Below are 110860 nucleotides of genomic sequence, written 5' to 3'. Positions count from 1 at the left end.
CGGTGAGAGGCGTGCGGCGGGTGACCGCGCGGAGGGCGAGGAGCGTCCCGACGACGGCGACCGCGAGGACCGCCAGCATCGGGAGGCCGTACGGCCAGCCGGGGTAGGGGCCGGAGGCGCCGGTGGTGTAGCCCCCGTCGGGCAGGAGGATCACGGGCTGCTCCACGCTGCGCCCGTCCGGCGCGGCGGTGAGCCCGAACACGACGAGGGCGACCGCGCCCAGCGCGGCGGTGCCCGCGAACGTCCACAGGCGCCACCCGCCCAGGCCGATGATGGTGCGACGCGCGAGCGATGCTGTGCGGACCGCGCCGCGCGGCCGGGGGAAGCGCAGCTCGCCGAGGCCTCGCGCCGCCGCGAAGGTCGCGGCTGCGGCGAACGGCGCGACGGCCTGCGTCACGCCGGGCGCAGACAGCCCCGGACCGAACGACGACCACGCGACCGGAGCCGTCAGCATCGCGATGCCGACAGCGAGGCTCGAGGCCGCCGCGCCGAGCGACACGAGGGTCTCGTGACGTCGGGCGGCACGGACGGTCGCGAGGTCGGTCTCGGGCGGGCCCACCCGCATCGCGGCGACCAGCACCACGGTGAGCACGGCGAGCAGCAGGACCAGTGCGAGGAGCGCGAGGGGGAAGATCGACATCATCGGGTTCTCCGGATCGAGGGGATCGAGGGGCTCGAGCCCGCGGACTGGCGGGGGAGCACGGCGAGCAGAGCGAGCGCACCGGACACGACGCCCACCAGCACTCCGGCGCCTCCGGAGACCGCTGAGAGCCCGCTCCGGTCATGGGCCAGGTCCAGGACGACCCCGCCGAACATCAGGAACAGCGCGACAGCGCCCCCGAGCCAGAGCTGGGCGCCGCCGAGGACGCGATCGGCGCTGGTGCGGCGGAGGGCGTCGTCGTGCTCGGTCGGGAGGTCGGCGAGCGGCCTGCGGCGGACGACCAGGACGAGTGCACCGAAGGTGGCGGCGAGGCCGAGGGCAAGGCCGACCAGCATCGGGACGCCGTAGTCCCAGCCGGGATAGCTCTGGACGACGCCGGACTCGGTCGCGTCGGTCAGGGGGTTGTCGAGCATGGTGATGCTGCGGCCGTCGTCGTTGCCGCCGCGTGCGTAGACCACCACGGTCGCCACTCCCACGACGACCGTCAGGAGGAGGACGACGAGGCGCCACCCGCCGACGTCGGACACCGTGCGGCGCACGAGCGGAGCGGTGCGGACCGTGCCGCTCGGCTGTGGCCACGTCAGCTCGCCGAGGGCCCGGAACAGGCAGAACGTGAGGCAGGCGAGGCCGGGGAGGGCGGGTAGGAGGGTCGACTCCTGGACGCCGGACGCCGGGCCGTAGGCGGGCTGGGCGATCAGGCTGCCCACCGCGCCGGTTGCCATGCTGCCCCAGGCCGCGGCCACCGAGATCCGGGTCTCGTGCCGTCGGGCGACGGCGACGGGACCGCCGTCGCCGCGCGGCCCGCGCACCATGACCACCACCAGGACCACGGTCAGCGCGAGCCCGGTCAACAGGTACAGCAGTCCGACGCCGGCCATCAGGACGCCCTCTCGTTCGCGGCCCTTACGGCCGGACCATTGGATCAATGCGTTGGTGCATTGAACCAGAGTGCGGCGGGTGACCACAACCCGCCGTCGGGCAGGATGGGCGCCATGGCCTCGCCCGACCCCCGTACCGACGCCGACCTCGTCCGCGCCGCAGCCCCGTACCTCGCCGACTGGCTCGGTACGCAGGCCGCCTTCGCCCGCCTCCCGGGCGTGCAGGCGGCAGTCCGCGTGGGGGAGGAGGTGGTGCTCGACGTCGCGCACGGCGTCGCGGACGTCGCGACCGGCGAGCCGCTGCGCACCGACCACCTGTTCCGTGCGGCGTCGCACTCCAAGACGTTCCTCGCCACGGCGGTCCTCCGCCTGGCCGAGCGGGGGCTGCTCCGCCTCGACGACGCGCTCGCCGCGCATCTCCCGGAGCTCGACGGCGTGCCCGTCGGCGCCGTCACCGTCCGGGAGGCGCTCGGCCACACCGGCGGGGTGCGGCGCGACGGCAGCGACGCCGACTTCTGGCAGCTCGGCGGGCCGTTCCCGGACCGTGCCGTCCTGCTCGCGACGATCGCCAAGGAGGGCGAGGTCTTCGGCCGCGGCGAGCACTTCAAGTACTCGAACCTCGCCTACGGGCTGGTGGGCCTCGTCGTCGAGGCCGTGACAGGCGTCCCGTACGCCGACCACCTACGCTCGGACGTCATCGCGCCCGCCGGGCTCGCCGACACCCATCCCGAGATCGGCCCGGCCCTCGCCGGCCGCCTGGTGACCGGCCACAGTGCGCGGTCGGCCGACGACGACCGCCGCCTCCCCGTCGCGCACGTCCCCACCGGGGCGCTCGCGTCCGCGACGGGCCTCACCTCCACGGCGCGCGACCTCGTCACCTGGGCTGCCGCTCACTTCGCGGGCGACACGAGCTTGCTGTCACCCCGTTCGCAGCGGCTGGTGCAGCGGACGGAGAGCACCATCGCGATGCCGCGCGGCCGGGTCCGCGAGTACGGGCTCGGCTTCGAGGCGCGTGAGCTCGAGGGCCGACGGGTGGTCGGCCACGGCGGCGGCTTCCCCGGCCAGCTCACCCGGACGTGGTGGGACCCGTCGGGCCGGGTCGCGGTGTCGGTGCTCACCAACGCGGTGGACGGCCCGGCAGACGGCCTGGCGGCGGGCCTCTTCGCGCTGGTCGTCACAGCCCTGGAAGGCAGGCTGCCCGACGCCGGACCGGTCGCCCCCGGCGACGACCCCGCCTCGGGAGGTGCCACCGCCTCGAGCGGTGCCACCGCCTCGAGTGGTGCCGGGCTCGAGCGGTTCACCGGACGGTTCGCCGGGCTCTGGGGGCTGACCGACGTGGTGCTGCTGGGCGACCGGCTGTGGCTCCTCGACCCCCGGGCCGAGGACCCCTTGGTGGGTGCGGAAGCCCTCACGCCGGACGGTGACGTGCTCCGGCCGGAGCCGCACGCCGGGTTCCGGGCCGTGGGGGAGCCGGTCGAGTACGTCTGGGGCGAGGACGGCCGGCCGGCGGCGATCGTCGTCGGCGGGATGACGAGCTGGCGGGCGGACGAGTACGCCGCCCAGCGCGCGGAGCTGCTGCGCTGACCTCTCTTTCGCTGACTTCTCCTCGCTGTGGGTACGCAGATGGTCGCCGTTCGGGCGTGAACGGCGACCATCTGCGTACCCAGCGAAGTGGGGTCAGGCGTGGGCCTCCGCCGCGGCCAGGAGCACGCACGTGGCGACGCCGTCCATGGCCGTACGGACCTCGTCCAGCGGCGGCATCGTGGGCGCCAGGCGCAGGACGGCGTCCTCGGGGTCCTTCCCGTACGGGTACGTCGCACCCGCCGGGGTCAGGGCGATCCCGGCCGCCTTGGCCAGCTCCACCACGCGTGACGCCGTTCCCGGCACCACCGTCAGCGTGACGAAGTAGCCGCCCTTGGGCGAGGTCCACGACCCGACGCCGTACTTGCCGAGCCGGTCCGTCAGGATGTCGATGACGGCTGCGAACTTGGGCGCGAGGATCTCGCGGTGCTTGCGCATGTGCGCGCGCACGCCCTCCGCGTCGCCGAAGAACAGCTGGTGCCGCAGGTGGTTGACCTTGTCCGGACCGATCGAGGCGATCGCCAGGTGCTCCTTGAACCACGCGACGTTGCCCGGCGACGACGCCCAGAACGCCACACCCGCCCCGGCGAAGGTGACCTTGGACGTGGACGCCACCATGACGACGCGGTCCGGGTTCCCGGCCTCCGCCGCGAGCCCGAGGGCGTCGGCGCTGGTCACCTCGTCGTCGGTGAGGTGGTGCAGGGCGTACGCGTTGTCCCACACGATGCGGAAGTCGGGGGCCGCGGTCGGCATCGACACGAGCGCCCGCGCCACGTCGTCCGTGACGACGGCGCCGTCCGGGTTGGCGTACGTGGGTACCACCCACATGCCCTTGATGGCCGGGTCGTCCGCGACGAGGGCGGCGACGGCCTCTGCGTCGGGCCCGTCCGCCGTCATCGGGACGGGGATCATCTCGATGCCGAACGCCTCGCAGATCGCGAAGTGCCGGTCGTAGCCCGGCACCGGGCAGATCCACTTGACGGTCTCCTCGCGGGACCACGGGCTGGGTGACTGCGGGAAGCCGAACAGCATCGCGTACGCCAGCGTGTCGTGCATCAGCGTCAGCGACGCGTTGCCTCCGGCGAGCAGCTGCTCGACCGGCACGCCGAGCAGCTCGGCGAAGATCCGGCGCAGCCCCGGCAGGCCGTCCAGCCCGCCGTAGTTCCGGACGTCCGTGCCCGCGTCGTCGCGGGTGACGGCCTCGCCGGGGAGCGTGAGGAGCGCGTTGGACAGATCGAGCTGCTCCGCCGACGGCTTGCCTCGGGTGAGGTCGAGCTTCAGGCCCTTGGCCTGCAGCTCGGCATAGGCCTGCTGGAGCTCAGGAAGTGCCGCGGCCAGCGCCGCGGCGTCAGGGGTGGTGGTCACCTCGGAGACTCTACGCGCGTTGCCCTCAGCGCTGCTCGATGATTCGGGGGAAGCGCTCAGGCGGCGGGCCGAATGCGTCCCGCGACTGCTTGATCACCGTATGGCCGAGTGCCCGGGCGCCGAAGATACCGACGACCGCACCGATCCCGAACGGGATGACACGGCCCACGAGCAGACCGCCCTGCTTCGCCAGCTGGCGGCGGATGAACTGGTTCGTGAGCGTCTTGTTCACCCGGCGCAGGGTGGTCTGCGGCATGCTCGTCAGCAGCACCTTGCCCCAGGCCACGCCGGAGCCGCCCACGGCGTCCTCCACGTCCTGGGCGCCCTTGTCGCCCAGCACCGTGGCGAGGAGCAGGGCCCGCCGCCGCGCGACGTCCTCGACCTCGATCCCGTGCACGTCGGCCACCGCCAGCGCGAACGCGGCCGACGACGCGAAGAACGTCGCGATGTCGCTCGACGACAGGGCCATTCCGGCCGCCGTACCCACCGCCGGCACTGCCGCAGCTGCCCCGATCGCGCCGCCCGACGCCTGGATGACCCGGAGGTACTCCTTCTCCAGGATGCGCACGATCTCCGCGGGGGTGGCGTTGGGGTTGCGCTTCCGCAGCTGGTCCACGTGCTTGCGGACGGCACCGGACGGGATCCTGACGGCCCGGTCCACCACGTTGTCCAGCAGCCCCGCAGGGCCGGTCCGGGCCCGGATCTCCTTGGCGGCGTCCGGGTCGCTGTTCACGAGGTCCTTGCTGCGCGCGTCGTCGTGCGTCATGGCTTTCCCCTCCTGTTGTCGGGTGCTGCTCAGGCGTCGGGTGCTCAGGCCTTGGTCGGCGTGCCGGCGGGCGGGGCGGCGGGCGCCTCGGCCGGCGGGCCGAACTGGGCCGGCGGCACCTCGGCGCTCGCCTTCAGCGTGCGGGCCACGGTGCAGGCCTTGTCGATCGCGCGCTGAGCGATCGTCAGCAGGCGCTCGCGGTCGGCGTCGTCCAGGACCGAGAGGTCGATCTCGAACTTCTCCGTCAGGACCGGGTAGCGGTCCTCCGCAATGTCCTTCGGGTCCTCCACGCGGATCGTCACCGCGTAGTCGTCACCCAGACGGCGGGCGAACGCCGCGTCGCTGCTCATCCCGGCGCACGCGGCGAGCGCGACCTTGAGCAGCTCGCCGGGCGTGAACACCGCGCCGGCGGAGGCTGGGCCGATCTCCACCTGCGCGCCGCGCGCGGAGAAGCCACGGTACGTGCGGGTGCCGGTGCGCTCCACCCACAGCGGGTCCGTGGGCGAGGGCGTGACCGCCGGCTCCGCCTCGGTCGACGCGTGGAGAGTGCTCGTCGTCTGGTCCGTCATGACATAGATCCTTCCACTGACCACCGACAGGTGCCGGCACGTGAGACAACGCCGGCACGGCTCCCGCCGTTCCCGCGCCCGGGCTCCGCCGTTCCCGCGAGCGGTCGCGAGACCCACGCCGCCGACTGATGATCGGCTGTATGGCGCACTTCGAGGATCCTCCCCGCCCGGTCCCCGTCGACCCGGTGGCCCCCATGGTGGCCAAGGAGGGGAAGAAGAAGATCGACTGGGCCCACGTGGGCCGCCGTGCCCTGTGGGTTCTCGTGCTGGTGGTGCTCGCGTGGCTCCTGGTGCTTCTCCTCGCGGCGTTCCTGCCGCGCTGGTGGGCGCAGGTGATCGGCAACGCTGTGGACGGCTCGTTCTCCGCGGGTGCGTGGTGGGGCCTGATGATCGGGGCCGTGTTCACGGGCCTGCCGGTGGCGGCGGCCGCGCAGGCGGTCCTCCCGGGACGGGGTCCGCGGATTCGGGCGACCTGGCTGGTCGTCGCGCTCGTGCTCGCGATCCCCAACCTGCTCACGCTCGCCGTGGTCCTCGGCACCAACGAGGCGGCGCACGCCGGCGAGCGGATCCTCGACGTGGACGCGCCCGCCTTCCGCGGCGGCACGGCCTGGGGGGCGGTGCTCGGCGCGGTGCTCGCGATCGCGGTCGTCGTGCTGGGGGCGCTCTACCGCCGTCGGGGCCGCCGCCTCCGTGAGCTGCAGAAGCAGCACCCGAAGGCCTGAGCGCCCGTCGCGGCCGCAGCCCGGCGCTCGTCCGCTCAGCGAACGAGGTGGTCGGCGGGGTCCTCGCCGAGGTCGCGCAGCGCCTGCACGAACGCTGCCGAGGGCCTCTGCTTGGCACCACGCGCGGGCTGCAGCGCAGGGATGACGCTCGCCGAGCGGGTTCCGTCGGAGATCTCGATCGCGTGGAGCCGGTAGGGGTACTTGTAGCCGCCGGACCCGACCGTGGTGGGAACGACTCGTACCCATCCCTCGGCCCGCTGCACCCGCCAGCGCGGAGCGAGGTCGCCCGGGATCCACACCTCGGCGCCCTCCTCCCCGACGGTGAGGCCGACGAGGCCGCGACCGCCGATGAGCTCGGTCGACGCACCTGCCTGCTGGGCCTGCCGGACGAGGGTGACCGGCTGAGGCCCCGCGATGCAGGCGGAATGTGGCCGTTCCAACGAGAGGAAGCTCCGGAACTGCTCCCGGAACCGGTGTTCCCGCCGGTTGGTCGCGACGGCGACCGGGATCAGGAGACCCACGAAGGCGAGCACGCTGAGCGCGATCCACAAGGACGTGAGATCGCCGTCCAGGAGGCCGCCGATACTTCCCTGACCGAACAGGACGACCACGACGAAGGCGATGGCTCCGACCGCCACCTTCCCCCACGCCTTCCGACGATCATTCCGAAACGTGGCATCGAGATCGACCAGCTCGCGGGGCATCCCGGAGTCCTCTCCGTCGTGGGGGCCACAGTATGGCAGCCCTCGGAGCCCGGCTGGCTCACACCGGCTGGTGGACCGCCGGATCCTCGCCCAGGGCGCGCAGGGCGCTCTCCATCGAGGTGCGGGCGTGCGACCTCGACACCCGCCAGACCGGCAGCACGATGGGGAGCACGGCGAGCTCGCACGCGCCGTCGGCGATCACGAGCGTGGGCTGAGGGGCGCCGGACGCCACCCGGTCCACGACCGAGACCCCGCCCGGGACGCGCTGCACCGTCAGCACCGGTTCTGCGCGCCGGCTGACCCAGAGCTCGACCTGGTGCGGGTCGATGCTCACGACGATGTGCTCGGACCCCGCGGCGGGCAGGTGGCGGGCCGGCTTGCCGACGCGGCGTGCGGCGTCGCGCATCTCGCTCGCGACGGCGACCACCACCGCGGCGTCGGGCCGGGCGGCCGTCACGCGCGCGACGAGGCGACCCACCCGGGCCTGCTTGACGAGGACGACCACCGTGGTGACTGCCGCCGCGCCCAGCAGCGCGACCACGAGGGTGGTGACGGCCGCGGGCAGTCCCCGCGCGGCCCAGATGATCCCGAAGACCACCGCCAGCGCGAAGATGCTCGGGACAAGGAGCACCACGATCATCGCTCGACGGTTGTTGCGCTGGCCGGTCTCTTGCATGGTGTCTCCAGTCGTGGTTCGCCAGCATGACAGGCGCGCCGTGAACTGGGAAGGGCCAGATGCCGCGCGGAAAGTAGGCTGGCGGGCATGGCCGCCACGATTCCCACCCCCTACGAGGACCTCCTCCGGGACGTCCTCGAGTCCGGCACCCGCAAGGACGACCGCACCGGGACCGGCACCCGGAGCGTGTTCGGCCGCCAGCTCCGCTACGACCTGGCGCAGGGCTTCCCGCTGATCACCACCAAGCGGGTCCACTTCAAGTCGGTGGCGCTGGAGCTGCTCTGGTTCCTCCGCGGCGACTCGAACGTGCGCTGGCTGCAGGAGCGCGGCATCACGATCTGGGACGAGTGGGCCGACGCCGACGGTGAGCTCGGCCCCGTCTACGGCGTGCAGTGGCGGTCGTGGCCCACGCCGGACGGGCAGCAGATCGACCAGATCGCGAAGGTGGTCGACCAGATCCGCGTCAACCCCGACTCCCGCCGCCACATCGTCACGGCGTGGAACCCGGCCGAGGTGGACAGCATGGCGCTGCCGCCGTGCCATGCCCTCTTCCAGTTCTACGTGGCCGACGGGAGGCTGAGCTGCCAGCTCTACCAGCGTTCCGCCGACCTCTTCCTCGGCGTGCCGTTCAACATCGCCTCCTACGCGCTGCTCACGCACATGGTGGCCGCCCAGACCGGGCTCGCGGTGGGCGAGTTCGTGTGGACCGGCGGCGACGTGCACATCTACGAGAACCACGTGGAGCAGGTGCGCACCCAGCTCGGGCGGGAGCCGTACCCGTACCCGACACTGCGCCTCGCCCCGCGCGACTCCCTCTTCGACTACACCTACGAGGATCTCGAGGTCCTGGGGTACCAGCACCACCCCACCATCAAGGCCCCGATCGCGGTCTGACGTGATCGGACTGATCTGGGGCCAGGCGCTCGACGCCGCCGGCCGTCCCGTCATCGGTGCGGGCAACACGATCCCGTGGCGGGTCCCCGAGGACTTCGCCCACTTCAAGCGCATCACGAGCGGTCACCCGGTCGTGATGGGCCGGCTCACGTGGGAGTCGCTCCCGCGCCGCCCCCTCCCGGGCCGCACCAACATCGTCATCACGCGTACGGGCACGCTGCCCGACGACGACGCCGTGGTCACCCGGTCCCTCGACGAGGCCCTCGCGGTGGCCGCGCAGGCGCCGGGCGGCGACGAGGTCTGGGTCATGGGCGGCGGACGCGTGTACGCCGACGCCCTGGGGCTCGCCGACCGTCTCGAGGTGACCGAGGTCGACCTCGTGGTGGAAGGAGACGCGTTCGCGCCAGCACTGGACCCCGCGCTGTGGCGCGCGGTGCGCGAAGGCGAGTGGGCGACGTCGTCGTCCGGCGTGCGCTACCGCCACCTGACGTACCTCCCCGCGAGATAGTCGCTCCGTCGGACGCGCGCACTACCTCGGCGGCTCATTCCCGCCGAGACAGTGACCTCGTCGGACGGAGTGACTATCTCGGCAGGGGTTGGACCGCTACACCAGGTCGCGGACCGCCGCGTACTGCTCGCGGATCACGGGCTGAGGGTCGGCCGCCAGGGTGGTCGCGATGGTCGTGGACCACGCGGGCGCCGTCGCACCTGGCTCCGACGCCGCGGCGAGGACCCACGCGGCCTGGCGCGCGGCGCCGTCGGCCACGTACTCGCCCGGCTTGGGGATCGCGATCGGGAGGCCGAAGACCTGCGGCGCGATCGACTGCACGGCCGGCGACTGCGCCGCGCCGCCGATCAGCATGACCCGCTCGATGGGGACGCCCTGCGCGCGCAGCGCGTCCAGGCCGTCCGCGAGCCCGCACAGCATGCCCTCGAGGTAGGCGCGCGCGAGGTGCGCCTGCGTCTGGTTCGCGAGGCGCAGGCCGTGCAGCGTGCCTGTCGCGTCGGGGCGGTTCGGGGTGCGCTCGCCCTCGAGGTAGGGGACGAGCACGAGGCCGTCGGACCCGGCCGGCGCCGAGAGCGCCAGCGAGGCGAGGCCGTCGAAGTCGACGTCGAGCACGGCGCGGGCGGCGTCGAGCACGCGGGCCGCGTTGAGCGTCACGGCGAGCATGAGCGCGTTGCCCGTGGCGTCGGCGAAGCCGTTGATGGCGCCGGAGCCGTCGGCGGTCCGGGCCGGCGCGACGGCGGACACCACGCCCGACGTGCCGATCGAGATCGCGATGTCACCGGGCTCCATGCCGAGGCCGAGGGAGGCGCCCGCGTTGTCGCCCGCGCCGGGGCCGATCAGGGCGCCGCCCTCCACGGCGGACCCGGCCACGGACGGGTGCGCCACCCCGCCGGACTCGGAAGCGCCCAGAACCCGGGGGAGCACGACGTCGTCCCGCCCGAGGGCGAGCGACAGCAGGTCGAGGCGGTACTCGCCCGCCCCGCCCGCGCCCTGCGCGTCGTAGTACCCGGTGCCGGACGCGTCGGAGCGGTCCGTGAACAGCTGGTCCAGCTGCGGGCCGAGCGGCGACTCGCCCTCCGGCCCGTAGCCCGCGATGCGCCAGGACAGCCAGTCGTGGGGGAGCGCGACGGCGGCGACACGGGCCGCGTTCTCCGGCTCGGCGTCGCGCAGCCAGCGCAGCTTGGTGATGGTGAGGGACGCGACGAGGACGGAGCCGACGGCGTCGGCCCACGCCTGAGCGCCGGCCTCGCCGTCGCCGAGCTCGGAGACGAGGTCCCGGGCGGCCTGGGCGGAACGGGTGTCGTTCCACAGGAGGGCGTTGCGGACGACGTTCCCGGAGGCGTCGAGGGCGACGAGCCCGTGCTGCTGACCGCCCACGGCGACGGCGGCGACGTCGTCGAGCCCGCCGGCCGCACCGGCCGCCTCCTGGAACGCGGACCACCAGTGCGCCGGGTCCACCTCCGTCCCGTCGGGGTGCTTGGCGGAGCCGGTACGGACCAGCTCACCGGTCTCGGCGTCGCGGACGACGATCTTGCAGGACTGCGTGGACGTGTCCACGCCGGCGACGAGGGGCATCGGTGCTCCAGGAAGGAAAGCGAGAGGGGAGGGTATGACGGGGGCCGTGATCGGCAGTTCGTCGCATGATCGGTAGCTCGAACTACCGATCATGCGACGAACTACCGATCACGTGGCGCGCAGTGCGCGGAGACTCAGCCGATCAGGTGCTTCAGCGCGAGCTGGTGCAGGTGCACCAGGCCCTCGTGGCGGTCGGAGAGCGCCTCGATGTCGTACGTCTCCTCGGAGGCGAGGAAGGCGTCGATCGTCTCGTCCGCGGCGAGCGTGGGCTGGGCCGACTCGAAGATCCCGGCCTTCTCGAACGCGGCCTGGACCTCGGAGTCCGCACGGTACTGCTTGGCCTTGGCGGCGAGCAGGTCGTAGGACTCCATGTTGGCCTTGGCCGACTCCCACACGCCGTCGACACCCTCGGTGCGCGACGTCTTGTAGTCGAAGTGGCGCGGGCCGTCGTAGCGCGGGCCGCCGTTCGGGGAGCCGTTCTCGAGCAGGTCGACCGTGAAGAAGGCGGACAGCAGGTCGCCGTGACCGAACACGAGGTCCTGGTCGTACTTCGGGCCGTGCTGGCCGTTGAGGTCGATGTGGAACAGCTTGCCCAGGTGCAGCGCGAGCGCGAGCCCGTGCGTGTAGTTGAGACCCGCCATCTGCTCGTGGCCGGTCTCCGGGTTCAGACCCACGATGTCGCCGTTGTCGAGCGAGTCGATGAGGGCGATGGCGTGGCCGATGGTCGGCAGGAAGATGTCGCCGCGGGGCTCGTTCGGCTTGGGCTCGAGCGCGACCTTCAGGCCGTAGCCCTGCTGCTTGATGTAGGCCGCGACGGTGTCGATGCCCTCCGCGTAGCGCTCGTGCGCGGTGATGAGGTCCTTCGAGTTGTCGTACTCGGTGCCCTCGCGGCCACCCCACATCACGAAGGTGGTGGCGCCCATCTCGGCGGCCAGGTCGACGTTCTTGAGGACCTTGCGCAGGCCGAAGCGGCGGACCTCGCGGCTGTTCGACGTGAACGCGCCCGCCTTGAAGATCGGGTGCATGAAGGTGTCGGTCGTGACCATCTCGCAGACCATGCCCGTGTCCTGGGCGGCCTTCTTGATCTTCTCGATGTGAGAGAGCCGCTCCGCCTCCTCGGCACCGAACGGGAAGATGTCGTTGTCGTGGAAGGTGAAGCCCCACGCACCGAGGTCGGCAAGCTTCCGGATGGACTCGGCCGGGTCCAGGTCGGGGCGCGTCGCCAGGCCGAACGGGTCGCGGCCGGCCCAGCCCACAGTCCACAGGCCGAACGAGTACTTGATGTCGCTCACGGGGTTCTCCTCGTCGAGGCGGGCACCGATCGCGCCGTGCGACCGCCGCTGCCCGCATTAGTTGTACGGATGAACTATTACGCGCGGCTCGGCTAGAGTCAAGGCGTGACCATCACCTCGACCGCCTCGACGGCCGCACGCCAGCACACCCTGCGCGAACGCAACCTCGAGCTCGTGGCGCGTGCGGTCTTCGAGTCGCCCTCACCACTCTCGCGCGCCGACGTCGCCGCCGCGACCGGTCTCGCACGGGCCACGGTGTCGACACTGGTGGACCAGCTGGTGGCCTCCCGGCTCGTGCAGGAGCTGCCCGCCGTGACCGGCGGACGGGCCGGGCGACCGGCCGTCCCGCTCGTTCCCGCGCCCCGCTCGGTCGTGGGGCTGGGGCTCGAGGTCAACGTCGACTACCTCGGCGCCCGCGTGCTCGACCTCACGGGCGCCGTCGTCGCCGAGCACGTCGAGCCCGGCGCCTTCCACGACAGCGACCCCGCCACGGTGCTGGGCCGGCTGGGGGCGCTCGCGAGCGAGCTCGTCCGCCAGGTGGCCGACGACGGCATGTCCGTCGCCGGTGCCCGGCTCGCCCTCCCCGGCCTCGTGGACCCGCGCGCGGGACGGCTCGCCGTCGCCCCGAACCTCGGGTGGTCCTCGGTGGAGCCGGTACCCCTGCTGGGCCTGTCCCTGCCCGTGGAGATCGCGAACGAGGCCAAGCTCGCGGCGCTCGCCGAGCTGGCCGGCCCGGTTCCCCGCTCGTTCCTGTACGTGTCGGGCGACGTCGGCATCGGCGCTGCCATCGTCCTCGACCGCGCGCTGTTCCTCGGGGAGCGCGGGTGGAGCGGCGAGATCGGGCACGTCGTCGTGGACCCGGCCGGGCCGCGCTGCTCGTGCGGCGCGTACGGTTGCCTCGAGGAGTACGCGGGCAAGGAGGCGATCCTCCGTGGCGCGGGCCTGGGCCCGGACGCCCCGCTCGGGGACCTGCTCACGCTGCTCCCGGGCGACGGCGAGGCCGCCGTGCGGGCCGCGGGACGGGCCCTCGGGTCGGCGCTGGCGGACTTCGTCAACCTCGTTGACGTCGGCACGGTCGTGCTCGGCGGGCTCTACACCGACCTGATCCCGTGGCTGCGGGACGACGTGCTCGCCGTGCTCGACGAGCGCGTGCTCGCGTCGCCGTTCGTCGACCTCGAGGTGCGGCCCGCTGCCGCCGGACCGCACGCCGCCCTGACCGGCGGCGCACGCGAGGTGCTGCGCGGGGTGCTGTCGGACCCGTCGGCGTTCGTCTGACGAGCAGTACCGCGGCGTCCGCGCGACCGGCCGCGGCATTACCGCGGCGTGGCGCGGACCGTCCCGTCGCGCAGCCGTTCCACCGTCCAGGACCGGCCCAGCGCCTGGACGCCCTCGACCCGCAGGGAGCCCACCGGCATCACCGGCACGGGGGGACACATCACGAGCGTGTCGACGTCCCGGTCCGGCTGGACGGCCAGCAGCGACGTGAGCACCACGACGGCGGACGCGGCGGACCACGCCTGCGGGTGGCACGACGCCGGGTACGGCACCGGCCCGGGCCCGTCACCGACCGGGTTGCCGCCGTAGAGCTCGGGCAGCTGGTAGCCGAAGTGGTCGGCCCCCTCCAGGAGGCCCTCGACCAGCGGGGTCGCCTCCCCGTGCAGCCCGGCACGTGCCATCCCGTGGATCGCGATCGCGGTGTCGTGCGCCCAGACGGAACCCCCGTGGTACTTCAGCGGCCAGTACCCGGCGCTCGTCGTGGACAGGGTCCGTAGGCCGTACCCGGACGACATGTCGGCGGCGACCAGCCGCCGGGCGATCGCCCGCTCCTCGTCCGGCCGGAGCAGGCCGGTGCCCAGGAGGTGCCCCATGTTGGACGAGACCGAGTCCACCACCGCGCCGTACCGGTCCCGCGCGATGCCCGGATAGGGACCCTTCGCGTCGCGGGTCCAGAAGTGGTTCCGGAACCGGTGGGCCAGCTCGCCCGCCCACGTGCGCCACCCGTCCCCGCCGGGCCGTCCGAAATGGTCCAGCAGGTCGGCCGCCCCCATGGCCGCCTCGTAGGCGTACGCCTGGACCTCCGACAGGGCGATCGGACCCTCGGCGAGCCGGCCGTCGCGCCACTGGATCGAGTCGCCCGAGTCCTTCCAGCCCTGGTTGGCCAGGCCGTGTCCCGTGGGGTCCTGGTAGTCGAGGAAGCCGTCGCCGTCGGAGTCCGCGTGGCGGAGCATCCACTCCAGGCAGCGCTCCATGGCGGGGAGCAGGGCCCGCACGTCGTCGTCGGGCAGACCCCACCGCCAGGCGTCCGTCAGGAGGCAGACCCACAGGGGGGTGGCGTCCACCGTGCCGTAGTACACGGGCGGGAGGGTGGTGCCGTCGTCGAGGTGGAGCGTCTTCGACCGCACCTCGTGCAGGATCTTTCCGGGCTGCTCCTGGGTGACGGGGTTCGAGCGCGTGCCCTGCGCGGCGGCGAGCGTGCGCAGCGTTCCGCGCGCGAGGTCCGTGCCGAGCGGCAGGAGGAAGCGCGCCGCCCACAGGGAGTCCCGGCCGAACAGCGTGAAGAACCAGGGCGATCCCGCCGCGAGGAACACGTCCTGCGGGCTCTCCACCCACGTCATGCGGAGGGTCTCCAGGTCGTCGAGCGAGCGCTCGACCAGGTGGTGCAGCCGCGGGTCGTCCGCCTGAACGACGGGCCGCCGCCACTCGGGCGTGGGGTTCACCGGCCGCGTCACCACAGGATGCGACAGCTCGGCGTACACGTCCCAGCCGAGCGTCAGCGGAGCACGCGGGTGGACCGTCACCTCCCAGACGGCGGTGGCGCCGTCGTCGTCCAGCTCCAGGCGCGCCCCCGGGACGACGACGCGCGACGTCGCCTCGCCGTTCGTCCACCGGACACCGTCCGGGGCGGGCTCCGGGCGCACCGGCCCGGGGGAGCGGCCCTGCTTCACCGACTCGAGGTCGGCCAGGTCGGACGACATGCGCAGCCGGACGGTCCCCGACACCGGGACCTCGGTGGCGCACTCCAGGACGAGCGGCGCGTGGACGTGGCCCGGACTGACCTCCCGGCGGCGGCGCACCCAGACCGTGGGATCGGCGCCCGGGCCGTCGATCATCCGCAGCGCGAGGAACGCCTCGCTCACGCCCGCGCCGCGGTGCCCGGACCGGAGAGCCTCCGGCTCCACGCCGTCGACCGTCAGCACCGCCTCGGACAGCACCCGGACGTCGCCCTGGAAGACGCCCTGCGCCCCCGTGGCGCGGATCTGCGCGTCGGGCCCGCTCCAGACCTGGGTGGGAGCCATGGTCGTGACCAGCAGGTTGTGCAGAAAGGGCTGCAGACTCTCGCCAGAACTCTGCCCGGATTCGTCGCTCACACGTCAGCACGCTACCCGTGCGCGCATTGTTGCGCGTGGCAAGCACGTCCGACATGCGCATTCCTGATTCCCGTTCGACACTGACACTGAATGGGCCGAAAGGCCGAAGCGTGTCATTTGCCGTTGGACCGCCTCAGGTGTTTCGAACGACATTTCCGAGTATCGGAGGATGAACAATGACGCAACGGACAACATCCCGCCGGCGACGCCTCCTGTCGGTAGCGACGGGCGGGGCCGCTGCCCTGGCGCTCGCGGCCTGCGGCGGCTCGGGGTTCGGCGGTGGGGGCGGCGGCGGCGGGGGCGGGGAGGCCGGCGGCGACCTGGAGATCCTCATCGGCTCGAGCGGCGACGCCGAGACGACGGCGGTCAAGGACGCAGTGGCGGCCTGGTCCGAGGAGTCGGGCACGGGGGCGAGCGTGAGCGTCGCCGCGGACCTGGCGCAGCAGCTGAGCCAGGGCTTCGCGTCCGGCAACCCGCCCGACCTCTTCTATGTGAGCACCGACTTCTTTCCCGGGTATGCGGCGAACGGCTCGCTGCTCCCCTACGGCGCCCAGCTGGACAACGCCGACGACTTCTACCCGACGCTCGCGGACTCGTTCACGTACGACGGCGAGCTCTACTGCGCGCCCAAGGACTTCTCCACCCTCGCGCTCGCCATCAACACCGACCAGTGGACGGCGGCCGGCCTCACCGAGGACGACTACCCGACCACCTGGGAGGAGCTGAAGACGGTCGCCACCACGCTGACCACCGGCGACACGACCGGCCTGACGTTCGGGCCCGAGTGGCAGCGCGTCGGCACCTTCATGGCGCAGGCGGGCGGCCACCTGGTCGACGACGAGGGGCACGCCGACGTGGACACGCCGGAGAACCTCGAGGCCCTGACCTACGTCAAGGACCTGCTGACGTCGGGCGCCCTCAAGTACCCGTCCGACCTGGGTGCGGGCTGGGGCGGCGAGGCGTTCGGCCTCGGCACCGCCGCGATGACCATCGAGGGCAACTGGCTCGTGGGCACCATGGAGAACGACTACCCGGACGTCGCCTACACGGTGGTGCCGCTACCCGAGGGCCCGGGCGGGCCCGGCACGCTCCAGTTCACCAACTGCTGGGGCATCTCCGCCGACTCCGCGAACCAGGAGGCGGCCGTCGAGCTGGTCCAGCACCTCACCTCCGGCGAGCAGCAGATGACGTTCGCCCAGGCGTTCGGCGTCATGCCGTCCGTCGAGTCGGTGGCCGACCAGTGGAAGGAGGAGTTCCCCGAGCAGGCGCCGTTCCTGGACGGGGCCGACGGTGCGCAGGGCTTCCCGCCGATCGAGGGGATCGCCGACGTGATCTCCGACTTCAACGCGCAGATCGAGGGCCTCAAGTCAGGTGACCCGCAGGCCATCCTCACGTCCGTCCAGTCCACGCTCGAGGCCGTCGCGCCGTGAGCGAGGGGCTTCCGCCCGAGACGAGCCCCGACCCGGGCGCGCGACGCGCCCGGGGCGGGCTCCGGCGTCGGGCGCACGCGACCACCCGCGGGCAGACGGGGGCGGGCTGGCTCTTCATCACGCCGATGATCGTGATCCTGGGCCTGTTCCTTGTGCTGCCGATCTTCATGGCGCTCTGGGTGAGCGTCTCCGACTGGACCGGGCGCGGGAGCCCTTTCGCGGGAACCACCGCCTTTGTGGGCGGCGAGAACTATCAGGAGCTGCTCACGGGGGGCGGCCTCGCCCAGCGCGACTTCGCCACCTCTGTCCGGAACAACGTCTACTACGTCATTCTCGTGGTGCCCACGCAGACCCTGATCTCCCTGCTGCTCGCCGTCCTGGTGAACCAGCGGATCCTCAAGGGGCGGGGATTCTTCCGCACCGCTTTCTACTTCCCGTCGGTGACCTCTTCCGTGGCGATCACCGTGGTCTTCCTGTTCCTCTTCTCGGCGTCGGGCGCGGTCAACAAGGCGGTGTCGTACGTCGGGGCGAACGGCCCCAACTGGATCAACGACCCACGCGGCCTGCTGCACATCATCCTGGGTGCGTTCGGCGCGGACTCTCCGCCGGCCGCCCTGCAGGAAGCGCCCTTCCTGGGTCTCTCCTGGTGGAACTGGCTCGCCGGGCCGTCCATCACCATGACCGTCTACATCATCATGGCGATCTTCACGACGTCCGGGACGTTCATGCTGCTGTTCCTCGCCGCGCTGCAGAACATCTCGGGCGACATCGAGGAGGCTGCGCTGGTGGACGGCACCAACGCCTGGCAGCGGCTCTGGCTCGTGACCGTCCCCATGCTCAAGCCGACGACGTTCACGGTGATCACGCTCGGCCTCATCGGCACGTGGCAGGTGTTCGACCAGATCTACACCGGTACCCGCGGCTCGCCGTCCAAGACGACGCTGACGCCCGCCTACCTCTCGTACGAGACGTCCTTCAACAGCCAGCAGTGGGGACAGGGCGCGGCCATCGCCTTCATCCTGTTCGCGATCATCGTGGTGATGACGATCCTCCAGCGCATCATCCTGCGAGACCCCGACACGGTCCCCAAGCGCAAGCGCTTCGTCCTGTCAGACGCCGGCGGGTCGGGTTCGGCGGCGACCGGTGCCGGGGGCGCCCCGCCGGCGGGCGCTGCGAAGATCGAAGGGGGCACGTCATGAGCGCGACCACGGCGACCCGCCCGCGGCCGACGGCAGCAGGCCGACGGCGGCACGTGGGCCGCGGCGTGACCGTCGCGACGGTGCTCACCTACGCGATCCTGATCCTCATCGCCGTGATCTACATCTACCCGTTCCTGATCTCGATCGCGACGTCCTTCAAGAGCCAGTCCGAGGCGGCGACGGACCCCCTGTCCCTGGTGCCGCAGACGTTCACGACGGCGGCCTACGAGCGGCTGCTCGTGAACTCCGACTTCCCGCTCTGGTTCCAGAACTCGCTGATCGTGACGCTGATCGTCACGGCCGGACGCGTGTTCTTCAACTCGCTCGCCGGGTACGCGCTGTCGCGCCTCACGTTCCCCGGGCGCGGCGTCATCTTCGCGGCGCTGGTGGGCGTGATGGCGGTACCGAGCGTGGTGCTGCTCATCCCCAAGTTCCTGGTCATCAACCAGCTCGGGATGTACGACTCCTACGCCGGCCTGATCATCCCGCTCCTCGCCGACGCGACGGGCATCTTCATCATGAAGAACTTCTTCGAGTCCATCCCCAAGGCGGTGGAGGAGGCCGCGCGGATCGACGGCGCCGGGACGTTCCGCGTGTTCTGGTCCGTGTCGCTGCCGATGGCGCGGCCCGCGATCATCACGATCGTCATCCTGGCGTTCCAGGGATCGTGGAACGAGCTGTCGCACTTCATCGTCGCGTCGCAGTCCCAGGCGCTGTTCACGCTGACCAAGGGCGTGGCGCAGCTGTCGTCGGGCGCGCTCAGCCAGGGGACGCAGTACCCGCTCAAGCTGGGAGCGGCCGTGATCATGACGATCCCCGTGGCCGTGCTGTTCTTCGTGTTCCAGCGGCGGATCATGAACGCGAGCGGTGGCGCGGTGAAGGAGTAGGGCGGCCCTGCTTGGCGCACCGAGCGGCGCGGGCGCTAGGCTGTGGGCGCTGGCGCCTGTAGCTCAGGGGATAGAGCACCGCTCTCCTAAAGCGGGTGTCGTTGGTTCGAATCCAATCAGGCGCACAGAGAAGGCGCCGGACCCTCGGGGGTCCGGCGCCCTTCGTGCGCTCGCTCCCGCTGGCGGCGCCAGCCGTCGCAGGAGCGGGCTCGGAGGTTCTGTCTGAGGATGGACCCGTGGCCCAGTCCTCCGAGCTCGACGGTGTCGCCGCGTGGGGCGTCGGGCTCGTCGAGACGCTCGGCGGGCCCGGCGCAGGCCTGGCGATCGCGGTGGAGAACCTCTTCCCGCCCCTGCCCAGCGAGGTGATCCTGCCGCTCACCGGCTTCGCCGCCGCCCGGGGGGTGATCACCCTGTTCGAGGCGATCGCCTGGACCACCGCCGGTTCCGTGGTGGGTGCCCTGGCGCTGTACGCCCTGGGTGCGACCCTCGGGCGGGCCCGGCTCTACCGGATCTGGGCCCGCATGCCGCTCGTCAAGACCTCCGACCTCGTCCGCACGGAGGCGTGGTTCGCCCGGCACGGCACCAAGGCGGTCTTCTTCGGGCGCATGATCCCGATCTTCCGGAGCCTCATCTCGGTGCCCGCGGGCGTGGAGCGGCTGCGGCTCCACACGTTCGTGCTGCTCACCGCAGCCGGGAGCCTCCTGTGGAACTCGACGCTCGTGCTCGCGGGGTACTGGCTGGGGGAGCAGTGGACCGTGGTCGAGGCGTACGTGAGCGTGTTCTCGCGTGCCGTCCTGTGGGCGGTGGCCGCGGCGGTGCTGGTCTTCGTCGTCGTGCGGCTGCGGAACCGGCGCCCGCCCGCGGCCTGAGCGTCGTCGCCCGTTCAGGAGCGACGGGGCGCCTGGGCGCGCGACCCCTCGGCCTCCTGGGCGTCGTACGTCTCGCTGAGGTGACGTGCGGAGTTGACCAGGCCCACGTGGCTGAAGGCCTGCGGCGTGTTGCCGAGGTGCCGTCCCGACCGCACGTCGTACTCCTCGCTCAGCAGGCCCAGGTCGTTGCGGAGGGCGAGCAGCCGCTCGAACAGCTCGAAGGCCTCCGCCCGCCGGCCGACCCCGTGGAGCGCGTCGGCGAGCCAGAAGCTGCACGCGAGGAACGCCCCCTCGGCGCCGGGCAGCCCGTCGACGCGGTTGTCGGCGTGCGTGTGATAGCGGAGCAGGAAGCCGTCCTCGCTCAGCTCGCGCTGCACGGCGTCCACCGTCCCGACGACGCGCTCGTCGTCCCACGGCAGGAAGCCGACGCGTGGGATGAGCAGCAGGGCGGCGTCGAGCCCGGTGGAGCCGTAGAACTGCGTGAAGGTGCCCCGGCGGGAGTCGTAGCCGTTCGTGCACACGTCGGCGTGGATGCGTGCGCGCAGCGCCCGCCACTCGTCGACCGGCCCGGGCAGGCCGTGCTCCTCGACGGCGCGCACGGCGCGGTCCACGCCGGCCCAGGCCATCACGCGGGAGTGCACGAACGCCCGGCGCGGCCCCCGTACCTCCCACAGGCCGTTGTCCAGGTCGGCCCAGTGCCCCTCGAGGAAGTTCAGCAGGGCGCGCTGGAGCTGCCATGCGTCGTCGGTCGACGCGAGGCCGGCGCCGCGTCCCACGTGCAGGCAGTCGAGGACCTCGCCCCAGACGTCGAGCTGGAGCTGCCCGGCGGCCGCGTTGCCCACGCGGACCGGCCCGGAGTCCTCGTACCCGGTGAGCCAGTCCACCGTGAGCTCCGGGATGCGCCGTCGGCCGTCGAGCCCGTACATGATCTGCAGGTCGGACGGGTCGCCCGCGACGGCCCGGAGCAGCCACTCCCGCCAGGCCTTCGCCTCGTCGACGAACCCGGTCCCGAGCAGGGACTGGAGGGTGAAGGCGGCGTCGCGGAGCCAGCAGAAGCGGTAGTCCCAGTTCCGTGAGCCGCCCAGCTCCTCGGGCAGGGACGTGGTGGCGGCCGCGGCGATGCCGCCGGTGGGCACGTAGGTCAGGGCCTTCAGGGTGATCAGCGACCGGCGGACCGCGTCCTGCCAGCGACCGTCGTAGCGGATCTGGCTGATCCACGACCGCCAGAAGTCTGCGGTGTCCCGCAGCGCGTGCTCGGCGTGCACGGGCCGCGGCACCGACAGGTGCGACGGGTAGTAGGTCATCACGAAGGGCACCCGCTCCCCGGCCGCGACCTCGAACCGTGCCTGCAGGACGCCGTCGTGGCGGCTGACCTCCACCGGGGTGTGGAGCACCACGGCGTCGGGGCCGGCGATCGCCCGCACCTCGCCGCCACGGAAGGTCACCCAGGGGGTGACGCTCCCGTAGTCGAACCGCAGGCGCAGGTCCATCACGACCGGCACCCGGCCGCTCACGCCCTCGACGACGCGCACCACGTCCGCCGCCTCGCCGCGCGGCGGCATGAGGTCGATGACCCGCACCCTGCCCTCGGCCGTCTCCCACTCGGTCTCGAGGATCAGCGTGTCGGGGCGATAGCGCCGCGTGGTGCACAGCCCGCCCGACTCCGGCGCGAGGCGCCAGGAGCCGTTGTCCTCGTCTCCCAGCAGCCTGGCGAAGCACGCCGGGGAGTCGAACCGCGGGAGGCACATCCAGTCGATGGACCCGTCCCGGCCCACGAGCGCGGCCGTGTGGAGGTCACCGACGACGCCGTAGTCCTCGATGCGCTGCGCCATCGGGCACCCTCCTCCCGCTCACGGCACCACGAGGATCGGCGTGCCGACCGGGAGGTCCTTCACCGCCGGGAAGTCGGCGTACGTGAGCCGGACGCAGCCGTTGCTCACCTCGCGCCCCTGGCCGGACCCGGCGTGGAGTGCGACGACGGCGCCCCCGCTCCCCAGGAACGAGTCGATCGTCTCGCTCTGGGCCGACGTGTAGACGGCCAGGCCCACCTGGGACTGCGTGATGGTCAGGACCTGGGCCAGGCCCGGCGGCGTCGGGGTCGCGGGTGTGCCGATCGCCGCGGGGACGGACCGGTTCGTCCCGTCGGGCCGGGTGACGTGGACCATCCGGTCGGACAGGTCGACGACGACGGCGCTCACCTCGGGCGCGACCGTCACGTCCGTGGCGCGCACCCAGCCCGCGGTCCGGTTCACGCCCGACGGGTCCTGCGAGGGCAGCGCCCGCCGGCCCTGCGGCATCAGGACCTGGACCCAGTCCGGCCGCTCGTCCAGGACGACCCAGCGGGCAGCGGCGCCGTACTGGTCGTCGGGCAGCGCGAGGACCGGTGGCACCGTGTCGTCGGGTGCTGTCCACACCGGGATGGCCGCGCCGTCGGGGGCCGCGGCCTTGCGCGGCAGCTGGGCGAGGTCCGTGACCGACGTCTGCGGGAGGCCCGGTGGCAGGAGCTCGATCGGGTCCGGGTAGGGGAGCGTCCACAGCTCGAAGGCGGCTGGCGACGGGGTGGGTCGTGGCGCGGCGGCGGGCTGCGGCGTCGGGTCGCCCACCTCGGGGAGCAGCCGAGGGGCCGCGGAAGCGATCGGCAGGCCCGGATCGGCGTCCGGCTCCGCGCGGTCGCCCAGGGCGACGGCGCCGACCAGGACAGACAGGCCGACGGCGAGGCCGGCCCACCTCAGGCGTGCGCGGCCGCTCGCCGTCCACCTGGTGCGTTCGCCGAGCATCGCGAGCTCCCCTCAGCTGCGGGCAGGCACCTCCATGGTGCCCCGGGGGCCGTCGCCCCGCAGGACGGGGAGCGGTCGTCGTTACCGGGCTGGTACCTCGTGGTCACCCGGTTCCGATATGTTCTGGCGCGCACGTACCCGAACCCCAGTACGAGGAGATTCATCGTGGCCCGCGCCGCCCGGCTCGACCCGGACACCCTCCCGTCGCTCATCGTTGCGGTGGTCCTGACCGCCACCCTCGGAGCCGTCAGCTTCACGCTCTCCTACGCAGGACTGGTCGGGGTCGCCGCCTGGGCGGCGGTACCCGGCTACCTCGCCTGGACCGTCCCCGTCACCATCGACGCGTCGATCCTGGTCTACACGCTCGCTGTCTTCATCTTCCGGGCCCGAGGCGAGTCGAACGGCCGCGCCTGGACCTCGCTCATCCTGTTCACGGCGGTGTCGGTGGCTGCCAACGCCGCGCACGCCTGGGACGCCTCCGCCCACGACTGGCACGGCTACGCCGGTGCGTTCATCGCGGGCCTCGCCCCGGTGTCCGTGCTGCTCACCACCCACACGCTCGCCGAGCTCGTGGTCGTGAAGCCGGAGCACCGGCTCGCGGCGGCAACCGCGGAACGAGCGGCCTCGGAACGAGCGGCCTCGGAACGAGTTGCCGCCGAACGGGCGGCCGCGGAGGCCTACGAGGCCTCGGTCGCCGGGTCGGCGGGGCTCGCGCCGCTCGCGGAGGCCGGCGCTGCCCGGCCGTTCGCCGGGTCGGACGCCTCCGCCGAGCTCTCCCGGCCCTGGGACGCCGCCGGCCGGGAGGTGGGGCTGACGCCTGAGGCGAGCTCCGGCGTCGTCCGGCAGGAAGCGCGACGTACCGCCGCGCTGGACTCACCGCGTTCCACGAGCACGACCGCACGGGCCGACGGCGGCGCTCACGTCGAGGCTGCCGACGCCTCCCGCGGGTCTCGCCCGGAGGTGGCCGACGGCGAGCTGCCGCCCCCCGCCGCGGCGGAGCGAGCCACCGCCGCTGTCCGGGCCGGGACCCCTCGGCCGCGGGCACCGCGACCGGACACCCGGCTCGGGACGGACGTGGGCGAGGAGATCCTCGACCGCAGGGCCAAGGGCGAGAAGATCCCGGACATCGCGGCGAAGCTCAAGATCAGCGAGTCGACGGTGCGCCGCCGGATCAAGGAGTACTCCGAGACCGGGGCGATCCCCGTGGTGACGCAGGAGCAGCTGGCGGCGGCGCGCCGCTGAGGCGCCCTGCCTGCCGGGACCGGCCCGCCGGGACCGGCTCAGGCCGTGGCCGATCGGCAGTTCGTTGCATGATCGGCAGTTCGAACTGCCGATCATGCAACGAGCTACCGATCACACGTCGCGCGGTGCGGGCTCCGCCGGTTCGTCCTCTGGCGGGGCCTCCGCGTGCGCCACCTTCGACAGGTGCCGCCAGACGATCGCCAGCGTCAGCCCGGCGCCCACGAAGGCGAACCAGAACGGCGCCGTGAGGCCCCAGCTCTCGGCGATGAGGCCGCCCAGGCCGTTGCCGATCACCGCGCCGCCGAACACGCACACCATGTAGACGGACCCCACGCGGCCCTGGAACTCGGTGGGCACAGCCCGCTGCCGCACGGTGGCGGACACGGTCCCCCAGACGAACGCGTAGGCGCCGAACACGACCATGATCAGGATCGCCACCCAGCCCTGGGGGGCGAGGGCCAGCCCGAGGTGCGTGACGACCTCGAGCAGCAGGCAGGCCTTCATCAGCGTGGCGAGCGAGAACCGCGGGTGCAGCCGGCCGAACAGCGCGATCCCGATCAGACCGCCGACCGCCGACGCGGTGGTGAGGAACCCGAAGCCGATCTCGCCCATCTGGAGGTGGTCGCGCGCGTACAGGACAAGGACGGCCCAGCCGGCTGCCCAGGTGACGTTGAAGCTGAGGATGACGATGGCGAGGGTGCGCACCGGGCCGTGGGCCCAGATCCACCGCAGGCCATCGGCGATGTCCTGGCGCAGGTGGGTGTCGACCGTGCCGCGCACGGCGCCCCGCGTGGTGGCGATACGCGACACGAGCACGACGGCGAGCGCTACGGCCACGACCTGCACCATGAACGGGAACGCCATGCCGGTGGTGAAGAGGAACGCGCCCACCGGCGGGCCCACGAGCTGGTTGGCGACGAGGAACCCGCCCTGGAGGCGCGCCTGGCCGATGGCGAGGTCCTGCTTCTTCACGAGCATCGGCATGAGGGTGCTCGCAGCGGAGTCGGCGAAGACCTCGGCGATGCCGTAGAGGAACATCGCGCCGAGCACCACGCCGATGCTCACGTTCTCCGTGAGGATCGTCGCGGCGAGGACGGCGATCACCACCGCGCGCAGCCCGTTCGCCACCATGACGAGCAGGCGCCGGTCGACGCGGTCGGCGATGGCGCCGGCCCACAGCCCGAAGAGGAGCCAGGGCAGCTGCTGGAGCAGCGCCGCCAGGGCGACCAGCATCGGGGAGTCCGTCTGGGAGGCGACCAGGAGCGGTCCGGCGGCGAGCGCGATGCCGTCGCCGATGTTGCTGGTCCAGAACGCGGCGAGCAGCCAGCGGAAGGACCTGCCCATCCTGGCGGGGGCGACAACTTCGAGAAGGCTCACAGTTGCCGCAGTCTATTGACCTCCCTGGGGATCCGCCCGGGATTTTCCGTCACGCGGGGCGGAGTGTTGCCCGTTGTTGCCTGACCTTGGGGAACGTTTTCCATCACGGCCTCCGGCGGTCGTCGTTGGCGACGTGAAGAACCCTCACCAATGGGGTTTTGTGCGCTGTGAGAACACGCCCGAAACCTAGGTGGCGCAACGAAATCCCGAGACTTGGACGATCGTCCGACTCGTGTTGACGACGGGTCAAGGAAGGTGCAGACTCTCCTTCGACGGTGCGCATCGCCCGCCCCCTGCGCGGTGCGCACCGTCTTTACCCCGTCGGGTTTCGGCCCGTCTGCAATGCCCCCTCGGACCCCCTGCCGAGGGGGCATCCGCATGTCCGGGCACTGTTGCCCGCGAACGGGGGACTGTTGCCCGTTCCGCGTGAGGTCTCGACTGTCGGCGCGTCGTCGGCGTGCCGCGCGTCCCCGCGGCTCACCCGGCGGTTAGCGTGCTGGGGTGAAAGCCGCACGACGCCAGCCCGCCGCAGACCGCGACCTCTCCCCGGAGCTGACCGCGGAGCTGACGGCCGCGCTGTCGCTCCGGCCTGCCGGGGCGGACGACCACCCGGCGGGAGCGGCCGCCGGCGCAGACCCCGCAGACACCTCGAGCGCGCCCGCGTCCGGCGACGCGGGCGCGGCGGCCGAGACCACCGACGGCCCGCCCCCGCCCCTGGCCGACGCCGTGGCCCGCTGGCGGGCCTCCCTCGTCCGGCTGGCGGGGGGCTCGTCGCTCGCCGACGTGAGCCTCCTCGGCGAGGCCGTCATCGACCTGTCGGCCGCACACCCGTCGGGCGTGGCCCAGCTGTTCGCCGGCCGGCCCACACGGCTGTCCAACCTCGTGCGCGAGGCGGCGGCCCTCCCGGCCGCCCGCCGCCGGGCACGAGCGGTGGCGGGCCGTTCCGCCGAGCACGCGCAGCGCTACGGCATGGCGCCCACCTACCTGGCGATCGGCGTCGCGACCTGGACGGAGCGGTCCGAGCCCGGCACCGAGGACAACGCGGACATCGACGCCCTGGCCCGCGCCCTCGGCCCGACGCCGGAGCGCACCTGGGCGGGCACGTCGCCCGGAGCGGGGGGCGAGCCGGGCGACGACGGCCCGGAGGTCGCGCTCACCGGCTCTGTGCCGGTGGTGACGCTCACCGCGCCGAGGGCTGACGGGACGACGAGCACGGGAGGCGAGGGACCGGCGTCGGGCGGAGTGGACGGGGAGCCCGCTGGGCCGCGCGTGGTGCGTGCACCCGTGCTCCTGAGGCCGGTGACGCTGACGCCGCGCGGCGACGGCGAGGCCGACTACGACCTGACGCTCGAGGCCGCGTCCGAGATCAACCCCGTGGTGGCGCGCACGCTGCGCGCCCACGGCGCGCTGCTGGACCCGGCCGCGCTGGCCAAGGCCACCTTCACCCTCGCGGGCTTCGACCCGACGGACGTGATGGACCGCATCGCCGACCTCGGGCGGGCGGTGCTCGACGATTTCGAGCTGGACCGGCGGGTGCTCGTGGGCACGTTCGTGCACCCGGGGCAGGTTCTCGTCGACGACCTGGACGAGCTGGCGCCGTCGCTGGAGCGGCACGAGGTCGTGGCCGCGCTCGGCGGGGTGCCCGCCGCGGTGCGCCAGCTCGGCGCGCTGGAGCTGCCCGAGCCGCGCGTGGGCGACGCCGAGCCGGCGCACGAGCGCGGTGTGGGCGACCTCGACCCGAACCAACGGCACGTGGTGGACGTGCTGGCGTCGGGCAGCCACCTGTTCGTGGACGCGCCCGTGGGGTCGGACGTGGCGGGCACGCTCGCCGCCGTCGTGGGGGAGGCCAACGCGTCCGGACGCTCCGTGCTGTACGTGCCGGGCCACCGCCGGGCCGCCGACGCGCTGGCCGCGCGGCTGAGCACGCTGGGGCTCGACGGCCTGCTGCTCGACGTGTCGCCCACGCCCACGTGGCGGCAGTCCGTGTCGCGCCGCCTCCTGGAGGCCATGGCGCCCGCGCACGAGGACGTCGATGTCGACGCCGTGGCGCGCGTCCGCGACGCGCTCATCGGTGCGCGGGCCCAGCTCGCCGACTACATCGAGGCCCTGCACCGCGTCCGCGACCCGTGGCGGGTCTCCGCGTACGACGCGCTGCAGGCGCTGGCACGCCTCACGTCCGAGCGTCCGGCGCCGGCCACCACCGTGCGGCTCGCGTCCGAGGCGCTGCTGGTGCTCGGCACCGAGCGCCGCGCCGCGCTGGCCGACGACCTGCGCCGCTCCGCGGAGCTCGGGGCCTTCACGCTGCGCGCCTCGTCGACTCCCTGGTACGGCGCCTCCCTCCTCACCGACTTCGACGCGCGGGAGGCGCTCGCCCGCGTGACCCGCCTGCGCGACCAGACGTTGCCGGAGCTCCGCAAGCAGATCGAGTACGTCGCCGAGGTGACCGGGCTCGTGCGCGCCGCGAGCGTGCGGCAGTGGGGAGCCCAGCTCGAGATGCTCGGCGGTATGCGTGGCACGCTCGACGTGTTCCAGCCGATGGTCTTCGAGCGCACGGCCGCCGACATGGTGCAGGCCACGGCGTCACGCCGCTGGCGGGCCGAGAACGGCGTCGAGATGGGCTGGTTCGAACGGCGTCGGCTGCGCCGGCGGGCCCGGGACATGGTGCGCCCCGGCGTCCGCGTGCCCGACATGCACACGTCCCTCGTGGAGGTGCAGCGGCAGCGCGAGGTGTGGCAGGCGCAGTGCCCGCGCGGAGGGTGGCCCACCCTGCCCGAGGGCCTGGCCGTGGTGGAGGAGACGCACGAGGCCGTCCGTATCGACCTCGAGGCGCTCGAGCCGGTGCTCGCGTCGTCCCACGCGGGCGGCGGGCTGCTCGACCTCGACCTCGACGCGCTCTGGCAGCGGCTCGCAGCCCTCGCCGGTGATGCGGACGCGCTCCAGACCCTGCCCGAACGGACCGCCCTCCTGCGGAGCGTGCGCACGGCCGGGCTGGGCGAGCTCGTGGACGACCTGGCCGCCCGCCGGGTCGACGGCTCGCTGGTCGGTGCCGAGCTGGAGCTCTCCTGGTGGAGCTCGGTGTTCGAGCAGCTGCTCTCGGTCGAGCCCGCGCTCGCCGGGCAGGACGGCGCGGGGCTGGACGCGCTCGCGCGCCGGTTCCGCGAGCTGGACCGGCGGCACGTCGACTCGCTGTCGGCGCCCGTTCGCGCCGCTGTGCGGACGCACCTCGGCACCGTGATGCGGGAGCAGCGGGAGGCGGCGGAGGCGCTGTTCAACGAGCTCGTCGAGGGGCGGCTCACGTCGCTGCGCGACCTCGCCGAGCGCTACGGGGACGTGCTCCGGCGGCTGCGCCCCACCGTCGTCTCGACGCCCACGCTCGTGCCCCACCTGCTCCCGCCCGGCCGCACGGTGGACCTCGTGATCCTCGACGCCGTGCAGCACGTGCCGGTCGAGGTGGTCGTGTCCGCCATCTCCCGCGGCCGGCAGGTCGTGGTGGTGGGCGACCCGCGGTCGGCGTCGGGCACCTCGGTGCGCGAGCTGTCCGCGTTGCTGCCCTCCGTGTCGCTGCAGCCGGTGCCCGGCTGGCGCGACTCGCGGCTCACGGCGCTCCTCACGGAGCACGGCTACTCCGGGGTGCTCAGCCCCGCCCCGCTGCCGCGGACCGAGGCCCTGGTCCACCTCTCGGTGGTGAACGGCACCGGCATGCCCGACCCGGCCTCCGGGACCGTCGAGTCCACGCGCGCCGAGGTGGAGCGGGTGGTCGACCTCGCGATCGAGCACGCGCTCACCCGCCCCGAGGAGACGTTCGGCATCATCACCGTGACGTCCGTGCACGCCGACCGGATCCGGGAGGCCCTGCTGGCCGAGGTGCGGGCGAACCCCGCGCTGGCGCCGTTCTTCGCCGGGTCGCGGCCGGAGCCCGTGGTCGTCGCCGACGTGACGGGCGCGGCCGGGCTGCAGCGCGACACGATCGTGCTCACGCTCGGGTTCGGGCGCACCCCGCACGGGCGCGTGCTGCACCGGTTCGGCGTGCTGGGCGAGGCGGGCGGCGACGCGATGCTGCTCGGCGCGCTGGGGGCGACCAGGAAGCGGCTCCACGTGGTGTCGTGCTTCCCGGCGTCGGACCTCGATCCCGAGCGTCTGCGCGGCCCCGGCCCGCAGCTCCTCGCCGAGGTGCTGGCGTTCGCGGAGGAGCGGTCCGGGCTCGCCGACCCGGTCGAGATCGGCAACGGCGTGGACGTGGCGCGCGCGCCCGACCGGCTCGTGATCGACCTGGGCGAGCGGCTCTGGCGGTCCGGCCTCGTGGTCGAGACCGACTACGGCGTGGGCGACGGCGACCGGATCCCGCTCGCCGTGGGCCACCCCGACCTGCCGGGCGAGCTCCTGGTCGCGGTCCTCACCGACGACGCCGGCTACGTGGCTGAGCCGTCCATCCGCGTCCGGGACCGGCAGCTCGCCGAGCGGCTCGAACGGCTCGGCTGGGTGGTGGCGCAGGTGTGGTCCGCGGCCGCGTTCCTCGACCCCGACGGCGAGGCGGAGCGCGTGCGGCGCGTGGTCCAGGCCGTGCGCGACGAGCGCGTCGGGGTCTCCGGGGGAGTGGCCCCTGCGGCGGAGCCGGTGGTGCCGACGGTGCTGGACGACGGGCCGGAGGACTGACCACTCCCGCGGGAGACAATGGGGTCGTGAGCGAGGACGACGAGCCCAGGACGGGCGAGAGCACCGGCCGACGGCGTGGGCCGCGCCGGGCTGTGCGCCGGGGGACCGAGCGGGAGACCGTGGTCGGCGTCAGCGCCGACGAGAGGCCCGACGGCTGGAGCGAACCCGGCACCGAACCCGGCAGCGCGGGCGGGCGGCCGGGCGAGCGTCCCACGGGGGAGTTCGGCGACAACGACGAGCGGCTGAAGCAGGACGTGCCGCCGCACTGGTGACGGCCTCCGGACTTCGGGGCCGAGAGCGCCGGTGACGCAGGACGGGACGTGAGCCCGGGCGCGAGGCCCGGGAGCTCACGTCCCGTTCTGCTGTGCCGGCTCCCGCGTGGTGCAGGTCAGTTCCGGCGGGTGTCTCAGCGCATCGACTGGGCGCGCAGCAGGTCGCGGATCTCCTGGAGGACGAGGACGTCCTCGGCGGGCGCCTCGGGCTCGGGCTCGATGCCGGCCTTGCGGCGCTCCTGCAGGTGGTTGATGGGCATGACGACGAAGAAGTACAGCGCCGCGGCGACGATCAGGAAGTTGAGGATCGACTGGAGGAAGAGCCCGATCGGGAAGAGCGTCATACCGCCCTGCGTGTTCGGGAGCTCGAAGCCGGCCTTGGAGATGTCCGGCTGGCCGAAGATCAGTGCGATGAGCGGGTTGAGCAGCCCGTTCATGAGGCCGGTGACGACCGTGGTGAACGCGGCACCGATGATGATGCCGACGGCGAGCTCGACGACGTTTCCGCGGGTGATGAAGTCCTTGAAGCCCTGAATCATGAGATCCCCCTGAGGTGGTGTGCACAGGTCAGCGGGCCCAGGCGCTGACCTTGACCCGTACGGGATTGTGGGAGCCCAGGACCAGGTCCGCACGCCGAACGGAAAGATTCGGCGCGGCATGCCGGTTTTGCCCCGAAAATGACGACGTCATGGCACCAGGACCGCAGCGACCGTGCCCCTGCTGGAAACGGCTGACAGGAGCGGCGCCTCGGCCGGGGACACGGCGACGAGGGTCACTGCCGGGGACTCGGCGGTGGCCGGCCCGAGCAGCCCGCCCGCGACGGTCTCCGGCGCCTCGGGTAGCGGCAGCACGAGGGCGCGCCGCGCGAGGTACGGAGGAGCCGGGTCGGTGGAGGCGCCGCTGTCCGCGGACGTGCCGCTGCCTGCGCCGGTCGTGGCCCCGGTCCCGAACCCGTCGACTCCGAACCCGTCGGCTCCGAACCCGTCGGTCCCGAACCCGTCGTCCACCGCCACGAGGTCCACGCGGTCGCCGGCGCGGAGGAGCCCGCTCACGGCGGGGTCGGCGAGCCGGACCGGTACCACCACGGTGCCCGGAGGCGCGTGGGCGCCGATCCCCTGCTCCACGGCCAGCGCCGCGTGCATCGGCACCCCGGCGGGCAGGCGGGCGACGGCGACCCGCCCGACGGCGTCGGCCACCGACGTCAGGGATCCCGGCGGGACGAGCTCGCGGGCGACCGGGCGGACCGCCACGTCGTCGGGCACGAGCTCCTGACCGGCGACGACCGGGCGGGCGAGGAGCACCACGTCTGTGGCGGGCGGCGGAGCCGGGCGCAGGACCTGGACCGTCAGCGTGGCGGCGAGGCCGCAGCACGCCGCGGCGACGACGAAGCGCCGCCGCCAGAGGGCGCGGCGCACACGCCGCAGGCCGCGGGCGATCGCGGTACGGGTCCGGCCTGCCGCCGAGGTGGGGAGCTTCATGGTGGTGACGCTAGGCGCCCCCTGGCACCGCCCGCCGGGCGGACGGAGCGCCCTGTGCACAGGGACGCGAAAAGGGCACTTGTGGTCGGGCTCGCGCCCGCACGATCAGGCGGAGGCGGCCTTCGCGGTCGAGCCGCTGCTGCTCGACGAACCGCCGGAGCCCGAGGAGCCGGACGCGCCCGAGGAGCCGCCGGAGCTCGACGAGCTCGACGAGCTCGTGGCGGCCGCCGGCGCGGCAGCAGGCTTCGACGCGTCCGAGGACGACGGGCCCGAGGACGACGTCGTCGCGCTCTTCGAACCGCGCGAGTCGGTGCGGTAGAAGCCGGACCCCTTGAAGGTCACGCCGACCGTCCCGAACACCTTCCGCAGCTGTCCGCCGCACTCCGGGCACTCGGTGAGCGAGTCGTCGGTGAAGGCCTGGTGGATGTCGAACGCGTGGTCGCAGTCGGCACACCGGTACGCGTAGGTCGGCACGTTCTCTCCTCGGGGGACTGCTGGTCGCGGGCCTCACGGCGAACCGGGCCGCGCATTGGCACTCGGGCTTTTCGAGTGCCAATCATAACCACCGGAGGGCGTCGCATAATCCGTTCGCCCCGGGGCGGGACTGCCGGTGCGCTCGCGGTAGTCTCGCCTGCGTGTCTGCGACCACACCTGCTGAGTCCACTGCTGCTGCCGAGGTGGCAGCGCCCGAGCCGCCGGTGCGCCGCCTGTCCCGACTGCGCAGGCTGGTGGTCGGCACCGCCGTCGTGGTCGTGGTGGTCCTCGTTGCCACCACCACGTTCGCCTGGGTCACCAGCCGCCGGCCGCTGCCGGAGACCACGGGCGAGATCGTCGTCGACGGGCTCTCCAGCGACGTCAAGGTCTTCCGTGACGCCCAGGGCGTGCCGCAGATCTACGCCTCCACGACCGAGGACCTGTTCCGCGCCCAGGGATACGTCCAGGCGCAGGACCGCTTCTTCGAGATGGACTACCGCCGGCACGCGACGGCGGGCCGCCTGGCCGAGCTCGTGGGGAACAACGAGACCGCCATCCAGGCCGACAAGGTCACGCGCACCCTCGGCTGGCGCAAGGTCGCCGAGGAGGAGATGAACCTCATCAGCCAGGAGACCAGGGACTACCTCGCGGCATACGCGGAGGGCGTCAACGCCTACCTGGACGACCGCGACCCGGGCGAGATCGCCGTCGAGTACACGGTCCTCGGTGCCATGGTCCAGATCGACGATCCTGAGCCGTGGGAGCCCGTGGACTCGCTCGCCTGGCTCAAGGCCATGGCCTGGGACCTCCGCGGCAACTACAACGACGAGCTGGACCGGGCGCTCGCCTACGACGTGTTCGAGGACGAGGACCGCGTCAACGCCCTCTTCCCGGCGTACGCCACGGCACAGAACCAGCCCATCATCGACCCGGCCGAGCTGGAGCCGGTGGCGGCGCCCGTCGTGGACGCGACCCAGACGTCGTCGGGCACGACGGCGGAGGCGGCCCCCGGCCCAGCCGGCGACGTCCCGTTCCGGAACTCCGAGCTCGAGGGCGCGCTCGACGCCGCACGCGAGGCGCTGGACGCCGTCCCGGTGCAGATCGCCCGGGGTGAGGGCACGGGCTCGAACTCGTGGGTGATCTCGGGGGAGCTGACCCAGTCGGGCAAGCCGCTGCTCGCGAACGACCCGCACCTCGCGCTCGAGGCGCCGGGCGTGTGGGCGCAGGTGGGCCTGCACTGCACCACCGTGGGCCCGGAGTGCCCGTTCGACGTGGCGGGCTTCTCGTTCGCCGGGTTCCCGGGCGTGGTGATCGGCCACAATGCCGACCTCGCCTGGGGCCTGACCAACATGGGTGCCGACGTCACCGACTTCTTCATCGAGCGCGTCCGGGACAACACCTGGCTCCGGGACAGCGGCGCGGACGTCTGGGAGCCCATCACGACCCACACGGAGACCATCCGGGTCGCAGGCGGGAGCCCGGTCGAGCTGGAGATCAGGTCCACGACCCACGGCCCGCTCATCTCGGGCGTCATGGACCTGGAGCCGGTCGAGCACTCGCCCACGGAGACGGGCACCGACCTGGGCGAGTACGAGATCGCCCTCGCGTGGACGGCGCTCGAGCCGGGACGCACCGCTGACGCGGTGTTCCTGATGAACCTCGCGGCAACCCCGGAGGACCTCCAGGCGGCGGCGGCGATCTTCGACGTGCCGGCGCAGAACATCGTGTTCGCCACCACCGACGGGCACATCGGCTACCAGGCGCCGGGGCGCATCCCGGTCCGAGCACAGTTCGCCGGTGGCACCCCCGAGCCCGACGGCACGTGGCCCCGGCCGGGCTGGGACCCCCGCTATGACTGGACCGGATACGTGGACGCGGCGCAGATGCCCCGCGTGCTCGACCCCGCCGAGGGCTTCATCGTGGCCGCCAACCAGGCGGTACTCCCGAGCGGGACCGGACCTTTCCTGGCCCGCGACTGGGACTACGGCTACCGCTCGGAGCGCATCCGGACCCTCATCCAGGAGCAGATCACCGCGGGGCGCAAGTTCTCCGTCGAGGACATGAGCCGGATCCAGAACGACGAGTGGAGCAAGTTCGCCGACGTGCTCGTGCCCGTGCTGCTGGACGTGGACCTCGGTGACGGGTACGACGCCGACGGCCAGGCCCTGCTCGAGGACTGGGACCGCACGATGGAGCCCGACTCCGCTGCTGCCGCCTACTTCTCGGCGGTGTGGCGCAACCTCCTGCGGGCCACGTTCTGGGACGAGCTCCCCGAGACCATGCGGCCCGACGGCGGCGGCCAGTGGCTCACGGTGCTGCAGACCATGCTCGAGGACCCGGAGAACACGTTCTGGGACGACCGTTCCACCGTGGCAGCCACCGAGCAGCGCGACCAGATCCTCACCGAGGCGATGGTGAGCGCGCGGCGCGACCTCACCGTGGAGCTGGGCAAGGACGCCGAGGAGTGGACCTGGGGCACGCTGCACCAGCTCCGCCTCGAGCACCTGCTGCTCGGCGGCGAGGCCGTGCCCGCGCCGGTGCGGCAGTACATGAACCCCGCCCCGGAGAAGGTGGGCGGCGGCTCGGCAGTGGTGAACGCGACCTCGTGGGACGCCGGCGAGGCGACGGGTAGCTTCGACGTGACGAGCGGCCCGTCGATGCGCATGGTCGTGGACCTCGACGACCTCGACGCGTCCACCTGGGTGGTGGTGACGGGAACGTCGGCCCACCCGGCGTCGTCGCACTATGACGACCAGCTTCCCGCGTGGGCGGCGGGCGAGACGTTCGAGTGGCCGTTCACCGCGGCGGCCGTCGAGGACCTGGCGGACGACGAGCTGACGCTCGTGCCGTGAGGCGGGCGCTCAGTCCAGCCAGCGCCAGTCGGTCGTGGTCGCGACGCCGTGCACGAGCACGTCGTGCTCCATGACCGGCAGCGGGCGCACGGTGGCGTCGTAGAACTCCTCGGGGAACACGACGGCGAGGACCCGTGCCTCGGGGTGTGCGTGGGCCAGCACGCGGTCGTACCAGCCGCCGCCCTGGCCGAGCCGCACGCCACGGGAGTCGACGGCGAGGGCGGGGGCGATGATCACGGAGGCCGCGCTGACGGCGTCCGCGCCGAGGGCCGGGCTGCTGGGCTCCGGCGGGCGGCCGGGCGCGCGCTCCAGGAGGTCCTCGGGGCCGTCGTACTCGGCCCAGTCGCGGGCGAGGCCGGTGCCGAGGACCGGCAGCAGCACCCGCGCTCCGCGGGCGGCGAGCAGCTCCAGGAGAGGCCCGGTGTTCGGCTCGGTGGCGCGGGCGGCGTAGGCGGCCACGCAGGTGGCCTCACGGACCTCCGGAACCGAGGCGATCACGTCGGCGAAGGCCACCGCGGCCTCCGCCCGAAGGCGCGCGGACCGGCTGGTGCGATGCGCGCGTATCGCGCGGCGCAGCTGCTCCTTGGCATCCTCCGTCTCCATCCCGGGCTTGACCGGGTAGGGCTGGGTCGTGGGAGACGGAGTAAGGCTCATGAGGGCTATTGTTCCAAACCTTCTGGGACAGAATTGTTCCGTGGGGCTACGAAGGAAGCGGGGTGTCGCTGTGCGCTTGCTCGGCGGGTCAAGATCGTCGGTCCGTGGTAGACCCTCCCCCAAGGGGGCTGCGCTCGCAGAGCGTGACAGGGGGCACACTGATATGAGCTTCAGGCCGGCGGATGCGCCGTGGGAGGGGTTCCGGGAGGCGGAGACGCCGGCGGCGACCCCCAGGTTCGCGAAGGGGTGGACCATGGCCAAGCCGTGGCCGGTGACCTTGCGCGAGGACACGCCCAAGGGTGTGGTGGTGCTGCGGCCCCTGCGCCGGCGCGACAGCGCCGACTGGATGCGCCTCCGCTCCGAGAACGCCTCGTGGCTGGAGCCGTGGGAGGCGACGTCGCCGTTCCCCGGCGGCGACCGCCAGCAGGTGGCGACGTTCGGCGAGTACGTGCGCGCGCTGTCCGCTCAGGCCCGCTCCGGCACCACGCTGCCGTTCGGCGTCGAGCTCGACGGCGCTCTCGTGGGGCAGCTGACGGTCTCGTCCATCACCTACGGGTCGCTGTGCTCGGCGAGCATCGGGTACTGGGTGGGGCAGGAGGTGGCCGGCCGGGGTGTCACGCCGACGGGCGTGGCCATGGCCACCGACTACTGCTTCCTCGTGCTGGGTCTGCACCGCGTCGAGATCAACATCCGTCCGGAGAACGGGCCGAGCCTCCGCGTGGTCGAGAAGCTCGGCTTCCGTGACGAGGGGCTGCGTGAGCGTTTCCTCCACATCCAGGGCGCCTGGCGCGACCACCGCACCTTCGCGCTGACCGCTGAGGAGGTCCCGGGTGGCCTCCTGGCGCGCTGGCAGCGCACCCGGGACGCGCTGTAGAGAACTCGCCCGGGGGCGGACACGCCGGATGAAGTCCCCGAGGGCGCGGCATGGCTCGCCTACCGTCGACACGTGGAAGCGTCGACCGCAGGACTCACAGCCGCGATGCTGTTCGTCCTGTGGCTGGGGTACTGGGTGCCCTACCTTCTGCGGCACCGGGGTCAGCTGGCAGAGGCCCGGGTGTCCGATCGTTACTCGACAGCGCTCCGTGTCATCGCAATCGGTGGGGATGAACCGGTCGTGATGCGGCAAAATACCACCACAACGCCGTCGGCAAGGCTCGAAGCAGGGCAGGGAGGGGCGATGGTCATGAGCAGCACCCCAGGAACGAGGGGATCGGCAGCTTCCACGCGCCCCGGATCCGCCCTGGAGATCCAGCCGCAGCTCTCCGCCCGCCAGCGTCTCGTCCTGTTCGAGGCACGGACGCGCCGGGCCGCGCGGGCCCGACGGCGCCTCATCGTCACCGTCCTCCTGTTCCTCTCGAGCGCGGCGGCGTGGACCTGCGTGGTGCTCGACCTGGTGCACTGGGGTGCGGCCGTGGCGCCGTCGGCCCTCCTGCTGCTCGTGCTGATCGCGGGCCGGCGCGCCGCTATCGCCGCGCGCCGTGCCGAGGCCGCGTGGGCCGCAGCCCGGCACCGGGCGCGGCAGCGCGCCACCCAGGCGCGCGCGCTCGCCAACGGCGGCCCGTACGTGCCGCGCAACCGCATGCGCGTCACGGGCGTGGCCGTGCACGGGTCGGAGGCGGCGACGCAGGCGATCCCGCTCGTCGAGAAGCGGGACATCCTCGACGAGATCCTGGACGAGCCCCGTGAGGAGCCCGTCACGGTCCTCGAGGTCGACGCGAAGGGTGTGGTGGCTCCGGCCGAGGAGGCGCTGGGCGGCGGGCTCGCCTGGAACCCGGTCCCCGTGCCGCTGCCCACCTACGTGACGAAGCCGGCGGCGCCGCGGCGGGAGCCGACACCGCTGGCGTCGCGCGGGGAGTCGTCGCGTGCTGGGGCCGAGCCGGCCGCCGAGGCGCCGTCCGTGGCGGAGGTGCTGCAGCCCGACATCGCGGAGCAGCGTGCTGAGGACGAGCTCATCCGCGGCGACGTGCCCCGCACACGCACCGAGACGCTGGCGCAGCCGCTCGAGGAGATCCTCGCGCGACGGCGGGCGGCGGGCTGATCCACTCCTTGCCCGGTGTCGCGCGGGTCCTGCCGTGACTCGCGCGACACCTGGTCAACTTGCGGATCACCTGCACCGGAGTGCTAGTCTTCTGCAGTCCGAGGGGCTATGGCGCAGTTGGTAGCGCGTCTCGTTCGCAATGAGAAGGTCGGGGGTTCGAATCCCCCTAGCTCCACCGATTGAGGGCCGTTGAGTCTGGCGTAATGCCAGGTCAGCGGCCCTTTCGGTTTCTGCCGGACCGCCACGACGAAGGGCGGCCGAGTGAAAATGCCACGGATTGTGCCACGCATTAGGCGTCGACCGATGCGTACGAGCGGGCGTGGACGGGTGGTGTGCCACGCGCACCTGACGTTCATGGACCACCACACCGAGAACTCCGAGAACCTCTCGCGGACACCGCTGTGGACGCTTGACGAGCTGTGCACCAAGCTCCGCGCCACGCCGCGGACGGTCCACGGCTGGCGGCGGCGCGGCACGGCGCCTGCCGCGTACAAGATCGGCCGGCACCTGATGTTCGACGAGGCGGACGTGCGCGCCTGGTTGGAGGCGCGGCGGACGACGTCGGCCGTGGACGACGACGCCGATGGCACCGGGACCGATGACGGGTCGGGGTGGTGAACCGTGACCATCAACGGGCTCAAGCCGGGACAGCACGGCGAGATCTTCATCGCGCCCCATGCGAAGAAGTGGCGAGCGAAGGTGCGTGTGCGACTGTTCGACGGCTCCGAGACGCAGGTCTCGCGCGTCGGTCCGACGGGCGAGGAGGCGCGACTCCGGGTGCAGGACGCGGTCGCCGAGCGGCTGGGCGCGCCCCAGGGGTCGATGGATCTCAAGCCGGACAGCAAGGTCGGTGCCGCCTGTCGGCAGTGGATCAACGAGCTGCGGGTGCGGTCGGGGTGGGCGAACCCGCAGATCCGCCCGCAGACGGTGGACGAGTACGAGCGGCTGCTGGGCAACCACGTGGTTCCGCGGCTGGGCAAGCTGCGCCTGAACGAGCTGACGCCCGCCCGATGTCAGGCCTGGGTCGACGGCATCGTGGCGCGTGGTCAGGGCAAGAAGCACGACCTGATCAGTACGACGATCAGCGCTCGAGGAGCGTTCATCGCGGTCCTGGACCGGGCCGTGGTGCATGACGCGCTGCGGGACAACCCTGTGCGCAAGACGATCCCTCCGGCCAAGAAGAGGCCCGACCCGAAGGCGATGACGACGACGGACGTGTACCGCCTGCGCGCCGCCGTTCGTGCGTGGGAGGCCTCCCGGATGGGTCAGCCGGGCCCGAAGCCTACGGGGCACCTGCCGGTCGCGGTGGACGTGATGCTCGGGACCGGGATGCGGATCGGCGAGGTGATGGCGCTCCGGTGGGGTGAGGTGAACCTGTCCCCGGACGGGCTGCCGACGATCTCGGTCGAGGCGACCCTGGCCGACGTCAAGGGGCAGGGCACCGTGCGCCAGGCCATGCCGAAGACGGACGCGGGGGAGCGGACCATCATCATCCCGGCGTTCCTGGCCGCGTCGCTGGAGTCGATCCGTCCGGCGGTCACGACGGCGGAGATGCCGGTCTTCCCGTCCCGGCGCTTCCGCGACGGCCGCAACGTGCTCACCCCGCAGACGCCCCACAACATCCGGCGATCACTGCGCGCAGCGCTGGAGGAAGCCGGGATGGTGGGCGAGGTTTACCCGCACCTGCTGCGCAAGACCGTCGCAACGGTCGTCGCCCGCAAGATGGGAGTCGCCGACGCCGCTGCCCTCCTGGGGCACAAGATCGACGGCGGCGTGACCGGCCGGCACTACATCGAGCGGCTGCGACTGGCGCCGGACACCTCGGCAGTGCTCCAGGCCATGGTCGAGATCGGGCAGGAGGAGGCTGCGGGGACGGAGCGGGTCGATGCCGCTCCGAAGGTGACGGCACGCGCGGTTGTCGCGCAGGACGTAGAGCTGGGCGACGGCTCGGGCTGGTGAGCCTGCCCGACTGGCCGGGGGGCTGGACCCATGGGGTCCGGCCCTCCGGGCGCTTCTCGGCTATGTCGTCTGTGCGGGCCTGCGGCGTCGCGAGCGCTTGCCGCCACTCTTGTTGGGCTCGGCGATGGGAGGGGTTCGCGCGTTGCGGCCTGTGTCGCGGAAGGTGGTGATCTGGTCGGTGAGGTGTTCGAAGTGGTTCCAGTCCTCGTCGCTGGCGCTGGTCGCGACGGCGGCGGGGTCGGCGCCGGTGGATCGGCCGGAGAGGGTCTGCCAGAGGTTGTCCCAGGCGCGCAGGGTGTCGCCGAAGTCCTCGCCGGCCGGTGTCTTCGCTCGCGGCTTGGAGGGCTTCGCGGGGTTCTTCGTCGTGGCCTTGGTCGTGACGCGGGCGACGGCTCGGGCGGCGTCGGTGGCGAGGTCGTCGGCGGTGACCGGGGTGATCGCGGGGCGGGTGGGGTCGAGGGCGGCGATCTGGGTCATGGCGTGGTCGTAGGTGGGGAAGGTGGGTGCGCCGGCCTGGATGTCCTCCACGGCCAGAGCGGCGAGCTGGCGGGCGACGGGGGTGGCGGTCTCGTCGTCCGCGATGGCGCGCAGGGCGCTGATGCGTTCGAGGCGTTTGTAGGCGGCTTTGCCGGTGACCAGGACCGCGGCCTTGTGCCGGGCGTCGCCGGGGCGTTGTGGTTCCGGCACGTTGCCGGGACCGCCCGGTTCCGTCTCGTCGGGTGTCGGGCTCGGCGCCTTGAACGTGGCGTGGAAGCGGGTGGCGGCCTGGCGGCGGGCGGCTTCCTCGCGTTCGACGGTCAGGATCTCGTCGTACAGCTCGGACTCCTCGACCGGGTTCAGCGGCTTGCGTTGGGTGTTCTCCTCCCGCTCGGCGAGCAGGGCGGCGAGGCGGGTGGAGATTCCGGAGCGGACGTGGACGGCGATGGTGGTCCAGCCGAGGCGGCGGGCGGCTTCCAGGCGGCGGCGCCCGCAAATCAGGACCCCGTCCGGGGTGACGGTGATGGGCTGGAGCAGGCCGAGCCGGTCGATCGATGCGGCCAGGGGTGCCAGGTCGCCGAGGTCGTGGCGGTGACGGGCGCCGACGGTGATGGAGTCGACGGCGCGGTGCAGGGCGTTGTCGCTCACGCGGCCACCACCTGAGGCCGGGCCGCGAGCAGCGCCGTGACGAGGGTGTCGTCGGCAAGCAGGGACCGGACCGGTTCACCGGTCAGCAGCCGGCACAGCACCCCCGGCTGCGATGCCCGCGGCGTGCTGGTTCCGATGAGGGCCCGGCACAGGGCGGTCCAGGTGCGGGGTGGGACGTCGAGCAGGCGGGGCAGGGTCAGGTCGCGGCGTAGCGCTTCGTACGCCCGCTGGGGGTTCCCGGTAGTGGCGAGGCGGTCGCAGACGTGGCCGACGCCGAGCTCGGCGACCGCGCGGGGCCAGCCGAGCGAGCACAGCAGCTCGACGGCGTTCGCCATACAGATTCGCACCTGCACCGGGGTCAGACCGCCGGAGCCCCGCCTGGTGGCGTCGGTCCCCGGCTCGTCCGTGGGGAGGTTGGTCATCGTGTCCGTGCGGTCGCCGAGCCGGACCGCCTGGGCCAGGCCCGTGTCGGTCAACAGGCGGCGGGCGGTGCTGGTGGAGCAGAGCAGGGCGTCGGCGCGCTCGTCCGCGGCGAGGGTGAGGCGCACGGCGTGGGTGACCACGGCCCAGGGATCCCGCGCCCCGAGCGTGGCCGGGGCGCGCAGGACGTGGAACGCCGCAGCGGCGGCGTCCATCGGCTGCTGGTGGTGCTTGCGTGCCAGGGCCGCGTACCGGGTCGCGCACAGCTCCAGCAGAGCGCTCGCCTGCGGGTCGCCCGCCCACGCTTCCGGGTCGGCCTGGAGGCGGAGCAGCAGGGCCCGTAGTCCCTCGCTCGTCGTGAACGACGCGCCGGCCGGGTCCGGGGCGTGGTCATCATCGGTGGTGGTCATGGTGTTCGCCTCCTCGGCCGCGATGTGGACTCTGGTGTCGAGGATGACGAGCGCCCGCATCCGGTCGCGCACCCCGGACTTGGGGTGCGTGGCAGCCGTGGCCCCGGGACGCGTGCCGTCGGTCCCGGTCAGGTGCGCACCCCCGTGCGCACCCCGGAAGACCGCTCCCGGCAGGACAGTCCGACGCTCGGGGGCTGGCCGCCCACGCCGAACCCGCACCGCGGGAACACCGCGCGTAGCTGGGCGCGGCGACGGTCGCTGGGCACGCGCGGTGGGTCGCGGTGCGTGGCGTGGCGGACGGGTTCATGCGGGTCATGCCCAGCACCGTGTCACACGGAAATCGCGCAAAACGCATTGGTGAAACCGCGCAGGGACGCTGCCGGGAAGCGTTCGTGCAGGTCAAAACCGCGCGCTACTCGTCCTTGCCGCCTGCCCGCGCGATGCCGCCTGGCGCGGTTGTTCGGCGATGCCCGCCCACGTGCCCGCCCACGAGCCGGACGGTCCAGCCACGTGCGGGAGACCGGCCCGGAACCGTCACCAGCAGAACAGAGCGCACCGGCCCCACCGTTCTGGTGCGACCCGTCAAGGGCTCGGCCGGAGCGTGTCGTCGCGTCAGGGATGTGTGCGCACTCCTGGGGCGCTCGGCCGTGCGCGGCGGGGCGTTGGCGCCGTGGGCCGGCCACTCAGATCGGGGCGACGGCCGGGGGGCGTACGCGCACCTGGCCGTCAGGAGGTCTCCGCCATGCCCACTTCCACAGCACCACCCATCACCACCATCACCATCACCATCACCATCACCATCACCATCACCATCACCATCACCATCACCATCACCATCACCATCACCATCACCATCACCATCACCAACACCAACCCACCAGTCACACCTCAGGCAGTTGAGGGCGGGGCTGCGGTTGCAGTGGATGTCACCGCACTCGGCAGCGCCGGGTGCCGGGCTGAGGGCGGTTCGCGGTGACGGTCTCGGTGCGGAAGATGAGCGCGGGCAACGGGTATGAGTACCTGTTGAAGTCGGTCCGTAACGCCGACGTCGACGCCCCCGCCCCGACCCCGGGGGAAGAGTTGGCAGGTTCGTGGGTGGATCCCGTCGCGGCGTACTACGTCGAGGCGGGGACCCCGCCGGGGTTCTGGCTCGGTGCCGCCGTCCAAGACCTGGGACACGGGGAGCTGGCTCCCGGGGATGGGGTGACTACGACGCACTTGCAGCGGCTGCTGGGCGCGGGCGTCGACCCGATGACCACGGAGCCGCTGGGTCGCCGGTACCCGGCCTACCGGCCGGTGGGGGAGCGGGTCGAGGAACGCGCCGCCCAGCTCGACGCGGACCTGTCGCCGGAGGAGCGGGCGGCGGCGGTGGACGCGATCACCGCGGACGAGGTCGCGGCGGGGGACCGGACTGCGACGGCAGGGTTCGACCTGACGTTCTCGGCCCCGAAGTCCGTCTCGGTGTTGTGGGGCCTGTCGGACCGCACTACGCAGGGGTTGATCTTGGCGGCGCACCACCAGGCCGTCGCCGAGACCGTCGCGTTCATCGAGGCCCACATCGCGAGTACGCGGGTGGGCACCGACGCCGGGGACGGGTCCGTCGCCCATGTGGACGTGACGGGGCTCGTGGGCATGGGGTTCGACCACTGGGACTCCCGTTCCCACGACCCCCAGCTGCACACCCACCTCGTGGTGGCGAACAAGGTGCGGGCGGTGGTGGACGGCAAGTGGCGGACGCTGGACTCGAGGGCACTGTTCAACGCGAACGTCGCGTTCTCGGAGTTCTACAACGCGGTCCTGGCCGACCGCCTGACCGCCACCCTGGGGGTGACGTGGTCGCGGCGGCAGCGCGGCCGGGACCGGTCGGCGGTCCTGGAGATCGACGGCATCGGTGACGGGCTTCTTGGTGAGTTCTCGTCGAGGTCGGTGGAGATCGAGCACTGCGCCGACGCGCTGATTCGTGAGTACCGCGAGAAGCACGGGCGCGAGCCGTCGAGGCGAACGATCGTCAAACTCAGGGCGCAGGCGACGTTGGCGACGCGTCCGCCGAAGACGCTGCGGTCGCTGGGCGACCTCACCGGCTGGTGGCACCAGCGCGCGACCCGCGTCCTGGGCAGCGACTCCCGGGCGTGGGTCCGGGGTCTGCTGGCCGGCGCCGCGCGCCGCGCGAGCGCTGGTGCAGGCGCGGCGCGGTTGTACTCGGCGGACCAGGTCCCGGACGAGGCGATCACCGGTGCCGCCGCTGCGGTGCTTCTGGTGGTGGGGGACAAGCGCGCCACATGGCGGCACTGGAACCTGTGGGCCGAAGCCGAACGCCAGACCAACACCTGGCGGTTCACCACCGCAGAAGACCGCACACAGGTAGTGGCCCGGATCGTCTCTATCGCCGAGGGTTCCAGCGTCGCCTTGACGCCGCCGGACCTGGCTCCCACGCCGCAGTTCCTGCTCCGCCCGGACGGCACCAGCACCCTGTGCCCGAAGCACGCGGCCGTCTACACCTCCGAAGCTGTCCTTCAGGCCGAGGAGCGGTTGCTGACCCTGTCGGCCGACACGACGGGCCCGGCCGTGGCCGGGTCCCTGCTGCGGTCCGTCACCGGCGACGCCACCGGCCAGGGGATCGTCTCGGCCTCGCAGGGCGAGGCGGTGCTATCGGTCGCAACGTCCGGCCGGGTGGTCGACGTGCTGGTGGGTCCCGCCGGGACCGGGAAGACGACCACGATGCGGTTGCTGCGCGCCGCGTGGGAGAACGCCCACGGCACCGGGTCGGTCGTCGGTCTCGCCCCCTCGGCCGCCGCTGCGGAGGTCCTGGCTGCCGAGCTGCGGGTCGGGTGTGAGAACACCGCGAAGTGGCTCACCGACCACGCCGCCGGAGCGACGGCGTTTCGGCCCGGGCAACTGGTCATCGTGGATGAGGCGTCCTTGGCCGGCACCCACACCCTGCACGCGATCACGGCGCACGCCGCGAGCGTGGGGGCGAAGGTGCTGCTGGTCGGGGACCCGGCCCAGCTCTCCGCCGTGGAGACCGGCGGAGCGTTCAACCTCCTGGTCACAGAGAGGAAGCGCACGAGCGGGGATGTGCCGGAGCTGACCGAGGTCCACCGCTTCACCCACCCGTGGGAGAAGACCGCGTCCCTGCGCCTACGTGACGGGGACGCCGGGGTGCTCGCCGTCTACGAGGAGCGCGACCGCATCCACGCAGGGACGACGGAGGAGATGGTCCGGGCCGCGTACGAGGCGTGGAAGACCGACAGCGACGATGGGAGGGTCTCGGTGCTGATCGCGGCGGACGGGGCGACGGTCACCGACCTGAACCGTCGCGCCCGCGCCGACCGCGTCCTCGCCGGGGCCGTGGACGGCGGGCGTGCCGCCCGTCTGACCGGTGATGTCGAAGCCTCGGCGGGTGATGTGATCGTGACGCGGCGCAACGACCGCACCCTGCGCCACGGAGGCGACGGGTGGGTGCGTAACGGCAACCTCTGGCAGGTGCTTGCCGTGCACCGGGACGGGTCGGTCACCGCCCGCCGCATCGACCCCGACCAGCAGGCTCGTAAAACGCTCACCAGCACAAATACCCGTGGCAGGAACCGCATCGGGGAATCCGTGCACGCCCGGCGCGCAAACGCGCACCCCGGCGGGACGGTCCGGCTGCCAGCCGCCTACGTCGCCCGGCACGTGGATCTGGGCTACGCGATCACCGCCCACCGCGCCCAGGGCCTGACCGTCGACACCGCCTACACCGTCGCCACCCCGGCCATGACTCGCGAGGCGCTGTACGTCCCGCTCACCAGAGGCCGGGACGCCAACGTGGTGTTCGTGCCGGTCGACCAGCCCGACCACGACCAGAACCACGACCACGCGGCCACCGGACACGCGGACCACGAGATCCCCGACCACGCCCGAGCGAGGACGGTCCTGGCCCGCATCCTCGCCCGCCCCGGTGGCGAGCCCACCGCCCACGAGACCCGACACGCCGAGCACGAGCAGTACGGCTCCATCGCGCGCCTGGCCGCCGAGTACGACACCATCGCCACCCTCGCCCAACGACCCCGCTGGCAACACCTCGTCACCCACACCCTTAGGGCGCAAGACTTCACACGGGCAGAGGTCGCCGCCGTGGTGGAGTCCGACGCGTTCGGACCACTGTGCGCGCAGCTGCGCCGCGCCGAAGCCAACGGCCACCCGGTCGACACCCTGCTCCCACGCCTCGCGCGCTCACGGAGCCTGTATGACGCGGACGACGTCGCGGCCGTCCTGCACCAGCGCGTCGAGCACGCCACCACTCGCCCAGCAACCCGCCGGCCGCACCTGATCGCAGGACTGGTCCCCGAAGCCCTCGGTACCCTCCCGGACGACGTCCGCGAAGCGCTCCACGCCCGCGCCGACATCATCGAACGACGCGCACACGACCTCGCCCAGAAGGCCATCCGAGATCGTGAACCGTGGCTACGGCGCCTGCCACCCCGGCCAACCGGGACTGCCGCAGACCAGGGGTGGAAGCAGTTCGTCGCCGTCGTGGCCGCGTACCGTGACAAGTACGCGATCACCGGCGACACCCCACTCGGAGACGCACCTACCAGCCTCGTCCAGCGCGACGACGCCCGCCGCCTGGCCATCACACTCCGCTCGATCGCTAGCGTCCCCGAGCAGGCGGAGCGGCGCCCGAGTGGCGGTGTCCGGCACTCCGGCCCGGGGCTGTGAGGTGCCGGTACGCGGGTCAGTGGCTTGTGCGCCGCAGAACGGGTTCGCCCTGGATGAGGCTGCTGAAGCGGCGAGCGACGTAGGACACGTGGAAGGAGACCGGCTCGTAGTCCAGATGCGGTGTGGTTGCCAGGTGCTGGGTGATCCATGCCTCGGTCTCCGCGGCCGATCCTTCGCACTGGGCCCGGTCGGCCAGGCAGATTACGCGGCGTCCGTCCATGAGGTCCGAGCCTAGAGCCTCACGTAGAGCGGCGGGGGAGGCTGTGGACCGCGCCCGGCGGCCTCGGCCTCGCTCATGCCGGCCAGGACCGCGATCACGGCACCGACATGCGCGGCGTCCTGAGCTGCACGGTAGGCGCGCCCCCGTGCGTTCAGGTCCATCTCTCCGCGTACCACTTCGAACGCGGACACCCACGCGGCAGCCGTCGCTCCGTCGCATCTGCCCGGTCCGGCCTCACCGCGCCCCGACGCGGTGAGCTCGTAGGCGTTGACCCCGTCTGCGAACCGTTCTCGTTGCGCGGCTGTCAGGTCCACGCCGGTGCTTGTCAGCCACGCGTTGATCGCGCGATCCTCGGCCATCTTGATTCACTTCCACCCGATTGCTGCCCTCTGATTGGGCACCTACCGTACGCGGCGGTCACGCCGCTCGCGGCGGAAACGCCGTCACCTGTGGCGGACGCACCTGCGGCCCGCCATCCCCACGGGCGGGGGTGGCGGGCCGCGGTGGGTTCGGCGCAGAGGGCACCGGTTGTCGGCTTACGCGGGGCTGCTGCCGGAGCTCTCGCTCTTGCCGGAGCCGGGGCAGGTGCCTCCGCTGGGCTTCTGGTGGGTGTTGATGGAGCCGCCTCGGACTCCGGTTCGCTGCTTGCACTCGGGGCAGACGACAGACGTGGCCATGGTCAGACGACCTCCAGGACGCGGTACTTGTTGTCGGCGCTGCGTCGCTCACCGGCGCGCAGGGTGTGCAGCAGATGGACATGCGACGCCGCGCCAGAGTGCCAGATGACGTTGAACCCGAACGGGTGCGCGCCCCGGTTCGGCCGGGTCGAGTACCGCTGGACCTCGGCGATCTCACGCAGCTGGGAGTTGATCACGAGTGCAGTGATCCACGCCTCGACGTCGACCATGCGGACCTGGCCGCCCGGCTGGATCGCCAGGTCGGCGGGCGGGACCGGTGCGGGCGGCTCGCCCTCGACGACGACCTCTTCGGTGGAGTAGTCGCCGCCGCTGTGCACGGCCTGGAGGTAGACGGCGCCCCCGCCGGGTGCCTGGAGCACGAACCCCATCGTGGCCTCCATGCCCGCGTCGCGCGTGACTCCCGCCTCGGACCACTCGATGAGCTGCACGCCCTCGGGCAGGTGGGGTTCGAGGAGCTGGGTCAGCCACGGGATGAATCGAGAAGCGCGCATGGTCCCAGGGTAGGTGGTCGAGGCTGGCCCGGGGCGGGTCGCCGGGGGTGGCGGTGGAGGCCGAAGTGGTCGATTCCTGGCGAGCTGGTCGAGCATGTGTTGTCCCTCTCTTTGATTCTGTGCGGTCGGAGCGCAGTCGGATCTGGGCTCCGGAGGTCGGCGGGCCAGGGCTCCCTGGGGTCGGGAGCCCCGGCCCGGTTCCCGTCGTCGCTGGCGGGCTCGCGGCCAGGCGGGGGGCAGGCGCCCGGCCGCAAGATCGGTGGTCGGGCAGGCCTACAAGGGCCGGGCCACGTCGAGGAGGTAGAGGCCGCCGCGGTTCGCGTCGTAGCGCCACTTCGGGCGACCGTCGCCAGTCAGGGCGTAGGCGTATCCGGCGGCGACCAAGGCACGTTCCAGGTCGAGCATCGTCGCCCCAACAGCGCTCGGAAGGTTGGCGTGGTGGGCGATCATCGCGTCGCCGTCCCCGGTCCAGACCTCGCACGAGGCCAGTGCCGGGCCCGTGCCCGCGAGCCGGACACGCACCGAGACGGGGTGCAGGCGCGGGTGCAGGCTCGCCGCGAGGTGGCGGACCTCGCGCAGCAGCTCGACCGGCGGCGCGGCGGTCACGAACCCGCCCCGGCCAACGCCTGGGCTTCCACATCGGGTCGCTGGGCAGGTTCGGTGAGCAGGTCTCGGAGCACGGTCGCCGCGCCGTGCTCCGAGAGGGTGCTGGTGATGTGGTCGGCGGCATCCTGCACCACCATCGGGGCGTGACCCATCGAGTAGGAGCGGGCGGCCCACTCCATCGCCTCGATGTCGTTCACGCCGTCGCCGACGAACACTGTGTTAGCCGGAGCAACCCCGACGTGGCGGCGGACAGCGTCTAGGGCCGAAGCCTTGGACAGTCCGGCCGGGGTGACATCCAGCCACGACGGGGAGGCAGGGTTGACCGTGACGCCGAGGTTGCGGACCGGCTCCATCAGCAGCGCGGTGGCGTTCGGGGCCGACAGGATTACCCGGGGCGCGGGCTCCGCAGCCAGGTCGTCGTCGGAGACGACGATCTGGCGTCCGTTGACCTCAGCCCGATGGAACAGCTCGGAGACGTGGTAGCCCCAGCCGACCTCCTCGACCGCGACCCGCACCCCCGGGCACAACCGGCGGGCCAGGTGAAGGACCGGGGCGACGTCGAGGGTCTGGCAGGAATCGACCCGGTACCCGGACGGCCACGTCCGGTCCAGCCGCGCGGTCACCGCACCATTCGACGCGACAACCCACGACCCGTCCAGCCCCAGGGCCTCCCCGAGCGGGAGCACGCCGACCAGGGAACGTCCAGTGGCCAGCACGACGACATGCCCTGCCGCCACGACCTCGGTGACCGCCTGGCGGGTGACGGCGGGGATGGTATTCGTCCCGTCCGGACACAAGGTCCCGTCGATATCCAGAGCGACCAGCAGCCGCGCCCGGGCCATGTTCTCGGTGGTGGTCATCGCACGTCCTCCGTCGTATCCGTTGCTGCGTCGCTCGGCGCGGCCGTCGTGGTGGGCGGAGTCCGGCGGGGCAGGGAGTCGGTCAGCCGCGCTTGCCGCTGTTCGGCACGGGGTGCGGGGTCGCCGATGACGACGCAGGTCGCGCCCTCAGGTTCCAGTTCCAGAGCCACCCGTGACCGGACCGACGCGAGGCGCGCTTGGGCGAGCAGGATGACCAGGCGGGCGTTATGGAACTTCGCGGTCTGGACGACCTGGCTGATCGTGAACGTGTCGAAGCGGTCGGTAACGATCTGCGCCAGCGCCAGACCCTCGACCTGGGCGTAGTCGGTCACGGCGTCCCGCTGGCAGTCCAGCGCCTCCCCCTCCGGAGCGCACACATACCCGACGGCCACAGGGCTCGGTGCGCTCACCGCACTGCCCCCAGCGGGCGGCGCAGCACAGACCGGACTTGAACCTCGAGCCCGTCGTGCACCCCCGTCCACAGGGTGAGTTCCGGGACGAACATCCGGTGATCGAGCGGGACGTCCAGACCGAGGGCTCGGGCGATGGCCTCGCCCTCGGCCATCACGATCGGCTGGAGGCAGACCCGGTCGCGGGTCACGGTGACCAGCTCGAAACGGTCGCGCCCGACGGCGTCGACAATCCGGGATGCTGCGTGAAGTCCGTGATCGATACCCATCGGGCACCACCTCTCGTGGCTGGTGGCGGGACCAGGGGCGTCCCACCGGCATCACGCCGGCTTGGTCTCAACCCTCGGGGAATGCGCCCTGGAGTTGGACTGACAGGGGGTACGCGTTTCGGCGTACAGGCGCGGTCAATCGACAGGGGACGTCGCGTGGCAGCTCGGTCAACACTGACTCCGATGTAGGGTGCAGCCCCGCACGGGGACGTCGGCGTGGTCGCGGCGTTCGTGTTCAAGCTGCTGCGCAGCGCGGTCGGGCGCCGCCAGACCGACATCGCCGAGTACCTGCGGGTCGACGTCAGCACGATCCAGGGATGGGAGAGCGGACGACGTCCGCCGTCAGCGCTGAGTGGTACGAGCCTGTCGCGGGTGCGCAACAGCCTCATTGCCCTGGGCGCACCGGCGGCGGCAGCCAACCTGCTCACCGGGAGAACGACCGCGGCGCGTGATCGGCCCGTCACGGCGCCGTTGGACGCGACGAGCCAGCCGGAGGTCAGCCCGAGCTGCTGGGAGACCGGGACCACGCCGACGAGCGAACACCCCGTGGCGAGGACGACCTCGATCCCTCGGGCGAGCACGTCAGTGACCGCTTCCCGCGTCGCGTCCGGCACGATCCCGTCCCGGCCGACCAACGTCCCGCCGATATCCAACGCGACGATCTGGGCGGTACGGGTCACTGGCCCTGCAAGAGCCGCCTCTTCCGTGGGCTGCTGCATATCGGTTCCCCCTGCGTTTCGTGTCAGCCCTCGGATATGGGACTGTCGTTACGCTTCAAGCCAACCGGCTCGGACCAGGGAGTAGAAGGCATGTCGCGTTCACAGCCGTTCACAACGGTGGGTGCCCGGCTTCGGCTGGCGCGCGAGGCAGCGGGCCTGAGCCTGGATCAGATGGCCTTGCGAACGCACTACGGCAAGACCACCCTGACGTACTACGAGCGCGGTTTCCGGCCGGTCACGAGCGAGGTCATCGCGCAGTACGAGGAAGCCCTCGGTACTCCGATCGACCTGGACTCGGTCGCGACGCTGGAGTACGTCGGACGTGCAGACGTCGACCGCCGTAGCTTCATCCGTGGAGCGGCATACACCGTCGGCCTGAGTGCGCTGGCGCTGGCCAACGGGGAGGATCTAGCGCGCATCATGGCGCAGTCCGGCGGCTCGGTGGCCGGCGTCAGGACCGTGGAGGCGATCCGTCGCGTGACTGACTCCTTCATCGTGGCTGACGAGACGCTGGGCGGGGGTGCCATGCGTACGGCGGTGGCCGAGTTCTTGGCCTCCGACGTAGCGACCGTCCTGCGGGGCAGGTTCGCCTCCGAGGCGGTCCGGGGCCAGGCGTTCTCAGCGGCGGCCGAGGTCGCCTACCTCGCCGGATGGAAGGCTCACGACAGCGGGCTCGACGGTCTCGCCCAGCGGTACTACCTCTGCGCCCGGAACCTGGCACGCGAGTCCGGCGATGCGGGGCACGAGGCGTTCATCCTGCGCATCCTCGCTCTCCAGGGCTGCGACCTCGGGCAGCGGGTCTACTCGGTGCGCCTCGCGGAGGCGAGCCTGGCCCGGGCCAAGGAGGGGGCGGTGGACGAGGACACTGAAGCGCTCTTCCACGTTGCCGTGGCCCGCTGCCAGGCCGAGACCGGAGACACCTCGGGGGCGGCGCGGACCATGTCGCGTGCGCCGAGGCTCTTGTCCGAGCGGACCGAGAACGCCCCCCGATGGGCGGCGCAGTGGTGCTCGAACAAGGCCACTCTCCTGAACCAGGCGGCGAAGACGTTCACGGCCATGGGCGACGCCAAGGAGTCCGTGCAGTTTCTCGCGGAGGTCACCGGCCAGTGGGACCCCAACAGCAAGGCCCGCATCTGGGCGCTGTCGATGGCTGAGCTCGGACACGCCCAGTGGGACGTTGGCGACGCCGCAAGCGCTACCCGGACGTGGAGCGAAGCCCTGCCGGTGCTCCAACGGCTTGACTCCGACCGGACGTCGAAGGCGGCGGCGGCGATCAACCTGGCCATGGTCGGCGGGAAGTGAAAAGACCTCCCGCAACCCTCTCAGGCCGCGGGGGCGTCCTCGTTGGTGCGTCGGGGGCTATAGCGGCTCGCTGAGATCTACGGGTTCGCCCGCAGGCTCTGCCTCGGCTCGTAGGGCCACGGTTGCTACCGTCGTTTGGATGCTGTCTCCGTCCCACGAGACGTTCGACAGATGGGTCTCGCCTTCGTATCCGAGGTCGAGCTCGTACACGCCTCTCTGTCCGCTCCACGCGTGCTCGACGCGCTGCCCGACGGTGAATCTCGGCACCGGGACACCCAACAAGCTGCGGCGGTCCGCGTGGCGCTTCTTGCCCCCGCTGTTCATGGCGGAAACGGTATCGTCCCTGCTCCTAGCCCGTCGGGTCCTCCGTCGTGGCCGGTGGTGTCAGGCTGATAACGAACGGGTCGGCGGTGGTGCCTGTGCCAGTGACGGTGATCCCGTCTCCGAGGAGTCCGGTCGCGGTCCGGGGAGCGGGAGCCCACTGCCAGCGGGAGGCGATCGGCTCGGAGGCGTGCTCGGTCCCGGCCCAGGAGTAGCGGTACTCGGGGTGTCCGGTGAGTCGCCCCGGAACCACGGGCGGAGCATGCCTCCGTGCTCCATCAAGGCGCCTGCGGCGGCGATGGCTTCCCCGACTGCCTGTCTCGACGCATCGACAGGGGTCCAGGACGCCATCCATGATGGCGTGGACCAGCGTGCCCACCGTGAGTTGTCCGATGTGTACTTCGCCATCCGACTCGCCGGGCGATGACCAAGGAGGCACCCGCATGACCGACCACGTGACCGACCCGGAAGCTGCGAGCGTCGCGAACTTCGCCCATGAGATGGGTGTGCTCAAGCGTCTGCGTCGTGCCGGGTGGTGGCAGGCCGGTGTGCGTGACCCTGAGTCGGTCGCCGAGCACAGCCTCCGCGTGGCCCAGCTCGCGGCCCTCATCGCGGCCGAGGAGGGCGCCGACCCGGCACGTGCTGCGTATCTCGGTCTGTGGCACGACTCGCAGGAGACCCGGATCACCGACCTCCCGCACTCGGCTCGTCCCTACCTCGGCAAGGCGAACAACGAGACGATCACCCGCGACCAGGTCGCCTACCTGCCCGACGCCGCCGCCAAGACCGTCAGCGAAGCCGTCGTCGAGTACGAGGCGCAGGGGACCCTGGAAGCCCGGTGCGCCAAGGACGCCGACAAGCTCGAATGCCTCCTCCAGGCCCTGGAGTACCGGGCCGCCGGGCACCAGTACGTCCAGAAGTGGATCGACAGCTCGCGGGCCGGACTCGGCACCACCTTCGCCGCGCGCGTCGCCGACGCCGCCCTGACGGGGAGCCCCATGGCGTGGCACGACCAGGCCCAGCCCTGACCAGCCGCTGCGCCAGTGCCTGCTTCTCGTCCTCGCCGAGCGTCACGGGCTCGATGATCTCGGTCATCCTGCCTGCTTCCCGCCAAGCCTGCGCTCGGCGTGTCAGGCCGAGACCCACCCACCGTTAATCAGACAGACCTGTAGTACTAGTTGCCGGGACACTGGCGTTGGGCGGGCTGGTCGAAGTCCGGGACCGCTCGTTCCTGCGCCTGCTGGGACGTCGTGACGACGCCGTTGGCCTCGATGTCCTGGATGAGCCAGTCCATCTCGCGGATCTCGCGCCGCTGCGCTTCGCTGATCTCGACGGCGAGCTCGCACACGCGCACGTCCTGGATGCCGGCGCGCTCGGACCGGGTGATGGCCAGGGAGTGGTGGGGGATCATCGCGCGCATGAACGCGGTGTCGTCGACGGTGGCCTGGGTGCGGTCCAGGACCGTGCCTCCGGCTAGGAGGAGGACGCTGGCGGCGACCACGGCGATGTTGGCCTTGGTGTTCTTGTACATGTTCAGCATCCAGGCCAGCATGACGAGCCCCATGGTGCCGCCCATGGTGATGGCCATGAAGATGCGGCTCTGGCTGAAGCGCACGTGGTCCCACTGCCACGAGCCGATGAACATGACCCAGTACATGACCACCATGGCCGTCAGAAGCATGGCCGCGAAGCGAAGGTACATCTTCGTGGAGTGCGAGGCACCCCGGTCGTGGCCGTGCTCGTGCTTGCGCTCGTCCTGGTTCTCCATGGCCACCGTTTCCGCCCTCTCGGGTTGACTGCGCGTTTGATGGATCGGCCCGGGAGCGTGAACTGAGTGGTCCCGGGCCGTGTTGCTCGGTCCTTCTCAGGTGAGCGCGGCGAGCAGCTCCTGGCACGCGGCCTCGCACTGGCGGCAGCACTCGGCGCACACGGCGCAGTGCTGGTGCATGCCGGCGTGCTGCTGGCACTCGTCGCCGCAGGCGCGACAAGCAACGATGCACGCCTCGAGCTGGGCGCGGGTGATGTTTGCGTCGTAGCCGGTGTGGCGGGACAGCACGCGAGCGGTGGTGGCGCAGACGTCGGCGCAGTCGAGGTTCGTGCGGATGCACTTGCGCAGGTCGGCGACCATATCCTCGCTCAGGCAGGCGTCGGCGCATGCGGTGCACGCCTGCGAGCACTCGACCAATGTGTCGATCACACGGGCCAGGATCTGGCGGTCGACGTTCATCGTGGCGGGGTAGGTCTCGAGCATCTCGGCGGTCTTCATGATTCCTCCAGCATCGACGGGGTCGCGCGACCGTTCCGGTCGTGGGCATGCCTACTCGACGCTAGGAGCGAAGACCGGTGCTCGCACGACGTCTGGGCCGTCGGCCAGTACAACGACCCGTATATCGTGGCCTCGCCTGCGGTTACGACGTCGCCGCCGTCCTGCACGGGAATCGAGCACGCCACCACCGGCTCAGCAACCCACCGGCCACGCCTGGGCGCCGTGCTGGTCGCCGAAGCTCCCGGGCCGGTTCCGGGCGACCTCCGCGAAGCCCTCCACGCCCGCGCCGAGCTCATCGAACAACGCGCCCATGACCTCGCCCGCCAGGAGGGACGCCATGCGCGCGGCGGGTCGCGGCGCGTGGTCTGGCGGGCGGTCTCATGCGGGTCATGCGCAGCACGGTGCCACACGAACCGTTCGTGCAAGTCAATCCGCGCGCTACTCGTCCTTGCCGACGCGTCTGGGCAACTGTTGGCGGTCACCATGGTCGCGTTGAGGCTCGTGATGAGTCGTGGTCGTTGCGCTCGGTTTGCCGTCCCGGGCCTGCGGTGAGTATGCGAGTCCGTCCAGAACCACGCACGTGAATGCGGCAACCCCGGCGAGGTCCTTGGCACTGCTGGACGATTCCAGGGCCCGGCGGCAGTACTCAGCGAGGTCGTCCGGGTCGACGTCTGTGCGGACAAGGCCCTCGGCCGCGGCCTGCGCGATGAGGCCGGCGAACACGCTGTGTAGACGACGCTCAGCATCCGCGACCTCGGGGCCGCGATGAACGAGCGGGCTGACATCGGCGGACGAGTGCTTTCCCCGGTGGAAGCAGATCGACGCGTAGGTGGTGGCGACGGCCACAAGCCGAGCGCCCGTCGGCTCCGCTGCATCGCGCAGGTCCTCGAGGGTCCGGAGGTGGTCCTCGACGTGCCGCGTATGGTGCGCCACGAGGATCGACTCAATGTCTGCGAAGTACTTGTAGAGGGTCGCGCGACCGATCCCAGCAGCCTTTGCCACCTGCGACATGGTCAGCGAGAACGGGCCTTGTTCTTCGGCCAGACGCCAGGCCGCCTCCGTGATGGCGTCCCGCACTGATCGGCGATGGCCGTCGATCGATTCCTCCCACAGCTTCGGCATCAGCCAATTGTACGGCTCGTCGTCGTCGTGACACTCTGACAGTAGCCAATACACTTTGTATACAGGATCTGATCTGCCCGGCAGCTGACACGAGGAGACGACCATGACGGAGAACACATCGGACGCGGCGCCCGGCAAGCCTCGAGAGCCCCATCCGGGGCTGCCCCGCTGGGTCAAGTTGCTGGCGATAGGCGCTGCGACAGCAGCTGTCGCGCTCGTTCTGGTCATGCTGCTCGTGGGCGGCGAGCACGGCCCTGGTATGCACGGCTGATGTCGATGTCTCCGGCGATCCGGAAACTGATGCTGACGGTTCACATCGCCAGCTCAGTGGGCTGGCTCGGCGCCATCGTCGCCTACATCGCCCTGAACGTGCCCATCTATGCAAGTGACGACCAGCAGATCGTGCGGGCTGCGTACGTGATGATGGAACCAGTGTTGCGGTATGCGTTGATCCCGCTCGCCGCGATAGCGCTCGTGACCGGGATGGTCCAGGCCCTCGGTACGCCCTGGGGATTGTTGCGACACTACTGGGTGGTGATCAGCCTGGTACTGACGGCCTTCGCGTTCGTGATCCTGGTGCTCCACCTGCCCGCGGTCGAGGCGATCGCCGCAGTCGCGGCGGACCCCGCCGGCGATGTCGACCAGCTCTGTGGGGATCTGTTCCACGCGGTCGGTGGGATGGTCGTGCTGCTCGTCCCGTTGGCTCTCAACATCTACAAGCCGCGCGGGATGACGCGGTACGGCTGGCGCCGCGCTCAGCGACCTCCTGCTGGATGACGTGTGGCGAGTGAGTCATGACCGCTCTAGCAGCCCACACGCCGGTGCGCCTGGTCCACAAGGGACCGGGCGCACCGGGATGTCACCCTGGAGTTCAGACTGTCGACGGGGTGTCGAGGCCTGCGGAGCAGGGCTCAGCCGACGCGGATGAAGGTCGGGCTGTCCTGCCAGAGCCTGCTGTAGCGCACGGTCTGACCTGGGACGGGGGCCTCGATCTGCATGCCGTCACCGGCGTAGATGGCGATGTGGCCGGGGCTCCAGATCAGGTCGCCGGGCTGTGCCTCGGCGCGCGAGACCACGGTGCCGGCGTAGCGCTGCTGCGACGAGGTGCGGGGCAGGGTGATGCCGACCTTGGCGTAGACGTACGAGGTGAAGCCGGAGCAGTCGAACCCGGCGGGGGTCGAGCCGCCCCAGAGGTACGGCACTCCGAGGTACTGCATGCCGATGGCGACAACGTCCGAGTTGGCGCCGGCGCGGACGGGTGCGGCCTCCTCCGGGGCGTCCGCCGCCGCGACGGGGGTACGCGTCTCGGTGCGCGAGGCGACCTCGACGACGGGCTCCGGCTCGGGGGCCGGCTCCGGCTCCGGCGCCGGGGTCACGGCGATCGTCCCGGTCTCGACGATGAACTCGGTGTTGGCGGCGACCGTCACCACAGGGGCTGAGGCCAGAGACTGGCGGGCGTCCGCAGTCAGCGCGTGGAAGTCGACGGTCGACACGGTTCGGTCGTTCGCGTTCGCAGGGGCGCTGAACATCCCCATGATGAGGCCGGAACCGGCGGCGACGACAGCGCCCCGGCGGGCGGCGGCGCCGACGCTGCGCGCAGCGGCGCGCGACAGGGGGGTCAGCGGGGTGATGGGGCTACGGGCAGCACGATGGCGCCCGGGCGAGCATGAGGTCACGTCGGTTCTCCTACCGCCTGCGAGGTGAGCTGTCGGGTTCGGGTCGGAGACAGACCCGGCCGCACTCCTACCTGTGCGGCTTCACCCCAAGGACACCGGTGGTGCCCACTTGCATGGGTCCCCCGTCCCTGTCATCTGGTCGTACGAACCTCGGGGCGGTGACAGGGCTCGGCGTCCGCCTCGGGCGCCCGCGGATTCTCCGCGAGGTGGATCGACCGTAACCCAGGATCGCGGAGATGTCACAGTCAGGTCACGACCGCCTGATCCCGCTCTTGCGACGTGACCGAAGTGTCCGGCTTGTGCGTGACCCGAGCCCGACATACCCGCCGGGGGTATCCTCAGTGCAGCCCAAGGTGCTCCCGGGGACGCCGCTCCATATGTCCAGCCGACCTGAGCGCGCCCGCGGCGCAGCTGAACCACCGTCCGGCACCACGGGCGTTCACGAGGCAGTCGCCGACCAGGCGCCGCCGCATACGAGAGGACACAATATGAGCACCACGACGTACTCGGTCCAGGGAATGACGTGTGGCGGCTGTGCCGCCAAGGTCACCGGCGTCGTCAAGCAGGTCGACGGAGTCGAGGACACGTCGGTCGACCTCGCGGCCGGCACCGTCACGGTGGTTGGCCCCGGCGCCGACCACGACGCGGTCCGTGCGGCCATCACCCAGCTCGGCTACCAGGTCGCCTGAGCCGCCGAGCGAGCCCCGCCGCCGTCGGCGAAGTCGTGACTCGCCGACGGCGGCCGTACGGGCCCGCGACCACCGTCATGCAGTGGTCGCCGCACCCACGAGCCAACCAGTGATCAGCACGACAGCCACCATGAGTACGGTTTCGGGTGCAGCAGTGCGGTGCAGAGCCTCCCCGGAAGGGCGTCCGTGCCGGCGTCCGTTGGTCGCGCTCAAGAGCGGCACCGTGTGGAAGTGGTTGTAGGTGCCGATGAGGCCGACCGCAGCCACGACCGCGACCTTGGCGAGCAGAGCAAGTCCCCAGTCTGTCTCCCACAGCTGGGGCACACGGTCGAGGATTGTCGCCGTGAGAAGGACGCCGGCTACGCCGACGACCGCAAGGGAGGCTCCGGCGATCACCGAGAACCTGGCAGCTATCAGCCCGACGTCGAGGTGTCGACCTTCCTGCTGTCGGCGGCGGAGGATCACGGTGAGCATGACCACGCCTCCGAGCCAGGTCGCCGCACCCGCCAGGTGGGCGACGTCGGCGGTCAGAACGAGCCAGCGTGGATCTGCGGTGTTGCTATGACCGTCGAGGACGATGCCTGCGGCGGCCAGGACGACGCCGACCATGGCGACGGCCGAGGTGCGCAGGCTGCGGCGAGCTCCGGCCAGGACGGCGAAGGCTCCGGCCGCTTGCAGCCCGATCACCCAACCTGTCGAGCCCGTGAGCGAGTCGGCGACGGCGGACGGCGAGAGGGCGGCCGTGGTGTCACCGTGGGTGAGCGTCATCGCCCGAGAGGCGACACGCAGGATCAGCCCGACCAGGATCACCGCACCGGTCCAGCGCACGGTGGAGAGCGCGACGGGGATGTCCTCCGCGTCGCGTCCGCGCAGAACGAGACCGGCGAACGCTAGGCCGCCTGCTGCGACGAGCCACCCCCAGAGCGTCGCCGCGTTCCCGGACCTCCCTACCGCATCGATGAAGGGGGGCACGGGGTGATCCTGCATCGACGCCATGGTGTGTCCCGAGTGCGACGTCGAAGGGCTGTCGTTGGAGCCGCCCGCCGTGGCTGTCGGTTCGCCGACGGCGAAAGCCAGGCGCCCTTCGATCGTGTGACCGTCCTGCGCCGCGACGGACCAGACCACGGTGTAGCTGCCGTCAGCCAATGGCGTGCCCGGCGTAGCGACGACGAGGACGCCGTCCTGGGCTTGGGTGACTTCGGTCTCGATGGTGCCTTCGGGTCCGGCGATCTCGACCGCCTCGCCGATGGGGGTCACTGGGAGCGTGAAGGTCAGGGTCACGGTGGCGACAGGTCCCGTCGACGTGGACCCGTCCGCAGGATCGGACGAGGACAGCTTCGTATGGGCAAAAGCAGGCGTGGCGCAGCAGATCGTCAGAGCGGTCGCCACGAGCAGAGTGCGGACGAGTCTCAGCGCGAGGGTACTTGGCATGGCCGAGCGGCCTTCCGTCTCGTAGTGATGAACACACAGCGGCACCCCCGCGGGACGGCGAACCAGGCGCTGTCGGGGTGGTCCGCGGCGTCACTACGTGCGGCTGATCCCCAGGGCGTCCAACGACGGTTCACACCGCGCCCTTGTTGACGTCCCCACCGGACAACAGACCTGGACGAGCCGGGGCAGGACCTGGCCAGGGGCACCGCCGGGCGGGCGGGCCGGGGACAAGGGGCCAGCCGTCAGCGCCATCAGGCACATCACCGTCGACCCGTGGCACTCGCAAGCCAGACTGCAATGCCCTGACCCGTCCCCGCGGAGATGCGAGAGCGGTTCGATCACCGGTCCCGGCGGGGCCTGAACGCGTTCTGGCAGATCGACGGCTCATGGCGAAGCGGACGAAACCGATGCGTGCCCGGCCATGGCGTGCATGGAGACCGCACCTGCGACCACGACGGCGACGATGAGCGCGCGGATGATTCCTCGCCGCGGTGCGGGGAGGAATGATCGAAGCGCGGTCAGTGTCGGCATGTCGTGGGCAGCGTAGCCGTTGCACTGTCACTAGGCCAGGTACGGCCGGGTGGTGCCGAGAACCCGCTAGTATCACCGGCGACGACAGATGGAAAAGGGCGAGCGGGTGACATCGAGGCGGGCGCACAGCCACGGAACCTGGCCTATGGCCGGCACGGTGCAATCGCACCGTGCCGCTCTCGTGGCACTGGTTGCGTGCCTGGTCCTCGGTGTGATCGTCATGCATGCGATGAACGGTTCGTCGCACCACAGCGCACCGGCTCCGGCGCATCCTGCACCTGTCGCCTCCACCATCCAGCCCCTGGTGCTCCCGCCGGAGACGGCAGAGGCCCACCCGGTCCCCAGCCAAGGGTGCGACGACGGCTGTAGCGCGGACTCCCTGCTGACGGCGATGTGCCTGATGATTCTCGTCACGGTCGTCCGGGGGGCGTGCCTGCACCGCCGACCGCTTCCGTGGGGCGTCCCCACCCTCGCCGGGGGCACGCTCGTGCCGCCGGTCTCTCCTCGGCTCGCGCTCGTCGCAGGGCCGTCCCTGATCGCCCTCGGGATCAGCCGGACGTAGGAGTCCGCCGCCTGCCGGTGCCCCTCTGACGCATCGGCAGTTGCAGCGCGCCCACCGACTGGGCGGTGACCTACGACGTACTACCGAGAGGCAATTCCATGAAGCGCATTTTCGCGTCCCTCATCTCGTTCACAACCGTGCTGGGGCTGGCCGCCTGCGGCGCGTCCGCAAACACGGGCGGGTCCGGCGAGTTCAACGACGCAGACGTGATGTTCGCTCAGATGATGATCCCCCACCACGAGCAGGCGATCGAGATGTCGGACCTGGTCGGGAGCAAGTCAGGGCTGGACCCGGAGATTGCGGCCCTGGCCGAGCAGGTCAAGGCCGCGCAGGCACCGGAGATCGACAAGCTCAACGCCTGGCTCGAGGAGTGGGGCGCCGCCGCTGGGGACATGGACGGCATGGACCATGGCATGGACGGCATGATGAGCGAGGACGACCTGAAGGCCCTTGCCGACGCCGACGGCACCACGGCAGGCGACCTGTTCCTCGAGCAGATGATCGACCACCACGAGGGCGCGGTGGACATGGCCGAGACGGAGGTCGCCGACGGTGCCAACGCCGAGGCGATCGCCATGGCGGAGTCGATCATCGAGAGCCAGACGGCCGAGATCGAGAAGATGCAAAGCCTCCTGACCAAGTGACCTGCGTGGACGGTCCCGGCCGCCTCAGGCGGCCGGGACCGTCCACGAATGCCTAGGCCTGCCCTCTCCAGTGTCCCGGCCGCAGGTCGAGCCGCCGCAAGAGCTGGGCATTCAGGGCGACCACGACAGTGGAGAGTGACATCAGGACCGCGCCGACGGACATGGGCATCACGAACCCGATCGGCGCCAGGACCCCCGCAGCGAGTGGCACCGAGATGAGGTTGTACCCGGCCGCCCACCAGAGGTTCTGCTTCATCTTGCGATAGCTGGCGCGCGACAGCTCGATGACCGACAGGACGGATCGAGGGTCGTCGCTGGCAAGGATGACTCCGGCTGAGGCGATGGCTACATCGGTTCCGGCGCCGATCGCGATGCCGACGTCCGCCTGTGCCAGCGCCGGAGCGTCATTGACGCCGTCGCCCACCATGGCGACCTTCCGGCCCTCGTGCTGGAGTTGCAGCACTTTGGCGGACTTGTCCTCGGGCCGCACACCCGCGAAGTAGCGGTCGACGCCGAGCTCGTCGGCGACGGCGCGTGCGACCGCCTCCGCGTCACCGGTGATCATGACGACGCCGATGCCAAGGTCATGGAGGGCGCGGACGGCGTCTCTGGACTCTGTGCGGACTTCGTCGGCCAGCTTGACGGCGCCGATCACGTCGCCGTCACGCAACACGTGCAGGATGATGGCTCCGTCCCGCCGCCACTCGTCCGCAACGGGGAGCTCCGTCCTGCCCGTCTGTTCCAGCAGGCGAGGACCGCCCACCCGGATCTGGTGGCCGTCCACCGTCGCGGTGACCCCGACTGCGGGTGACGAGGAGAAGTTGTCGGCGCTCGGGACGTTGACGCCACGTTCGTGGGCGGCGCGGACAATTGCCCGGGCAAGCGGATGCTCGCTGTCTGACTCGGCAGCGGCGGCAAGGGCGATCAGCGCGTCGTCGTCAAGGTCCCGCTCCCGGTGCGTGGCGATGACCACGGGCTCGCCCTTGGTCAGCGTGCCCGTCTTGTCGAAGAGCACGGTGTCCACCGTGCGCATGGTCTCGAGCGCAAGCCGGTCCTTCACAAGGACACCCCCACGTGCAGCCCGCTCGGTGGCGATCGACACGACGAGGGGGATCGCGAGCCCGAGAGCGTGCGGGCAAGCGATGACCAATACCGTGACGGTGCGGACGACGGCCGCGTCGGGCAACCCCACAAGGGCCCAGACGAGTGCCGTGACCGCCGCTGCGATCAACGCGAACCAGAACAGCCAGCCAGCCGCGACGTCCGCCAGGCGCTGCGCGCGGGAGGAGGAGCCCTGGGCTTCGGTCACCAGTCGCTGGATACCCGCAAGGGCTGTGTCGTCCCCGATTGCGGTCACCTCGATCCGCAGTCCGGAGTCGGTGGCGACGGTCCCGGCGGTGACCAGCTCCCCGGGGCCGCGGGACACGGTGCGCGACTCGCCGGTGACCATCGACTCGTCCATCTCGGCACGTCCGTCGACGACGCGACCGTCAGCGGGGACGCTTCCGCCGGGACGGACGACGACGACGTCGCCGACCCGGAGGTCGGCAGGCGCGATCTTGACGATCTGTCCAGCGTCGACCCGCTCCGCCTCGTCGGGCAGGAGCGCAGCGAGAGAATCCAGGGCTGAGGTGGTCTGGGCAAGGGACCGCATCTCGATCCAATGGCCGAGCAGCATGATGACGATCAGGAGTGCCAGCTCCCACCAGAAGTCGAGCTGGTGATCGAGCAGTCCGACGCTGGCACCGAGCGAGGCGAGGAACGCAACGGTGATAGCGAGCCCGATCAGGAGCATCATTCCTGGTCTGCGGGAACGAAACTCTCCGAGCGCGCCCTTGAGGAAGGGCCATCCACCCCAGAAGTACATGACCGTGCCAAGTAGGGGTGAGACTGCACCCAGCCACGGGCTGTCTGGCAGTTTGTAGCCCACGATCATCGCGAACATGCCGGAGAACGCGACCACGGGAACCGCGAAGGCGAGCATGATCCAGAACAGCCGCCGGAACTGCTCGACGTGCCCCCCGTGGTCGCCGTGGTCATGAGTGATGGAGGCCCTGTGGCCGCTGTGGCTCGCGTCGGTGTCGTGCCCATCAGGACGTGCATCTGAGGCCACGCCGTGCTGATGCCCGACATCATGCTCGTGCCCGTGTGGCTCGGTCGAGCTCGTGTGCCCGTTTGTCGCGGCGTGGTGTGCGTGGTGGTCGTGCGACTCGTTCATGATGTCGCTCCAGGGTCGACTCTCGATGCGTGTGCGCTGGCTTGGCGTGGTGTCCGCCGACCGGAGACCGGCGGGCACCACGCGGTGGTTGCCGCTACGCCGTACGGGCATACTTGACTCGGTCGGCGTCGAAAGCGGACCACGGGTGTCGCAGCCCAGCACTGGCTGACGTTCATGAGCCACTCCCTTGTATCATACCCCCCCGGGGTACCGGTTTGGCGGCTAATGTATACCCGTCCGGGGTATGCTAGTCAAGCGGTGACAGCTGGTGCGCCCATCACCGCGCCCATGCCGCCGATCGCCCGAGGAACTCGCCGATGAACATCACTGACAAGCGCTTTCGCCTTGCTGCCCTGACCGCAGGGCTGCTGCTGCTGGGGTCCTGCAGCGGATCGGGGGATGGAGGTCCAGCGGTCGATCGGCCGGTGGACGGCTTCAGCCACATCCACGCCCTGGCGTCCGACCCCGAAGGCGAGGCGGTGCTGGCGGCCACCCACGCAGGTGTCTGGCGCCTGCCGAAACCAGGCGTCCGGACGGACGACCGGGGCCCAAGCCTCGTAGGGGCTGGGCTCCAGGACACGATGGGCATGACGGCGTCCCCTGACGGCGGGCTCTACGCCTCCGGCCACCCCGCTCCCGGCGACCAGCCCGATCTGCCAGCGCCCAACCTCGGACTGCTGCGAAGCGACGACGGAGCCGAGACATGGCAGAGCGTCTCTCTACTCGGCCAGGTCGACTTCCATACGTTGGACGCCGCCCCGCTCGGTGAGGGCGTGCGGATCGTCGGCCTCGACTCAGGGACCTCGACAGTGCTGGTCAGCGACGACCAGGGGGCGACCTGGTCTGCTGGCGCGACGCTCGGTGCCATCGACCTGCTCATGAACAGGCAGGAGCCTGACATCATCCTGGCAACCACACAGGACGGCCTCCACGTCAGCGACGACGCGGGTTCTACGTTCGCGCCGGTCATTGGCGCGCCCTCTTTGCTGTTCGTCGACCCTGGTCCCGGCGGCACGCTCGTCGGGATCGACGCCTCCGGACTGGTGTGGACCGGATCGGAGGTCTTCGACAGCTGGAAGCGCCACGGCATGGCGCCCGGCAAGCCGCAAGCGATGGCCTATCTCGCCGACGACGCCGATGGATCGGCCGGCTGGCTCCTGGTGGCCGGCGAAGCTGGAGTGAGTGCGACCAGCGACCTTGGTGCCACGTGGGAGGACGTGGCCACGACAAGCCACTGACGATCGATCTGGCGGCAGGGCCTGACGTACGGGCCGGGGCCGCGGGACGACCCCGACCCGTAAGCGTCAGCCGACTCGGATGAACGTCGGGCTGGACTGCCAGATCCGGCTGTACCGCACGGTGGACCCCGGTACCGGTGCCTCGATCTGCATTCCGTCACCGACGTAGATCGCGATATGCCCTGGGCTCCAGATGAGATCTCCAGGCTGGGCTGCAGAGCGGGAGACGACAGTACCGGCGTAGCGCTGCTGCGACGACGTGCGTGGCAGGTCGATCCCCACCTGCCCGTAGACGTAGGACGTGAAACCGGAGCAGTCGAACCCCGCAGGTGTGGACCCTCCCCACAGGTAGGGCACCCCCAGGTAGCGGTACGCGATGGACACCACGGACGATGCTGAGGTGAACGCCGGAGCATCACGCACGGTGGTCCGGGAAGCGGTGGAGCTTCGTTGCACCACGGGCGCGGGCTCCGGCTCTGGTGCAGGAGTGACTGCCACAGCAGCCTGCTCCACGACCAGCTGGGCATCGGGCGCGACAGTGACAACGGGCGCAGCACGAAGGGACTCGCGGGCTGCGCTGGCCAGAGCGTTGAGGTCGACGGTCGACAACCGCTGGGCCCCGACTTCGGCCGAGGTCTCGGCTCCAGCGGGGGAGGCCAGAGTCGACAGCAGCACCCCAGAGGCGGCCACCGCAACAGCCCCCCGCCGGGCGGACCCCTCCAGTCCCTGGGCTACCGTGCGGACAGCGACCATTGCGGCCGTGCCCGGACGGCGTGCCGCCCGGTGCCGGCCCCAGCCGAGGCTGGCGTTTGTCTGGAAGCTCACATCGCCTCCAGCAGTCGCTGCATCGTCAGGATGTCGCTAGCCCGGCTCTCGACGATCCAGCGAGCCAGGAACACTGCGTCAGTGTCGACTCCTTCGGTGCGCTCTGTCTTAGCCATCTCGATCGCACGGTTGTGATGGGCGATCATCTGGTCAAGAAAGAGACGTGACGCATCGACGCCGTCAGCCGCCACCAGGGCGGCGCTCGCCGCGCCCTCCTGCGTCGCGACTTCGGGTGAGGAAGCGCCCCACTCGATCAGCCAGTCGGTGAGCTGGGTGGCTTCCGGTTCGTGGACTGCCTTCACCTTGAGGGCGAAGTCGGTCACCTCTGCGGCGATGCCGTCCTTGGCCAAGATGACGTCGGTCATGGCGACGGCTTGTTCGTGATGAGCAAGCATCTGTTGCGCGAACGTGACGTCGGCGCTGGAGAACTCGACGGTGTCGGAAGTGTCAGCCGAGATCGGCGAGCTTGCCGATGAGGGCTGCGCCTCACCCGTAGTGGGTATCTCCGCGCATGCGGTCAATACCAGTGCTGCGATCGGTATCAGAGCAGCGGCAATCGCTACTTTGGACATGGGAATTGCCTTTCAGTCGGTGGGACGTCATCCGTCCACAGGCTCGTCGGGGACGTGCCTGCAAGAGCGCCGATGCCGATGGCACCAGCAGCGGGGGACGTCTATGTCCGACTGATTCCCAAAGCGTCCAGGGAGGGGCGCGCGCCCGCGGCGGGTAGTGCCGGCAAGGGGGTAGCCGTAAGCCAGCTGGCGAGCCAGGGCACACGGACAGCAGCTCCGGGCAGGGAGAAGATGAGCAGCATCGTCAGAACGATCATGCACATCGCGCCCGTGACGTCGTGTCCGTCAGCGTGGCAGCCGTCACATGGCGGGTGCGGCGCCTCGGTCATGCCCCCCAACGACTCGGCGCCGATCGCCTCGTGCGCGACAACCTCAAGCACGGCGATCGGACCGGCATGTGCCATGGGTGATCCACTCATCGCGTGCATCAGAACGACGCCCAGGGCCAGCGCCAGCACGCCGAGCGCTACGGCGAGTCCCCGCCGTGGCGCGCGGACAAATGCGTGCAGCGCGCGAACCATGGCTGGGAGACTACCTCACGAGTCACAGAGCTCTGGAGGGCCGACGTCGCCGTGGTGGATACAGGTCTCCTGGCCCTGCGGCAACAGTGCACGAGCCGATGGAGTCATCCGTACGGTCGATGGTGCAACCGGCGTCCGCGCCGACACCGTAGTGGCACCTCCCCAACACCGGCTGGAGGAACCATGAAGACCACGGAGATGCTCGAGACGTACCCCAACGGTGCCGTTGCCAGATGCTCGTGATCCAAGGGGCAGGCGCCCCGAGCGCAAGATCAGTGGGCCGTCACAACGGCCGGGCCACGTCGAGGAGGTAGAGGCCGCCGTGGTTCGCGTCGTAGCGCCACTTCGGGCGACCGTCGCCAGTCAGGGCGTAGGCGTATCCGGTGGTGACCAGGGCGCGTTCCAGGTCGAGCATCGTCGCTCCGATGGCGGCCGGGAGGTCGGTGTGGTGGGCGATCATCGCGTCGCCGTCGCCTGTCCAGACCTCGCACGACGCCAGCGCCGGACCCGTTCCGTCCAGCCGGACCCGCACTGAGACCGGGTGGAGACGTGGGTGCAGGCTCGCCGCGAGGTCGCGGACCTCGCGCAGCAGCTCGACCGGCGGCGCGGCGGTCATGAGCCCGCCCCGGCCAGGGCCCGCGCTTCCACATCGGGTCGCTGGGCAGGTTCAGTGAGCAGGTCGCGGAGCACCATCGCCGCGCCGTGCTCGGCCAGCGTGCCCGTGACCTGATCGGCGGCGTCCTGCACGACCATCGGGGCGTGCCCCATGGCGTAGGAGCGGGCGGCCCACTCCATCGCCTCCAGATCATTCACGCCGTCGCCCACGAAGACCGTGTGCTCGGGCGCGATCCCGACCCCGCTCCGGATCGCGTCCAGGGCAGAGGCCTTGGACAGCCCGGCCGGAGTCACGTCCAACCAGGACGGTGAGGCAGGGTTGACCGTGACGCCGAGGCTACGGACCGGCTCCATCAGCAGCGCGGTGGCGTTCAGGGCCGACAGGATCACCCGGGGCGCGGGCTCCGCGCACAGGTCGTCGTCGGAGACGATGATCTGGCGTCCGTTGACCTCGGCCCGCTCGAACAGCTCGCTCACGTGGTAGCCCCAGCCGACCTCCTCGACCGCGACCCGCACTCCCGGGCACAACCGCCGCGCGAGCGTCAGGACGGGTGCGACGTCGAGGGCCTGGCAGGACTCGACCCGGTACCCGCAGGGCCATGTCCGGTCCAGCCGGGCCGTCACGGCACCGTTGGACGCGACGACCCAGGACCCGTCCAGCCCCAGTGCCTCCGCGAGCGGGAGCACCCCGACGAGGGATCGTCCGGTGGCCAGCACGACGACGTGTCCGGCCGCTACGATCTCAGCGACCGCCCGGCGGGTGACGGCGGGGATTATGTTCGTCCCGTCCGGGCACAGGGTCCCGTCGATGTCCAGCGCGACCAGCAGGCGTCCGTCCGACAGGTTCTGGGTGGCGGTCATCGTGCGGTCTCCATGGTGTCTGCCGCCGCGTCGCTCGGCGCGGCCGTGGTGGCGGGTGGGATAGGGCGTGGCAGAGCGTCGATCAGCCGTGACCGCCGCTGCTCGTTCGGCTGCGTGTGGCCGATGACGACGCAGGTCGCACCATCGGGTTCCAGCTCCAGAGCAACCCGGCTTTGGACGGACGCGAGGCGGGCCTGCGCGGGGAGGATGACCAGGCGGGCGTTGTGAAACTTCGCGGTCTGGACGACCTGGCTGATCGTGAACGTGTCGAACCGGTCGGTCACGATTTGCGCGAGTGCCAGGCCTTCGGTGCGGGCGTAGTCGGTCACCGCGTCACGCTGGCCCTCCAGTGCGTCGCCCTCCGGAGCGCACACGTACCCGACGGCCACGGGGCTCGGCGCGCTCACTGCACTGCCCCGAGCGGTCGCCGGAGCACAGGTCGGACCTGCACTTCAAGCCCGTCACGCACTCCGGTCCACAGGGTGTGCCCGGGGACGAACATCCGGTGGTCCAGCGGGACGTCCAGACCGAGGGCGCGGGCGATGGCCTCGCCTTCGGCGAGCACGACCGGTTGGAGGCAGACTCGGTCGCGGGTCACGGTGATCAGCTCGACGCGGGTGGCGCCGATCTGGCGGACGATCTCGGCGGCGACCGCGACCGCCTGTTCCAGGAGAGCCGGCTCGTGCGGTCGTGTCGGGTCGGGAACGCTCATGACGCCTCCTGTCGCTGCTCGTCGGCCACGAAGGCCGAGCGAACTCGGTTGCGGGCCGCCGGGTGCGGGGTGTGCAAGATGGTCATTCGGGACTCCGTGGGCCTGTGGTCTACTGAGTCCAGACAACCCCGCCGGACCGTGGCATGGGCTCGCCGTGAGGGTGTCGAAGAGTGTCACTTCCGAACCGCAGGAAGGCCGGACATGCCGAACGAGAAGCTCGCGTCCTGGCTCGCCAGGACGGGGATGAGCCGTGGCGAGCTGGCGCGGCGTGTCAAGGCCAAGGCGACGGCGTGGAACGAACCGCACATCGCAACGAGCACCACACGTGTCCGGTTCTGGCTCGAGGGCCAGATGCCACGTCAGCCGTTGCCGGACATCATCGCGGCGGTGTTTTCCGACTGTGCTGGGTTCCGCGTCACGACGTACGACCTAGGATTCGGCGAGAGCAACAGCGCCGAGCATGGCCTGGTCTACAACGCGTCGTTCGCTGACGCGGTCGAGACGGTTTCAGACCTGGGGAGGGCAGACGTGGATCGTCGAACCTTCATCGCGGGCGTGCCGTTCGCGGTGCTCGCGGGCGTCGGCCCTTCACGCGACTGGCTCGTGAACGTCCTGGACCAGACCGTGGAGACCGGCCCACGTGTCCGGCTTGAGGACGTCACCGCGGTGCGCAACATGTTCGCGGAGTTCCAGCGGATGGACGTCCTGCAAGGCGGCGGGTCGGGCCGACTGGTCCTGGCGGAGTACATGACCATGCACGTCTACCCGCTGCTCCGGCGGGCCTACAGCGCTCAGGTCCGGCAGGCGCTGTGCGAAGCCGCCGCAGAGCAGACCTACCTGCTCGGCTGGATGGCCTACGACAACGGCGAGCACGGCGTCGCCCAGAGATACCTCATCCAGTCCCTACGCCTGGCAGAGGAGTCGGGCAACACCGCACTCGGATCGCACATCCTCGCCGGCATGGCGGACCAAGCCACCCTCCTGGGAGACCCCGACGAGGGACGCCGCCTCGCCCAGGCAGGACGCGTCGCACTGTCACGCGTCGAGGCCCCCGCGTGCCTGGCAGATCTCTGGTGCCTGGAAGGCCGCGCCCTTGCCCTCCTCGGAGACGCAAAGGGCGCCGCTCACGCCGTCGTCGAGTCGGAGAAGGCATACACCCGAGTACGGCCCGAGGCCGAACCCGAGTGGGCCACCTTCATCGACCCGGCCTACCTCCACGGCGAGCACGCCAACACGTTCCGAGACCTCGGCGACCCGACCGCCGCAGCCGAGCACGCCCGGAAGTCGATCGAGCACGCCAAGAGCCAGAACCGCGCCCGCCGCGGCGCGATGTCCTACGCCGCTCTCGCTGCCTCCCACGTCCAGCGCAACGACCTCGAAGCTGCGCACGCCGCCGGGATCCGGACCCTCAACCTCACCAAGCAGGTCAAGTCCTCCCGCGCGGTTGAAGCCGTCCACGACATCCAACGACGCATGCGCACCCTGGGCGCCCACCGGCTGGTCGCCGACTTCAACGAACGCGTGAGGGACCTGGTCGCCACTGAGTGACTGACGCACCATCCGGCAACTTATTCGCCGGCGTAGTCCCGCAAGGCCGACCTGGTCATCTGCGGGACATCCGGGGTGTGCTGCTGCTCGTGGTCCTCGTGGTCCTCGTGGTGAGCCGGGCCGTCGTGCTGGCGCCGCGGGGGGGAGGGGCGCCCCTCGGTGCTCACTCTTCCAGCGCGGCCTGGACGGCTTCGGCGAGGTGGGCCGGGCTGGTGACTTCCAGCCGTTCGCCGTCGAGGAAGAACGTGGGAGTGGTGGACACGCCGAGGGCTCGTCCTTCGTCGAAGTCGGCTTGGACGCGGGCGGTGGTGGCCGGGTCGGCGACGGCGGCGTCGTAGGCGTCCATGTCCAGTCCGAGGTCCTGGGCGAAGTCGCGGAACACGTGGGCCTTGGACTCCTGTGCCTCGCCCCACTCGGTCTGGGTCTGGTACATCCGCTGGTACATGGGCTTGAGCTGGCCCTGGGCGGCGGCGGCCTCGACGGCCACGGCGGCGTTGGTGGAGTTGGTGTGCCCGGGGAGCGGGAAGTAGCGCATGACGAGGGTGAGCTCGTCGGCGTGCTCCTCGCGAAGCTGTTCGACCGCGGGGAAGTAGGCGCGGCATGCTTCGCATTCCAGGTCCAGGAACTCGACCAGGACGGCCTTCTCGTCGGTCGCCTGGTTCAGGACATGGCTGTTCTCGCGCACGACCTGCGCGTCGGACGCCGGTGTGTCGGGTTCGGAAGACAGGATCGCCGAGACCAGCAGGCCGAGCAGGACCAGCACGCCGACGACCAGCGCGAGCTGGAGCAGGCGCCGAGCCGTGGGGCCCCGTCCAGCGGGACGCTTCGGAGTGGGGCCCTTGCTGGCAGGGCGCCGGGGTGCCGGGCCCTTGGCAGTCGGTCGAGGGGTCGGACGGCTGGCGGGCATGGAATTCCTCTACACGGTGCGAACGTCTCGGAGCAGGACAGGTCGGGCTCGGGAGTCCCACGGCAGTCTGGCACGCGCGGGACGGGAGTCGTCAGGCCGGCCGGTCGGGCGTGCAGCAGCCGTCGGCGCAGCCGCCCGCCGGGTCGGCGTCCGTGGAGACCAGGGCGCTGACGGGCGTGCAGCAGGCGTCGCCCTTCCATGCCTCGATGCCTTCCTTGACCGCGACGGCCGCGATGACGAGCGCGGCCAGCGGGTCGGCCCAGGTCCAGCCGAGGGTGGAGTTGAGCAGCAGCCCGACCAGGAGGACCGCGGACAGGTAGGTGCAGAGCATCGTCTGCTTGGAGTCCGCCACGGCTGACGCGGACCCGAGCTCGCGGCCGGTGCGTCGTTCGAACCAGGAAAGCAGTGGCATGACGACCAGGCTTACCGCCGCGAGCACGATCCCGACGGTGGAGTGGTCCGGCTCGGACCCCCCGAGCAGGGTGCGGGCGGCGTCGACCGTGACGAACAGCGCCAGGGCGAAGAACGAGAACGCGATCACCCGCAGGGCCACATGCTCACGCCGGTGCGGGTCGGGGGCGGCGAACTGCCAGGCCACCGCGGCGGCGGACAGGACCTCGACGATGGAGTCGAGGCCGAAGCCGACCAGGGCGGCCGATGAGGCGATGCGCCCGGCGGTGATGGCGACGACCGCCTCGACGACGTTGTAGGCGATCGTCGTCGCGACGATCCACCGCACGCGGCGCTGCAGCACGGCACGGCGGTCGGGGGCCGCAGGGCGCGGTCCGAGGGTGATGCTGGTCATGAGCAGGTGCACCCTTCCGGTGAGCAGCACGTGGGGTCGACGGTCACGACGAGGCGGAGCAGGTCGTCCAGCGCCGGGGACAGGTGCGGGTCGGCCAGCCGGTACCAGGTCCGTCGCCCGTCCGGGACGGCCTCGACCAGCCCGCAGCCGCGCAGGCACGCCAGCTGGTTGGACATCACCTGCCGGGAGACTCCCAGGGCGTCGGCGAGGTCGGACGGGAACGCGGGCGCCTCGCGCAGGGTCAGCATGATCCGCGCCCGGGTCTCGTCAGACAGCGCGTGCCCCAGCCGCGCCAGCGCCGCGGTGTGCGTCAGCGTCACCTTCTGACTCGTTGTCTCCACGCGAGGGACAGTACACGATTGCGTGTACTGTCCGTCGTCGTGGACGATATGGGGAAGCGGGACGTGGTGGTCGTCGGTGCGGGGCAGGCCGGGCTCGCCCTGGGCTACTACCTGACCCGCGCGGGGCCTGGACGTGCTGATCCTGGAGCGTGCCGACCGGGTCGGGACCAGCTGGGCACGCCGCTGGGACTCGTTGCGGCTGTTCACCCCGGCCCGCTACGACGCCCTGCCCGGCGCGGTGTTCCCCGGCCCGCCGTGGTCCTATCCGGGCAAGGACGACGTCGCCCGCTACCTCGCCGGCTACGCGGCCCGGTTCTCCCTGCCCGTGCTCACCGGTGCCGAGGCCGCCGCGCTGGACCGGAGCGGGGACGGTTTCGACATTCGGCTGACCGACGGGCGGGTGGTCGCCGCCCGTCAGGTCGTCGTGGCTACCGGAGCGTTCGGCACCCCGTGGATACCCACCTTCGCCGCAGGCTTGGACCCGCACGTGCTCCAGGTCCACACCGACGACTACCGCAACCCGGCACAGGTCCCGCCCGGTCCTGTCCTCGTGGTCGGCGGGGGCAACTCCGGCATCCAGATCGCGCTCGAGCTCGCCCTGACCGGCCGTGACGTGCACCTGTCCGGGGGCACGCGCCCGCGCGTGCTGCCGCAACGCCCAGCCGGTCGGGACCTGTTCTGGTGGCTGACCGTCAGCGGCGCCATCCACGCCCCGGCGGCCTCACTCGTCGGGCGGCGCCTCCGCGCGAACGAACCCGTCATCGGTACCGCCCGAGGCCGGCTGCGCCGCGCGGGAGTGACGTTCCGGCCCTGCACCACAGCCGCTCGGGCAAACACCCTCACGTTCGCAGACGGGACCGACGCGACACCCGCGTCCGTCGTCTGGGCCACCGGCTACCGCCACGACGACCGCTGGATCACTATCGCCGACGCGCTCGACACCGCCGGCGCGCTCATCGTGGACGACGCGGCCACCCCAGTACCCGGCCTGTACGCACTCGGTCGGCCCTGGCAGCGCAGCCGAGGCTCGGCACTCCTCGGCTACGTACGCCACGACGCACAGCGCCTGGCGGCCACGATCGCTGCCGAGGCGAGACGGGAACGCTGGTGACTGCGTTGTGTCGCTACCGGCTGTCCCGTCGAGACGGCCAGCGGCCGACAGCCAGATCCGGGTGGGTGCCATATGACCCGGAGAGGCCGAGATTGCGAACGAGTTCATGCCACGGATGTGCCACGGATTAGGGCTCGTGCCACGCGTATGCCACGCACAGAACGGACACGAACGGGCCCGGTTGCGCATCGTTGCGCACCGGTGCCAGACTCATCAGCGAGCCTCGCGAACCGCAGGATTCTAACGATCCTGCTGGTCGCAGGCTCGTCATCAGAACTTGAACCACACGGTCCGGAAGGAGCGCGCGGGACTCAGAACTCCCAGAGAAGGTCGGGGGTTCGAATCCCCCTAGCTCCACCCTTGGAAGGCCGTCGATCAGCGCATAAGCGCAGGTCGGCGGCTTTTCGGTTTCCAGGCGAAGCACCGTTCAGAAGGTCGGTGCACTGGAGATGACACGGTTCTTGACACGGTTGCATGGCCTCGGGTTGCCCACGGTTGCCCGATGCGTGTCACGCGACGGGTGGAGGAACGAGCTGTCCCGGCTTGGCCGTCACCTCGAAGTCGGTGGCAGTGAACGACGTCGGAGTGGTCATCTCCTGGAGGGCCCGCACCATGCGGCCTGGCGTGGTCGACCGGTCGGGACCGGTCAGGTCAAGACCGAGCGCAGCGAGCATCCGGGCGTCGCCGCGGGGGCGAGCGCGAGGGACAGCAGGACGGTCTCGGCGCCGCGCTCGGCGATGGTCCCGGTCACGTGGTCGGCGGCGGCCTGTACGACGGCGGGTGCGTGGCCCATCGCCACGGAGTAGGCCGCCCACCGGAGCATGTCGAGGTCGTTGGGGCCGTCCCCCACGGCGATCGTCCGGCCGGGCGGGATGAGGTGCCGAAGGCGGATCGCTTCCAGTGCTGTGGCTTTGGACAGGTTCGCCGGGGTGACGTCGAGCCAGTCGTGATCGGCGTGGGTCACCGTCACACCTAGCGTGCGCATGGGGTCGACAGCGGCGCGAACGTCGGGTGCTCGAAGAATGACGCGCGGTGTGGCTCGCGGGAGCGGTTCATCGGGGCTGAGCAGACGCTGAGCACCGTTGATGTGCCCGTCGGGGAAGAGCCGGCTGACGGTGTAGCCCCCGGCGAAGAAGAAAGCCCGAGCCTCGCGCGATGACGGCCGGTCATCTCCGAATCCGGAAGGGCGTCTTGGCTACACGAATACGCTGCCGTATCTTGACATGGTGAACCAGCGGATGGGAGCGGTGGGAAGTCGCGTGGAAGCGCTACAGGAGTTGGTGAGCATTCGATATGACCTGCTCGCGGGCCGACGATGGTGAGGACCGGGTCACGTCCGGAATTGGGGATGCGCGTCTTCCGCCCGAAGAGATCGCCCAAGATCTACGAGGTCGCGATCGTTCCGGGGGACGATCCTCGTGCCTGGGAGTGGTATCAGGCGATTCGTTCGGCTCCTGAGCGTGATCGGGAATCGGTGTGGACGCCTGTGCCGCTGATGGTTACTCACCCGATCAGTGGGCGCAGGGCCCTTAAGGCGCTGGTGCCATGGTCGTTCTCAGAGGTTTTGGTACTTCGGGACGAGGCGATCGGGTCTGTTGGGCGGCTCTTGGCGACCCATGGAGATCTGCTTCCCGTTGCGGGTGTGAATGCTAGCCTTTTGCTGTTTGTCGCGCCTATGGTAAGCGATGAAGTGCTCATCGAGGAGCGGTCGAAAACGACCAGAATGCATACATGGAGTGAGGAGGTACGGATCGAGTTCGGAACTTTCTGGGCCAGCGAGCTGGAGGGGAGGTCGGCATTTACTGTGCGGGTGGGTAGAAATCTTCAGTTGTTATTTCGTGAGGACCTGGTCGAAGAACTTATTGCGACTGGACATACTTCCGGAGTCGATTTCGAGCCGATGGGACTGGTTGTCGACATTGCTGACCTCGGTTCTTCGCATGGTGCGTAGCCCGGCCCATGCTTCTCACCGCCACCGCGGGAGGACCAAGTCGGTTGCGTGGGGATGTTGGCCCGGGCGCGGATCGAGCCGTTGCCGCCCTCGGATCAACGGGTCGATGCTGTCGCGGCTGGGCACAGGAGCGCGGGCGACCTGCTGCTAAGGCACGCAGCTATCGGACCCCTGACCTGGAACGATCCTTAATTCACCCGCTGTCCTGGTGCGCGGAGGGAATGTGTCGCATTAACTGACGTTGCGTCACTTCCCCCACGAAGCGATGTCAGGGGGCCCGGACGCCACGGCAGACCAGGAGACAACCATGGTCAAGATCGTCGAGTTCGTCGCACCTGACTCCATCCGGCTCGGTGACCTGTCCCCGCAGGAGGCGGAGAAGGCCGCGATCCAGACCGCCGAGGAGATGATCTCCCGGCTCGGCGGCCTCCGGCCCGTCGGGATCAACGCGATGGCGCTGTCGCGCATCGAGACCGAGGTGTGGGTGCAGTGGACGCGCGCCTGCTGCGGCCACCGGGCCCTGATCGAGGACTTCGAGGAGCCCATCGTCTCCGAGCTCGACGTCGCGGCGTCGCGGCTGCCCGCACGACTGCAGGGAGTCCACCTCGAGTCGACCCTGCGCACCGTGCGGCTGCAGGGCACCGACCACGTGGCGGAGTGAGACGTGGCCGCGGTCGCGGTCGAGCTCCACGGGTCGCGGTTCGACCCCGCGAGAGTGCATGCGCAGGTCCGGGGCGACGCCCTGCTGCTGATGGACCGCGTCTCCGGCAGGTGGGGCACGGTGCCCGCGGTGTGGGTCGACCTTCTGCCGATGACTGTCACGGCGAGTGCGGCGGCGACCAGCGCGGCCGCCACGGCGCTGCGCGAGTACATGATCGAGCACGACATCGGGACGCGTGGCGGTGACCGGTCGTTCGGCACGCTGAACACGCTCATCATCAAGCTCACCGCAGCGTGCAACCACGCGTGCACCTACTGCTACGACTTCGAGGCGACCTTCGGCGCACGCCGCATCGACCCCGCCGTCGCGCTCAAGACCGTCGAGGAGGCCCTCGACGAGTGCGACGGGAGCCTGCAGGTGATCCTCCACGGGGGCGAGCCGATGCTCGTGTGGGATCTCGTCGAGGACCTCGTCGTCCGCTCGGAGGCTGCAGCGGTGCAGCGCGGCAAGGTGCTGCGTTTCGTCGGGCAGAGCAACATGTCGCTCCTGTCGGCACGCATCGGACGCTTCAGCGTCGAGCACGACATCGTCTGGGGCGTCTCTGTCGACGGGCCAGCAGACGTTCACGACCACTTCCGCGTCTACCGCAACGGCCGGGGCACCTATGCCGACTTCGCGCGCTCGCTCGAAGCCTTCCCGAACTTCATGCGCACCTGTGGCGTCCTGTCGACGGTGACCCGCGCGAACGAGGGCCGGCTCCTGGAGGTTGCCGCCCACTTCCGCGACCTCGGCATGCCGTCGTGGGACTGGACCCTCTTCCAGGCGATCGGACGAGGAAGGCACGAGGCCGACCGGTTCGAACCTGACGTGGAGACCGTCGTCGCGTCATGGGTAGCCCTCTACGACGCGGTGTGCGCGGGTGAGTTCCACGGGTTTCCCGTCGTGCCGGTGCTGTCCTACGTGCAGAACTTCGTCCGGGGGCCAGGACCGAACATGTGCATGCGGCCGCAGTGCGGGGCGGCGCGCGACCTCGCGTCGATCTCCGTCGACGGCACGATCGAAGCGTGCGACTGCATCGACCGCACAGGCCCGCTCGCCGGGCTGGGGGACGCGAAGCAGGTCACCCTCGCGCAGGCACGGGCGACGCCGCAGGCTGACACGATCCGCGGGCGCGACCTCAGCGCCACACGGTGCTCCACGTGCACCTGGTTCGGCGTCTGCGGTGGCGGCTGCCTGGCCCACGCCGCGAGCCGCGACGAGATCCCGCCCCTCGCTTGCGCGCTCGCCCTGACCGCCTTCGACCGCATCGCGGGCGACCTCGTCCGGCCCGGCGGCGACCTGCGGCGTTACCTCGCGAGCGTCGGTGCCGATGCGCCCTAGCCTCGAGAGCTGGCTCGCCGAGGCGCAGCGAGAACCCCTGGCGCGCATCCTGCTGGCAACCGCCGACCCGATGTCTCTGGCCGCCGCCCTGAGCGCGTCAGACCCGTGGGGCGAGGCCCGGGCGCTGGCCCGGGCCTCGGCCATCGGGGGCGCCGACCCGCTGCGCTGGCTGCAGCACCGGCTGTGGTGCGCCACCCGGCGAGCGCAGGGCGCCGACCGCAGCCCGCTCGACGTCGTGGTGGACGGCACGGCGCACCTCGCCGAGACTGCAGGGCGCCCGACAGTGCTCGTCGCACCACTGATGCTCGACACGCAGGACGCCGTGGACGTCCTGCAAGCCATGTTCCCCGACCGGCGCCACATCCTGTTCGGGGAAGACGTCAGCCCGGGCGATGTCGTCGGCGACGTCGAGGTCCCGGAGCCCGGCCATGAGGCGCGCCACGTCCTCGAGGTCCTCGCGGACGGCGGCGTCTACTGCACCTACGGCGACTTCGTCTACCAGGGCCGCTCGACGGTGGACGTCGACCTGCTCGGTACCCGGCGGGCGATGTCGCGGGGCTGGGCGGCGGTCGCGGCCCGCGACGGCACGATGCTGCTCCCGCTCGCCGCCCGCCGCGGCGACGACGGAGGACTCGTCGCCGACCTCGCCGAGCCGGTAGAGGTCCGTGGCCGGCCGCGACCCGAGCAGGTCGCGCCGCTGCTCGCCGCCCTGCTCCAGGAGCGCGTGCTGCGCGCGCCCGAGCAGTGGCTGCTGCTGCCGACCCTGACGTTCGAGGCGAGCCAGGCCGCGCCGCCGAACGCCGGACCGACGCAGCCGGTGCCGCAACCCGCTGCCTGAACAGGACCCGCCGTCGGGGCATACTCCCGGGCCTGCGGGGGGCGAGACGGCGCGGGGCCGCCTCAGCGGACGGCGCGTTCCCCCAGCCACGGCGCGAGGGCATCGTCGCGGCCGATCCAGACGAGAGCGCCGTCGGCCATCTCGGAGTCGGTGAGCAACGCGGCTTCGAAGGCGGCGTGCAGTCGCGGGAGCGGGTCCTCGTCATCGGCGGCGCCGACGAGGACGAGGCGGCTCTGCTCGGGGTTGCCGGCGCAGGCCTCGACCCAGGGGCCGAGGTCGCCGATGTAGAGCTGGCCGCCGGCGCCGTCCCAGTGGCACGCGGTGCCTGGCCGGTCGGCCACCTGGAAGACGCCGCGGCTGCGGACCCGGCCAGTGCCGAGCGCCTCGATCTGTTCGAGGAGCCGCTCCGGGTGCAGCGGCCGGCGGGACGTGAGCTCGAGCGTCCAGCTCAGGTCGCCCGGCAGCAGCGGGCCGCGCAGCGGGCCCCGGGCTCCCAGGGGGTGCGCGCGCCGTTCTCCGCGGACGGTGTCGTGCCGGTGCCCGAGGAGACGCGCCGCGCCGAGTCCGTGAAGCCCGTCCAGCCGGTGCGAGTCGGCGGCCCGGAGCCGATCGAGGAGGCCGGAGCCGGTGGGTGCCATCGACCGCTCGCCGACGGTGACGACAAGGTCGGCGTGCTCGACCTGCGCCGCCAGGGCCTCGCCGACCGACCGTTCGTCGTCCTCGGTGAGGGCGAGTCCCCGTTCGCCGAGCGTCTCGGCGTCAAGGAGATCCGCCTCGAAGGTCGCCAGATCCACCAGCGCGGCGACCGTCGCCACATGGGCACGCGCGAGGAGGCCGCCCGGCTGGGTGGCGGCGGCGATCGCCCGGGTGGCGGGGAGGCTCTCGGCGCTCAGCGGCAGGGCGAGCACGGCTCCGGTCCAGCGACCGTCTGCCGCCAGGCGCGCCAGCGTGGGCAGAGCATCCTCGCGCACCGCGCAGGACAGGCAGGCGTGCTCCAGCGGGATCCGCTCGTCCTCCAGGACGCCGGACCCGTCGGTCACCACGCGGCGGACCGCGCCGTACTTCGCCAGGACGTCGTGCCGGACGACGACGACTCCTGGCGCGTCCATGACCAGGCCGAACGCGACCGACTCGCGGAGCACCGGGTCGGTGGACGCCAGGACCGCGACGGGGAAGCTCTGGTCGTGGGGGTGCGGGCCGGGCATGGGGCCTCCCTGGGTGACTGGACCGCCCGGAGCGCCGGCCGGTATTGATAACCATTCTCAGACCTGTGTACTGTAACGCACTGGATGAGAACGATAGTCATATTCGTCCGGTGGCCACCAGCCCTGGACGCGCGCTGAGAGGAGCACGCATGTCAGCCCACTGCCAGGTGCTGGGCACCAAGCCGGGGTTCGGGAACTCGATCTCCCACTCGCACCGCAGGACCAAGCGGCGCTGGGACCCGAACATCCAGAAGAAGCGCTACTGGGTCGGGTCCCTCGGACGCCACGTCACCCTCCGCGTCAGCGCCAAGGGCATCAAGACCATCGACCGGCGCGGCATCGAGGTCGTCGTGGCCGAGATCCTGGCGCGCGGGGAGAAGGTCTGATGGCCAAGAAGTCGAAGATCGCCGCGGACGAGCGCAGACGTCGCGTCGTCGAGCGGTACGCCGACCGCCGGGCCGAGCTCAAGGCGCTGGTCAGCAGTCCGACGACGGACCCAGCCGACCGCGAGCGGGCGGTCCGCGACCTGGCGGACCTGCCGCGCGACTCGAGCCCGACGCGCCTGCGCAACCGGGACGCCGTCGACGGCCGCCCGCGGGCCTATCTGCGCAAGTTCGGGCTCTCCCGCATCCGGCTGCGCGAGATGGCGCATCGCGGCGAACTCCCGGGCGTGACCAAGTCCAGCTGGTGACCAGCCGTTCCGAAGGAGGAACCCATGAAGGTCCGCGCATCCCTGCGGTCTCTCAAGGACAAGCCCGGCGCGAAGGTCGTGCGCCGGCGGGGCAAGACGTACGTGATCAACAAGCTCAACCCGCGCTGGAAGGCGCGGCAGGGCTGACCGAAGAACCACGCTCACCCGCCCGGTCGGGCCGGCTCCCGCAGGCCCGACCGGTCTCGACGAAGGAAGGAGACCGACATGGCGGTCCCCAAGCGCAAGATGTCCCGTTCCCGCACGCGGTCGCGCCGCGCCCAGTGGAAGGCCGAGGTGCCACAGCTGGTCCCGGTGACGGTGGACGGCCGCGAGGTGCGCGTCCCGGCGCGGCTGGTCCCGGCCGTGCGCCGCGGCCTGGTGGTGCCCGAGTGATGCCACGGTCGACCAGCTGGAGAACCACCGCGGCCGCGCTCGGGAGCGTGGCCGCAGTGGTGATGTCGGCCGTGACGGTGGCGGCCCAGCCGCCAGACGCCCAGGCCCTGACAGTGGCCGACCGTGCGATCGTGCTGACGCACGGCCACGTCGACGGGTTCGAGACCACGTACGACGCCACCTCCGGCGCCCTGGTCCTCTCGGTCAAGGACGACACCCGCATCTACTCGGACGCCACGGTGCTCCACCGCCCGGAGAGCACCACCTTCGCCTACGAGGACGGGCGCGCGGTCCAGTCGCTGCCGCCCGCGACCGGCGCCTGGGCGTTCCTCGGCGAGCACGGCGGCACGGAGGCGTGGATCGCCACCCAGACCGGGAGCGAGCAGGACTACCTGCCCTGGGTGGGGTGGAGCACCGAACGGCTCACGGCCTCGCTCGCGGGCACGGGCATCCAGCCGGCGGCCGGGCAGCCGGTGTCGCTCGACGTCGTCGTCGACGGGCCCGGCGATGTCCTCACCTTCCAGAACGACTCGTTCGGGCAGCCGATCAACCGGTACCTCGACACCACCACGTCCGACGGCGGGACCATCCCCGTGGCCGCGAACGCCCACGTGCACACCAACTGGGTGTTCACCGCCGAGGGCGACTACACGTTCCAGGTCACGCCCTCGCTCGCCACGGTCGGCCACGGCACCATCGGCGGCCCGACGGCGACCTATCACGTCCGGGTCGGCGAACGCACGGCGCCCACGCCGGAGCCGAGCCCGACGCCGTCGGTGGAGCCGACCCCGTCCGCTACGCCGGACCCGAGTCCGGAGCCGACCCCGGAGCCGAGCCCCACCCCGTCGGCCGAGCCCTCCCCGTCGCAGACCCCCGAGCCCAGCCCCACGCTCTCGGTGACGCCTACGCCCGAGCCGAGCCCGACCCCGTCGGTGCAGCCGACCCCGTCGGTGCAGCCGACCCCGTCGGTGCAGCCGACCCCGTCGGTGCAGCCGACGCCGGCGCCGAGCCCGACGCCCACCCGGACCAGCCCGCCGCCGTCGAGTCCCGGGCCCACAGCGCCGCCCACAGCGCCGCCCACAGGGCCGCCCACAGGGCCGCCCACGACGGCGCCGCCCGGCCCGGCCCCCGTCCCGGCGCCGACCGCACCGCAGTGCACGCCGACACAGATCGACCGCAAGGCCCCTGCCGCACCGGCCGGGGGCATCTCGACCGGACACCTCGACTTCGGGGCGATGGTGGAGGGCGATTCGCTCGTGGCCCGCGTGAAGGACGACCGGACGCAGCCTCCGAGCTGGGTGGACCCGGCGGGCCTGACGCTCCGGCTGGGCGATGCCGCCGAGCGCAAGGTTCCGGCCGACGGAGCGTTCTCCTTCCTCGGCACGGCCGGCGACACGATCTGGTCGATCGGCCAGGTCCAGGAGGACGGTGTGCCGTGGCTCGGGTGGAACACCCAGCACCCCACGCTGATCGAGCGGGCCACGGGCCCCGTCACCTTCCGGCTCGACGACGTGCGCGGTCCCGGGAGCCTGGGCGTGTACGCGAACGGGACGTTCGGCGGGGTGGGGACCAAGTACCTCGGCACCATGGCGGGCTTCCCTCGGTCGATGGACGTGCCGCTGAACCAGCACGTGCACGGCAACTGGGTCTTCACCGAGCAGGGCGCGTACACGGTGACGATCACGCAGTCGGTCCCGGTCAAGGGCGGCGGCACGCTCAGCGCGACCGCCTCCCTGAGGTTCTCCGTCGGCGACGGCGCCACGACCGAGAAGGTGTGGGTGGGCCGCACGGCGGACGGCGTGGAGTGCGCGCTGGCCCCGCACCAGATCAGCGAGATCAAGGCGAAGGGCGGCACCTATCAGCCGCCGGCCGGCTCGCTGGCGAGCACCGGCGCAGAGCCCGCGGGCCTCGCCCTCGCCGCGGTCGCGGCGGTGGCCTTCGGTGCGCTTCTGCTCCTCGCCCGGCGCCGCCGCCTGCCCTCGGTTGCGACGTGACCGGCGTGACCGGCCGGGCACGCCGCACGGGCGGGGCCGCGTGCGTCGCCTTGGCCGCGGCTGTCGTGCCGGCCGCGTGCGCCGCACCCGGCCCGGCGGGCGGCCCCGACGACGGCCGCCTGCAGGTGGTCGCGACCACGGGCATCCTGGCGGACCTGGCGCGCAACGTGGCCGGGGACAGTGCGGACCTCACCCAGATCGTGCCCGACGGCGCGGACCCCCACTCGTACGAGCCGACGCTGCGGGACGTCCGGGACGTGGTCTACGCCGACGTCGCGCTGAGCAACTACCTGCTGCTCGAAGAGCACGCGGTGGTGAAGATGCTCGACGCGAACCTGCCCGAGCACGCTACCAACGTCTCCCTCGCGGAGGCCGCGACGAAATACGCCGCCGAGGTGATCCCGCTCGTGGAGAACCTCAACCTGGACACGGTGTGGCTGGGGCTGCGGGTGTCGGGCACCGGCCAGGACCTCGGTGCCACCCGGGCCTCCGAGGTGCGGCTCAGCGCCACGTCGATCGACGGCCCGGGTGACCTCTCCGGGTTCCTCACGGAGACGTTCGGCAACCCCCGGGCCTACTTCGACTCGTCCGACGGCATCCAGGCGGGCGACCGCGACAGCGTCACCCTGCCGGTGGACGCCCACACCCACATGAGCTGGGGCTTCACCGAGCCCGGGGTCTACCGGCTCGAGCTGGCCGCCGAGCTTCTCGCGGACGGCCCCGGCGCGCCCGTGCAGCTGGGCCGGGAGTCCTTCACGTTCGCGGTGGGCGTGGACCCGCACGGGGTCGCGGCCGACCTGGCCGCAGACCTCGGCGACGGGACCGACGTCGAGGTGCTCGACGCCGGTCACGCCGACCTGACCGTCCGGCTCGACGACCGCGACCTGGTGATCCAGGCTGACGCCATCGGCGACCCGGGCGAGGGCGACCCGGGCGAGGGCGACCCGGACCACGAGGGCGACCCGGACCACGAGGGCGACCCGGACGCCGTCGGGCACCCTCACTCGGCGTCGCTCGACCCCGCGAGGACCGTCATCTCCGTGCCGGCGAAGGCGCTCGCGCCCGTGCCTGCGGGCCGCGGCTTCGGGTTCCTGGGGCGGGCGGGCGACCCCGTCCACCTGCTCCCGCAGGCGGTGCTCGGCAAGCACGTGCACGGGGAGATCGATCCCCACCTGTGGCACGACGTCCGCAACGCGAAGGCGTACGTCCAGGTCATCCGCGACACGCTGACCGCCGCGGACCCGGAGGGAGCGGGGGAGTACCACGCGAACGCGGGGCGGTACCTGACCCTGCTGGACGAGACCGACGCCTACGTCGCCGAGACGATCGCGGAGATCCCCCGCACGCGCCGCTACCTGGTGACCACCCACGACGCGTTCGCGTACCTGGGCCGGGCGTACGACGTGGAGATCGCCGGTTTCGTGGCGCCCAACCCCGCCACCGAGCCCAGCGTGGCCGACCGGGTCAGGCTCACCCGGACGATCCGCTCGCTGGACGTGCCCGCCGTGTTCCTCGAGCCGTCCGTCGCTGCGCGCTCACAGGTGCTGGCCGAGGTGGCGGCCGAGAACGAGGTGGCGGTCTGCCCCATCTGGTCGGACGCCTTCGACGACCGCGTCACCACCTATGTCGACCTGATGCGCGCCAACGCGGACTCGCTCCGCCGGTGCCTGACCCCAGAGAGGAGCACCCCATGAGCACCCGCACTCGTGCCGCGCGCGTCCTGACCGCCGCGCTGCTGGTCGCTGTCCCGCTCGCCGTCGTCCCGCTCACCTCCCTGCCCGCCACGGCGGACGAGGAACCGTCGCTGGAGCAGTCGGTGACGGCGGGCGAGGAGATCGTCGGCGAGGAGACCGTCGTGACCGACGGGCACGTCGACGTCGGCCCCCGGTTCGTCGAGGGGGAGTGGACCATGCTCGCCCGCGACGACCGCACCTACCCGCCCGTCTGGCGGGCACCGGAGGACGTGGTCTACCAGCTCGGGGAGGCCTCGGTCCTCCCCGCGCCCGACAGCCCGGACTACGCGTTCCTCGGCGTGGAACCTGGCACGCCCCTGTACGTGGTGCCGCAGACGCAGGCGACCGGCGTGCCGTGGCTCGGGTGGAACACCCAGCACCCGGGCGTGGTGGAGCGGCTGGCCGACGGCGCACGGTTGCGCCTGGACGCCGTCGACGGGCCGGGCGACCTGGTGGTCTTCCTCCAGGAGGGAGTGTCCGGTCCGCCGAACGTGCTGTGGCAGTCGGGGGACGCGTTGCCGCAGGAGCTCTTCATGGAGACCAACACGCACGTCCACGCCAACTGGGTGTTCACCGCGCCCGGCACCTACGTGCTCGACGTCGCCATGGTCGCCGAGCTGGCCGACGGCGAGGCCGTCGAGGACACGGCCCGGCTCCTGTTCGCCGTCGGGGAGGGCACCGACCCGCAGGACGTGCTGGCCGCCGGGGCGCAGGCCGCCGCGGCCGACACAGAGGTGCAGCCCTCCGGCGAGCCCGCAGACGAGACGAGCGACGCTACGACGGCGGCGCCGCCGTCGGGCGACGCGGGGGACACGGGCGCGACCGCGTCCTTCGGGCCCGCGCTCTGGGCCGTGCCGCTCGCGCTGCTGCTCGCGGCCGTCGCGGTGGTGGGGATGCTGCGCTCCCGCCGCGCCCGGGCCGAGGCCGAGCGCGACGAGCCGGGGGCCGGACGATGACCGCCACGGCGACCCGGCCGCCCGGGACGGACGCGGCCCCGGTCACGTCGCGGCAGGGCTTGGAGGTGGGTGGGCTCGCGGTCGGGCTCGGCGGACGCCAGGTGCTGCACGACGTCGATCTGCGGGTGGCGCCGGGCGAGCTGGTCGGGCTCGTCGGACCCAACGGCGCCGGCAAGACCACGCTGCTGCGCACGGTCCTGGGCCTCGTGCCGCAGGGCGCGGGACGGGTGGAGGTCGCCGGGCGGGCCGCCCGCCGCGCCCGGGCACGCATCGGGTACGTGCCGCAACGGCACGAGTTCGCCTGGGACTTCCCGGTCACGGTGAGCGAGGCGGTGCTCGCCGCCCGGGCGCGGACCATCGGCTGGTTCCGGCGTCCCGGCGTCGACGACTACCGGGCGGTGCGCCGGGCGCTGGACCGGGTCTCGATGACCGACCTGCGTGACCGCCCGGTCGGCGAGCTGTCCGGCGGGCAGCGCCAGCGGGTCCTCGTGGCCCGCGCCCTGGTGACGGAGCCCTCCGTGCTGCTCCTCGACGAGCCGTTCACCGGGCTCGACGTACCGAGCCAGGAGCTGCTCATGGACCTCTTCGCCGGCCTCGCCCGCGACGGCGCAGCCGTGCTGATGACGACCCACGACCTCGTCGGGGCCGTCCACGGCTGCGACCGGCTCTACCTGCTCGACCGCACCGTGGTGGCCTCGGGGACCCCGGCCGAGCTGTCCGGCCCCGAGCCCTGGCAGCGGGCGTTCCGCATCTCGGAGGGGTCGCCGCTGCTGGCGGCGCTCGCGGCGGCCGTCGCGGCGTCGGCGCCTCGCGGCGTGACCCGCGGTGTGCCCGCCGTTCGAACGACGACGGAGGACGACGCGTGATCACCCCGGTGGACTTCTTCTACGACCTGGTCAACCCCGACCTGGCGTTCCTGCCCAAGGCGCTGCTGGTGGCGGTGATGTCGTCGGTGGTGTGCGGGGTGATCGGGTGCCACGTGGTGCTGCGCGGCATGGCGTTCATCGGGGACGCCGTGGCGCACGCGGTGTTCCCCGGGCTGGCCGTGGCCTTCGTGCTGCAGGGCTCGCTCGTGCTGGGCGGCCTCGTCGGTGGCGTGGTGACCGCGATCCTGGTCGCGCTGTTCTCCCAGCACCGACGCCTCCGGGAGGACTCCGTGATCGGGGTGTTCTTCGTGGCGGCCTTCGCGCTGGGCATCGTCATCATCTCGGCGGCACCTGGGTACAGCGGCTCGCTGCAGGACTTCCTGTTCGGGTCGATCGTCGGCATCCCCGACGAGGACCTCGCCCTCACGGCCTACGTGGGCCTCGGGCTCCTGGCCGCGCTCTTCCTGTTCCACAAGGAGCTCGTGGCCGTGAGCCTGGACCGGGAGTCGGCCCGGGCCGCGGGCCTGCCGGTGCTGTTCCTCGACCTGCTTCTGTACGTGCTGGTCACCGTGGCGATCGTGATCTCGGTGCAGACCATCGGCAACGTGCTCGTGCTGGCCCTGCTCATCACCCCGGCGGCGGCGGCGCGCCTGCTCACGGACCGGCTGGTGCCCATGATGCTGATCGCGCCCGCCATCGGCGGAGGATCGGCCCTGGTCGGGCTCTATCTCTCCTGGAGCCTGGACCTCCCGGTGGGCGGCACCATCGTGCTGGTCGCCACCGTGGCGTTCCTGCTGGCCTGGCTGCTCGCGCCGCGGCACGGCGTGGTCCGGGCGCTCGTGCGCGCCCGCCCCCGCGCCCGCCCCCGCCCCCGCATCGCCGCCGTGTCCGGATCGTGAGAAATGTTCGCCAATGCCTTGTGCTTTGGCTGTTTGAGAATGATTATCATTCTGGCTCGCCATGGTGGCGGGCCGACAAGGAGGAGACACCCATGCGCAACAACCGAACGGCCCGCCGCGTGGCGGCCACGCTCGGCACGCTGGCCCTGGCGGCCGGCGTCAGCACGGCGCTCGCCGGCCCGGCGGCTGCGGCCGACCGGACCTCGGGCCACTTCGACGTCGCCGCCGAGATCACCTGCGACGTGTCCGGCAACGTCGTGGGTGTCGAGGTGGGCCTTCACGAGCACGTGAACGGCAACCACGTCGAGCTCCCGGCGGGCGACTGGCTCGCCTACACGAGCAACAGCGGCCCCGCGGTGGGCTTCGCCGTCGAGGCCGACGGCTGCGACCCGGTGTCCGTCCAGTTCAAGCCCAAGCGGCTCATCTCCACGAGCACCGGCGGCACCATCGCCGGCGTCAGCTCGGGTGGCTGGCTGGTGTCGAGCAAGACGTCCGCCTCGGGCAGCGTCACGCTCACGTCGGCCGGTCACGAGGACGTCTCCTGGGGCTTCTCGTCGAACGGCACCTACCTGCTGCCGTTCGACGTGACCGTCGCGGGCTACGGGACGGTCACGTCCGCCGCGGTGCCGTTCAAGAAGTCCTGACCCCCTGATCGCACCGCGCCCGGCCGGGACCGGAACTCCTCGGCCGGGCGCGGCCCCACCCCCCGGCAGACCCCACCCCAGGGATTCCCCATATGAACCTCTCCCGCCAGGGCGCGCTCCTCGCCGCCCTCGCCCTCGCCGCCGTGCCCGCCGTCGTGCCGGCCTTCGTGCCGGCGCCGGTGTCCGCGGCGGCGTCGTCCGCTGCGACCGCCTCCGGTCGCACCGTGATCGACGCGGGCACCGCCTACGTCGCGCTCACCCAGGAGAACGGCCTCGGCCTTGCGCTCGACACGGTCGCGCCGGGCGAGCCCTCCGACTCGGCGGGTACCCGGAACGCGCTGGACGACGTCGTCCTGTCCGTACCTGAGCCCGCCGAGGTGGTGATCGGCGACCACCCGAGCTGGCAGCCGCTCGCCGACCCCGGCGACACGCTGCTCGGTCTGCCCGCCGAGGGCGCCGGGCTGCGGCTCGGCACCTCGAGCCTCGACTTCCCATTCGACGAGAACATGTTCGACGGGCTGGTCGTCCACTCGTTCGACGTGGAGGTTGCCGCTCACGAAGGGCCCGGCCGGGTGGCCGCCCTCGACTGGTACGACCGGCCGGAGGGCCGGGCCGTGACGGACTGGTTCGCGGGGTCGGGCCTCCGCTCCGAGGTGGCGTTCCGGTCGGGGGTGGAGGAGAACCGCCGGGAGGTTCGGGGCTGGTACGTCACGGAGCCAGGTCTCTACTGCCTCACGCTGAGCGTGACCGGGACCCGGATCGACCTGCCGCCGTTCATGGAGGGTGAACCGACCGAGACGCCGGTCGGCCCGGCGACGGGCGTGCTGCGACTGGCGGTCGGGGACGTGCCGGACCCGGCCACTGCGCCGTGCGGCATGCCGGCAGGAGGTGGGGAGCCGACGCCGACGCCGACGCCGTCGGCCGAGCCCAGCGCAGAGCCGAGCGTGAGCCCGTCGCCCACGCCCAGCCCTTCCCCGTCCGAGGCTCCGGACCCGGAGGACCTGACCGACCCGCGGAACAACGTGCTGCTGCCCCGCGACCACGCTGACGTCGCGGTGCGTGAGGCCGCGAGCCGCCTGGAGCTGGGCGTGCACGAGAAGCACGGGCTGGTCGACCGGTGGCACGCCCCGGAGACGCTCGTCATCCACGTCTCCGACGCGGCCCGGACCACCATCCCCGCACCCACCGGGCTCGACTACACGTTCATCGCACCGGCAGGGTCGGCGGTCTACCGGCTGCCGCGCACCGGCACGGGCGGCGTGCTGCCGTGGCTGGGCGTCTCCTCGGAGTCGTTCACCCCGTCGAGCTACCGGGACCTCCCGGCCCTGCGCCTGGAGAGCGTCACCGCGCCCGACGGCGGTCCGGCGCCCGGCCACTTCCTCGTCGGCACGGTCGAGGCGCCGGCCGTGACCGCGGTCGGAGCGTCTCCCTGGTTCTCGACGCGGCAGGGCCTGCCGCAGGCGTACCCCATGAAGTCGTCCGGGCACACGCATCTGACGTGGGACTTCACGGCCGCCGGTACCTACTGCGCTCGGTTCTCCTCCGTGGCGACGACGACCGCCGGACAGCGCGCGGACGACGAGATCGTGCTGACCTTCGTCGTGGGCGGCGCCACCTACGACCCGACCAGCGAGCCCACCTGCGCCCAGGCCGACGTGCTGCGCCCCCGCAGCCACGCGGCTGCGCCGGACCGGGCTCCGGGCGGGGTCGTCGCACGTGTCGACGCTCCCGTGCGCGGGAGTCGCGTCGGGTTCACGGACGTCACCCCGCGCCTCGACGACGGCGGGCTCCACGTCGACCTGGTCCGGGGCGACCAGCGAGGGCACGGGACCCGCTACGCGGCGTCGGACCTGGTGCTCGCGACGGGCACGGCCATCGTGGGTCTCTCGACGCTCGTGCCGGGCGAGACCGTGAACGCCCACGGGCTGCGGCCCGCGGACGCCTCCCACGACGCGCTCAACCTGAACCTCGCGAACCTCGACCCCGAGGACTGGCAGGGCGCCCTCCGCTGGGAGCTGGATGCTGTGGTGGGGCCCGGCGGCCTGGTGGTCCAGGACCGTTACCGGCTCGACGGCGGCCTGCCGTCGACGCTCTTCAGCACGCTGACCGGATCCGGAGCCCGCGCCACCACTGTCGCGCCGGGCGGCTCCAACCACCTCAGCTGGTGGTTCACCGCCCCCGGCCGGTACTGCGTGAGCACCACGCTGTCGGGTACGACCGCGGACGGCGAGTCGTTGAGTGCCCGGACCACCCTGACGGTGGCCGTCGGCGTGGACCCGGCGGGAGTGCAGCCGTGCTCGGGCCCCGGCGAGCCGACGCCGACGCCGACGCCGACGCCGACGCCGACGCCGACGGCCAGCCCGAGCCCGACGCCGTCGGACCCGGGACCCGGGACCTCCGGGCGGGCCGTGCTCGACGGCGGCCACGTCGACGTGCTGGCCCGCGTGGGCGACGAGGCTCTCGACGTCGTGGTCCGGGACGACCGGGCCGTGCCTGCCACCGAGCACGACGCGTCCGAGGTGACGTTCGACGTGCCGCCGGCTGCGCAGGTGTCGGTTCCGGGCGACCCGGCGTACGGGTTCCTGGGTGAGCCGGGCGTGTCGGTGTGGGTGCTGCCGGAGACGCAGGTCAACGACCTCGTGTGGCCGGGGTGGAACGTCGAGACCGCGCCGGGCGTATCGGTCGGAGCGGTCCGGTGGACCCTGCGTGACGTCGACGGCCCCGGCCGGTTCGCTCTGTTCGACAGCGGTGGAGACGCGTGGGGAGCGCCCCGCATGCTCCTCGGGGAGGACTCCACCTCGTTCACGTACGACCAGCACGGTCACGGCTCCTGGGCCTTCGGCGCGGAGGGTGTCTACTGCCTGGACCTCGGGGTCGCGGCGCTGGCGGCTGGTGGCCAGGTTGTGCCGGGCGCGTCGGCCGCCGAAACCCTGCTCTTCGCGGTCGGGGTCGATGCCGGGCGCGTGACCGAGCAGCACTGCGGTCTCACGGCGGAGGAGGTGGACGCCGCCCTGGGGGGCGGCGGGCCGTCGCCGACGCCTTCGCCGACGCCTTCGCGGTCGACGTCGTCATCGCCCGACCCGTCGGTCGCGCCTTCTGCCGGGCCGTCGGGCGGCGGCAACAGCTACGGCAACGGCCCAGGGGCTGGCGCCGGAGGGCCGGGCTTGTTCGGAGGTCCGGCCGGGAAGCTCGCCTCGACCGGGTTCGGCGTCGCGGGAGCGGTGGTGGCGGCGCTGTCCCTGGTAGCCGCTGGAGTGGTTCTGCTGGTGTCGCGGCGCCGGGCGGCGCAGGCGGGGAAGGGCTGAGACATGGTCGACGAGTACGAGGTGATGGGCGAGTTTCACGACCTGTTCATGCGGGACGCCTGGGAGAGGTTGCGCCCCGCGCTCGTCGGCGCCTTCGGCCGGCTGGGGCCGGGTGACGCGGTGCTGGACCTCGGTGCAGGGTCCGGGGTGGGCACCCGGCTCCTGTCCGAGGTCTGCGCCGCACAGGTCGTCGCGGTGGAGCCCTCGCTGGTCCACCGGGCGATCCTGACCGCGCGGGTGGCTGACGACGCCCGACTGTCGCGCCAGGTCACCGTGCTGGAAGGGCGGGTCCCGGAGGCGATCCGGGACCCGGCGGTCGCCCGGCGGCGGTACGCGGGCTTCGTCTGCGCCCACATGCTCGGGCATCTGAGCAGCGCCGACCGGGTGGCGACCTTCGAGGCTGTCGGCGGCGTGCTGGCGCCGGGTGCGGTCGGCCTCGTGACGGTGGCACCGGACGCCGGTCTGGACCAGGCTGCCACGTATGACGACCTGACCGAGGAGCGCGCTCTGGGGGAGCTTCGATACGTCGCCCGCTACGTCCCCGAGGGGGACGCGGGCGCGTACACCAGCGTCTACGAGGTGTACGACGGCGACCGCCTGCTCCGCACGGAACGGGTCACGGGCAGCTTTGAGGCCGTCGACGCCGCCCGGCTCGAGGCGGAGCTGCCAGGGACCGGGCTGTCGGTCGCGGACCGGCCCGTCACGGGCGTCGTGCTCGTGCGCAAGGACTGATCGTCCAGACCGACACTCTAGCTCCGCCCGCAGGGCCTCCTTGCGTTGACTCTGGCGTGCGGCGCGTTGCGGCATCACCGCCGCCAGCGCCGCCCCGTGAGGTCCTCCAAGTGGTCCGAGTACCTGCCTCCTGATCCTCGGCCCACTATGACCTCGTCGAAGGCCGGGGTACCCGGATGTCAGACCGCCGAGATGGCCGTCCCGGTCAGCTGTTCCGAGACGTCCCACACGCGCGCGGCCTCGTCGGCACTGATCAGCGGGGGGTACATCCGCTGCTCGGCCGGCGCGCCGCTCGTGTTGCCGAACCCGCTGGGGCTGTACAGGGCGCCCGGTCCGGCCTGCGGACCGGTGGCCGCCATGAGCGCGGGCAACGCCGCGGTCTCGACGGTGCCGGCCAGGATGCCGCGGGCCGAGAGCCAGCGGATCATCCGGCGTCCGCGGGTCTCCTGGGCGCGGCCGAGCTCGGGGCGGGCGGCCAGGAGGTTTGTGGGGGCGACGCCGGGGTGGGAGAGGTTGCTGGTGATGCCCCACCCGTGCGCCGTGCTACGACGGTCCAGCTCCAGACCGAAGAGCCCGAACGCGATCTTGGACTGCCTGTAGGCCTGCATGCCGTCGTAGCTGCGTTCCCAGTTCAGGTCGTCCCAGTTGATGCGGCCGCTGCGGGCGGCGACGCTGACCTGTGATGTCACGCGGGCCTGTCCCGCGCGGAGGAGCGGCATCAGGTGCGCGACAAGGGCGAAGTGGCCCAGGTGGTTGGTGCCGAGCTGGAGCTCGAACCCGTCGGCCGTGGTCTGGTGGTCGGGCGGGGTCATGACGCCGGCGTTGTTGATCAGGAGGTGGATCGGGTCGCCCTCCGCGCGCAGCGTGTCGCCGAGGGCGGCGACGGACGCGAGGGAGGACAGCTCGAGGCTGCGCAGCGAGACGTTCGCGCCGGGCACGGACTGCTTGATCCTGGCGACCGCCGCGTCGCCCTTGGCCGGGTTCCGGACGGGGATGATGACCTCGGCCCCGGCCGCGGCAAGCCGTCGGGCCATGACCAGGCCCATGCCGTCGCTCGCCCCGGTGACGACGGCGCGCTTGCCGGTCAGGTCGGGAATGATGATGTCGATCGGTGTGCGGGACATGTGGTTCGCTCCTCGATGTTGTCCGTGGGACCAACACTCGTTGATCGCAGGCCGGTTATTCAGGGCCTGACGATCCGCCCTTACGGGGAGCCGAGGTTCGACCGGGGTCAGAGATCGGCCTGAGCGCGGGGACGGCTCGGCCGGCTCGGGGCTTCGCGGCGCTCGGAGAGGTCGCTCAGCACCTCGGCGGCGGCGAGCTCGTCCCGCGCGGCCAGCCGGTCGAAGCCGTCTACGGCCGGGTAGACGTAACGTCCCAGCGTCGCGATGAGGACGGCGCCGACCACGAGGATGCCCATCAGGACCGGGATGACCGGGTCGTAGGAACCCAGCTGGTCGTAGCCCAGCCCGAGGAGCAGGGGACCGACGGCGCTGCCGAGGATGAACATGGCCTGCACCGGGCCGATGATCTCGCCGAAGCTACGCATGCCGAGGTACCGGGTGATGAGCAGGGCGAGCAGGTCGCCCTCGACGCCGAAGGCGACGCCGATGAAGGCGACCGCGAGGGCGGCGGTGGAGAAGGGCGGCTCGAGGAAGAACATGCCCACGATGGGGGCGAGCATCACGATCGGGCCGACGACCGATCCGTGGACGCGGTCGATGATGAGGCCGCCGCCCACCCGGCCCACGAGCGAGGCCAGGCCGAAGATGACGAGCAGCTGACCCGCCTGGTCGTTGCTCAGGCCCCGGTCGGTCATCATCGGAACGAGGTGGACCTGGAGCCCGATGATCACGACCCCGACCATGCCCAGGCCCAGCGCGATGCCCCAGAACTGGCGGGTGCGCAGCGCCTCGCCGAAGGTCAGGCCCGGCAGCTCGAGGCTGACGTCGCGGTCCCCGACGTGGACCTCCTGGACGAGCCGCCCGCGCACGTGCCGCTCGGCGCGCCCCCGCACGAACAGGGTGGCCATGGTGACGGAGACGAGGGCGCGATCAGTGCCAGGTAGCCGTAGGCCTGCCGCCATCCGACGCTCTCGATGAGCGCGCCGGCCAGCAGGGGGCCGAGTGCGGCGCCGAGGCCGATGATGCCCGTGACGATGCCGACGGCGAGCGCGCGGTTGTTGTCGAACCAGCTCACGACGGCGCGGGTGGCGGGGACCGTGGTCCCGCCCCCGAAGAACCCGACGAAGAAGCACGGGACGAAGTAGATGGCCTCGACGGGAGGGGCCAGACCGATCGTGGCCATCGACGCGGCGAACAGCACGAACGCCGGCACAAGGATGTACCGGGCGGCGTACCGGTCCACGAGCCGGCTGGCGATGATCAGGCCGATGACCATCCCGACGGCGGCGACTGAGTACGCACCGGTGACGGTCGTGCGGCTGAAGCCGGTGTCCTCGACGATGGGCAGCACGAACAGGCCGGTCGTGGCCAGGTACATCTGAGGGCCGACCGCGTTGGCCGTGCCAGCACCGACGACCACCCACCAGGGGCTTCGCTGTCGGACGGCGGGCTGGGTGACAGAACTCATGTGGCTTCTCCTGCGGCTCGGATCGGGGCTCGCGGTCGTCGGCTGCGCGTCTTAGGCGGTCATCAGGTCACGCGGTCGGGAAGGACGTCTTGGTCAGCTCCTCGGAGACCTGCCAGACGCGGGCGGCCTCGGTGAGGCTGCGCAGGGGCCGGTGCATCCGCTGCTCGGCAGGCGGTCCGCCCAGGGTGCCAGGGCCGCTGGGGCCGTACAGGGCGCCGGGCTTGGCGCCAGGCCCTGTCGCTGCCATGAGCGCCGGCAGCCCAGCGGAGTCGGCTGTGCCCACCAGGATGCCGCGGGTCGACAGCGCGCGGGTCAGGCGGATGTTGGGAGTGTCCTCGCTACGACCGATCTCCGGACGGGCGGCCATCAGACTGGTGGGGGCGATGCCGGGATGGGCGACGTTGCTCGTGATGCCCCAGCCGCGGGCACTGCTGCGCCTCTCCAGCTCCAGACCGAACAGCCCGAGTGCGATCTTGGACTGGATGTACGCGCGCATCCCGGAGTAGCTGCGTTCCCAGTTCAGGTCAGCCCAGTTGATGGAGCCGCTGGCCGAGGCGACGCTGAGCTGTGAGGTCACCCGGGCCCGTCCGGCGCTCAGGAGCGGCAGCAGGTGGGCGACCAGGGCAAAGTGGCCCAGGTGGTTGGTGGCGAGCTGCACCTCGAATCCGTCGACCGTGCTCAGCCGCTGCGGGGGGCGCATCACGCCCGCGTTGTTGATCAGGAGGTGGATCGGGCGGCCCTCGTCGCGCAGGGTGTCGCCCAGGGCTTCCACCGACGCCAGCGAGGCCAGGTCGAGGGCGCGCAGCGAGATGTTCGCGCCGGGCGAGGCCTGGTTGATTCTCCTGATCGCGGCTTCGCCCTTGGCGGGGTTGCGTACGGGCATGACGACCTCCGCGCCGGCGGCGGCCAGGCGACCGGCGATCCTCAGACCCATGCCGTCGCTGGCTCCGGTGACCAGCACGCGCTTGCCGGACAGGTCGGGGACTGCGATGTCGATCGGTGTACGTGGCATTGCTCTGCTCCTTTGTGCGAATCACGGTTCGGCCGACGACACACGAGGTGGTGTGCTCGGCCTGGTACCGATCATTGGCGGACGGCGGAGACCCATCCAGGACCTCCCGGTCACAGGCTGGCCAGGTCACGGTTCCGCTCGTTGAGGGGGATCGGCAGGCCGTGGCTACGGCGTCTCGCACGGGGTAGAAACGAGGCAGTACTCCAGAAGGGGAGCGTCATGATCGATCGAACCGGGCTGGCGAGCTTTCTCCGCAACCGCCGTGCGGCACTGCAGCCGGAGGACGTCGGTATGCCTCGCGGGCAGCGCCGTCGGACCAGCGGGCTGCGGCGCGAGGAGGTCGCGACTCTGTGCAACATGTCGGTCGACTACTACTCCCGCCTGGAGCGGGAGCGCGGGCCACAGCCGTCGCAGCAGATGCTCGCCTCGATCGCCCAGGGGCTGCACCTGTCGATCGACGAACGCGACCACCTGTTCCGGCTGGCCGGTCACAACCCGCCGCTCAGGGGAAGCTCGAGCGAGCACATCAGCCCGGGGCTGCTGCGTATCCTCGACCGCTTGGAGGACACCCCGCCGAGGTGGTCAACGAGCTGGGCGAGACCCTGCGGCAGACGCCGATGGGTATCGCGCTCACCGGTGACACGACCCGGTACACCGGGCCGGCCCGCAGCATGGGCTACCGGTGGTTCACCGACCCGGACGCCCGGAACCTCTACGCCCCGCAGGAGCACGCGTTCATGACCCGGATGTATACCGCCGGGCTGCGTGGTCTCGTCACCCTCCGCGGCCCGGACTCCCGCGCCGCCTACCTGGCCGGTCTGCTCCTGGACTGCAGTGAGGAGTTCCGGCGGGTGTGGGACGACCACGAGATCGGGATTCACCCGCACCAGGTCAAGCACTTCGTCCACCCCGAGGTCGGCGCCCTGGAGCTCAACTGCCAGCGGCTGATCGACCCGGGCCAGGCTCACGCCCTGATGGTCTACACCGCCGTACCCGGCAGCGAGAGCTACGAGAAGCTCCAGGTCCTCTCCGTCATCGGCGCACAGGCACTGCGCTGAGTGAATCCAGGTGGCCCGTGTCGGACGGGCTTCGGCGTCAGAGGTCGTCCCGCCCAAGGACGGGGTTGCGTTGGACGAGGCTGGTGAGCCGGCGGGTGGCGTAGTGCACGCGGAACGAGACGGGCTCGTGGTCGGCGTGCGGAATCTGGGCGAGGTGCTGTTCGATCCACGCCTCGGTCTGCGCGGCGGTGCCCTCGCACTCGGCGTGGTCAGCGAGGCAGGTCACACGGCGCCCGTTCATCAGGTCCCTGCCCAGTGCTTCGTGCAACGTCGCGGACGAGACCGTCGACCGGAGCGCGGCCTCTGCCTGGGGCATCCCGGCCAGGACCGCGATCACGGCTCCGACGTACGCGGCGTCCCGCGCGGCGCGGTAGGTCCGTCCGCGTGCGTTCAGGTCCAGCTCTCCGCGCACGACCTCGTACGCGCAGACCCACGTCGCAGCCGCCGCCCCGGCCCGGTCGCCCGGGCCGACCTCCCCGCGCCCGGCGGCGGTGAGCTCGTAGGCGTTGACGAGCTGGGCGAACTGTTCCCGCTGCCCTACGGTGAACTCGGCACCGGTACTTGCCAGCCACGCTTCGATAGCACGCTTCTCGGCCATCGCACCCACTTCCCAGCCACTCCGTAGCCCCCTGCTCGGGCGCTTCCACCGTACGCGGCGGTCGCGCCGCTCGCGGCAGGTTATCGCCACCAGCCGTTGACGCGCCCGCGGCCCACCAACAACGTCGCTTGCGCCGGAGTGGTGGGCCGTAAGGGGCTCTCAGCGCGCGAGCAGCCCGGCCATCCGCCGCGCGGCGTCGACGAGCTCGACACGGTCCAGAGCGTCGACCTCCTGGGGCGAGTGCCACGCCACGTCGTCGGTGCTGCCGTCCCGCTCGACGGTGAGCTCGCCGCCGACCACGTGGGCGCGGTAGACGACCCGGATCCCGTGCATCGCGGACGACCGGCCGAAGACCCGGCGTTCCACCGGGATGACGATGCTGTCCACGCCGAGAAGCTCGTCGAGCTCCACGTGGTAGCCGGTCTCCTCGAGGACCTCGCGCACCGCGGCGTCTGCCGGGTCCTCGCCCGGGTCGATCCCGCCGCCCGGGAGGGTCCAGCCGGAACGGCCACCCTCGCTCCAGTGCGGGAGGAGCATCCGTCCCGCGTCGTCGGTGATCACGGCATAGGCGGCTACGCGGAGGTCCATGGGGACATCCTGCCGGAGCGGGGTGTCGTCGCTCCTACTGCACGGGTCGCGCGAGGCGACGCCGCACCGCGTACCACCCCGCCCCGACGGCCAGTACCCCCACGCCCGCCAGCACCGAACCGACGGGCAGGAAGAACGCCACCACGAGGCAGCCCACCAGGCCGACAGCAGGCACGATCCGGGGCGGACGCCCCTCCGCGGGGGTGAGCGTCCAGGCGGAGGCGTTCGCGATCGCGTAGTAGACGAGTACCCCGAACGACGAGAAGCCGATGGCGGTGCGCAGGTCGGCGGTCGCGGCGACGACCGCGACGACGAGCCCGACCGCCAGCTCGGCGCGGTGCGGTACCCGGTAGCGCGGGTGCACGGCGGCCAGGCCGTGGGGGAGATGCCGGTCGCGGGCCATCGCGAGCGTGGTGCGCGAGACCCCGAGGATGAGCGCGAGGAGCGAGCCGAGCGCGGCGACGGCCGCCCCCACCTGCACCACCGGTGCGAGTCCGGGAGCCCCGGCCGCGCGGACGGCGTCGGCGAGCGGCGCCTCGGACGCGGCGAGCCCGTCCGGGCCGAGCACGCGCAGGACCGCGACCGCCACGACGGCGTAGACCACGAACGTCACGGCCAGCGAGATCGACACCGCGCGCGGGATCGTGCGGGCGGGGTCGCGGACCTCTTCGCCCAGCGTGGCGATGCGCGCGTACCCGGCGAAGGCGAAGAACAGCAGCCCGGCGCCTTGCAGCACCCCGCGAGCACCCGGGTCGAGCGAGGTGGGCTCCCACGCCGCGGCCGGGGTCCCGAGGAAGGCCACGACCGCCACGGCGGCCAGCACCGCGAGCACCACCGCGACGATCGCCCGCGTGACGCCCGCCGACTTCTGGATCCCCAGGTAGTTCACCGCGGTGAGTGCGACGACCGCCGCCACGGCGACGGCCGGCGCGTACTGCGGCCAGACGTACAGCCCGACGGTGAGAGCCATCGCGGCGCACGACGCCGTCTTGCCGACGACGAAGCTCCAGCCCGCGAGGTACCCCCAGAACGGTCCGAGTCGTTCGCGCCCGTAGACGTACGTCCCGCCTGAGGCGGGGTACACGGCGGCGAGCCGGGCCGACGACGTCGCGTTCGCGTACGCGACGACGGCTGCGACCGCCAGGGCGACCAGGAGCAACCCGCCGGCGGCCCGTGCTGCCGGTGCGAGGGCCACGAAGATCCCGGCGCCGATCATCGATCCGAGGCCGATCGCCACGGCGTCCACCACGCCCATCGACCGCTTCAGCTCAGCCTCGCCCATCACGCGTCCTGTCGTCGGCCAACCGTCGGACACACCCTATGGGCATGCGACGGCGTCCGGGCCGCACTCTCCCGAGGGGCGCCGACCAGGTAGCTCTTCCCCATCTGACGCACGGACGGGGGAAGATCTACCTGGTCGCCGTCGAGGCGTCCGGACAAGGACAACGGGGCGGCCCCGATCAGGAGGCGACAGGGCGTGGCTGTGTCTCGGCCGCCAGCCGCACGACGGTGCCGGTCAGAAGCTCGGTAGCCGCCACGAGCGTCGTCGTCTCCACCCGGTCGGGCGTCTCGAGCGGGGTCTGGTAGCCGGGCATGCCCATGCCGACACCGACCGTCGCGAGTCCGGCCGCGGCATAGCGGCGGTTGTCCGACGGCATGGCGCGGGCCCGCAGCGGCACGCCCACCTGCCGGGCGGCGTCGTCGAGCGCCGCGAGCAGCGGTTCCGCCGGGCCTCCGGCCTCGACGTGCGCCCCGCTCAGGGCCGCGGCTCCGTCGAGGTTGATCACGTGGGTCCCCGCGGCCACGGTCGGAGCGTGGGCGGCGGAGCCGTGCGCGCCCGCCTCCTCGGCGTCGAGCAGGGCGACCGTCAGGCCGATCCGAGGCGGCAGCACAGCGTGCAGCAGGCGGGCGGCCTCGATCACGGCGGCGACGCCGGAGGCGTTGTCGCACGCCGCCGGGAAGCGCGCGTGGTCACCTGCGGGATCGTCGCCGACACCGTCGTAGTGAGCGGTCAGGAGAAAGGCCGGACGGTCGTGCTGGCGGCGGCGGAACGTGCCGAGCACGTTGCGGCCGCGGACGTCGACGGCCCGTAGCGGGACCGACGCGGTGACGGTCGCCCCGGTCGCGTTGCGGAGCAGCTCGTGCAGGTCCCGGCGCACGGCCAGCACCGGCAGGGTCGCCTGCCGCGGCCCGGTGATCATCTTGGGCATCCAGCCGACGGCGTCGGTGCCGCGGGGAACGAGCACCCCGACCGCGCCCGCCGCAGCGACTGCTGCTGCGCCGTCGGGGAAGTAGGTGTCGTGCAGCGCCCAGGCGCCGGCGGTGGCGGCCCGCGTGACCGGGCCCGTGACGCTGATCGGCCGGTCGGCGGAGGCGAGGTGCTCGCAGAACTCCCGCCGGAAGGCGAGATCTCGACGGGCACCGCCCACCGACCAGGACAGTGCCGGGACGCCGTACAGCTCGCGGACCGCACCCGCGACGACGAGCTCCTGGTATGTCACCTCGGCGCCCGCGGAGCGCAGGACGCCTGCCAGGTGATCGGCGGCCGCGCGGCCGCCGTCGGTCCCCACGCGCCGGCCCGCGAACGGGCCGGACGCGAGGGACTCGACGACGGCGCGCAGCCGCGCAGGGTCCGGCCTGGTCACCCGCAGCAAGCGCCGCTCGCGGGGGCCGACGACGACGCCGCCGCTCCGGTCGCGGCCGTGCCGCAGCACCCACCGGACGCGGGCTCCAGGGCGGCGGAAGCGGCAGCGTCGGCGTCAGCGGTGGCCGAGGCCGTCCCGCAGCATCCGCTCGACGTGGCCCCGGTGGCTGCCGCGGCGGGGGCGGCCGCGGTCCCGCAACAGCCTCCGGCCTCGGCCGCGGGGGCCAGCGCCTCCAGGGGTCGCCGTCGAATCCGCCCGTGGTCGTCGTCTCGGTCATGTCTGCTCCTTCTGTGTGTCGGTGTGTCGGTCCGTGCGGATCAGAACGGCCGCATGAGGAGGTTCTCCGCGTGGGCCAGCGCCCGGTTCCGGGTTGCCTCGCCGCGGCACCTGCGGTCGCACAGCTCGCCGGTGCGGTCGCTGTACGTCAGGACCTCCTCGGTGCGTCCGCGCAGCAGCCGGGAGACTGCCGATCGGGCGCGTCGTCCCTGGTCACGTATGTCCCTCATGAGCCAAGCCTCTCGTATCGAAGAACGTCGATACGTGAACGATGCCACTCAGATCGAAGAGTGTCAATGCGTCGACCGTCGTCGCACCAGGGGCAGACCGGCCCTGCCGCAGCACCGGCGGCCCAGGAAGGAGGGCCCGCACGCCGTGACAGAATCGGCCGGTGCACATCGGGATAATGGGTATTTTCGAGGTGCGTCTGGACGACGGCGTCGTCGCTGAGGTGCCGGGTGCGCGGCTGCGCGCGCTGCTGATCGCTCTCGCGCTGAACGCGGGCCGCACCGTTCAGAAGGCGACGCTCGTCGACTGGATCTGGGGAGAGAACCCGCCGTCCGACGCCGCCAACGCCCTGCAGCGACTGGTCTCCCGGCTGCGGAAGGTCCTGCCGGAAGGGTCCGTGGAGGGGCACCCGGGCGGCTACCGGCTGCAGGTGGAACCCGACGCCGTCGACGCTGTGCGTTTCGAGCGGCTCGTCGGCCAGGCCCACGCCGCCGACGGTCCGCGGCGCGTCCAGCTGCTGCGCGAGGCTCTGGCACTGTGGCGCGGCGCGGCCATGCAGGACGTCGAGCTCGAGGGCAGCGAGGCGTTCGACGCCGCGGTCACGCGGCTCGACGGGCTGCGCCTGACCGTCACGGAGGACCGGCTCGACGCGGAGGTCGCTCTCGGCCATGGCGCGGACCTGGTGCCGGAGCTGACCGACCTGGTGGCTGCGAACCCGATGCGGGAACGCCTGGTCGCCGCCCTGATGCGCTCCCTCGCCGCGGCGGGCCGCGACACCGATGCGCTGCTCCTGTACCAGCGCACCAGGGAGGCCCTGGCCGACGCGCTCGGCGTGGATCCCTCACCGGAGCTGTCCGCCCTCCACGTCGCGCTCCTCCGGGGCGAGGTGGGGCGGCGCGACGAGAGCCGCAGGACCAACCTGCGCGCCGAGCTGACCGGTTACGTCGGCAAGGACGCCGACGTCGCAGCGGTCCGCGGTCTCGTCGGGCAGCACCGGCTGACCACCCTGATCGGGCCGGGCGGTGCGGGCAAGACCAGGCTGGCGACGGAGACCGCCCGCACGCTGCTCGGCGACGTGCCGGACGGCGTCTGGCTGGTGGAGCTCGCGGCCGTCGGGGCGGACGGCGACGTGGCGCAGGCGACGCTGGCCGGGCTCGGCCTCCGCGACACGCTGCTCGGCGACGCGACGGACCTGGAACCGTCGGAGCGGCTCGTCGCCGCGATCCGCGACCGGGAGATGGTCCTGGTCCTGGACAACTGCGAGCACCTGATCGAGTCGGTCGCGGCGTTCGCCCACCGCCTGCTCGGGGAGTGCCGGAGGCTGCGGATCCTGGCTACGAGCAGAGAACAGCTCGGCATCACCGGCGAGGCACTGTGGCCGGTGCTGCCGCTGGCCCTGCCGGAGGAGGGCGCGGACGTCCACGAGATCGCCTCGGCGCCGGCCGTCCGGCTGCTGGTCGAGCGGGCGAGCGCCGCGCGCCAGGACCTCAGGGTCGATGCGTCCACGCTGCCGACGATGGCCCGCATCTGCCGGGCGCTGGACGGGATGCCGCTGGCGATCGAGCTGGCCGCGAGCAGGCTGCGCACCATGTCCCTCGACCAGCTCGCGGACGGGCTCGACGACCGGTTCCGTCTGCTGACCGGTGGCAGCCGCACCGCGCTGCCGCGGCACCGCACGCTGCGAGCGATGGTCGACTGGAGCTGGGAGCTGCTGACCGACGCCGAACACACGGTGCTGCGCAGGTTGTCCGTGTTCGCCGGAGGGGCGAGCCTGGAAGCGGCTGAGCGGGTCTGCGCGGGCGACGCTCCGGGCGGGGACCAGGTGCTCGACCTGCTCACGGCCCTGACCGAGAAGTCGCTGCTGGTCGCCGAGCCCGGCGGCGCCGCGCGCTACCGGATGCTCGGCACGATCAAGGAGTACGCCGCGCAACGTCTCGTGGAGGCCGGGGAGTCGGACCGGGCCCGCCAGGCGCACCTCGCGTACTTCACCGACCTCACCGAGGCCGCTGAGCCGCAGCTGCGCCGTGCCGACCAGCTGGTGTGGCTCTCGACGCTCGCCGGCGAGCACGACAACATCAGCGCCGCGATGCGCGGCGCGCTCGCCGCCGGCAAGGCGCAGGCGGCGATGCGGCTCGCGGCCGGTGCCGGCTGGTACTGGTGGCTCAGCGGGAACAAGACCGAGGGCCTCGAGCTGATCACCGCGGCCGCCGAGGCGCCCGGTGAGGTCGACGACGACACGACGCGCGCGGCCGTGTACTCGCTCGTCGTCATGTTCGCCAGCTCCGGGCGGGCGTCGGACGAACGCCAGGCGGCGGACTGGATCCACAAGGCTTACGAGCTCAGCCTGCGGGGCGGCGCCCACGGCGCCCTGCTGGGGCTGGTGGTCCCCCTGGAACACATGCTGCAGGGGTCCGACCCCCTGCGTGCGTGGGAGTCGGTGCTGGACAACGACGACCCCTGGGCCCGCGCACTGGCCCGGCTGCAGCTCGGCAAGATGCGGGTCATGCTCGGCCACGCCGGGCAGGAGGCGGACGCGCACCTCGAACAGGCGCTCGCCGAGTTCCGGTTGCTCGGCGAGCGGTTCGGAATCTCGTTCGCCCTGACCGAGCTGGCGGACCGGATCGCCACCCGCGGCGAGTTCGCCGCCGCGTGCGACTACTACGAGCAGGCGATCGCCGTCGTGACCGAGGTCGGGGCCGTCGAGGACGTCATCCGGATGCGGTCGGGACAGGCACGCTTGTACTGGTTGCTCGGCGACGAGGACGCGAGCGCGACGGCGATCGCCGCTGCGGAGCGGCTCGCCGCGCGGGTCACCTGGCCGGAGGCGCTGGCGGAGGTGGCCCTCGCCAAGGCTGAGCTCGCTCGCTGGGGCGGCGACGCCGAGGAGGCGCGCACCCAGCTCGGAGTCGCGACGACCCTGCTGGGGGACAAGGCGGCGAACCTCCTCCGCTCGGTGACCCACCATCAGCTCGGCTACCTCACCGACGATCTCGAGGAGTCCCGCGAGCATCGGGCCGCGGCCTGCCGGGCCGCTGCCGAGGCGGGGTACGCACCGGTGGTCGCTCAGACGCTCGTCGGGGTCGCGGACCTGGCGGTACGGCGCAACCAGCACGATCAGGCCGCACGGCTGCTCGGCGCCAGCAGCCGCGTGCGCGGGCTCCTGGACCGCTCCGACCCGGACCTGGCCCGGATCGAGGAGGCAGCGCGGAGCCGCCTCGGCGACGTGGGGTTCACCGAGGCGGCTCAGGAGGGGACGACGACGAGCTGGGATCAGCTCGTCGCGGTCACGCTCGCTTCGTGAACGTGGACGACGCCCACAGGTAGCCGACGAGGGCGATCCCGACGCACCAGGCGACGGCGGTGACCGCGTCGCCCGTGTCCGGTGCGCCGGCGAGCAGCCCGCGCATGGTCTCGATGACGGGCGTGAACGGCTGGTACTGGGCGAACTCCCGCAGGCCGGGCCCCATCGTCTCCGCGGGGACGATCGCGCTGCTGAAGAAGGGCAGCATGACCAGCGGTACCGAGGCGAGTCCCGCCGTCTCCGGCGACTTCGCGAAGAGGCCGAGGGCGACGGTGAGCCAGCCGGTCGCGAAGCCGAGCAGCACGACCATGCCGACGACGCCGAGCCAGTCGAGAGGGCTCGCCGCCGGGCTGAAGCCCAGCAGGAAGGCCACCCCGAGCAGGGCGGTGATCGCGATCACGTTGGTCAGCACGCTGGCGACGACGTGCCCGGTCAGCACCGCACCGCGCGAGACGTCCATGACCTTGAACCGGTTGATGATGCCCTTGGTCATGTCGGAGTTCACAGCGGTCGCGGTCGAGCCGAGCCCGTAGCAGACGGCCAGGAGCATCAGACCGGGCGTCGCGTAGTCGATGTAGTCGACGCCGACGTCGAAGGCGTCGCCGAACATGTACACGAACATCAGCATGATGATGACGGGCATCAGGACCGCGTTGAAGACCGAGGTCGGGTTCCGGGTGATGTGCAGGAAGTTGCGCCGCAGCATCACGATCGCGTGGGGCTTCTTGTTCACTTTGCTGCCTCCGTGGTGTGGCCCGTCAGGGCGAGGAAGACGTCGTCGAGGTCGGGGGTGTGCACGGAGAACTCGTCCGCGGTGAGCGAGTACTCGTCGAGCCGGTCCAGCAGGGTTCGCAGCGACCTCGTGCCGGCGTCGCTGGGTACCCGCAGGGCGAGCGTCTCGTCGTCCCGCGTGGCGTCGGGGAAGAGGAGCGCCGCGGCGTCGAGCTGGGAGACCGTGGCGAACCGGAGGCGCACGTGAGTCCCGGGGATCTGCCGCTTGAGCTCCTCCGGAGTGCCCTGGGCCACGATGCGGCCCTGGTCGAGCACCGCGACCTGGTCGGCGAGCTGGTCGGCCTCCTCGAGGTACTGGGTGGTGAGGAAGACCGTCACGCCGTCGGCGACGAGGTCGCGGATGATCGACCACATCGTGCGGCGGCTGCGCGGGTCCAGCCCCGTCGTCGGCTCGTCCAGGAAGATGATCCGCGGGTTGCCGACCAGCGTCATGGCCAGGTCCAGCTTGCGGCGCATGCCGCCGGAGTACGTGGACACGGGCTTCTGCGCCGAGTCGACCAGGTCGAACCGCTCCAGGAGCTCCGCGACGATCCGCTTGCCGTCCTTGGCGGAGACCGGGCCGAGGTCGACCATGAGCTGCAGGTTCTCCTGACCGGTGAGGAGCTCGTCGACCGCGGCGAACTGGCCGGTGACGCCGATCGCGGCGCGCACCGCCTTCGCCTCGGTCGCGATGTCGTGGCCGGCCACGACTGCCGTCCCGCCGTCGGCCGCCATCAGCGTGGTCAGCAGGTTCACCGTCGTCGTCTTGCCTGCGCCGTTGGGACCGAGGAGGGAGAAGACAGTGCCCGCACGGACCTCGAGGTCGATCCCGTCGAGCACGACCTTGTCCTTGAACGCCTTGCGCAGTCCGGAGACCGCGATCGCTGTGGTTGTCATGTGCCCCACTGTGCGCACCCGGCCTGACACCGACCGGTCACGCCCCTGACACGACGTCGGACACGGCTGTCGCGACGATGTCAGGCCAGGTCGGAGGGACGACGTCGGGGCGCCGCCCATGATGGACGACGCCCCTGCTTCTGGGTGTTCTCCATGCCGCAGAGGTTTGCCGGGTCCACGGACACGGCGCTGACGCCGTTCTGGCTTCGGCGGGCTACGGCTCCGTCACCGTGCCGAAAAGCAGGCGCATGCGCTCCGCGAGGGGCCGCACGAGCAGCTCGCACTGCTCCGCGAGCTCGTGCTCACCGAGGCTCCGCAGGCGGGTCGCCCCAGTGTCGGCGAGCCAGGCGTACAGGACGGAGGTCACCTCGCGCGTACGCGGGTTCTCGTCGGGGTAGTCGTGCTCCCCGGCCTGGCTCATGGGGTGCACCAGGCATCGGGCAAGGTCTGCCAGGTGCTGGTCCGGGACCGGTCCGGACTCCCACCGGGCCAGGTAGGTGGTCACGTCGAGGCCGATGGCGGCGACGACATCAAAGGCCTTCGCTGGATCGCCGGTAGGCTCGCTGAGCGACGAAGCCCACCACGCGTCGACGACTGCCACGATGGCGGTGGCCTCCTCGGCGGGCCACGACTGCCAGTCGATCTCGGGCCGGGCGAGCGGAAAGCACGTCTCGTCGGTGTCCGGCAATCCTTTGCGGACCATGGCGCGGAGCATCTGGGGCATCAGACGGCGCACCACGGCGAGGTAGTCGCCGAAGTGGCCGGGCTCCTCGATGGTCAGAGCGTGGAGCAGCGTGTCGGGGATGGGGACCCCGGGGCGTCGGAGGAGGTCGATCTCCTCCTCGCCGTAGCAGTGCGGGCAGCCGGTCTCGTCCGGGCTGGAGAACGACCCGAACACCCGGTCCACCACGGCGAGAGCAGGCCGGACGCCTTCCGGCAACCGAGGCGGCTCTTCGACGTCGGTGGTGCGCCCCCGCCGGGGATCGCCCCTACCCATCGGCTCGCGCAATCGTGTGCGCTGTCCTACGAATCACGCCGGAAGGCTATCCCGCCTGTAGCGTGCGGCCATGGGCGAGCGGTGCGGTGGCAGGGCATCTCGTGACGGCGGCTACCGACCGATCGATCGCAGATCCATGACCGGCAGGGTCATCGCCATGATCGTGCGACCGCGCGGCCAGGAGTTCGAGCTTGCTTTCGGGCAGCAGCCACGGTCGCAACACCGTGTCGGACTCCTACGCAAGATGGTCCGGCGTGTCGGTGAAGCCGTCGTCATCGGGATCTTTGTGGGACTCACCGTGTCGTTCCGTCCAAGCCGGTTTGGTGGGATCGGGCCCGATGATCTCCTGAGGTCGATCGGCTTGCGAGCGACCCTCACGTTCGTCGCTTTGGCGCTGCCGTTCTTCGGAATCATGCTCGGACGCTCAGCACTTGCCGGTCGAGACCACGCCCGCTGGCTCGAGCGGAGTAAGAGGTCGCGTGCGGAGGAACCATTCGCACCGGATCCGCGATCGCAACCTCGGCCGAGCGATGTCTGGCTTCCCATCGCAACCTGCGTCGTCCTCGCAGTTCCGGTCTGGGTTTGAGCGTTTCGCTCCGGCTGAACCGAGCCCGTTCCTGCTATCCGCGCTCGAGCTGCCCGTCGTGAAGGATTCCCAGTCCGCTCTCTTGCCACTCTGAGGCGGACTGCGGCGGTGCGAGCTCGACGCCGGCGACTCCGGCCGCGGCCTGGAACTCTTCCTTGAGACCGGCCATCAGCTTGGCAGCCCGGGCCAGGACTTCGGCATCGTCGACGGGACCGTCGAGCGTGAGCCCGAGCACCAGGTCACCCTCTTCGGTGAGGGTCACGATGGCTGTGTCGTGGGCCGACGCGCGGAGGTACACGGAGAACGCCTGGGATGCCTCAGCATCTCGCCGCAGCTCGGCCAAGGCTTCGCGGTCGCCGGGCTCCGGCCTTTCATCGACCAGCGCACGGACGAGTGATGCGAAGCGCGGGTCGCCGGGATCAGCAGTGTCGACGTAACGATGGATGAAGGTGGCGAGCACGGACGCTCGGTCAGCGGTCCGAACCCACACATACAGGTAGAAGCATCCCGGCACGTTCCAGACCCTAGTGGGAGAGGCATGGGGTTGTATGGAGCCATGAGCTCCGAGGGCGGCACGCGCTTCGCGATCGACGCGGTCACCGCGCTGCGCATCGTGCGCGACGATCCCGGCATCGGCTCCCGCCGCCTCCTCGTCGGCCCAGCGGTGCTCCGCAGTCACGTCCTGTCGCTGCTCCACCGTGAGGTCCGAGACGGGTCGCTGGACGAGAAGGTGGCCCGCGCCCAGCTCGAGGACCTCGCGACCCTCAAGATCCGCCTGCTCGGCGACCGGGTCTCCCGGGCGGCCGCCTGGAGGATCGCCCGCCAGCTTGACTGGGACGACACGATGTCGGCCGAGTATCTGGCCGTCGCCAGCCTCCAGGCGGACGTGCTCGTCGCGGGGGACGAGCGCATCGCCGCAGCCGCGCCCGGGATCGTGACGCTCGCTGGGTACGACGAGCTCCGCGGCTGAGCATGTGAGCCAACCCTGTCTCGAAGTCGGCTATCGCCAATTATCGAATCCACGGTCGAAGTGGAGGTGGTTGCGACACCCAAAGGGTGACCGATGAACGAGGATCTGCTCGCGGCAGCGGCACACGTATTCGGTACGACGACAAGCACGGAAAGAGCGCGGACCCGGAGGTCCCAGCGAACTGATGTCGCGGCCTGCCCTGAGGTCTGCAGATTGCCGTCCCGGCATTCTGGAACGACCGCACACCGAGGCGACCCTGATTATTACGCTAGTCGGGGACCGAAAGGGTCTGGACGAGCTCGAAGAGCGTCAGCGTGAGGGGATGCAGTGGCCAATGACATGCTGCGCCGACGTCGGGAGGCGACGGCGTCCCCGTCGGGCAGCGGCCTGCCGATGACCAGGGCCGAACTGGCCGAAGCAGTGAACCAGTACGTATGGAAAACCACCGGCGAGTCGGTCTGTCTCGATGCTGAAACACTCGCTCGGATCGCTCAAGGGCTACGGTCGCGCCGGGTAACCGACCGCATGGCCAACCTCGCTCGCCAGGTCGCCGCCTACCGCGGCATACCTTCTGTTGACGAGTTCCTAGAGCGTGCTCGCGAGTACGCCTCGGTGCCTGGCCGCCAGTAGAGTCGCCGAATGGCATGGGTCGAACCGGCAGAGTGGTACGCCAAATTGGCGGTGTTCCACTCTGCCGCTGCGCTCTTCATCACCGATGTCAATGGCCGGGTGCTCCTGGTCAAGCCGAACTATCGCGACCACTGGTCCATACCTGGTGGCTACGTTGACCACGACGAGAACCCGAAGATCGCCGCCGAGCGCGAACTGCGTGAGGAACTCGGACTCAGCGTGAACGCCGGTGATCTGCTCGTCGTCGACTGGGCGTCTCCTGCCGGGCCGAGGTCACGAGCGTTGGTCAACTTCATCTTCGACGGCGGTCAGCTCGGGGCTGCTCACGACGTGGTCCTCGATCTTGAGGAACTCGAAGGGTTCGGCTTCCACACGCCTGAGCAGTGCAAGATGCTGCTCCCACCACGCGTCGCTCCTCGCATCGACGCAGCGCTCATGGCGCGCCGCACTCGGATCACCGGCTACCTGGCGGACGGTGCGTGACGTCGGAACGCCTCGGTCGCTCTCGCGACCACGATCGCGCTGGGCCCAGTGACGGTTTTCCCTCTGTCGTCGACGCGGTCGAACTTTTCGACCACGGAGAATCCAGCGCGCGTCATTGCCTGGTCGAGCGCGTCGAGGTCGTGTACTCGGCGCACAAGGCAGTCGGTCCGCGTGGACCCATCGGGAAGGTTCCACGTGCGGACGGTGGTCGCGGTGTACGTGGACGGATTCCAGGCGGTCTCGATGGTGACGTCGGCCAAGCCGCCTGGAACGCTGACCGTTTGTTCGGAGCGGCCGACCCGCGGTGGCGTGATTAAGGTGCCGACGACGAGCAGTGTTCCGACGTCGGCATGTGCGGCGAACGTCTCGCAGGCCGACGTGAGCTCATCGTCGGTGTGCAGATAGGCGAGGGTGTTGCCGAGGCAGACGATCATTTCGAAGGGGTGCCCGGCCCGGTACTCGAGCAGGTCACCGGTCGCGAATTCGGCCTGCGGGTGGCTCCGACGGGCGTGGTCGACGAGCCAGGGTTGGACGTCTATACCGAGGTAGGTGAAGTGGTGGGGCAATGCTCCGGCGAGCGACCCTGTTCCGCAGCCGAGGTCGATCAGTGCCGGTGTCAGGGAGTGGCAGTGGTCCGCCGCCAGTGTGGTGACAAGAGCCGCGGCTTCCATCCCTGCGTCGTGCAGGAGCGACCGGTCGGCCCGGCGACTTCGATACCAGCTGTGTGCACCGTTCCATGGACTGCCGCGGCCGTCAGGACCAAATTGGCGGAGTCTGCTCCGCCGGACAACTCTGCTGCTGCGGCGCCGGCGGGGACCGGGAGGCGCCGGATCACGTGGTCCAGGACATCCTCGAACGCGGTGATCGCGTCGACATCCTCGGCGAGGGTTCGGGCAGCCAGGACGTGCTCGGCAGGGTCCGGGTACCGGACTTTGATGCCCGACGTGGTCACTTGTACGGTGGCGCGCTCGGTGACGTGGTAGACCTCCTTGAACTCCGCGGTCGACGAATACGCCGGTCGGCGTAGCAGCGCCCGCGTTACAGCGGCGTCGTTCAACTGTTCCGGGTCGAACCTGGGGCGCAGGTCCGGAAGATTCCACGAGCCGGCGAGAACGCCGTCGCGCGAGGTCACGAGCAGAGGCGCCGTGCCGAGCGCACCGGCGTGAACGACGATGCAGTCCCCACGGAGCTCGAGCGTGACGTGGTCGCCCGGCCACCGACACAGCTCTTCCACGGTGACCAGCCGGCCCTGTGAGCGTCCGGCAAAGCCTTCGCGGTCACGTTCGCGGACTGTGACCAGAGTGCTGCCAGACAATGCCGGCATCAGCAGAGACTCCAGGACAGGGTTGACCAGCGGACGGATCCAGCTGTCGCCTGACCACCACCGAATGCCGTCCCAGGTCCACTCCTGACGTGCTAGGTGTACTGACCCGAGAGGTTGTTGACGCGGGCGATAGGCGTGAGGCCGCCGATGCCGAGGTGGGGTCGTTCCAGGTTGTAGTGCTTGAGCCAGGCA

The 110860-nt window shown here is 71.6% G+C and carries 111 protein-coding genes, 2 tRNA genes, 4 pseudogenes and 1 riboswitch (1 of these 118 cut by a window edge); of the genes and pseudogenes, 54 read left to right on the top strand and 63 right to left on the bottom strand.

Annotated features, from left to right (window positions below):
- Positions 1-640, bottom strand: partial view of a hypothetical protein gene (locus tag D1350_RS11875; RefSeq protein WP_125776211.1) — the 5' portion only. The gene continues 305 nt to the left of window position 1, outside the view; only the first 640 of its 945 coding nucleotides appear in the window; it begins with the start codon at positions 638-640; its stop codon lies beyond the left edge, outside the window.
- A complete protein-coding gene (locus D1350_RS11870) occupies positions 640-1539 on the bottom strand; it encodes a hypothetical protein (RefSeq protein WP_125776210.1) in 900 nt (299 codons plus the stop codon). Before D1350_RS11870 ends, D1350_RS11875 begins: the two co-directional genes overlap by 1 nt.
- Before the next feature lie 114 nt (positions 1540-1653).
- Here D1350_RS11870 and D1350_RS11865 point away from each other — a divergent pair, with 114 nt between their 5' ends.
- Positions 1654-3123 carry a serine hydrolase domain-containing protein gene (locus D1350_RS11865; RefSeq protein ID WP_125776209.1) on the top strand — a complete coding sequence of 490 codons (1470 nt, stop codon included), beginning with the start codon at positions 1654-1656 and terminating at the stop codon, positions 3121-3123.
- Between the two features lie 93 nt (positions 3124-3216).
- Here the strand turns inward: D1350_RS11865 and D1350_RS11860 are convergent, their stop codons facing one another.
- The 3 genes from D1350_RS11860 to D1350_RS11850 are packed head-to-tail and all read right to left on the bottom strand — an operon-like array spanning position 3217 to position 5820.
- Positions 3217-4485: an aspartate aminotransferase type Ic gene (locus D1350_RS11860; RefSeq protein ID WP_206074517.1), complete on the bottom strand. Its 1269-nt coding sequence runs from the start codon at positions 4483-4485 to the stop codon at positions 3217-3219.
- A gap of 25 nt (positions 4486-4510) precedes the next feature.
- Positions 4511-5251: a hypothetical protein gene (locus D1350_RS11855; RefSeq protein WP_240644053.1), complete on the bottom strand. Its 741-nt coding sequence runs from the start codon at positions 5249-5251 to the stop codon at positions 4511-4513.
- Positions 5252-5295: 44 nt separating this feature from the next.
- Positions 5296-5820, bottom strand: a complete 525-nt coding sequence (locus D1350_RS11850) for an OsmC family protein (RefSeq protein WP_125776208.1) — start codon at positions 5818-5820, stop codon at positions 5296-5298.
- 140 nt (positions 5821-5960) lie between these two features.
- Here D1350_RS11850 and D1350_RS11845 point away from each other — a divergent pair, with 140 nt between their 5' ends.
- Positions 5961-6542, top strand: coding sequence for a hypothetical protein (locus D1350_RS11845; RefSeq protein WP_125776207.1), 582 nt, complete (start codon positions 5961-5963; stop codon positions 6540-6542).
- 35 nt (positions 6543-6577) lie between these two features.
- On the opposite strand, the gene D1350_RS11840 is transcribed toward D1350_RS11845, so the two are convergent.
- Both D1350_RS11840 and D1350_RS11835 read right to left on the bottom strand, forming a co-directional pair.
- Positions 6578-7180: a hypothetical protein gene (locus D1350_RS11840; RefSeq protein WP_125776206.1), complete on the bottom strand. Its 603-nt coding sequence runs from the start codon at positions 7178-7180 to the stop codon at positions 6578-6580.
- Positions 7181-7304: 124 nt separating this feature from the next.
- Entirely contained in the window at positions 7305-7922 is a 618-nt protein-coding gene (locus D1350_RS11835) for a hypothetical protein (protein ID WP_125776205.1), read from the bottom strand.
- 87 nt (positions 7923-8009) lie between these two features.
- Between D1350_RS11835 and D1350_RS11830 the strand changes: the two genes are divergently transcribed.
- On the top strand, positions 8010-8816 hold the full coding sequence (locus D1350_RS11830; protein ID WP_125776204.1) for a thymidylate synthase: 807 nt from the start codon (positions 8010-8012) through the stop codon (positions 8814-8816).
- Between the two features lies 1 nt (position 8817).
- Positions 8818-9324, top strand: coding sequence for a dihydrofolate reductase (locus tag D1350_RS11825; protein WP_125776203.1), 507 nt, complete (start codon positions 8818-8820; stop codon positions 9322-9324).
- Between the two features lie 96 nt (positions 9325-9420).
- Here D1350_RS11825 and D1350_RS11820 read toward each other — a convergent pair whose 3' ends face one another.
- Positions 9421-10899, bottom strand: coding sequence for a xylulokinase (locus D1350_RS11820; protein ID WP_125776202.1), 1479 nt, complete (start codon positions 10897-10899; stop codon positions 9421-9423).
- A 134-nt stretch (positions 10900-11033) separates the two neighbouring features.
- Positions 11034-12191, bottom strand: a complete 1158-nt coding sequence (xylA, locus tag D1350_RS11815; RefSeq protein WP_125776201.1) for a xylose isomerase — start codon at positions 12189-12191, stop codon at positions 11034-11036.
- Between the two features lie 105 nt (positions 12192-12296).
- Between xylA and D1350_RS11810 the strand changes: the two genes are divergently transcribed.
- A complete protein-coding gene (locus tag D1350_RS11810; RefSeq protein WP_125776200.1) occupies positions 12297-13466 on the top strand; it encodes an ROK family transcriptional regulator in 1170 nt (389 codons plus the stop codon).
- A gap of 38 nt (positions 13467-13504) precedes the next feature.
- Here the strand turns inward: D1350_RS11810 and D1350_RS11805 are convergent, their stop codons facing one another.
- Positions 13505-15559, bottom strand: a complete 2055-nt coding sequence (locus tag D1350_RS11805) for an amylo-alpha-1,6-glucosidase (protein ID WP_240644052.1) — start codon at positions 15557-15559, stop codon at positions 13505-13507.
- A 176-nt stretch (positions 15560-15735) separates the two neighbouring features.
- On the opposite strand from D1350_RS11805, the gene D1350_RS11800 reads away from it, so the two are divergent.
- The 5 genes from D1350_RS11800 (at position 15736) to D1350_RS11780 (ending at position 19944) form a co-directional block, all read left to right on the top strand.
- Positions 15736-16989, top strand: coding sequence for an extracellular solute-binding protein (locus D1350_RS11800; RefSeq protein WP_125776199.1), 1254 nt, complete (start codon positions 15736-15738; stop codon positions 16987-16989).
- Entirely contained in the window at positions 16986-18188 is a 1203-nt protein-coding gene (locus D1350_RS11795) for a carbohydrate ABC transporter permease (RefSeq protein WP_240644051.1), read from the top strand. Before D1350_RS11800 ends, D1350_RS11795 begins: the two co-directional genes overlap by 4 nt.
- Positions 18185-19075, top strand: coding sequence for a carbohydrate ABC transporter permease (locus D1350_RS11790; RefSeq protein ID WP_125776198.1), 891 nt, complete (start codon positions 18185-18187; stop codon positions 19073-19075). The genes D1350_RS11795 and D1350_RS11790 overlap by 4 nt, the downstream gene beginning before the upstream one ends.
- A gap of 52 nt (positions 19076-19127) precedes the next feature.
- A tRNA-Arg gene (locus D1350_RS11785) sits at positions 19128-19200 on the top strand.
- A gap of 111 nt (positions 19201-19311) precedes the next feature.
- On the top strand, positions 19312-19944 hold the full coding sequence (locus D1350_RS11780) for a DedA family protein (protein WP_206074516.1): 633 nt from the start codon (positions 19312-19314) through the stop codon (positions 19942-19944).
- Between the two features lie 14 nt (positions 19945-19958).
- On the opposite strand, the gene D1350_RS11775 is transcribed toward D1350_RS11780, so the two are convergent.
- Positions 19959-21776: a glycoside hydrolase family 15 protein gene (locus D1350_RS11775; protein ID WP_125776197.1), complete on the bottom strand. Its 1818-nt coding sequence runs from the start codon at positions 21774-21776 to the stop codon at positions 19959-19961.
- Between the two features lie 18 nt (positions 21777-21794).
- Positions 21795-22721, bottom strand: coding sequence for a L,D-transpeptidase (locus D1350_RS23750; protein WP_164545145.1), 927 nt, complete (start codon positions 22719-22721; stop codon positions 21795-21797).
- Positions 22722-22886: 165 nt separating this feature from the next.
- Between D1350_RS23750 and D1350_RS23745 the strand changes: the two genes are divergently transcribed.
- Positions 22887-23963 (top strand): DUF2637 domain-containing protein, encoded by a 1077-nt coding sequence (locus tag D1350_RS23745; protein ID WP_164545144.1) that lies wholly within the window; start codon positions 22887-22889, stop codon positions 23961-23963.
- Between the two features lie 111 nt (positions 23964-24074).
- Here the strand turns inward: D1350_RS23745 and D1350_RS11755 are convergent, their stop codons facing one another.
- The gene (locus D1350_RS11755) at positions 24075-25307 is read right to left on the bottom strand and encodes an MFS transporter (protein ID WP_125776402.1); all 1233 of its coding nucleotides are present in this window, start codon (positions 25305-25307) and stop codon (positions 24075-24077) included.
- 534 nt (positions 25308-25841) lie between these two features.
- On the opposite strand from D1350_RS11755, the gene D1350_RS11750 reads away from it, so the two are divergent.
- Both D1350_RS11750 and D1350_RS11745 read left to right on the top strand, forming a co-directional pair.
- Positions 25842-29993, top strand: a complete 4152-nt coding sequence (locus tag D1350_RS11750; RefSeq protein ID WP_125776195.1) for a hypothetical protein — start codon at positions 25842-25844, stop codon at positions 29991-29993.
- Between the two features lie 26 nt (positions 29994-30019).
- Positions 30020-30265 carry a hypothetical protein gene (locus tag D1350_RS11745; protein WP_206074526.1) on the top strand — a complete coding sequence of 82 codons (246 nt, stop codon included), beginning with the start codon at positions 30020-30022 and terminating at the stop codon, positions 30263-30265.
- A gap of 134 nt (positions 30266-30399) precedes the next feature.
- Here D1350_RS11745 and mscL read toward each other — a convergent pair whose 3' ends face one another.
- Positions 30400-30804, bottom strand: coding sequence for a large conductance mechanosensitive channel protein MscL (gene mscL, locus D1350_RS11740; RefSeq protein ID WP_125776194.1), 405 nt, complete (start codon positions 30802-30804; stop codon positions 30400-30402).
- Between the two features lie 147 nt (positions 30805-30951).
- Positions 30952-31743, bottom strand: coding sequence for an SAF domain-containing protein (locus D1350_RS11735; protein ID WP_125776193.1), 792 nt, complete (start codon positions 31741-31743; stop codon positions 30952-30954).
- Here D1350_RS11735 and D1350_RS24900 point away from each other — a divergent pair.
- Complete coding sequence (locus D1350_RS24900) at positions 31742-32062, top strand: hypothetical protein (protein ID WP_420807809.1); 321 nt, start codon at positions 31742-31744, stop codon at positions 32060-32062. The two genes, D1350_RS11735 and D1350_RS24900, sit on opposite strands and share 2 nt — an antisense overlap.
- 14 nt (positions 32063-32076) lie before the next feature.
- On the opposite strand, the pseudogene D1350_RS24895 reads toward D1350_RS24900, so the two are convergent.
- Positions 32077-32217: pseudogene (locus D1350_RS24895) on the bottom strand (FmdB family zinc ribbon protein); the annotation flags it as partial.
- Positions 32218-32441: 224 nt separating this feature from the next.
- Here D1350_RS24895 and D1350_RS11725 point away from each other — a divergent pair.
- Positions 32442-35069, top strand: coding sequence for a penicillin acylase family protein (locus D1350_RS11725; RefSeq protein ID WP_164545158.1), 2628 nt, complete (start codon positions 32442-32444; stop codon positions 35067-35069).
- A 9-nt stretch (positions 35070-35078) separates the two neighbouring features.
- Here the strand turns inward: D1350_RS11725 and D1350_RS11720 are convergent, their stop codons facing one another.
- Positions 35079-35723: a 5-formyltetrahydrofolate cyclo-ligase gene (locus D1350_RS11720; RefSeq protein WP_240644049.1), complete on the bottom strand. Its 645-nt coding sequence runs from the start codon at positions 35721-35723 to the stop codon at positions 35079-35081.
- Between the two features lie 253 nt (positions 35724-35976).
- On the opposite strand from D1350_RS11720, the gene D1350_RS11715 reads away from it, so the two are divergent.
- From D1350_RS11715 to D1350_RS11695, 5 genes are all read left to right on the top strand, one after another.
- The gene (locus tag D1350_RS11715) at positions 35977-36597 is read left to right on the top strand and encodes a GNAT family N-acetyltransferase (RefSeq protein WP_125776191.1); all 621 of its coding nucleotides are present in this window, start codon (positions 35977-35979) and stop codon (positions 36595-36597) included.
- A gap of 309 nt (positions 36598-36906) precedes the next feature.
- Positions 36907-37761 carry a hypothetical protein gene (locus tag D1350_RS11710; RefSeq protein WP_125776190.1) on the top strand — a complete coding sequence of 285 codons (855 nt, stop codon included), beginning with the start codon at positions 36907-36909 and terminating at the stop codon, positions 37759-37761.
- Positions 37762-37863: 102 nt separating this feature from the next.
- Positions 37864-37936 (top strand) — tRNA-Ala (locus tag D1350_RS11705).
- Positions 37937-38064: 128 nt separating this feature from the next.
- Complete coding sequence (locus D1350_RS11700) at positions 38065-38379, top strand: helix-turn-helix transcriptional regulator (protein ID WP_240644047.1); 315 nt, start codon at positions 38065-38067, stop codon at positions 38377-38379.
- 3 nt (positions 38380-38382) lie between these two features.
- Positions 38383-39720, top strand: a complete 1338-nt coding sequence (locus tag D1350_RS11695; protein WP_125776189.1) for a tyrosine-type recombinase/integrase — start codon at positions 38383-38385, stop codon at positions 39718-39720.
- 60 nt (positions 39721-39780) lie between these two features.
- On the opposite strand, the gene D1350_RS11690 is transcribed toward D1350_RS11695, so the two are convergent.
- Both D1350_RS11690 and D1350_RS11685 read right to left on the bottom strand, forming a co-directional pair.
- Positions 39781-40845, bottom strand: coding sequence for a ParB N-terminal domain-containing protein (locus tag D1350_RS11690; RefSeq protein ID WP_125776188.1), 1065 nt, complete (start codon positions 40843-40845; stop codon positions 39781-39783).
- Positions 40842-41675, bottom strand: a complete 834-nt coding sequence (locus D1350_RS11685; protein ID WP_125776187.1) for a hypothetical protein — start codon at positions 41673-41675, stop codon at positions 40842-40844. Before D1350_RS11685 ends, D1350_RS11690 begins: the two co-directional genes overlap by 4 nt.
- Positions 41676-42417: 742 nt before the next feature.
- Here D1350_RS11685 and D1350_RS24120 point away from each other — a divergent pair.
- Both D1350_RS24120 and mobF read left to right on the top strand, forming a co-directional pair.
- A complete protein-coding gene (locus D1350_RS24120) occupies positions 42418-42651 on the top strand; it encodes a hypothetical protein (RefSeq protein WP_125776186.1) in 234 nt (77 codons plus the stop codon).
- Between the two features lie 17 nt (positions 42652-42668).
- A complete protein-coding gene (gene mobF / locus D1350_RS11675; RefSeq protein ID WP_240644046.1) occupies positions 42669-46373 on the top strand; it encodes a MobF family relaxase in 3705 nt (1234 codons plus the stop codon).
- Between the two features lie 16 nt (positions 46374-46389).
- On the opposite strand, the gene D1350_RS11670 is transcribed toward mobF, so the two are convergent.
- The 7 genes from D1350_RS11670 to D1350_RS11640 all read right to left on the bottom strand — a co-directional run bounded on the left by D1350_RS11670 (position 46390) and on the right by D1350_RS11640 (position 49927).
- A complete protein-coding gene (locus D1350_RS11670; RefSeq protein ID WP_125776185.1) occupies positions 46390-46593 on the bottom strand; it encodes a hypothetical protein in 204 nt (67 codons plus the stop codon).
- An 11-nt stretch (positions 46594-46604) separates the two neighbouring features.
- The gene (locus D1350_RS11665; RefSeq protein ID WP_125776184.1) at positions 46605-46952 is read right to left on the bottom strand and encodes a hypothetical protein; all 348 of its coding nucleotides are present in this window, start codon (positions 46950-46952) and stop codon (positions 46605-46607) included.
- Positions 46953-47272: 320 nt separating this feature from the next.
- Positions 47273-47782 (bottom strand): hypothetical protein, encoded by a 510-nt coding sequence (locus tag D1350_RS11660; protein ID WP_125776183.1) that lies wholly within the window; start codon positions 47780-47782, stop codon positions 47273-47275.
- A 273-nt stretch (positions 47783-48055) separates the two neighbouring features.
- Complete coding sequence (locus D1350_RS11655) at positions 48056-48388, bottom strand: hypothetical protein (protein WP_125776182.1); 333 nt, start codon at positions 48386-48388, stop codon at positions 48056-48058.
- The gene (locus D1350_RS11650) at positions 48385-49248 is read right to left on the bottom strand and encodes an HAD family hydrolase (RefSeq protein WP_125776181.1); all 864 of its coding nucleotides are present in this window, start codon (positions 49246-49248) and stop codon (positions 48385-48387) included. Before D1350_RS11650 ends, D1350_RS11655 begins: the two co-directional genes overlap by 4 nt.
- Positions 49245-49580 (bottom strand): hypothetical protein, encoded by a 336-nt coding sequence (locus D1350_RS11645; protein WP_125776180.1) that lies wholly within the window; start codon positions 49578-49580, stop codon positions 49245-49247. The genes D1350_RS11650 and D1350_RS11645 overlap by 4 nt, the downstream gene beginning before the upstream one ends.
- Before the next feature lie 74 nt (positions 49581-49654).
- The gene (locus D1350_RS11640; RefSeq protein WP_125776179.1) at positions 49655-49927 is read right to left on the bottom strand and encodes a hypothetical protein; all 273 of its coding nucleotides are present in this window, start codon (positions 49925-49927) and stop codon (positions 49655-49657) included.
- A 216-nt stretch (positions 49928-50143) separates the two neighbouring features.
- On the opposite strand from D1350_RS11640, the pseudogene D1350_RS24970 reads away from it, so the two are divergent.
- A pseudogene (locus D1350_RS24970) lies at positions 50144-50263 on the top strand (helix-turn-helix domain-containing protein); the annotation flags it as partial.
- A 134-nt stretch (positions 50264-50397) separates the two neighbouring features.
- On the opposite strand, the pseudogene D1350_RS24885 reads toward D1350_RS24970, so the two are convergent.
- A pseudogene (locus tag D1350_RS24885) lies at positions 50398-50646 on the bottom strand (HAD hydrolase family protein); the annotation flags it as partial.
- Positions 50647-50682: 36 nt separating this feature from the next.
- On the opposite strand from D1350_RS24885, the gene D1350_RS11630 reads away from it, so the two are divergent.
- The gene (locus D1350_RS11630) at positions 50683-51948 is read left to right on the top strand and encodes an NsdA family TPR-like regulatory protein (protein ID WP_125776177.1); all 1266 of its coding nucleotides are present in this window, start codon (positions 50683-50685) and stop codon (positions 51946-51948) included.
- A 57-nt stretch (positions 51949-52005) separates the two neighbouring features.
- Here D1350_RS11630 and D1350_RS11625 read toward each other — a convergent pair whose 3' ends face one another.
- Together D1350_RS11625 and D1350_RS11620 are read right to left on the bottom strand one after the other, a co-directional pair.
- A complete protein-coding gene (locus D1350_RS11625; RefSeq protein ID WP_125776176.1) occupies positions 52006-52272 on the bottom strand; it encodes a hypothetical protein in 267 nt (88 codons plus the stop codon).
- A gap of 25 nt (positions 52273-52297) precedes the next feature.
- Positions 52298-52522, bottom strand: a complete 225-nt coding sequence (locus tag D1350_RS11620; RefSeq protein WP_125776175.1) for a hypothetical protein — start codon at positions 52520-52522, stop codon at positions 52298-52300.
- Between the two features lie 190 nt (positions 52523-52712).
- Here D1350_RS11620 and D1350_RS11615 point away from each other — a divergent pair, with 190 nt between their 5' ends.
- The gene (locus D1350_RS11615; RefSeq protein WP_125776174.1) at positions 52713-53297 is read left to right on the top strand and encodes an HD domain-containing protein; all 585 of its coding nucleotides are present in this window, start codon (positions 52713-52715) and stop codon (positions 53295-53297) included.
- Between the two features lie 146 nt (positions 53298-53443).
- Here the strand turns inward: D1350_RS11615 and D1350_RS11610 are convergent, their stop codons facing one another.
- From D1350_RS11610 to D1350_RS11600, 4 genes are all read right to left on the bottom strand, one after another.
- On the bottom strand, positions 53444-54037 hold the full coding sequence (locus D1350_RS11610; protein ID WP_206074515.1) for a DUF305 domain-containing protein: 594 nt from the start codon (positions 54035-54037) through the stop codon (positions 53444-53446).
- Between the two features lie 96 nt (positions 54038-54133).
- Positions 54134-54535: a four-helix bundle copper-binding protein gene (locus D1350_RS11605; protein WP_125776173.1), complete on the bottom strand. Its 402-nt coding sequence runs from the start codon at positions 54533-54535 to the stop codon at positions 54134-54136.
- Between the two features lie 192 nt (positions 54536-54727).
- Positions 54728-54874 carry a hypothetical protein gene (locus D1350_RS23730; RefSeq protein ID WP_164545142.1) on the bottom strand — a complete coding sequence of 49 codons (147 nt, stop codon included), beginning with the start codon at positions 54872-54874 and terminating at the stop codon, positions 54728-54730.
- Positions 54875-54973: 99 nt separating this feature from the next.
- Positions 54974-55657 (bottom strand): TetR/AcrR family transcriptional regulator, encoded by a 684-nt coding sequence (locus D1350_RS11600; RefSeq protein ID WP_164545141.1) that lies wholly within the window; start codon positions 55655-55657, stop codon positions 54974-54976.
- 103 nt (positions 55658-55760) lie between these two features.
- Between D1350_RS11600 and D1350_RS23725 the strand changes: the two genes are divergently transcribed.
- On the top strand, positions 55761-55928 hold the full coding sequence (locus tag D1350_RS23725; protein WP_164545140.1) for a hypothetical protein: 168 nt from the start codon (positions 55761-55763) through the stop codon (positions 55926-55928).
- On the top strand, positions 55928-56434 hold the full coding sequence (locus tag D1350_RS11595; protein WP_206074514.1) for a DUF2269 domain-containing protein: 507 nt from the start codon (positions 55928-55930) through the stop codon (positions 56432-56434). Before D1350_RS23725 ends, D1350_RS11595 begins: the two co-directional genes overlap by 1 nt.
- Before the next feature lie 134 nt (positions 56435-56568).
- Here D1350_RS11595 and D1350_RS11590 read toward each other — a convergent pair whose 3' ends face one another.
- Entirely contained in the window at positions 56569-57333 is a 765-nt protein-coding gene (locus D1350_RS11590) for a C40 family peptidase (protein WP_125776171.1), read from the bottom strand.
- Positions 57332-57501, bottom strand: a riboswitch (cyclic di-AMP (ydaO/yuaA leader). (Overlaps the previous gene by 2 nt.)
- A gap of 320 nt (positions 57502-57821) precedes the next feature.
- Between D1350_RS11590 and D1350_RS11585 the strand changes: the two genes are divergently transcribed.
- Complete coding sequence (locus D1350_RS11585; protein ID WP_125776170.1) at positions 57822-58022, top strand: heavy-metal-associated domain-containing protein; 201 nt, start codon at positions 57822-57824, stop codon at positions 58020-58022.
- 75 nt (positions 58023-58097) lie between these two features.
- Here D1350_RS11585 and D1350_RS11580 read toward each other — a convergent pair whose 3' ends face one another.
- Positions 58098-59453, bottom strand: coding sequence for a copper resistance CopC/CopD family protein (locus D1350_RS11580; protein ID WP_125776169.1), 1356 nt, complete (start codon positions 59451-59453; stop codon positions 58098-58100).
- Between the two features lie 931 nt (positions 59454-60384).
- Here D1350_RS11580 and D1350_RS23720 point away from each other — a divergent pair.
- Positions 60385-60546 carry a hypothetical protein gene (locus tag D1350_RS23720; protein WP_164545139.1) on the top strand — a complete coding sequence of 54 codons (162 nt, stop codon included), beginning with the start codon at positions 60385-60387 and terminating at the stop codon, positions 60544-60546.
- Between the two features lie 98 nt (positions 60547-60644).
- Positions 60645-61190, top strand: a complete 546-nt coding sequence (locus tag D1350_RS11575; protein WP_125776168.1) for a DUF305 domain-containing protein — start codon at positions 60645-60647, stop codon at positions 61188-61190.
- A 52-nt stretch (positions 61191-61242) separates the two neighbouring features.
- On the opposite strand, the gene D1350_RS11570 is transcribed toward D1350_RS11575, so the two are convergent.
- On the bottom strand, positions 61243-63408 hold the full coding sequence (locus D1350_RS11570) for a heavy metal translocating P-type ATPase (protein ID WP_125776167.1): 2166 nt from the start codon (positions 63406-63408) through the stop codon (positions 61243-61245).
- Between the two features lie 317 nt (positions 63409-63725).
- Between D1350_RS11570 and D1350_RS11565 the strand changes: the two genes are divergently transcribed.
- On the top strand, positions 63726-64646 hold the full coding sequence (locus D1350_RS11565) for a F510_1955 family glycosylhydrolase (protein ID WP_125776166.1): 921 nt from the start codon (positions 63726-63728) through the stop codon (positions 64644-64646).
- Positions 64647-64712: 66 nt separating this feature from the next.
- On the opposite strand, the gene D1350_RS24455 is transcribed toward D1350_RS11565, so the two are convergent.
- The 7 genes from D1350_RS24455 to D1350_RS11530 all read right to left on the bottom strand — a co-directional run bounded on the left by D1350_RS24455 (position 64713) and on the right by D1350_RS11530 (position 68752).
- Positions 64713-65144 (bottom strand): C40 family peptidase, encoded by a 432-nt coding sequence (locus tag D1350_RS24455; RefSeq protein ID WP_276313729.1) that lies wholly within the window; start codon positions 65142-65144, stop codon positions 64713-64715.
- A gap of 323 nt (positions 65145-65467) precedes the next feature.
- Positions 65468-66043: a DUF305 domain-containing protein gene (locus tag D1350_RS11555; RefSeq protein ID WP_206074513.1), complete on the bottom strand. Its 576-nt coding sequence runs from the start codon at positions 66041-66043 to the stop codon at positions 65468-65470.
- Positions 66044-66144: 101 nt separating this feature from the next.
- Positions 66145-66564, bottom strand: a complete 420-nt coding sequence (locus D1350_RS11550; protein ID WP_125776164.1) for a hypothetical protein — start codon at positions 66562-66564, stop codon at positions 66145-66147.
- A 283-nt stretch (positions 66565-66847) separates the two neighbouring features.
- Positions 66848-67180 carry a hypothetical protein gene (locus tag D1350_RS11545; RefSeq protein ID WP_125776163.1) on the bottom strand — a complete coding sequence of 111 codons (333 nt, stop codon included), beginning with the start codon at positions 67178-67180 and terminating at the stop codon, positions 66848-66850.
- Positions 67177-68040 (bottom strand): HAD family hydrolase, encoded by an 864-nt coding sequence (locus D1350_RS11540; protein ID WP_125776162.1) that lies wholly within the window; start codon positions 68038-68040, stop codon positions 67177-67179. The genes D1350_RS11545 and D1350_RS11540 overlap by 4 nt, the downstream gene beginning before the upstream one ends.
- Positions 68037-68369 (bottom strand): hypothetical protein, encoded by a 333-nt coding sequence (locus D1350_RS11535; protein ID WP_125776161.1) that lies wholly within the window; start codon positions 68367-68369, stop codon positions 68037-68039. Before D1350_RS11535 ends, D1350_RS11540 begins: the two co-directional genes overlap by 4 nt.
- A 74-nt stretch (positions 68370-68443) precedes the next feature.
- Positions 68444-68752, bottom strand: a complete 309-nt coding sequence (locus D1350_RS11530) for a hypothetical protein (RefSeq protein WP_125776160.1) — start codon at positions 68750-68752, stop codon at positions 68444-68446.
- A gap of 201 nt (positions 68753-68953) precedes the next feature.
- Between D1350_RS11530 and D1350_RS11525 the strand changes: the two genes are divergently transcribed.
- Entirely contained in the window at positions 68954-70300 is a 1347-nt protein-coding gene (locus D1350_RS11525; protein WP_125776159.1) for an NsdA family TPR-like regulatory protein, read from the top strand.
- Between the two features lie 163 nt (positions 70301-70463).
- On the opposite strand, the gene D1350_RS11520 is transcribed toward D1350_RS11525, so the two are convergent.
- The 3 genes from D1350_RS11520 to D1350_RS11510 form a co-directional block, all read right to left on the bottom strand.
- Positions 70464-71207, bottom strand: a complete 744-nt coding sequence (locus D1350_RS11520) for a DsbA family protein (RefSeq protein WP_125776158.1) — start codon at positions 71205-71207, stop codon at positions 70464-70466.
- Between the two features lie 91 nt (positions 71208-71298).
- Positions 71299-72012, bottom strand: a complete 714-nt coding sequence (locus D1350_RS11515; protein WP_125776157.1) for a cation efflux transmembrane domain-containing protein — start codon at positions 72010-72012, stop codon at positions 71299-71301.
- Positions 72009-72353, bottom strand: a complete 345-nt coding sequence (locus D1350_RS11510) for an ArsR/SmtB family transcription factor (RefSeq protein ID WP_240644043.1) — start codon at positions 72351-72353, stop codon at positions 72009-72011. The genes D1350_RS11515 and D1350_RS11510 overlap by 4 nt, the downstream gene beginning before the upstream one ends.
- A gap of 133 nt (positions 72354-72486) precedes the next feature.
- On the opposite strand from D1350_RS11510, the gene D1350_RS11505 reads away from it, so the two are divergent.
- Positions 72487-73464 carry a flavin-containing monooxygenase gene (locus D1350_RS11505; RefSeq protein WP_206074512.1) on the top strand — a complete coding sequence of 326 codons (978 nt, stop codon included), beginning with the start codon at positions 72487-72489 and terminating at the stop codon, positions 73462-73464.
- 646 nt (positions 73465-74110) lie between these two features.
- Here the strand turns inward: D1350_RS11505 and D1350_RS11500 are convergent.
- Complete coding sequence (locus D1350_RS11500) at positions 74111-74449, bottom strand: HAD family hydrolase (protein WP_125776156.1); 339 nt, start codon at positions 74447-74449, stop codon at positions 74111-74113.
- A gap of 363 nt (positions 74450-74812) precedes the next feature.
- Here D1350_RS11500 and D1350_RS11495 point away from each other — a divergent pair, with 363 nt between their 5' ends.
- From D1350_RS11495 to D1350_RS11480, 4 genes are all read left to right on the top strand, one after another.
- Positions 74813-75415: a hypothetical protein gene (locus tag D1350_RS11495; RefSeq protein WP_125776155.1), complete on the top strand. Its 603-nt coding sequence runs from the start codon at positions 74813-74815 to the stop codon at positions 75413-75415.
- A 307-nt stretch (positions 75416-75722) separates the two neighbouring features.
- A complete protein-coding gene (locus tag D1350_RS11490) occupies positions 75723-76076 on the top strand; it encodes a hypothetical protein (RefSeq protein WP_125776154.1) in 354 nt (117 codons plus the stop codon).
- 3 nt (positions 76077-76079) lie between these two features.
- Complete coding sequence (locus D1350_RS11485) at positions 76080-77456, top strand: radical SAM/SPASM domain-containing protein (RefSeq protein WP_125776153.1); 1377 nt, start codon at positions 76080-76082, stop codon at positions 77454-77456.
- A complete protein-coding gene (locus D1350_RS11480; RefSeq protein ID WP_125776152.1) occupies positions 77446-78294 on the top strand; it encodes an LpxL/LpxP family acyltransferase in 849 nt (282 codons plus the stop codon). The genes D1350_RS11485 and D1350_RS11480 overlap by 11 nt, the downstream gene beginning before the upstream one ends.
- Before the next feature lie 62 nt (positions 78295-78356).
- On the opposite strand, the gene D1350_RS11475 is transcribed toward D1350_RS11480, so the two are convergent.
- Positions 78357-79499, bottom strand: coding sequence for a GTP-binding protein (locus D1350_RS11475; protein WP_125776151.1), 1143 nt, complete (start codon positions 79497-79499; stop codon positions 78357-78359).
- A gap of 149 nt (positions 79500-79648) precedes the next feature.
- Here D1350_RS11475 and rpmB point away from each other — a divergent pair, with 149 nt between their 5' ends.
- The 12 genes from rpmB to D1350_RS11415 all read left to right on the top strand — a co-directional run bounded on the left by rpmB (position 79649) and on the right by D1350_RS11415 (position 91712).
- A complete protein-coding gene (rpmB, locus tag D1350_RS11470) occupies positions 79649-79885 on the top strand; it encodes a 50S ribosomal protein L28 (protein WP_125776150.1) in 237 nt (78 codons plus the stop codon).
- The gene (rpsN, locus tag D1350_RS11465; protein ID WP_125776149.1) at positions 79885-80190 is read left to right on the top strand and encodes a 30S ribosomal protein S14; all 306 of its coding nucleotides are present in this window, start codon (positions 79885-79887) and stop codon (positions 80188-80190) included. The genes rpmB and rpsN overlap by 1 nt, the downstream gene beginning before the upstream one ends.
- 24 nt (positions 80191-80214) lie before the next feature.
- Positions 80215-80337, top strand: coding sequence for a type B 50S ribosomal protein L36 (gene ykgO / locus D1350_RS11460; RefSeq protein ID WP_069387640.1), 123 nt, complete (start codon positions 80215-80217; stop codon positions 80335-80337).
- 78 nt (positions 80338-80415) lie between these two features.
- A complete protein-coding gene (rpmF, locus tag D1350_RS11455; RefSeq protein WP_125776148.1) occupies positions 80416-80583 on the top strand; it encodes a 50S ribosomal protein L32 in 168 nt (55 codons plus the stop codon).
- Positions 80583-82577 (top strand): TIGR03773 family transporter-associated surface protein, encoded by a 1995-nt coding sequence (locus tag D1350_RS11450; protein WP_125776147.1) that lies wholly within the window; start codon positions 80583-80585, stop codon positions 82575-82577. The genes rpmF and D1350_RS11450 overlap by 1 nt, the downstream gene beginning before the upstream one ends.
- The gene (locus D1350_RS11445) at positions 82574-84271 is read left to right on the top strand and encodes an anchored repeat ABC transporter, substrate-binding protein (RefSeq protein ID WP_125776146.1); all 1698 of its coding nucleotides are present in this window, start codon (positions 82574-82576) and stop codon (positions 84269-84271) included. The genes D1350_RS11450 and D1350_RS11445 overlap by 4 nt, the downstream gene beginning before the upstream one ends.
- Positions 84268-85266: a choice-of-anchor M domain-containing protein gene (locus tag D1350_RS11440; RefSeq protein WP_125776145.1), complete on the top strand. Its 999-nt coding sequence runs from the start codon at positions 84268-84270 to the stop codon at positions 85264-85266. The genes D1350_RS11445 and D1350_RS11440 overlap by 4 nt, the downstream gene beginning before the upstream one ends.
- The gene (locus D1350_RS11435) at positions 85263-86132 is read left to right on the top strand and encodes an anchored repeat-type ABC transporter ATP-binding subunit (protein ID WP_125776144.1); all 870 of its coding nucleotides are present in this window, start codon (positions 85263-85265) and stop codon (positions 86130-86132) included. Before D1350_RS11440 ends, D1350_RS11435 begins: the two co-directional genes overlap by 4 nt.
- Entirely contained in the window at positions 86129-87031 is a 903-nt protein-coding gene (locus D1350_RS11430; protein ID WP_206074511.1) for an anchored repeat-type ABC transporter permease subunit, read from the top strand. Before D1350_RS11435 ends, D1350_RS11430 begins: the two co-directional genes overlap by 4 nt.
- 92 nt (positions 87032-87123) lie before the next feature.
- Positions 87124-87675, top strand: coding sequence for a hypothetical protein (locus D1350_RS11425; RefSeq protein WP_125776143.1), 552 nt, complete (start codon positions 87124-87126; stop codon positions 87673-87675).
- 92 nt (positions 87676-87767) lie between these two features.
- Positions 87768-90980, top strand: a complete 3213-nt coding sequence (locus D1350_RS11420; protein WP_125776142.1) for a choice-of-anchor M domain-containing protein — start codon at positions 87768-87770, stop codon at positions 90978-90980.
- 3 nt (positions 90981-90983) lie between these two features.
- Entirely contained in the window at positions 90984-91712 is a 729-nt protein-coding gene (locus D1350_RS11415) for a class I SAM-dependent methyltransferase (protein ID WP_125776141.1), read from the top strand.
- Between the two features lie 179 nt (positions 91713-91891).
- On the opposite strand, the gene D1350_RS11410 is transcribed toward D1350_RS11415, so the two are convergent.
- From D1350_RS11410 to D1350_RS11400, 4 genes are all read right to left on the bottom strand, one after another.
- On the bottom strand, positions 91892-92836 hold the full coding sequence (locus D1350_RS11410) for an SDR family oxidoreductase (protein ID WP_125776140.1): 945 nt from the start codon (positions 92834-92836) through the stop codon (positions 91892-91894).
- A gap of 107 nt (positions 92837-92943) precedes the next feature.
- Positions 92944-93744: an MFS transporter gene (locus D1350_RS24115; RefSeq protein ID WP_206074510.1), complete on the bottom strand. Its 801-nt coding sequence runs from the start codon at positions 93742-93744 to the stop codon at positions 92944-92946.
- Entirely contained in the window at positions 93636-94304 is a 669-nt protein-coding gene (locus tag D1350_RS24110) for an MFS transporter (protein ID WP_206074509.1), read from the bottom strand. Before D1350_RS24110 ends, D1350_RS24115 begins: the two co-directional genes overlap by 109 nt.
- A gap of 67 nt (positions 94305-94371) precedes the next feature.
- Complete coding sequence (locus tag D1350_RS11400) at positions 94372-95316, bottom strand: SDR family oxidoreductase (protein ID WP_125776139.1); 945 nt, start codon at positions 95314-95316, stop codon at positions 94372-94374.
- A gap of 219 nt (positions 95317-95535) precedes the next feature.
- On the opposite strand from D1350_RS11400, the pseudogene D1350_RS11395 reads away from it, so the two are divergent.
- A pseudogene (locus D1350_RS11395) lies at positions 95536-96374 on the top strand (helix-turn-helix transcriptional regulator).
- Between the two features lie 37 nt (positions 96375-96411).
- Here the strand turns inward: D1350_RS11395 and D1350_RS11390 are convergent.
- The 5 genes from D1350_RS11390 to D1350_RS11365 all read right to left on the bottom strand — a co-directional run bounded on the left by D1350_RS11390 (position 96412) and on the right by D1350_RS11365 (position 100711).
- On the bottom strand, positions 96412-96972 hold the full coding sequence (locus D1350_RS11390) for a hypothetical protein (RefSeq protein ID WP_125776138.1): 561 nt from the start codon (positions 96970-96972) through the stop codon (positions 96412-96414).
- Between the two features lie 159 nt (positions 96973-97131).
- The gene (locus tag D1350_RS11385) at positions 97132-97560 is read right to left on the bottom strand and encodes an NUDIX hydrolase (RefSeq protein ID WP_125776137.1); all 429 of its coding nucleotides are present in this window, start codon (positions 97558-97560) and stop codon (positions 97132-97134) included.
- Positions 97561-97594: 34 nt separating this feature from the next.
- The gene (locus D1350_RS11380; protein WP_125776136.1) at positions 97595-98842 is read right to left on the bottom strand and encodes an APC family permease; all 1248 of its coding nucleotides are present in this window, start codon (positions 98840-98842) and stop codon (positions 97595-97597) included.
- Between the two features lie 178 nt (positions 98843-99020).
- The gene (locus tag D1350_RS24105) at positions 99021-100274 is read right to left on the bottom strand and encodes a M28 family metallopeptidase (protein ID WP_206074508.1); all 1254 of its coding nucleotides are present in this window, start codon (positions 100272-100274) and stop codon (positions 99021-99023) included.
- A gap of 248 nt (positions 100275-100522) precedes the next feature.
- Positions 100523-100711 (bottom strand): hypothetical protein, encoded by a 189-nt coding sequence (locus D1350_RS11365; RefSeq protein WP_125776135.1) that lies wholly within the window; start codon positions 100709-100711, stop codon positions 100523-100525.
- Positions 100712-100872: 161 nt separating this feature from the next.
- On the opposite strand from D1350_RS11365, the gene D1350_RS11360 reads away from it, so the two are divergent.
- On the top strand, positions 100873-104010 hold the full coding sequence (locus D1350_RS11360; RefSeq protein WP_125776134.1) for an ATP-binding protein: 3138 nt from the start codon (positions 100873-100875) through the stop codon (positions 104008-104010).
- Here D1350_RS11360 and D1350_RS11355 read toward each other — a convergent pair.
- From D1350_RS11355 to D1350_RS11340, 4 genes are all read right to left on the bottom strand, one after another.
- On the bottom strand, positions 103994-104743 hold the full coding sequence (locus tag D1350_RS11355; RefSeq protein ID WP_206074507.1) for an ABC transporter permease: 750 nt from the start codon (positions 104741-104743) through the stop codon (positions 103994-103996). The genes D1350_RS11360 and D1350_RS11355 overlap by 17 nt on opposite strands.
- Positions 104740-105678 (bottom strand): ATP-binding cassette domain-containing protein, encoded by a 939-nt coding sequence (locus D1350_RS11350; RefSeq protein WP_125776133.1) that lies wholly within the window; start codon positions 105676-105678, stop codon positions 104740-104742. The genes D1350_RS11355 and D1350_RS11350 overlap by 4 nt, the downstream gene beginning before the upstream one ends.
- Positions 105679-105892: 214 nt before the next feature.
- Positions 105893-106675, bottom strand: a complete 783-nt coding sequence (locus D1350_RS11345) for a hypothetical protein (protein WP_206074506.1) — start codon at positions 106673-106675, stop codon at positions 105893-105895.
- 620 nt (positions 106676-107295) lie between these two features.
- Positions 107296-107721 (bottom strand): hypothetical protein, encoded by a 426-nt coding sequence (locus D1350_RS11340; RefSeq protein ID WP_125776131.1) that lies wholly within the window; start codon positions 107719-107721, stop codon positions 107296-107298.
- 96 nt (positions 107722-107817) lie between these two features.
- On the opposite strand from D1350_RS11340, the gene D1350_RS11335 reads away from it, so the two are divergent.
- From D1350_RS11335 to D1350_RS11325, 3 genes are all read left to right on the top strand, one after another.
- Positions 107818-108231, top strand: a complete 414-nt coding sequence (locus D1350_RS11335; protein ID WP_125776130.1) for a PIN domain-containing protein — start codon at positions 107818-107820, stop codon at positions 108229-108231.
- 327 nt (positions 108232-108558) lie between these two features.
- Positions 108559-108861 carry a hypothetical protein gene (locus D1350_RS11330; RefSeq protein WP_125776129.1) on the top strand — a complete coding sequence of 101 codons (303 nt, stop codon included), beginning with the start codon at positions 108559-108561 and terminating at the stop codon, positions 108859-108861.
- Between the two features lie 9 nt (positions 108862-108870).
- Positions 108871-109344 (top strand): NUDIX domain-containing protein, encoded by a 474-nt coding sequence (locus D1350_RS11325; protein WP_125776128.1) that lies wholly within the window; start codon positions 108871-108873, stop codon positions 109342-109344.
- On the opposite strand, the gene D1350_RS11320 is transcribed toward D1350_RS11325, so the two are convergent.
- Both D1350_RS11320 and D1350_RS11315 read right to left on the bottom strand, forming a co-directional pair.
- A complete protein-coding gene (locus D1350_RS11320) occupies positions 109323-110015 on the bottom strand; it encodes a class I SAM-dependent methyltransferase (RefSeq protein WP_125776127.1) in 693 nt (230 codons plus the stop codon). The two genes, D1350_RS11325 and D1350_RS11320, sit on opposite strands and share 22 nt — an antisense overlap.
- Entirely contained in the window at positions 109961-110668 is a 708-nt protein-coding gene (locus tag D1350_RS11315) for a hypothetical protein (RefSeq protein WP_125776126.1), read from the bottom strand. The genes D1350_RS11320 and D1350_RS11315 overlap by 55 nt, the downstream gene beginning before the upstream one ends.
- Positions 110669-110860: the final 192 nt, after the last annotated feature.

This window comes from Antribacter gilvus (assembly GCF_003946865.1).
In the GTDB taxonomy this organism is placed as follows: Bacteria; Actinomycetota; Actinomycetes; order Actinomycetales; family Cellulomonadaceae; genus Antribacter; species Antribacter gilvus.
The sequence above is the reverse complement of the archived record's forward strand: the minus strand, read 5'-3'. Positions and strand labels throughout refer to the sequence as shown.

Excerpts from the sequence above, each read along its gene's own strand:
- D1350_RS11870 (WP_125776210.1), bottom strand. The coding sequence starts at position 1,539 with ATGGCCGGCGTCGGACTGCTGTACCTGTTGACCGGGCTCGCGCTGACC.
- D1350_RS11865 (WP_125776209.1), top strand. The coding sequence starts at position 1,654 with ATGGCCTCGCCCGACCCCCGTACCGACGCCGACCTCGTCCGCGCCGCA.
- D1350_RS11855 (WP_240644053.1), bottom strand. The coding sequence starts at position 5,251 with ATGACGCACGACGACGCGCGCAGCAAGGACCTCGTGAACAGCGACCCG.
- D1350_RS11850 (WP_125776208.1), bottom strand. The coding sequence starts at position 5,820 with ATGACGGACCAGACGACGAGCACTCTCCACGCGTCGACCGAGGCGGAG.
- D1350_RS11845 (WP_125776207.1), top strand. The coding sequence starts at position 5,961 with ATGGCGCACTTCGAGGATCCTCCCCGCCCGGTCCCCGTCGACCCGGTG.
- D1350_RS11835 (WP_125776205.1), bottom strand. The coding sequence starts at position 7,922 with ATGCAAGAGACCGGCCAGCGCAACAACCGTCGAGCGATGATCGTGGTG.
- D1350_RS11830 (WP_125776204.1), top strand. The coding sequence starts at position 8,010 with ATGGCCGCCACGATTCCCACCCCCTACGAGGACCTCCTCCGGGACGTC.
- D1350_RS11820 (WP_125776202.1), bottom strand. The coding sequence starts at position 10,899 with ATGCCCCTCGTCGCCGGCGTGGACACGTCCACGCAGTCCTGCAAGATC.
- D1350_RS11800 (WP_125776199.1), top strand. The coding sequence starts at position 15,736 with ATGACGCAACGGACAACATCCCGCCGGCGACGCCTCCTGTCGGTAGCG.
- D1350_RS11790 (WP_125776198.1), top strand. The coding sequence starts at position 18,185 with ATGAGCGCGACCACGGCGACCCGCCCGCGGCCGACGGCAGCAGGCCGA.
- D1350_RS11775 (WP_125776197.1), bottom strand. The coding sequence starts at position 21,776 with ATGGCGCAGCGCATCGAGGACTACGGCGTCGTCGGTGACCTCCACACG.
- D1350_RS23750 (WP_164545145.1), bottom strand. The coding sequence starts at position 22,721 with ATGCTCGGCGAACGCACCAGGTGGACGGCGAGCGGCCGCGCACGCCTG.
- D1350_RS11755 (WP_125776402.1), bottom strand. The coding sequence starts at position 25,307 with ATGGGCAGGTCCTTCCGCTGGCTGCTCGCCGCGTTCTGGACCAGCAAC.
- mscL (WP_125776194.1), bottom strand. The coding sequence starts at position 30,804 with ATGATTCAGGGCTTCAAGGACTTCATCACCCGCGGAAACGTCGTCGAG.
- D1350_RS24900 (WP_420807809.1), top strand. The coding sequence starts at position 31,742 with ATGGTGGTGACGCTAGGCGCCCCCTGGCACCGCCCGCCGGGCGGACGG.
- D1350_RS11735 (WP_125776193.1), bottom strand. The coding sequence starts at position 31,743 with ATGAAGCTCCCCACCTCGGCGGCAGGCCGGACCCGTACCGCGATCGCC.
- D1350_RS11720 (WP_240644049.1), bottom strand. The coding sequence starts at position 35,723 with ATGAGCCTTACTCCGTCTCCCACGACCCAGCCCTACCCGGTCAAGCCC.
- D1350_RS11715 (WP_125776191.1), top strand. The coding sequence starts at position 35,977 with ATGGCCAAGCCGTGGCCGGTGACCTTGCGCGAGGACACGCCCAAGGGT.
- D1350_RS11710 (WP_125776190.1), top strand. The coding sequence starts at position 36,907 with ATGAGCAGCACCCCAGGAACGAGGGGATCGGCAGCTTCCACGCGCCCC.
- D1350_RS11700 (WP_240644047.1), top strand. The coding sequence starts at position 38,065 with ATGCGTACGAGCGGGCGTGGACGGGTGGTGTGCCACGCGCACCTGACG.
- D1350_RS11685 (WP_125776187.1), bottom strand. The coding sequence starts at position 41,675 with ATGACCACCACCGATGATGACCACGCCCCGGACCCGGCCGGCGCGTCG.
- D1350_RS24120 (WP_125776186.1), top strand. The coding sequence starts at position 42,418 with ATGCCCACTTCCACAGCACCACCCATCACCACCATCACCATCACCATC.
- mobF (WP_240644046.1), top strand. The coding sequence starts at position 42,669 with ATGAGCGCGGGCAACGGGTATGAGTACCTGTTGAAGTCGGTCCGTAAC.
- D1350_RS11670 (WP_125776185.1), bottom strand. The coding sequence starts at position 46,593 with ATGGACGGACGCCGCGTAATCTGCCTGGCCGACCGGGCCCAGTGCGAA.
- D1350_RS11665 (WP_125776184.1), bottom strand. The coding sequence starts at position 46,952 with ATGGCCGAGGATCGCGCGATCAACGCGTGGCTGACAAGCACCGGCGTG.
- D1350_RS11660 (WP_125776183.1), bottom strand. The coding sequence starts at position 47,782 with ATGCGCGCTTCTCGATTCATCCCGTGGCTGACCCAGCTCCTCGAACCC.
- D1350_RS11650 (WP_125776181.1), bottom strand. The coding sequence starts at position 49,248 with ATGACCACCACCGAGAACATGGCCCGGGCGCGGCTGCTGGTCGCTCTG.
- D1350_RS11640 (WP_125776179.1), bottom strand. The coding sequence starts at position 49,927 with ATGGGTATCGATCACGGACTTCACGCAGCATCCCGGATTGTCGACGCC.
- D1350_RS11630 (WP_125776177.1), top strand. The coding sequence starts at position 50,683 with ATGGGACTGTCGTTACGCTTCAAGCCAACCGGCTCGGACCAGGGAGTA.
- D1350_RS11625 (WP_125776176.1), bottom strand. The coding sequence starts at position 52,272 with ATGAACAGCGGGGGCAAGAAGCGCCACGCGGACCGCCGCAGCTTGTTG.
- D1350_RS11615 (WP_125776174.1), top strand. The coding sequence starts at position 52,713 with ATGACCGACCACGTGACCGACCCGGAAGCTGCGAGCGTCGCGAACTTC.
- D1350_RS11610 (WP_206074515.1), bottom strand. The coding sequence starts at position 54,037 with ATGGAGAACCAGGACGAGCGCAAGCACGAGCACGGCCACGACCGGGGT.
- D1350_RS11605 (WP_125776173.1), bottom strand. The coding sequence starts at position 54,535 with ATGAAGACCGCCGAGATGCTCGAGACCTACCCCGCCACGATGAACGTC.
- D1350_RS23730 (WP_164545142.1), bottom strand. The coding sequence starts at position 54,874 with ATGGCGTCCCTCCTGGCGGGCGAGGTCATGGGCGCGTTGTTCGATGAG.
- D1350_RS11600 (WP_164545141.1), bottom strand. The coding sequence starts at position 55,657 with ATGCCGAAGCTGTGGGAGGAATCGATCGACGGCCATCGCCGATCAGTG.
- D1350_RS23725 (WP_164545140.1), top strand. The coding sequence starts at position 55,761 with ATGACGGAGAACACATCGGACGCGGCGCCCGGCAAGCCTCGAGAGCCC.
- D1350_RS11595 (WP_206074514.1), top strand. The coding sequence starts at position 55,928 with ATGTCGATGTCTCCGGCGATCCGGAAACTGATGCTGACGGTTCACATC.
- D1350_RS11585 (WP_125776170.1), top strand. The coding sequence starts at position 57,822 with ATGAGCACCACGACGTACTCGGTCCAGGGAATGACGTGTGGCGGCTGT.
- D1350_RS11580 (WP_125776169.1), bottom strand. The coding sequence starts at position 59,453 with ATGCCAAGTACCCTCGCGCTGAGACTCGTCCGCACTCTGCTCGTGGCG.
- D1350_RS23720 (WP_164545139.1), top strand. The coding sequence starts at position 60,385 with ATGATTCTCGTCACGGTCGTCCGGGGGGCGTGCCTGCACCGCCGACCG.
- D1350_RS11575 (WP_125776168.1), top strand. The coding sequence starts at position 60,645 with ATGAAGCGCATTTTCGCGTCCCTCATCTCGTTCACAACCGTGCTGGGG.
- D1350_RS11570 (WP_125776167.1), bottom strand. The coding sequence starts at position 63,408 with ATGAACGAGTCGCACGACCACCACGCACACCACGCCGCGACAAACGGG.
- D1350_RS11565 (WP_125776166.1), top strand. The coding sequence starts at position 63,726 with ATGAACATCACTGACAAGCGCTTTCGCCTTGCTGCCCTGACCGCAGGG.
- D1350_RS11555 (WP_206074513.1), bottom strand. The coding sequence starts at position 66,043 with ATGTCCAAAGTAGCGATTGCCGCTGCTCTGATACCGATCGCAGCACTG.
- D1350_RS11550 (WP_125776164.1), bottom strand. The coding sequence starts at position 66,564 with ATGGTTCGCGCGCTGCACGCATTTGTCCGCGCGCCACGGCGGGGACTC.
- D1350_RS11545 (WP_125776163.1), bottom strand. The coding sequence starts at position 67,180 with ATGACCGCCGCGCCGCCGGTCGAGCTGCTGCGCGAGGTCCGCGACCTC.
- D1350_RS11540 (WP_125776162.1), bottom strand. The coding sequence starts at position 68,040 with ATGACCGCCACCCAGAACCTGTCGGACGGACGCCTGCTGGTCGCGCTG.
- D1350_RS11530 (WP_125776160.1), bottom strand. The coding sequence starts at position 68,752 with ATGAGCGTTCCCGACCCGACACGACCGCACGAGCCGGCTCTCCTGGAA.
- D1350_RS11525 (WP_125776159.1), top strand. The coding sequence starts at position 68,954 with ATGCCGAACGAGAAGCTCGCGTCCTGGCTCGCCAGGACGGGGATGAGC.
- D1350_RS11520 (WP_125776158.1), bottom strand. The coding sequence starts at position 71,207 with ATGCCCGCCAGCCGTCCGACCCCTCGACCGACTGCCAAGGGCCCGGCA.
- D1350_RS11515 (WP_125776157.1), bottom strand. The coding sequence starts at position 72,012 with ATGACCAGCATCACCCTCGGACCGCGCCCTGCGGCCCCCGACCGCCGT.
- D1350_RS11500 (WP_125776156.1), bottom strand. The coding sequence starts at position 74,449 with ATGCGCACGCTAGGTGTGACGGTGACCCACGCCGATCACGACTGGCTC.
- D1350_RS11495 (WP_125776155.1), top strand. The coding sequence starts at position 74,813 with ATGCGCGTCTTCCGCCCGAAGAGATCGCCCAAGATCTACGAGGTCGCG.
- D1350_RS11490 (WP_125776154.1), top strand. The coding sequence starts at position 75,723 with ATGGTCAAGATCGTCGAGTTCGTCGCACCTGACTCCATCCGGCTCGGT.
- D1350_RS11480 (WP_125776152.1), top strand. The coding sequence starts at position 77,446 with ATGCGCCCTAGCCTCGAGAGCTGGCTCGCCGAGGCGCAGCGAGAACCC.
- D1350_RS11475 (WP_125776151.1), bottom strand. The coding sequence starts at position 79,499 with ATGCCCGGCCCGCACCCCCACGACCAGAGCTTCCCCGTCGCGGTCCTG.
- rpmB (WP_125776150.1), top strand. The coding sequence starts at position 79,649 with ATGTCAGCCCACTGCCAGGTGCTGGGCACCAAGCCGGGGTTCGGGAAC.
- rpsN (WP_125776149.1), top strand. The coding sequence starts at position 79,885 with ATGGCCAAGAAGTCGAAGATCGCCGCGGACGAGCGCAGACGTCGCGTC.
- ykgO (WP_069387640.1), top strand. The coding sequence starts at position 80,215 with ATGAAGGTCCGCGCATCCCTGCGGTCTCTCAAGGACAAGCCCGGCGCG.
- rpmF (WP_125776148.1), top strand. The coding sequence starts at position 80,416 with ATGGCGGTCCCCAAGCGCAAGATGTCCCGTTCCCGCACGCGGTCGCGC.
- D1350_RS11450 (WP_125776147.1), top strand. The coding sequence starts at position 80,583 with ATGCCACGGTCGACCAGCTGGAGAACCACCGCGGCCGCGCTCGGGAGC.
- D1350_RS11440 (WP_125776145.1), top strand. The coding sequence starts at position 84,268 with ATGAGCACCCGCACTCGTGCCGCGCGCGTCCTGACCGCCGCGCTGCTG.
- D1350_RS11435 (WP_125776144.1), top strand. The coding sequence starts at position 85,263 with ATGACCGCCACGGCGACCCGGCCGCCCGGGACGGACGCGGCCCCGGTC.
- D1350_RS11425 (WP_125776143.1), top strand. The coding sequence starts at position 87,124 with ATGCGCAACAACCGAACGGCCCGCCGCGTGGCGGCCACGCTCGGCACG.
- D1350_RS11420 (WP_125776142.1), top strand. The coding sequence starts at position 87,768 with ATGAACCTCTCCCGCCAGGGCGCGCTCCTCGCCGCCCTCGCCCTCGCC.
- D1350_RS11415 (WP_125776141.1), top strand. The coding sequence starts at position 90,984 with ATGGTCGACGAGTACGAGGTGATGGGCGAGTTTCACGACCTGTTCATG.
- D1350_RS11410 (WP_125776140.1), bottom strand. The coding sequence starts at position 92,836 with ATGTCCCGCACACCGATCGACATCATCATTCCCGACCTGACCGGCAAG.
- D1350_RS24115 (WP_206074510.1), bottom strand. The coding sequence starts at position 93,744 with ATGGCCACCCTGTTCGTGCGGGGGCGCGCCGAGCGGCACGTGCGCGGG.
- D1350_RS24110 (WP_206074509.1), bottom strand. The coding sequence starts at position 94,304 with ATGAGTTCTGTCACCCAGCCCGCCGTCCGACAGCGAAGCCCCTGGTGG.
- D1350_RS11400 (WP_125776139.1), bottom strand. The coding sequence starts at position 95,316 with ATGCCACGTACACCGATCGACATCGCAGTCCCCGACCTGTCCGGCAAG.
- D1350_RS11390 (WP_125776138.1), bottom strand. The coding sequence starts at position 96,972 with ATGGCCGAGAAGCGTGCTATCGAAGCGTGGCTGGCAAGTACCGGTGCC.
- D1350_RS11385 (WP_125776137.1), bottom strand. The coding sequence starts at position 97,560 with ATGGACCTCCGCGTAGCCGCCTATGCCGTGATCACCGACGACGCGGGA.
- D1350_RS11380 (WP_125776136.1), bottom strand. The coding sequence starts at position 98,842 with ATGGGCGAGGCTGAGCTGAAGCGGTCGATGGGCGTGGTGGACGCCGTG.
- D1350_RS11365 (WP_125776135.1), bottom strand. The coding sequence starts at position 100,711 with ATGAGGGACATACGTGACCAGGGACGACGCGCCCGATCGGCAGTCTCC.
- D1350_RS11350 (WP_125776133.1), bottom strand. The coding sequence starts at position 105,678 with ATGACAACCACAGCGATCGCGGTCTCCGGACTGCGCAAGGCGTTCAAG.
- D1350_RS11345 (WP_206074506.1), bottom strand. The coding sequence starts at position 106,675 with ATGGGTAGGGGCGATCCCCGGCGGGGGCGCACCACCGACGTCGAAGAG.
- D1350_RS11335 (WP_125776130.1), top strand. The coding sequence starts at position 107,818 with ATGAGCTCCGAGGGCGGCACGCGCTTCGCGATCGACGCGGTCACCGCG.
- D1350_RS11325 (WP_125776128.1), top strand. The coding sequence starts at position 108,871 with ATGGCATGGGTCGAACCGGCAGAGTGGTACGCCAAATTGGCGGTGTTC.
- D1350_RS11320 (WP_125776127.1), bottom strand. The coding sequence starts at position 110,015 with ATGGAAGCCGCGGCTCTTGTCACCACACTGGCGGCGGACCACTGCCAC.
- D1350_RS11315 (WP_125776126.1), bottom strand. The coding sequence starts at position 110,668 with ATGCCGGCATTGTCTGGCAGCACTCTGGTCACAGTCCGCGAACGTGAC.